The sequence below is a fragment of the Mariniflexile sp. HNIBRBA6329 genome, assembly GCF_043558645.1.
GTDB lineage: Bacteria > Bacteroidota > Bacteroidia > Flavobacteriales > Flavobacteriaceae > Mariniflexile.
The window spans coordinates 1-115,343 of record NZ_JBIFXS010000003.1 but is presented as its reverse complement, the minus strand read 5'-3'; the positions used below and the strand labels follow the sequence as shown (position 1 = coordinate 115,343).

91 protein-coding genes (1 of these 91 running past the window's edge) are annotated in these 115,343 nt (G+C 34.5%); 58 read left to right on the top strand and 33 right to left on the bottom strand.

Translation table 11 applies throughout. The features are described 5' to 3' along the window. Positions 1-861, top strand: partial view of an aminodeoxychorismate synthase component I gene (gene pabB, locus ACGK9U_RS05100; RefSeq protein WP_394465291.1) — the 3' portion only. It extends 432 nt beyond the left edge of the window; 861 of the gene's 1,293 nt are visible here — the last part of the coding sequence; the start codon falls outside the window, past its left edge; it ends in the stop codon at positions 859-861. Here pabB and ACGK9U_RS05095 read toward each other — a convergent pair. After that, a complete protein-coding gene (locus ACGK9U_RS05095; protein ID WP_394465290.1) occupies positions 858-1,550 on the bottom strand; it encodes a hypothetical protein in 693 nt (230 codons plus the stop codon). The genes pabB and ACGK9U_RS05095 overlap by 4 nt on opposite strands. Before the next feature lie 134 nt (positions 1,551-1,684). On the opposite strand from ACGK9U_RS05095, the gene tilS reads away from it, so the two are divergent. From tilS to ACGK9U_RS05035, 12 genes are all read left to right on the top strand, one after another. Next, the gene (tilS, locus tag ACGK9U_RS05090; protein ID WP_394465289.1) at positions 1,685-2,998 is read left to right on the top strand and encodes a tRNA lysidine(34) synthetase TilS; all 1,314 of its coding nucleotides are present in this window, start codon (positions 1,685-1,687) and stop codon (positions 2,996-2,998) included. 77 nt (positions 2,999-3,075) lie between these two features. Next, positions 3,076-4,725: an adenine deaminase gene (ade, locus tag ACGK9U_RS05085; protein WP_394465288.1), complete on the top strand. Its 1,650-nt coding sequence runs from the start codon at positions 3,076-3,078 to the stop codon at positions 4,723-4,725. A gap of 65 nt (positions 4,726-4,790) precedes the next feature. Next, on the top strand, positions 4,791-5,756 hold the full coding sequence (locus tag ACGK9U_RS05080) for a YheT family hydrolase (protein ID WP_394465287.1): 966 nt from the start codon (positions 4,791-4,793) through the stop codon (positions 5,754-5,756). Between the two features lie 415 nt (positions 5,757-6,171). After that, positions 6,172-8,466: an FdhF/YdeP family oxidoreductase gene (locus ACGK9U_RS05075; protein WP_394465286.1), complete on the top strand. Its 2,295-nt coding sequence runs from the start codon at positions 6,172-6,174 to the stop codon at positions 8,464-8,466. 258 nt (positions 8,467-8,724) lie between these two features. Then, entirely contained in the window at positions 8,725-11,244 is a 2,520-nt protein-coding gene (gene nirB / locus ACGK9U_RS05070; RefSeq protein ID WP_394465285.1) for a nitrite reductase large subunit NirB, read from the top strand. Between the two features lie 247 nt (positions 11,245-11,491). Further along, entirely contained in the window at positions 11,492-11,869 is a 378-nt protein-coding gene (gene nirD, locus ACGK9U_RS05065) for a nitrite reductase small subunit NirD (RefSeq protein WP_209657087.1), read from the top strand. A gap of 19 nt (positions 11,870-11,888) precedes the next feature. Continuing rightward, on the top strand, positions 11,889-12,473 hold the full coding sequence (locus ACGK9U_RS05060; RefSeq protein ID WP_394465284.1) for a DUF4202 domain-containing protein: 585 nt from the start codon (positions 11,889-11,891) through the stop codon (positions 12,471-12,473). 15 nt (positions 12,474-12,488) lie between these two features. Next, complete coding sequence (locus ACGK9U_RS05055) at positions 12,489-14,306, top strand: ATP-binding protein (protein ID WP_394465283.1); 1,818 nt, start codon at positions 12,489-12,491, stop codon at positions 14,304-14,306. A gap of 57 nt (positions 14,307-14,363) precedes the next feature. Beyond that, positions 14,364-15,029 (top strand): response regulator, encoded by a 666-nt coding sequence (locus ACGK9U_RS05050; RefSeq protein ID WP_394465282.1) that lies wholly within the window; start codon positions 14,364-14,366, stop codon positions 15,027-15,029. Positions 15,030-15,470: 441 nt separating this feature from the next. After that, on the top strand, positions 15,471-16,901 hold the full coding sequence (locus ACGK9U_RS05045; protein ID WP_394465281.1) for an MFS transporter: 1,431 nt from the start codon (positions 15,471-15,473) through the stop codon (positions 16,899-16,901). Between the two features lie 118 nt (positions 16,902-17,019). Next, entirely contained in the window at positions 17,020-20,541 is a 3,522-nt protein-coding gene (locus tag ACGK9U_RS05040) for a molybdopterin-dependent oxidoreductase (RefSeq protein WP_394465280.1), read from the top strand. A gap of 84 nt (positions 20,542-20,625) precedes the next feature. Then, a complete protein-coding gene (locus ACGK9U_RS05035) occupies positions 20,626-22,053 on the top strand; it encodes a rubredoxin (RefSeq protein WP_394465279.1) in 1,428 nt (475 codons plus the stop codon). Between the two features lie 177 nt (positions 22,054-22,230). Here the strand turns inward: ACGK9U_RS05035 and ACGK9U_RS05030 are convergent, their stop codons facing one another. From ACGK9U_RS05030 to tsaD, 6 genes are all read right to left on the bottom strand, one after another. Beyond that, the gene (locus ACGK9U_RS05030) at positions 22,231-22,731 is read right to left on the bottom strand and encodes a TrmH family RNA methyltransferase (RefSeq protein ID WP_394465278.1); all 501 of its coding nucleotides are present in this window, start codon (positions 22,729-22,731) and stop codon (positions 22,231-22,233) included. 137 nt (positions 22,732-22,868) lie between these two features. Then, positions 22,869-23,027, bottom strand: coding sequence for a hypothetical protein (locus tag ACGK9U_RS05025; RefSeq protein WP_394465277.1), 159 nt, complete (start codon positions 23,025-23,027; stop codon positions 22,869-22,871). Between the two features lie 69 nt (positions 23,028-23,096). Further along, positions 23,097-23,741, bottom strand: coding sequence for a DUF4159 domain-containing protein (locus ACGK9U_RS05020; RefSeq protein ID WP_394465276.1), 645 nt, complete (start codon positions 23,739-23,741; stop codon positions 23,097-23,099). A 1-nt stretch (position 23,742) separates the two neighbouring features. Continuing rightward, positions 23,743-24,447, bottom strand: coding sequence for a 16S rRNA (uracil(1498)-N(3))-methyltransferase (locus tag ACGK9U_RS05015; RefSeq protein ID WP_394465275.1), 705 nt, complete (start codon positions 24,445-24,447; stop codon positions 23,743-23,745). Beyond that, complete coding sequence (locus ACGK9U_RS05010) at positions 24,447-25,085, bottom strand: peptidylprolyl isomerase (protein WP_394465274.1); 639 nt, start codon at positions 25,083-25,085, stop codon at positions 24,447-24,449. Before ACGK9U_RS05010 ends, ACGK9U_RS05015 begins: the two co-directional genes overlap by 1 nt. 145 nt (positions 25,086-25,230) lie before the next feature. Then, a complete protein-coding gene (gene tsaD, locus ACGK9U_RS05005; protein ID WP_394465273.1) occupies positions 25,231-26,253 on the bottom strand; it encodes a tRNA (adenosine(37)-N6)-threonylcarbamoyltransferase complex transferase subunit TsaD in 1,023 nt (340 codons plus the stop codon). A 149-nt stretch (positions 26,254-26,402) separates the two neighbouring features. Here tsaD and ACGK9U_RS05000 point away from each other — a divergent pair, with 149 nt between their 5' ends. From ACGK9U_RS05000 to ACGK9U_RS04980, 5 genes are all read left to right on the top strand, one after another. Further along, the gene (locus ACGK9U_RS05000) at positions 26,403-30,827 is read left to right on the top strand and encodes a translocation/assembly module TamB domain-containing protein (protein WP_394465272.1); all 4,425 of its coding nucleotides are present in this window, start codon (positions 26,403-26,405) and stop codon (positions 30,825-30,827) included. A 156-nt stretch (positions 30,828-30,983) separates the two neighbouring features. Next, the gene (gene pfkA, locus ACGK9U_RS04995) at positions 30,984-31,970 is read left to right on the top strand and encodes a 6-phosphofructokinase (protein ID WP_394465271.1); all 987 of its coding nucleotides are present in this window, start codon (positions 30,984-30,986) and stop codon (positions 31,968-31,970) included. Between the two features lie 17 nt (positions 31,971-31,987). After that, positions 31,988-32,992, top strand: a complete 1,005-nt coding sequence (gap, locus tag ACGK9U_RS04990) for a type I glyceraldehyde-3-phosphate dehydrogenase (protein WP_394465270.1) — start codon at positions 31,988-31,990, stop codon at positions 32,990-32,992. 83 nt (positions 32,993-33,075) lie between these two features. After that, positions 33,076-33,936, top strand: coding sequence for an N-acetylglucosamine kinase (locus tag ACGK9U_RS04985; protein WP_394465269.1), 861 nt, complete (start codon positions 33,076-33,078; stop codon positions 33,934-33,936). A gap of 288 nt (positions 33,937-34,224) precedes the next feature. Further along, the gene (locus tag ACGK9U_RS04980) at positions 34,225-35,448 is read left to right on the top strand and encodes an ATP-binding cassette domain-containing protein (protein ID WP_394465268.1); all 1,224 of its coding nucleotides are present in this window, start codon (positions 34,225-34,227) and stop codon (positions 35,446-35,448) included. A gap of 168 nt (positions 35,449-35,616) precedes the next feature. Here ACGK9U_RS04980 and ACGK9U_RS04975 read toward each other — a convergent pair whose 3' ends face one another. The 6 genes from ACGK9U_RS04975 to ACGK9U_RS04950 form a co-directional block, all read right to left on the bottom strand. Continuing rightward, the gene (locus ACGK9U_RS04975) at positions 35,617-36,144 is read right to left on the bottom strand and encodes a hypothetical protein (RefSeq protein ID WP_394465267.1); all 528 of its coding nucleotides are present in this window, start codon (positions 36,142-36,144) and stop codon (positions 35,617-35,619) included. Between the two features lie 68 nt (positions 36,145-36,212). Continuing rightward, on the bottom strand, positions 36,213-37,103 hold the full coding sequence (locus ACGK9U_RS04970) for a transglutaminase N-terminal domain-containing protein (protein WP_394465266.1): 891 nt from the start codon (positions 37,101-37,103) through the stop codon (positions 36,213-36,215). 2 nt (positions 37,104-37,105) lie between these two features. Further along, complete coding sequence (locus ACGK9U_RS04965) at positions 37,106-39,664, bottom strand: circularly permuted type 2 ATP-grasp protein (protein ID WP_394465265.1); 2,559 nt, start codon at positions 39,662-39,664, stop codon at positions 37,106-37,108. 6 nt (positions 39,665-39,670) lie between these two features. Next, positions 39,671-43,003 carry a DUF2126 domain-containing protein gene (locus ACGK9U_RS04960; protein WP_394465264.1) on the bottom strand — a complete coding sequence of 1,111 codons (3,333 nt, stop codon included), beginning with the start codon at positions 43,001-43,003 and terminating at the stop codon, positions 39,671-39,673. A 253-nt stretch (positions 43,004-43,256) separates the two neighbouring features. Next, complete coding sequence (locus ACGK9U_RS04955) at positions 43,257-44,261, bottom strand: sugar kinase (RefSeq protein WP_394465263.1); 1,005 nt, start codon at positions 44,259-44,261, stop codon at positions 43,257-43,259. A 15-nt stretch (positions 44,262-44,276) separates the two neighbouring features. Further along, positions 44,277-45,317 (bottom strand): GMP reductase, encoded by a 1,041-nt coding sequence (locus ACGK9U_RS04950; protein WP_394465262.1) that lies wholly within the window; start codon positions 45,315-45,317, stop codon positions 44,277-44,279. Positions 45,318-45,597: 280 nt separating this feature from the next. Between ACGK9U_RS04950 and ACGK9U_RS04945 the strand changes: the two genes are divergently transcribed. After that, positions 45,598-46,881, top strand: a complete 1,284-nt coding sequence (locus ACGK9U_RS04945; protein ID WP_394465261.1) for an ATP-binding protein — start codon at positions 45,598-45,600, stop codon at positions 46,879-46,881. Positions 46,882-46,890: 9 nt separating this feature from the next. On the opposite strand, the gene ACGK9U_RS04940 is transcribed toward ACGK9U_RS04945, so the two are convergent. Continuing rightward, on the bottom strand, positions 46,891-47,271 hold the full coding sequence (locus ACGK9U_RS04940) for a RidA family protein (protein WP_394465260.1): 381 nt from the start codon (positions 47,269-47,271) through the stop codon (positions 46,891-46,893). Between the two features lie 75 nt (positions 47,272-47,346). Beyond that, positions 47,347-50,103: a putative LPS assembly protein LptD gene (locus ACGK9U_RS04935; RefSeq protein ID WP_394465259.1), complete on the bottom strand. Its 2,757-nt coding sequence runs from the start codon at positions 50,101-50,103 to the stop codon at positions 47,347-47,349. A gap of 196 nt (positions 50,104-50,299) precedes the next feature. On the opposite strand from ACGK9U_RS04935, the gene ACGK9U_RS04930 reads away from it, so the two are divergent. From ACGK9U_RS04930 to bshA, 9 genes are all read left to right on the top strand, one after another. Next, positions 50,300-51,442 carry an N-acetylmuramoyl-L-alanine amidase gene (locus ACGK9U_RS04930; RefSeq protein WP_394465258.1) on the top strand — a complete coding sequence of 381 codons (1,143 nt, stop codon included), beginning with the start codon at positions 50,300-50,302 and terminating at the stop codon, positions 51,440-51,442. A gap of 57 nt (positions 51,443-51,499) precedes the next feature. Next, on the top strand, positions 51,500-52,432 hold the full coding sequence (locus ACGK9U_RS04925; protein WP_394465257.1) for an MlaD family protein: 933 nt from the start codon (positions 51,500-51,502) through the stop codon (positions 52,430-52,432). Positions 52,433-52,438: 6 nt separating this feature from the next. Next, on the top strand, positions 52,439-53,752 hold the full coding sequence (locus tag ACGK9U_RS04920; RefSeq protein WP_394465256.1) for a 4Fe-4S dicluster domain-containing protein: 1,314 nt from the start codon (positions 52,439-52,441) through the stop codon (positions 53,750-53,752). Positions 53,753-53,867: 115 nt separating this feature from the next. After that, positions 53,868-54,659, top strand: coding sequence for a (Fe-S)-binding protein (locus tag ACGK9U_RS04915; protein ID WP_394465255.1), 792 nt, complete (start codon positions 53,868-53,870; stop codon positions 54,657-54,659). 10 nt (positions 54,660-54,669) lie between these two features. Next, complete coding sequence (locus ACGK9U_RS04910; protein WP_394465254.1) at positions 54,670-55,299, top strand: hypothetical protein; 630 nt, start codon at positions 54,670-54,672, stop codon at positions 55,297-55,299. Position 55,300: 1 nt separating this feature from the next. After that, positions 55,301-55,786 (top strand): ABC transporter ATPase, encoded by a 486-nt coding sequence (locus ACGK9U_RS04905; RefSeq protein ID WP_394465253.1) that lies wholly within the window; start codon positions 55,301-55,303, stop codon positions 55,784-55,786. Between the two features lie 59 nt (positions 55,787-55,845). Continuing rightward, positions 55,846-57,063 (top strand): phosphoserine phosphatase SerB, encoded by a 1,218-nt coding sequence (serB, locus tag ACGK9U_RS04900; RefSeq protein WP_394465252.1) that lies wholly within the window; start codon positions 55,846-55,848, stop codon positions 57,061-57,063. A gap of 144 nt (positions 57,064-57,207) precedes the next feature. After that, entirely contained in the window at positions 57,208-60,123 is a 2,916-nt protein-coding gene (locus ACGK9U_RS04895) for a glycoside hydrolase family 3 N-terminal domain-containing protein (protein ID WP_394465251.1), read from the top strand. A gap of 89 nt (positions 60,124-60,212) precedes the next feature. Beyond that, entirely contained in the window at positions 60,213-61,349 is a 1,137-nt protein-coding gene (gene bshA / locus ACGK9U_RS04890) for an N-acetyl-alpha-D-glucosaminyl L-malate synthase BshA (RefSeq protein ID WP_394465250.1), read from the top strand. A gap of 67 nt (positions 61,350-61,416) precedes the next feature. Here the strand turns inward: bshA and ACGK9U_RS04885 are convergent, their stop codons facing one another. Then, the gene (locus ACGK9U_RS04885; protein ID WP_394465249.1) at positions 61,417-61,911 is read right to left on the bottom strand and encodes a hypothetical protein; all 495 of its coding nucleotides are present in this window, start codon (positions 61,909-61,911) and stop codon (positions 61,417-61,419) included. Positions 61,912-62,057: 146 nt separating this feature from the next. Between ACGK9U_RS04885 and ACGK9U_RS04880 the strand changes: the two genes are divergently transcribed. Then, positions 62,058-64,979: an FAD-binding and (Fe-S)-binding domain-containing protein gene (locus ACGK9U_RS04880; protein WP_394465248.1), complete on the top strand. Its 2,922-nt coding sequence runs from the start codon at positions 62,058-62,060 to the stop codon at positions 64,977-64,979. Positions 64,980-65,046: 67 nt separating this feature from the next. Here ACGK9U_RS04880 and ACGK9U_RS04875 read toward each other — a convergent pair whose 3' ends face one another. Then, positions 65,047-65,904 carry a UDP-2,3-diacylglucosamine diphosphatase gene (locus ACGK9U_RS04875; protein WP_394465247.1) on the bottom strand — a complete coding sequence of 286 codons (858 nt, stop codon included), beginning with the start codon at positions 65,902-65,904 and terminating at the stop codon, positions 65,047-65,049. Positions 65,905-66,134: 230 nt separating this feature from the next. On the opposite strand from ACGK9U_RS04875, the gene aroC reads away from it, so the two are divergent. The 4 genes from aroC (at position 66,135) to ACGK9U_RS04855 (ending at position 70,849) form a co-directional block, all read left to right on the top strand. Continuing rightward, positions 66,135-67,196, top strand: a complete 1,062-nt coding sequence (gene aroC / locus ACGK9U_RS04870; RefSeq protein WP_394465246.1) for a chorismate synthase — start codon at positions 66,135-66,137, stop codon at positions 67,194-67,196. Positions 67,197-67,416: 220 nt separating this feature from the next. Then, the gene (locus ACGK9U_RS04865) at positions 67,417-68,445 is read left to right on the top strand and encodes a hypothetical protein (RefSeq protein ID WP_394465245.1); all 1,029 of its coding nucleotides are present in this window, start codon (positions 67,417-67,419) and stop codon (positions 68,443-68,445) included. Between the two features lie 109 nt (positions 68,446-68,554). Further along, positions 68,555-70,000 carry a dicarboxylate/amino acid:cation symporter gene (locus ACGK9U_RS04860; protein ID WP_394465244.1) on the top strand — a complete coding sequence of 482 codons (1,446 nt, stop codon included), beginning with the start codon at positions 68,555-68,557 and terminating at the stop codon, positions 69,998-70,000. Between the two features lie 18 nt (positions 70,001-70,018). Further along, positions 70,019-70,849, top strand: a complete 831-nt coding sequence (locus ACGK9U_RS04855) for a sulfurtransferase (RefSeq protein ID WP_394465243.1) — start codon at positions 70,019-70,021, stop codon at positions 70,847-70,849. 1 nt (position 70,850) lies between these two features. On the opposite strand, the gene ACGK9U_RS04850 is transcribed toward ACGK9U_RS04855, so the two are convergent. The 4 genes from ACGK9U_RS04850 to recG form a co-directional block, all read right to left on the bottom strand. Beyond that, complete coding sequence (locus tag ACGK9U_RS04850) at positions 70,851-71,267, bottom strand: thiol-disulfide oxidoreductase DCC family protein (protein ID WP_394465242.1); 417 nt, start codon at positions 71,265-71,267, stop codon at positions 70,851-70,853. Next, the gene (locus ACGK9U_RS04845; RefSeq protein ID WP_394465241.1) at positions 71,264-73,429 is read right to left on the bottom strand and encodes a DNA mismatch repair protein MutS; all 2,166 of its coding nucleotides are present in this window, start codon (positions 73,427-73,429) and stop codon (positions 71,264-71,266) included. Before ACGK9U_RS04845 ends, ACGK9U_RS04850 begins: the two co-directional genes overlap by 4 nt. Before the next feature lie 263 nt (positions 73,430-73,692). Next, positions 73,693-74,700 (bottom strand): DUF6340 family protein, encoded by a 1,008-nt coding sequence (locus ACGK9U_RS04840; protein ID WP_394465240.1) that lies wholly within the window; start codon positions 74,698-74,700, stop codon positions 73,693-73,695. Between the two features lie 110 nt (positions 74,701-74,810). Further along, positions 74,811-76,949 carry an ATP-dependent DNA helicase RecG gene (gene recG / locus ACGK9U_RS04835; RefSeq protein WP_394465239.1) on the bottom strand — a complete coding sequence of 713 codons (2,139 nt, stop codon included), beginning with the start codon at positions 76,947-76,949 and terminating at the stop codon, positions 74,811-74,813. 83 nt (positions 76,950-77,032) lie between these two features. On the opposite strand from recG, the gene ACGK9U_RS04830 reads away from it, so the two are divergent. Genes ACGK9U_RS04830 through ACGK9U_RS04820 form a run of 3 tightly spaced genes read left to right on the top strand, consistent with a single transcriptional unit; the run spans position 77,033 to position 80,862 of the window. Further along, the gene (locus ACGK9U_RS04830) at positions 77,033-79,048 is read left to right on the top strand and encodes a M1 family metallopeptidase (protein WP_394465238.1); all 2,016 of its coding nucleotides are present in this window, start codon (positions 77,033-77,035) and stop codon (positions 79,046-79,048) included. Continuing rightward, on the top strand, positions 79,045-79,947 hold the full coding sequence (locus ACGK9U_RS04825; RefSeq protein ID WP_394465237.1) for a patatin family protein: 903 nt from the start codon (positions 79,045-79,047) through the stop codon (positions 79,945-79,947). Before ACGK9U_RS04830 ends, ACGK9U_RS04825 begins: the two co-directional genes overlap by 4 nt. A 3-nt stretch (positions 79,948-79,950) precedes the next feature. Then, positions 79,951-80,862 carry a patatin family protein gene (locus ACGK9U_RS04820; protein WP_394465236.1) on the top strand — a complete coding sequence of 304 codons (912 nt, stop codon included), beginning with the start codon at positions 79,951-79,953 and terminating at the stop codon, positions 80,860-80,862. 1 nt (position 80,863) lies between these two features. Here ACGK9U_RS04820 and ACGK9U_RS04815 read toward each other — a convergent pair whose 3' ends face one another. After that, positions 80,864-81,385, bottom strand: a complete 522-nt coding sequence (locus tag ACGK9U_RS04815; protein ID WP_394465235.1) for a hypothetical protein — start codon at positions 81,383-81,385, stop codon at positions 80,864-80,866. A gap of 35 nt (positions 81,386-81,420) precedes the next feature. Next, positions 81,421-82,977 carry an FMN-binding glutamate synthase family protein gene (locus tag ACGK9U_RS04810; protein ID WP_394465234.1) on the bottom strand — a complete coding sequence of 519 codons (1,557 nt, stop codon included), beginning with the start codon at positions 82,975-82,977 and terminating at the stop codon, positions 81,421-81,423. A 138-nt stretch (positions 82,978-83,115) separates the two neighbouring features. Between ACGK9U_RS04810 and ACGK9U_RS04805 the strand changes: the two genes are divergently transcribed. Continuing rightward, a complete protein-coding gene (locus ACGK9U_RS04805; RefSeq protein WP_394465233.1) occupies positions 83,116-85,449 on the top strand; it encodes an ATP-dependent helicase in 2,334 nt (777 codons plus the stop codon). Here ACGK9U_RS04805 and ACGK9U_RS04800 read toward each other — a convergent pair whose 3' ends face one another. Further along, positions 85,450-86,310, bottom strand: a complete 861-nt coding sequence (locus ACGK9U_RS04800; protein WP_394465232.1) for an alpha/beta hydrolase fold domain-containing protein — start codon at positions 86,308-86,310, stop codon at positions 85,450-85,452. Positions 86,311-86,355: 45 nt separating this feature from the next. On the opposite strand from ACGK9U_RS04800, the gene ACGK9U_RS04795 reads away from it, so the two are divergent. Continuing rightward, positions 86,356-86,976, top strand: coding sequence for an L-threonylcarbamoyladenylate synthase (locus ACGK9U_RS04795; protein ID WP_394465231.1), 621 nt, complete (start codon positions 86,356-86,358; stop codon positions 86,974-86,976). Between the two features lie 311 nt (positions 86,977-87,287). Here the strand turns inward: ACGK9U_RS04795 and ACGK9U_RS04790 are convergent, their stop codons facing one another. From ACGK9U_RS04790 to ACGK9U_RS04780, 3 genes are all read right to left on the bottom strand, one after another. Continuing rightward, the gene (locus tag ACGK9U_RS04790) at positions 87,288-88,124 is read right to left on the bottom strand and encodes a flagellar motor protein MotB (protein ID WP_394465230.1); all 837 of its coding nucleotides are present in this window, start codon (positions 88,122-88,124) and stop codon (positions 87,288-87,290) included. Positions 88,125-88,218: 94 nt separating this feature from the next. Then, positions 88,219-89,232, bottom strand: a complete 1,014-nt coding sequence (locus ACGK9U_RS04785; protein ID WP_394465229.1) for a glycosyltransferase family 2 protein — start codon at positions 89,230-89,232, stop codon at positions 88,219-88,221. A gap of 23 nt (positions 89,233-89,255) precedes the next feature. Continuing rightward, a complete protein-coding gene (locus tag ACGK9U_RS04780; RefSeq protein ID WP_394465228.1) occupies positions 89,256-89,699 on the bottom strand; it encodes a type I restriction enzyme HsdR N-terminal domain-containing protein in 444 nt (147 codons plus the stop codon). A 123-nt stretch (positions 89,700-89,822) separates the two neighbouring features. Here ACGK9U_RS04780 and holA point away from each other — a divergent pair, with 123 nt between their 5' ends. Both holA and ACGK9U_RS04770 read left to right on the top strand, forming a co-directional pair. Further along, on the top strand, positions 89,823-90,827 hold the full coding sequence (gene holA / locus ACGK9U_RS04775) for a DNA polymerase III subunit delta (protein ID WP_394465227.1): 1,005 nt from the start codon (positions 89,823-89,825) through the stop codon (positions 90,825-90,827). Positions 90,828-90,844: 17 nt separating this feature from the next. Continuing rightward, the gene (locus ACGK9U_RS04770) at positions 90,845-91,738 is read left to right on the top strand and encodes a hypothetical protein (protein WP_394465226.1); all 894 of its coding nucleotides are present in this window, start codon (positions 90,845-90,847) and stop codon (positions 91,736-91,738) included. Here the strand turns inward: ACGK9U_RS04770 and ACGK9U_RS04765 are convergent. Next, positions 91,733-93,226 (bottom strand): YfcC family protein, encoded by a 1,494-nt coding sequence (locus ACGK9U_RS04765; RefSeq protein ID WP_394465225.1) that lies wholly within the window; start codon positions 93,224-93,226, stop codon positions 91,733-91,735. The two genes, ACGK9U_RS04770 and ACGK9U_RS04765, sit on opposite strands and share 6 nt — an antisense overlap. A 63-nt stretch (positions 93,227-93,289) precedes the next feature. Between ACGK9U_RS04765 and ung the strand changes: the two genes are divergently transcribed. From ung to ACGK9U_RS04720, 9 genes are all read left to right on the top strand, one after another. Beyond that, a complete protein-coding gene (gene ung, locus ACGK9U_RS04760) occupies positions 93,290-93,955 on the top strand; it encodes a uracil-DNA glycosylase (protein ID WP_394465224.1) in 666 nt (221 codons plus the stop codon). A gap of 430 nt (positions 93,956-94,385) precedes the next feature. Next, positions 94,386-95,225 (top strand): 1,4-dihydroxy-2-naphthoyl-CoA synthase, encoded by an 840-nt coding sequence (locus tag ACGK9U_RS04755; RefSeq protein WP_394465223.1) that lies wholly within the window; start codon positions 94,386-94,388, stop codon positions 95,223-95,225. A 1-nt stretch (position 95,226) separates the two neighbouring features. Next, positions 95,227-96,129 carry a 1,4-dihydroxy-2-naphthoate octaprenyltransferase gene (gene menA, locus ACGK9U_RS04750; RefSeq protein WP_394465222.1) on the top strand — a complete coding sequence of 301 codons (903 nt, stop codon included), beginning with the start codon at positions 95,227-95,229 and terminating at the stop codon, positions 96,127-96,129. 44 nt (positions 96,130-96,173) lie between these two features. Further along, entirely contained in the window at positions 96,174-96,851 is a 678-nt protein-coding gene (locus ACGK9U_RS04745; protein ID WP_394465221.1) for a metal-dependent hydrolase, read from the top strand. A 55-nt stretch (positions 96,852-96,906) separates the two neighbouring features. Continuing rightward, positions 96,907-97,269, top strand: coding sequence for a four helix bundle protein (locus tag ACGK9U_RS04740; RefSeq protein WP_394465220.1), 363 nt, complete (start codon positions 96,907-96,909; stop codon positions 97,267-97,269). A gap of 25 nt (positions 97,270-97,294) precedes the next feature. Further along, a complete protein-coding gene (locus ACGK9U_RS04735) occupies positions 97,295-98,329 on the top strand; it encodes an o-succinylbenzoate synthase (RefSeq protein ID WP_394465219.1) in 1,035 nt (344 codons plus the stop codon). A 2-nt stretch (positions 98,330-98,331) separates the two neighbouring features. Further along, positions 98,332-99,315, top strand: coding sequence for a CPBP family intramembrane glutamic endopeptidase (locus ACGK9U_RS04730; protein ID WP_394465218.1), 984 nt, complete (start codon positions 98,332-98,334; stop codon positions 99,313-99,315). Next, on the top strand, positions 99,299-100,378 hold the full coding sequence (locus ACGK9U_RS04725) for an AMP-binding protein (RefSeq protein WP_394465217.1): 1,080 nt from the start codon (positions 99,299-99,301) through the stop codon (positions 100,376-100,378). Before ACGK9U_RS04730 ends, ACGK9U_RS04725 begins: the two co-directional genes overlap by 17 nt. A 177-nt stretch (positions 100,379-100,555) precedes the next feature. Then, on the top strand, positions 100,556-102,883 hold the full coding sequence (locus tag ACGK9U_RS04720; RefSeq protein ID WP_394465216.1) for a von Willebrand factor type A domain-containing protein: 2,328 nt from the start codon (positions 100,556-100,558) through the stop codon (positions 102,881-102,883). Between the two features lie 135 nt (positions 102,884-103,018). On the opposite strand, the gene ACGK9U_RS04715 is transcribed toward ACGK9U_RS04720, so the two are convergent. Together ACGK9U_RS04715 and ACGK9U_RS04710 are read right to left on the bottom strand one after the other, a co-directional pair. Next, a complete protein-coding gene (locus ACGK9U_RS04715) occupies positions 103,019-103,441 on the bottom strand; it encodes a DoxX family protein (protein WP_394465215.1) in 423 nt (140 codons plus the stop codon). Between the two features lie 58 nt (positions 103,442-103,499). Beyond that, positions 103,500-105,128, bottom strand: a complete 1,629-nt coding sequence (locus ACGK9U_RS04710; RefSeq protein WP_394465214.1) for an acyl-CoA carboxylase subunit beta — start codon at positions 105,126-105,128, stop codon at positions 103,500-103,502. A 180-nt stretch (positions 105,129-105,308) separates the two neighbouring features. Between ACGK9U_RS04710 and ACGK9U_RS04705 the strand changes: the two genes are divergently transcribed. From ACGK9U_RS04705 to ACGK9U_RS04690, 4 genes are all read left to right on the top strand, one after another. Continuing rightward, on the top strand, positions 105,309-105,839 hold the full coding sequence (locus ACGK9U_RS04705; protein ID WP_394465213.1) for an NADPH-dependent FMN reductase: 531 nt from the start codon (positions 105,309-105,311) through the stop codon (positions 105,837-105,839). A gap of 1 nt (position 105,840) precedes the next feature. After that, positions 105,841-106,125: a GNAT family N-acetyltransferase gene (locus ACGK9U_RS04700; protein ID WP_394465212.1), complete on the top strand. Its 285-nt coding sequence runs from the start codon at positions 105,841-105,843 to the stop codon at positions 106,123-106,125. An 11-nt stretch (positions 106,126-106,136) separates the two neighbouring features. Continuing rightward, positions 106,137-106,574: a MarR family winged helix-turn-helix transcriptional regulator gene (locus ACGK9U_RS04695; RefSeq protein ID WP_394465211.1), complete on the top strand. Its 438-nt coding sequence runs from the start codon at positions 106,137-106,139 to the stop codon at positions 106,572-106,574. 70 nt (positions 106,575-106,644) lie between these two features. After that, complete coding sequence (locus tag ACGK9U_RS04690; protein WP_394465210.1) at positions 106,645-107,367, top strand: pirin family protein; 723 nt, start codon at positions 106,645-106,647, stop codon at positions 107,365-107,367. Positions 107,368-107,432: 65 nt separating this feature from the next. Here ACGK9U_RS04690 and ACGK9U_RS04685 read toward each other — a convergent pair whose 3' ends face one another. After that, on the bottom strand, positions 107,433-109,070 hold the full coding sequence (locus ACGK9U_RS04685; protein ID WP_394465209.1) for a glycoside hydrolase family 10 protein: 1,638 nt from the start codon (positions 109,068-109,070) through the stop codon (positions 107,433-107,435). Between the two features lie 435 nt (positions 109,071-109,505). Between ACGK9U_RS04685 and ACGK9U_RS04680 the strand changes: the two genes are divergently transcribed. Together ACGK9U_RS04680 and ettA are read left to right on the top strand one after the other, a co-directional pair. Next, entirely contained in the window at positions 109,506-109,688 is a 183-nt protein-coding gene (locus tag ACGK9U_RS04680; protein ID WP_394465208.1) for a CAL67264 family membrane protein, read from the top strand. Positions 109,689-109,815: 127 nt separating this feature from the next. After that, positions 109,816-111,507 carry an energy-dependent translational throttle protein EttA gene (gene ettA, locus ACGK9U_RS04675; protein WP_394465207.1) on the top strand — a complete coding sequence of 564 codons (1,692 nt, stop codon included), beginning with the start codon at positions 109,816-109,818 and terminating at the stop codon, positions 111,505-111,507. A gap of 59 nt (positions 111,508-111,566) precedes the next feature. Here ettA and ACGK9U_RS04670 read toward each other — a convergent pair whose 3' ends face one another. Beyond that, positions 111,567-111,782, bottom strand: coding sequence for an FtsL-like putative cell division protein (locus ACGK9U_RS04670; RefSeq protein ID WP_394465206.1), 216 nt, complete (start codon positions 111,780-111,782; stop codon positions 111,567-111,569). Positions 111,783-112,066: 284 nt separating this feature from the next. Here ACGK9U_RS04670 and ACGK9U_RS04665 point away from each other — a divergent pair, with 284 nt between their 5' ends. Both ACGK9U_RS04665 and ACGK9U_RS04660 read left to right on the top strand, forming a co-directional pair. Beyond that, on the top strand, positions 112,067-112,654 hold the full coding sequence (locus ACGK9U_RS04665) for an NUDIX domain-containing protein (RefSeq protein ID WP_394465205.1): 588 nt from the start codon (positions 112,067-112,069) through the stop codon (positions 112,652-112,654). 7 nt (positions 112,655-112,661) lie between these two features. Further along, positions 112,662-113,162, top strand: a complete 501-nt coding sequence (locus tag ACGK9U_RS04660) for a hypothetical protein (protein WP_394465204.1) — start codon at positions 112,662-112,664, stop codon at positions 113,160-113,162. Positions 113,163-113,198: 36 nt separating this feature from the next. Here the strand turns inward: ACGK9U_RS04660 and ACGK9U_RS04655 are convergent, their stop codons facing one another. Continuing rightward, positions 113,199-114,218, bottom strand: a complete 1,020-nt coding sequence (locus ACGK9U_RS04655; RefSeq protein ID WP_394465203.1) for a formimidoylglutamase — start codon at positions 114,216-114,218, stop codon at positions 113,199-113,201. 117 nt (positions 114,219-114,335) lie between these two features. Here ACGK9U_RS04655 and ACGK9U_RS04650 point away from each other — a divergent pair, with 117 nt between their 5' ends. Further along, the gene (locus ACGK9U_RS04650) at positions 114,336-115,220 is read left to right on the top strand and encodes a chromosome partitioning protein ParA (protein ID WP_394465202.1); all 885 of its coding nucleotides are present in this window, start codon (positions 114,336-114,338) and stop codon (positions 115,218-115,220) included. Positions 115,221-115,343 lie beyond the last annotated feature (123 nt).

The following is a 115,343-nucleotide window of genomic DNA, read 5'->3' as shown; positions in this document are numbered from 1 at the left end:
AACGCATCAACAAATCAACAAATCAACAATCAGATCAAAATAAAACTCCGCATCCACAAAGATGAATATTTCGAAAAAATTAGCAACATGCTTGCCCACATTCATCGAGGTGATATTTACGAAGCCAACTTTTGCCAAGAGTTTTATGCTGAAAACACAGAAATCAATCCTTTAGAAACCTATAATAAACTCAATGCTATTTCAAACCCACCATTTGCAACCTTTCTTAAGTATCAAGATAAATATTTGCTTTCTGCTTCACCAGAGCGCTATTTGAAAAAACAAGGAAACACCATCATTTCGCAACCCATAAAAGGAACAGCAAAGCGTTCTAAAAATATCGAAGAAGATAAGCAGTTAAAACAAGATTTGTTAGATAACGAAAAGGAACGCAGCGAAAATATTATGATTGTTGATTTGGTTCGTAACGATTTATCTAAAACCGCCATAAAAGGCAGCGTAGAAGTAGAGGAACTATGTAAAATATACAGTTTTGACCAGGTGCATCAAATGATTTCTACGGTAAAATCTAAGGTTGAAACTGCTACAAACCCAATTGATATTATTAAAAGTACCTTTCCCATGGGAAGCATGACCGGGGCTCCTAAAATTTCAGCAATGAAAATTATTGAAGCTGTGGAAGAAACCAAACGTGGACTCTATTCCGGCGCTGTTGGGTATTTCACACCAACGGGCGATTTTGATTTTAATGTGGTAATACGCAGCATTTTATATAATGAAACAAAAAAATACGTATCATATTCCGTTGGAGGTGCCATTACAGCCAAAAGCGACCCACTTAAAGAATACGAAGAATGCCTGGTAAAAGCCAAGGCGATGCGACAGGTTTTAGAAGACTAGTCTAAATTCGTGTTAAAGGTTTTTTTAACGGTTTGGATGATGCGTTCAATACGTTTTACTTCAATGTTTTTAACTTTTGCAATGTCGTGTACACTCAGCTTTCCAAAAACATATAAATCGATGATATTGGATACATTTAAAGGCAAACGGCTGTACATATTACCTAACACTTCATTGGATTTACTGGAATTGGAAGTATTAAAATCGAATGCATTTAAAATGGCGTTCTCGCTATCATCATATAAAAAAAGATGTTTGGCATGTCCGTTTTGTTGGTATGAAATATCATCTAAATCTTCATTCATAATATAATCAAACCCATCATCAATCGTATACTTTTCTTCCAAAGCATCCAATTCTTCTTCTAAAATGGCATTAGTGCTTATGGTATTTTTATGGAAGGATTCATTTTTGAAAATAGCCTCTAAATCGGCATCAACAATTTTAAAAAGTTTCAGCTTTAAAGCGTCGGAATGCATATCAATATCATATCCTTTTTCATATAGCTTGATAATACTTTCATCAATAATACCGTTTGAAGCATACATTTTTTTTGGAATAACACCTGTGTTTTCAGCAATATAAAGACGGTGTTTTACGTAAGGATGCAGTTGATGGGACACACCCACCACTTTTTTGTTAAACGCTGTTTGAGTAGCCTGGTCGTTTAATTTTTTAGTTGTACTCATAATATCCGTATTTAGTATGTCCTTCTAAATTTACAAAATTCTATTGGATAATGTATAATGAAAATGAGTTTCCGTGCGCTTTAACTATTCGATAATATACTTTGCGAGATTAAAATAAACCTTAACTTTGAAATATGATTAACAACTTTCAAAACCATATAAATTCCAAGCTCTCATTTTTAAAGAATAGTAAGCTTTTGCTGGCTATCTCTGGAGGTATTGACAGTGTGGTTTTAGCACATTTATGCCATAGTATAGGGTTGAATATAGCCTTAGCGCATTGTAATTTTAATTTACGAGGAAAAGAAAGTGATGACGATGAAGATTTTGTGCTGCAACTGGCAGAAGACTTAGATTTAGAAGTTTTTATTGAAAGCTTTGATACGAAAGCCTATGCTAAAGACCATAAACTTTCCATACAAATGGCAGCCCGCCAGTTACGCTATAATTGGTTTAAAACCTTGGCGGAGCAACTTCAGTTTGATTATGTATTAACTGCCCACCATGCCGATGATAATTTGGAAACCTTTTTAATAAACTTTACTAGAGGCACCGGTTTAGAAGGGTTAACGGGCATTCCAGAAGTGAATGATGTTTTTGTGCGTCCGCTTTTGCCTTTTTCGCGAGCGGATATTGAAGTCTACGCTAAGGCACGTAAATTAAAGTGGGTGGAAGATAGAAGCAATAATTCAACTAAATATTTACGAAACAAACTGCGTCATGATGTTATTCCAATTCTAAAGCAAATAAACCCAAGTTTGTTGGATGGTTTTCAAAAAACCATCAGCCATTTACAGGGTTCCAGCGATATCGTGGACGATAGTATAGAAGCTCTTTTTAAAAATGGCATCATGAAATTAACCCCTACAGGGTTTAAGTTGCAGATTTCTGAAATACAAAAGTTTTATAACCCGAAAGCCTATTTATACCGTTTTCTAAACACTTACGGATTTACAGAATGGGATGATGTTGTAAACTTATTGCAAGCACAATCGGGTAAATGGGTACAGTCATCAACCCACCGTTTGATAAAGGATCGGGATTTTTTACTATTAAGTGAAATCCTTGAAGATGAACATGCATCCATGACTGTTTTAGAAACCGATAAAAAACTAGAAACACCCATAGGGACATTGTTTTTTGATGAAGCAGATGCCATGTTAAATACAGATAAGAACACAATTTATATTGATAAATCTACCATAACCTTTCCCTTAACTTTAAGGAAATGGGAGGATGGCGATGTGTTTTATCCATTGGGGATGCAGGGTAAAAAGAAGAAGGTGAGTAAGTATCTTAAAGATGAAAAACAATCACTTTTAGAAAAAGAACAAACATGGTTGCTGTGTTCGGAAAACAACATTGTTTGGATTCTTGGAAAACGTGCCGATGAACGCTTTAAGGTTACCGAAAAAACTAAGCATATTTTAAAAGTTGAATTGAAATAATTTAAACGGAATAGTCAAATTAAATAACTGTGTCACACTGAGCGCGTCGAAGTGTCTCATTATCAAAAAATCATAATTTGAAATTACAAGGCAATATAGTCGATATACCAAACAAACGTATTTTTAAAGGTGAAATCACTATTGAAAACGGGAAGATTTTTTCAATTGAAGAAAGCCAGCACTATGTTGAAACTTATATACTCCCTGGCTTTGTAGATGCCCACATTCACATTGAAAGTTCCATGTTGGTTCCTAGTGAATTTGCACGATTAGCGGTCACACATGGCACGGTTGCTACGGTTTCCGATCCTCACGAAATCGCGAATGTTTTGGGTGTTGAAGGTGTAGAATTCATGATTGAAAACGGCAAAAAAGTACCGTTTAAATTCAATTTTGGTGCGCCATCCTGTGTGCCTGCCACCACGTTTGAATCGGCTGGAGCCGTCATCGATTCTGAAGCCATTAAAACACTTTTAGAAAACCCAGACATCAAGTATTTAGCGGAAATGATGAATTACCCAGGCGTGTTGTTTGACGATGCCGAAGTGATGAAAAAAATAGCATATACGAAGCATTATAACAAGCCCATAGATGGTCATGCACCAGGTTTACAGGGTGATGCTATAACCAAATACATACATGCTGGAATTTCAACCGACCATGAGTGTTTTACTTTTGATGAAGCCTTAGAAAAACTTCAAAAAGGTATGAAAATTCTAATTAGAGAAGGAAGTGCCGCCAAAAATTTTGAAGCACTTATAGATTTAGCTTCAGAACATTTTGAAAACATGATGTTTTGCAGTGATGATAAGCATCCAGACGATTTAATATTAGACCATATCAACAAGCTTTGTGCTAGGGCTATTGCAAAGGGGATTGATGTTTTTAAAGTATTGCAAATGGCCTGCGTGAATCCGGTAAAGCATTATAATTTAGAGGTGGGTTTGTTGCAAGTTGGCGATGCAGCCGATTGTATTGTGGTTGAAGATTTAATAAATTTTAAAACCATTCAAACCTATATAAATGGGGCGTTGGTGTTTAGTAAAGGTGAATCGTTAATCAAGCCTGTAACATTTAAAAACCTGAATAATTTCAATTGTAATAGCAAAGAAGTTTCAGAATTTAGATTTGAATTTTCATCAACCCTTCGACTGCGCTCAGGACAAGCAAAAATTAGAGTCATTGAAGCTTTGGAAGGGCAATTAGTAACCAACGAATTCATTGAAGATGCTTTGGTTGTTGATGGGAATTTAGTGTCAAATATCGAAAAGGACATTTTAAAAATGACAGTTGTCAATCGATATGAAAACCAAAAACCAGCCATCGCGTTTATTAAAAATTTCGGACTAAAAGCAGGTGCTATTGCATCGTCTGTTGGTCACGATTCGCATAATATCATTGCGGTAGGTGTTTCCGATGAAGCTATATGTAGAGCGGTTAATTTAATTATTGAAAACAAAGGCGGTATTTGTGCAGTATCCAATTCTGAAGAAAATATAGTACCATTACCAGTAGCAGGAATTATGAGCGATCAAGACGGTAAAACCATAGGTAACCAATATGCAGAACTTGATATCATGGCAAAAAAATTAGGCAGCAAACTAAATGCGCCGTATATGACCCTATCGTTTATGGCGTTGTTGGTAATTCCATCATTAAAATTAAGCGATAAAGGGTTGTTTAATGGCACGGATTTTAAATTTACTGGTTTGACGATTGACGATTGAGAATTACGAATTGATAATTTTGTATTCCAAAAACCCAAAACAAAAACTAACAACTAGCAATCCATATGCCAATAATCGACTCCACATACAAACCTTCATTTTTATTTGAAAAGGGTTTTATTTCCACAGTATATTCTGGTTTAGTTCGTAAGGTTTCCATCAAACAAGAACGGGAACGCATCATATTAAGTGATGGCGATTTTTTGGATTTAGATTGGAGTTTTTCAAACGAAAAAAGCAACAAACTCATTGTTTTACTCCACGGTTTGGAAGGGCATGGGCAACGGCCTTACGTTACAGGTGCTGCAAAACTATTTAACGATGCTGGTATAGATGCGGTGTGCATGAACTTTAGAGGTTGTAGTGGTGAACAGAATTTAAAGTATTACAGCTACCATTCTGGTGCTACCGAAGATTTGGAGTCCGTAATCAATCATGCCATTTCCAATAAAAATTATTCTGAAATTTATTTGAAAGGCATTAGTTTGGGTGCAAATATCATTTTAAAATATTTGGGTGAGCGAGCGTCTGTTCCACAGGAAGTAAAAGTAGCTATAGCGGTTTCAGTGCCATGCGATTTGTATGGTTCGTGCAAGGAGCTGCATAAACTTAAAAACCGATTGTTCCATGACCGTTTTTTAAAAGATTTGGTATATCATTTAAAGTTAAAACAAGAAAAGTTTTCCGATAATTTGAGTTTAAATGAACTGAATTCCATCAAAACATTAATTGATTTTGATAGCGTTTACACCTCAAAAGCCCACGGTTTTAAAGATGCTTTAGATTATTATAAGCAATGCAGCAGTCTGCAATTTCTTCCTAATATAAAAACACCAACGCTTATTATAAATGCGTTAAACGATTCGTTTTTATCTCCGGAATGTTACCCAGTAAAGGAAGCAAAAAACAATCCGTTTTTGCATTTAGAAATGCCAAAATTTGGTGGTCATGCTGGGTTTATTGGTAAAAAGAATGTGTATTATAATGAAAAACGCGCTTTAGAGTTTGTACAGAATCACAAAAAAAAATAGCATTATATTGAAATTTACATTAAAAATTATCGGATTAGTGATTCTATTAATATTTCTATATTTCATAGAATCATTAGTTTTCTGGCTGATTTTCGGAAGCGGAGGACAGGCGAGTACTGTTGCAGAAAAATGGTCGACAAAATTTGTGATGTATATGTTACCTTTACTTATTATAGTCGGTATTGCATATAAAGTATTCCAAAAAAAATAAAATCGAATTGAAATTGAACACAGACGATTTTTTAAAAATAAAGACAAATTACCTTGAAAGTACCAGACCTCACAGGTTTTTAAAACCTGTGAGGTCTTAAAATAAAATACTGTCTATTTGAAAAGAAAAATTCAATTTTCAACATAACATCATTTTTAAGGTTTCATAAATAGCTATATATTTAAGAATATTTTTGATTTTAATATGAGCGCATCCCAAGAAGATAAAGCCAAAACCCCTGAAGTTTTTACCAATTTAAAAACGAAAACCCCACCAACAAATAGCGTGGGTTTTGGGGCTTTAAAAGCTGCTATTGGTCATGCAGCGAAATACATGAATCCTGCCGATGCATTGAAAATATCATTGAAGCTAAATCAAAAAGGCGGATTTGATTGCCCTGGTTGCGCATGGCCAGACCCAGATGATGAGCGCTCTCCTTTAGGTGAATACTGTGAAAATGGGATGAAAGCCATGGCCGAAGAAGCTCAGAACAAAACCATTGGTGAAACGTTTTTTCAAAAACATTCGGTTGATGAACTCGCGAGTTGGTCTGATTTTGAAATAGGCAAATCAGGACGATTATCAGAGCCTATGTTTTTAGAAGCAGGCGCATCGCATTACCAACCTATTTCATGGGAAGACGCCTTTGCAAAAGTGGCAAGTCATTTAAATACCCTTGAAAATCCTGATGAAGCGGTGTTTTATACGTCTGGTAGAACCACCAATGAAGCGGCATTTTTATATCAATTGTTTGTTCGTGAATTTGGTACTTCCAATTTACCCGATTGTTCCAATATGTGTCATGAAGCGAGTGGAAGTGCATTATCTGAAACTTTGGGCATAGGAAAAGGCTCGGTAACTTTGGACGATTTGTATAAAGCTGAAGTTGTTATGGTTATTGGTCAAAATCCAGCAACAAACCACCCAAGAATGCTAACTGCTTTGGAAAAATGCAAAAACAATGGAGGTAAAATAATTGCCATCAATCCATTGCCGGAAGTCGGTGTGATAAAATTTACCAATCCACAAAATCCTTTAAAATTGTTAACGGGCGGAACAAAACTAGCCGACGTGTTTGTGCCTATTACCATTAATGGCGATGTGGCTTTTATAAAAGCGGTTCTTATTAAATTACTTGAGAAAGAAGAACTTGAAGGCGGGGTGTTTGATACTGAATTTATAAGTGCATACACTGCAGGTTATGATGACTTTATATTAGATTTAAAAACATACAATTTTGACAATTGTTTGAAATTATCAGGTGTTTCCAAAGAGGTATTTGATGAAGCTTTCCATTTGATAAGCAATAATCAGAAAATCATTATTTGTTGGGCAATGGGCTTAACGCAACACCAAAATGCGGTAGATAATATTCGCGAATTGGTAAATCTGTTACTTTTAAAGGGGAGTATAGGTAAAGAAGGTGCCGGTACCTGTCCGGTGCGAGGGCATTCCAATGTGCAAGGTGATAGAACGGTTGGTATTTGGGAATCGGCGCCACAAGCATTTTTAGATAAAATTGAAGCGAAGTATGGCTTTAAACCGAGCACAAAACATGGTTATTCGGTTATTGATGCCATCAAAGCCATGCACCAGAAAAAAGCAAAAGTATTTTTTGGGATGGGAGGCAATTTTATATCGGCAGTTCCCGATACGGAATACGCTGCCCAAGCTTTAGGGAATTGTAATTTAACGGTGCATGTAAGTACCAAATTAAACCGTTCGCATTTAGTCACGGGTAAAGAAGCATTGATTTTGCCATGTTTAGGACGTTCTGAAAAAGATTATCAAAAAACAGGGATTCAAGTACAAAGTGTTGAAAACTCTATGGGTATTGTGTCTTCAACCAAAGGCATTTTAGAACCTTGTTCCGATAAATTACTTAGTGAAGTCGCGGTGGTTTGTGGGGTTGCGCATGCTACTTTAAAGGATAGATCAAAAATTCATTGGCTTCAATATCAAGACGATTATAACTTGGTACGTGATGATATTCAAGAGGTTGTTGATGGATTTGAAGATTACAACACCAAACTAAAGCAACCTTCAGGGTTTTATTTGCCCAATGGTGCACGGGTTAGACAATTTAAAACCAAAACCGGAAAAGCCAATTTCACCATTAATAAATTACCGGAATGGAAGCTAAAAGATGATGAATTAATAATGATGACCATTCGTAGTCACGACCAATTCAATACCACCATTTACGGATTAAACGACCGCTACCGAGGTATTTATAACGAACGTCGTATCATTTTTATGAATCGTGAAGACATGGAAATCAGAGGGTTGAAAGAACAACAGGTGGTTAATCTTAAATCGGAATTTAATGGAGTTGTTCGTAAAGCCAATAAATTTAAAGTGGTTGGTTATGATATTCCTAAAAATTGCTGCGCTACGTATTTTCCAGAAACAAATGTACTGGTTCCTTTAGATAGTTTTGCGCATACCGCTAAAACACCTGCTTCTAAGAGCGTTATTATTACATTAGAAATTATATAGTATTCTTATTCTTTCGTATTTCTAGTATTGATATTTTGATTAATACTTAGAAAATGATTGTTCAATTTGAGAAATTGTTAATAGTGACTCACAATCAGCATTTTTTTATCTAAAAATAAGTATTATTACGTAGTTTTTATTTATGTTTGTAACGTAAAATACGTAATTATGAATCGAGCATGTTATAAGTATTATCATTTAAGCAAGTGATTAATAGCGAACAGCATGTGACAATTATAAAACAATAAATATTAACACATGAAAAAAATTATTGTTGTAGGTAACGGTATGGTAGGGTATAAGTTTTGCGAAAAATTTGTAGCCCTTGCAAAAGACAAAAAATTTCAGTTGACTGTTTTTGGTGAAGAACCCAGACCAGCATACGATCGTGTTCATTTAAGTGAGTTTTTTCAAAATAAAGATGCAAAAGCTTTAGAAATGGCTCCAAGAACTTGGTATGAAGAACATGGTATTGAGTTAGTGACCAATGAGCGTATTACAGCAATTCATCGTGTTTCTAAAAAAGTAACAACTTCTAAAGACTTAAATTATAAGTACGACTATTTAGTATTAGCTACGGGTTCTGCGCCTTTTGTGCCAAATATTCCTGGGGTAGAAAAACAAGGTGTTTTTGTTTACAGAACCATTGAAGACTTGGAAGATATGCTTTCTTATGCGGCTAAATTGAAGAAAGGCAGAAAAAAAGACACGATTAAAGCAGCAGTTCTTGGGGGTGGTTTATTAGGTTTGGAAGCTGCCAAGGCGGTTATGGATATGGGCTTTGAACCGCATGTGGTTGAATTTGCGAATAAGTTAATGCCACGTCAGTTAGACACCAGAGCTAGTAAAGTTTTACAAGAAAAATTAGAATCCTTAGGGATCAATATACACTTATCCAAAGCTACCAATAAAATATTGGGTGATAAAACTATCACAGGTATGGAGTTTGGCGAGTATGATAAAATAGATGTTGAAATGCTTGTTATTTCGGCAGGAATTAGACCGCGTGATGAGTTAGGAAAAACCTGTTTTTTAGAGATGGGAACCCGCGGTGGTATTGTGGTTAACGACAGAATGCAAACTTCCGATCCTGAAATTTATGCTATAGGTGAAGTGGCTTTATATAACCAAATGATATACGGTTTGGTAGCGCCTGGTTACGATATGGCAGGTGTTGCGGCAAACCAAATTTTAGGAAATGTAGAGGTTCTGATGCAAAGTGATATTGATATGTCTACCAAACTAAAATTGATAGGTGTAGATGTAGCGAGTTACGGCGAACCTTTTATGCCTGTTGAAAAAGGTTACTCTATCATTTACGAAAACAAAACCAAAAACTTATATAAACGTATTAATATCAGTCATGATGGGAAAAACCTTTTAGGAGGAATTTTAGTTGGTGATGCGTCTGATTATAATATGTTTCACCAAATCTATTTAAACGGATTGCCAATTCCAGAAGATGCCGAAGAGTTGATTTTAGGAAGTAGAGGTGAAGGTGGTTCATCATTTGGAAGTGTGATGGATATTCCTGATGCAGCGCAAGTTTGTTCTTGTGAAAGTGTTACAAAAGGAGCTATTTGTTGTTCGATTACTGAGGGCGATTGCCAGAATTTAGGCGATGTTATTGCAAAAACCAAAGCAACTTCAGGTTGTGGTGGTTGTAAACCTATGGTGGTCGATTTGGTAAATGAAACCTTAAAATCCTTAGGTAAAGAAGTTAAAGAAACGCTTTGCGAGCACTTTAGCTTTAATCGTCAAGAATTATACGATTTAGTAAAAGTTAATAAAGTTAAAGATTACGACGAAGCATTGAACCTGTTTGGTGAAGGCGATGGTTGTGAGGTTTGTAAGCCAGCATTGGCATCTATTTTCGCTACCATTACTATGGAGACGCCAAACAAACAAGTGGCTATCCAAGATACCAACGATAGATTCTTAGCAAACATTCAACGTAATGGAACCTATTCGGTAGTGCCTAGAATTGCGGGTGGTGAAATTACACCAGACAAGTTAATCGTTATTGGTGAAGTTGCTAAAAAATACGATTTATATACGAAAATTACGGGTGGACAACGTATCGATTTATTCGGTGCACAGTTACACGAATTACCACTTATTTGGAAAGAATTAATTGATGCTGGTTTTGAAAGCGGACATGCTTACGGAAAATCGTTAAGAACGGTGAAAAGTTGTGTAGGTTCTACATGGTGCCGTTACGGTATGCACGAAAGTGTAACGTTCGCCATAGAAATTGAAGACCGTTACAAAGGTTTGCGTTCGCCACATAAATTAAAAGGTGGGGTTTCGGGTTGTATTAGAGAATGTGCCGAAGCCAGAGGGAAAGATTTCGGATTGATTGCTGTTGAAGGTGGTTGGAACTTATATGTATGTGGAAACGGTGGTGCTACACCAAAACACGCCATTCTTTTCGCAGAACAATTGGATGATGCTACAGCTATTAAATACTTAGATAGATTCTTAATGTTCTACATACGTACCGCAGGGCCTTTAGTTAGAACCGCACCTTGGTTAGAAAAACTGGATGGTGGTATTGAGTACTTGAAGAAAGTAGTTATTGAAGATTCCTTAGGTATTGCTGAAGAATTGGAACAAGAAATGCAAGGGCTTGTAAACAAATACGAATGTGAGTGGAAACAAGCTATTGAAGACCCAAATATGGCAAAGCGTTTCAAACATTTTGTGAATTCGGATGATACCGATGATAACTTGGTGTTTGTACCAATGCGTGACCAAAAGATGCCGAAAGCGTGGTAAGTCAATTGACAATTATCAATTATCAATTGTTCCGCGTTAGGGATTGTAGCGGAAAGCCCGCAGTGAGGCACGAGCGAGGACTTGTAGCGTAAAGCCCGACTTTTACGCTCCTGCAAGGTTTTAAAAACCTTGTAGGTATAAGTAAAAGGAACGCCCAAATAAAAAGAATTGAATTAAGCGGATTTGTTTAATTGTTTGTAACACTTATACAAATCAACAGATAAACAAATCAACAAAAAATATAGATATGCAAAACATTCTTGAACAATATAAATCGGTTACAGAAGCAGAAGTAAAAACTTGGTTTGAAGTGGGTACGGTATCGGATTTTCCTGAAAATAGTGGCGCCTGTATCAAGTACAAAACCAAGCAAATAGCGGTGTATAATTTCGCTAGAAAAGATAAATGGTATGCCTGCCAAAACTTATGTCCACATAAAATGGAAATGGTTTTATCGTTGGGGATGATTGGCGATAAAGAAGGCGTTGCTAAAGTGGCTTGCCCGATGCATAAAAAGAATTTTTCGTTGGAAGACGGTAGTAATTTAGGCGGCGATGATTTAAAAATTGCAGTGTATCCTGTTAAAATTGAAAGCGGAAATGTGTATATTGGCTTTTCAGATTAACCAATAATACATACACATCATGAAACCAACACGTTTTGAGACAGCCATAGCCTTAATCGATAAAAAAAATTCTGAAGATCCGAATGTTTACCACGCATGTGGGTTAGATTTTCCTAAAGAATTATTGTATTCACAACGGATGTCTCAAAAGTTATTGCAGTTTAAACCCGATGCTTCTAGAGCGCTTCAAATTGCATGCAGAGCACAACATATTTGCCGTTGGAAAATAGCCAGAGACGAATATCCAATGGATCGAGTAGGTTATTTAAAATGGCGCGAAACCCTAAAAAAAATGCATGCTGAAATAACAGCAGATATTTTAAAAGAAGTGGGTTATGAGGAGGAGTTTGTTGAGCGCGTATCGTTTTTAATCAATAAAAAACTTATTAAAAAAAATGAAGAAAGCCAAACCATTGAAGATGTCATATGCTTGGTATTTTTAGATTACTATTTTGAAGAGTTTGCTGAAAAGCATGACGATGCAAAGGTGATTGATATTCTTCAAAAAACGTGGGTAAAAATGTCGGAAGAAGGACATGCAGAGGCCCTAAAACTTAAATTTTCAGATAAAAGTTTAGTACTTGTAAAACAGGCTATTTCTTAAATACAATAATAAACAATGGCAAAAAACGGTAATTCATTAGATCAACGCACTTTTGATAGATTAAGCCGTTTGTACATTATTGCATTAAGTACCATTGCACTGTCGGTTATCCTGAGTCAAATTTTGGTGCGCAAGCATTTAAACGATCAGCAAAGTGATTCTTCGGTCATTAATGTGGCGGGTAGACAACGTATGTTGAGCCAGAAATTAACCAAAGAAATTGTTTCACTTTCAACTGAAAGTAGTGCTGAGGAACGTTTACTTCTCAAAGAAAAAATAAAACAAACGTTAAAGGTTTGGGAACTGTCGCATCATGCCCTCCAAAAGGGAAATGATAGTTTAGGATTGCCAGGGAAAAATAGCGCTATTATTAAGGAAAAGTTTGAAGTTTTAAATCCAACCTTCAATACCATAAGTGCTGCTTCAAAATCCATCATTGAGAAGATTGAAAACATACCACCGCTGCCACTATTGGCATTTATAGACGATATTGAAAGTGTTAAGGAAAACGAAGGTCATTTTCTGCAGGTCATGGATCAAATTGTTAACCAATACGATTTAGAAGCCGATGCCAAAGTAAGTTGGTTGCGTAAGTTGGAAATGTGGTTAACGGCATTTACCATACTGATACTTTTGGCGGAATTTCTGTTTATATTTTGGCCGACTGCAAAATCTGTAAGAGCAACATTGTCCGATTTATTAATCGCCGAAAAGAAAGCTAAAAAAATGGCTTTTGATGCCGATGAGTTAAGTATTTCTAAAGAAAAGTCCATTAAAGAATTGCGGGCCTTAAGTCATGCCATGGACGAAACGCTTTTATTTGCGCGCATCACTCCCAATGGTGCCTTGGTACATATAGGAAAAAAGTTTTCACGACTTTTTAAGTTTACAAAGTACAATATGACGACCAATTTTGCCGACATACTTTCTGTAAACGAAACAGAGCAGAACATTATTGAAAACTTAATAAATAAACACAAAAAAACGGGTTGGCAAGGTGAAGTAAAAGGAACTACTAAAGATAATATTGATGTGTGGTTGGAAATGGCCATAATTCCATTTAGTCCAACCGATGATAAATCGGAACTTCTCATCATCGCCTCCGAAATTACGGCACGTAAAGCGGCGCAACTTGAAATAGCACGCTTAACCAAGGAAAGTTTTGAGGAGAAAATGAGCCAACAAAAATTGGTTTCAAGCCAGATTATTGAAAACCAAGAAAAAGAACAAAACCGTATTGCGAAAGATGTACACGATGGTATCGGGCAAATGCTTACAGGTTTAAAGTACAATTTGGAAAGTATCGATATTAAGGATATTGACAAAACAGCGTCTAAAATTGAACATCTTAAAGAGTTAACCTCTAACATTATAAAAGGTGTAAGAACGGCAACCTTTAATTTAACGCCCCCGGAATTATCAGACCATGGTATTGTGCCGGCTATTTCCAAATTGACCTTGGAACTGGGGAAACTTACCGGAAAAAACATTGTACTATTTAATAAAACGGATTTTAACCAGCGCCTGGATTCCCTAGTAGAAATAAATATATATCGTATTGTGCAGGAAGCCATTAATAATGCTATTAAGTATGCCGGTTCAACGCACATACTGGTTTCTTTATCGCATAGTGATAACATTCTAAGTATTGTTGTGGATGATAATGGTAAAGGGTTCGATCCTAGCAAAGTTAAAAACGTTAAGAATGGCGACGGCGGTATGGGCATGACCTTTATGAAAGAGCGTATTAAATATATAGATGGTCGTCTATTTTTGAATTCTGAAATAGGCAAGGGAACCCGAGTAACATTAAATATACCCATAGAAGGTTAAGTACTGTTACGTAATTTTTTTTAGTTTTGTACTTATAAATATTAGCAACATAAGCAGATGGATATTATAAATGTAGTTTTAGCAGATGACCACGTATTGGTAAGAGATGGTATCAAAGCACTTTTAGAAGACCAACAAGGCATACAGGTAATTGATGAAGCTTCAAACGGTTTAGAAGCTTTAGAGGTTATAGAAAAGCATAAACCCCATTTGTTGATTGTAGATATTAGAATGCCAGAACTGAATGGCATAGAGGTGGTTAGAGAGGTCAATAAAAAATACACCGATGTACGTACTTTGGTACTTTCTATGCACGATTCTGAAGAATACGTAGTAAAAGCCATTCAAGCGGGTGCCGATGGTTATTTGTTGAAAGGAGCCAGTAAAGAGGAGTTTTTAAAAGCTTTACATAAAGTAGCATCGGGCGGTAAGTATTTTACCGGTGATATTTCTGCTATTATTATGAATAATTTTGTGAACGGAAATGCGCCAACCCCAACTTCCGAAGAACCCAAGCAAGTTGAAGACCCCTTCAATTTAACAAAACGCGAAAAGCAGATTTTAAACCTTGTACTTCAGTTAAAAAACAACAAAGATATTGCCGAAGAACTTCAAATAAGCAAGCGAACCGCCGAGGTACACCGTTTTAATTTAATGAAAAAACTAGACGTTAAAAACCTTATGGAACTAAGTAATAAGGCAAAGGAGTTTGAGCTGATTTAGTTAGTATCGTGGTTCATTTCGTCTCACGTTTTAACGATAATTTTTAGGATAATTTAGACCTCACAGGTTTTCAAAACCTATTAGGTCTAAATTACAAACATGCCTTTCTACGCTAAATGTTTATATTTCTATTCTGAATTTTTCGCCATCTAATAATCAAAAATTTATAAAATAGTGTCATTGCGAATTTCACTTTTTTTATGTAAAATGCGGCAATCGGTGTATCGAAATATGTGTTTATAAAAACAATTTTAACTATAAATTCCCTCAACATAAATTGTTGTTTTATTATTTCCAAAGCTTAACAATCCTTTTTTTTTATCAATTCCTTAAAAACCTTCTTCAAAAATTATCAACTCCATATTAATTATTAATTAATACGTATTTAATACTTATAATTAAGTAAATATACTTAGTTTTGTACGTATAAATATACTTATTATGAAAACTTCAAAATCTCTTAAGGCTACAAAATTTAATTTATTAAACTTTAAATCCATTCCAACACGTACGTTTTGGATCACGTCTATATCATTTTTCATGTGTTTTTTTGCATGGTTTGGTATTGTACCGTTTATGCCCGATGTTGTTAAAGATTTAGGTTTAACACCAACACAAAAATGGAACTCCATCATTTTAGCAGTTTCAGGAACCGTGTTTGCTAGATTACTTATTGGAAAATTATGTGATAAATACGGCCCACGTTTATGTTATACTTGGTTGTTAACTCTTGGTGCCATTCCGGTTATTGCATGTGGTTTGGTGCAAACACCGCTTCAGTTTTTAATATGTAGATTATTTATTGGTTTTATTGGAGCGTCTTTTGTAATTACGCAAGTACACACCTCTTTAATGTTTGCGCCTAATGTAGTGGGAACTGCCAATGCTACTTCTGCAGGATGGGGTAATTTAGGTGGAGGTGCTAACCGTTTAGGGATGCCGTTAATTGCAGCAGCTGTAGTGAGTTTTGGGGTTGCCGATGCCGAAGCTTGGAGATATTCCATGGTTATTGCTGGTGTTGTTTGTTTTTTAATGGGACTTGTATATTACTTTTTCACACAAGATACACCTGAGGGGAACTTTAAAGATTTAAGAGAGTCTGGAGAAACCATCACAACTAAAAAAGATAAAGTTGGTTTTTCAACTGTTATAAAAGATTACAGAACATGGATACTTTTCTTTGTATATGCGGCTTGTTTTGGTATAGAACTTACGGTTTATGGTACTATGGACGATTATTTACAAAACACCTTTCAACTAAGTAGGCTTACTGCCGGAAACATTGTGTTATCGTTCGCTTTAATGAATATTTTTGCCCGTACTTTGGGAGGCTTCTTTGGCGATAAATTCGGGAAACTCAAAGGTTTACGTGGTCGAGTATTGTTTTTGGCAGCCATTTTATCATTAGAAGGTATCATGCTTATAACCTTCTCAACCACCACAAGTATTGTTTTAGGAATTATGTTTTTAATCATGTTCAGTTTAACGGTGCAAATGGCTGAAGGTGCTACATTTTCGGTGGTTCCGTTTATAAATAAAAAAGCGATTGGCTCGGTTTCAGGTATTGTAGGTGCCGGAGGAAATGTGGGTGCTTTTTTAGCGGCTATGTTGCTAAAATCTAAATCGGCCGTAGCTGAAAAAGCTGCAATTGTTTCTAGTGAAGGATTGGGCGAAGAGGTTATGAAATCTGCACAATCTGCTGCAGCGTCAAGTGCCGTTTCAAGTGGTTATTTTGTTATTGGTTTTATAGTGGTTTTAGCGGGAATCCTTTCACTAGCTATTCGTTTTTCAACTAAAGAGGAAGAAGTGGTTAAGAATGATGCATTAGGAGAAGTGAGTCCAGAATTAATTACCGTAAAAGCAGATTATTAATATTAAATTTATATATTTTAAAAAATGAAACACGCTTTTTACCGTATTTGTAATAATAAATAGGAAGCTTGTTTGGTGTTGTTAAATTGTCTTAATTCGTATTAAATCACTCGTATAAATGATAAAAAAGGAAGTAAAAACGACGTGTTCGTATTGTGGGGTTGGTTGCGGCATCATTGTTAAAAAAGACAATAATGATAAGGTTTTTGTTGAAGGCGATAAAGACCACCCCGTAAACAGAGGCATGCTTTGTTCTAAAGGTATGAATTTACATTATGTAGTTAACGATACTTCCGATAGAATTTTATACCCCGAAATGCGTTGGAGCCGTTCGCATCCTCGCGAGCGTGTAAGTTGGGACGATGCGTTAGATCGTGCTGCCAGCGTTTTCAAATCCATTATAAAAAAACATGGTCCAGATAGCGTAGCGTTTTACGTGTCCGGACAAAGTTTAACAGAAGAATATTACATTGCCAATAAACTTACAAAAGGGTTTTTAGGAACAAATAACATCGATACCAACTCACGTTTGTGTATGAGTTCGGCAGTGGTTGGTTACAAAAAAACCTTTGGTGAAGACAGTGTTCCCGTGTCTTATGAAGATATTGAGTTAGCCGATTGTTTTTTAATTACAGGTGCAAATCCTGCTTGGTGCCATCCCATTCTTTTCAGACGCATCGAACAGCATAAAGAGAAAAATCCGGATGTAAAAATCATTGTGGTCGATCCGCGAAAAACCGATTCAGCAAGTTTTGCCGATTTACACCTGCAGTTAATTCCGGGAACCGATGTTATTCTTTACAATGCCATAGGAAGATGTTTGTTCAAACGCGGTTTAATTGACGACGATTTTATTAAAAACCATACCGAAGGATTTACAGCTTATAAAGAACAAATTTTTGCAACGTCTATTAAGGATGCTTCAAAAATATGCGGCGTACCAGAATCGGATATTCGAAAAGCAGCCGATATCATAGGGCTTTCCAAAGGTTTCATCAGCATGTGGGCAATGGGGCTTAACCAAAGTGTGGTGGGTACCGATAAAAATACGGCCTTGTTGAATTTATCGCTTATTACCGGACAGGTTGGTAAACCGGGTTCAGGACCTTTTTCGTTAACGGGACAACCCAATGCTATGGGCGGACGCGAAGTAGGAGGTATGGCAAATTTACTAGCGGTTCATAAAGATTTGATGAATGAAGAACATCGCAGGGAAGTAGCACAATTTTGGGGCGTTGATAAAATTTCACCAAAACCAGGTTTAACGGCTACCGAAATGTTTGATGCTTTAGAATCAGGAAAATTAAAAGCTGTTTGGATCGCTTGTACCAATCCGTTGGTGAGTTTACCAAATACGCACCGTATAGAACGCGCCATGAAGAATGCGAAGTTTGTGGTGGTTCAAGATATTTCACATAAATCAGATACCGTAGCGTATGCCGATTTAGTACTTCCTGCTGCTGGTTGGTTGGAAAAAGAGGGTACGATGACCAATTCTGAGCGTCGTATTTCTTATTTACCAAAGGAAATAAATGCACCAGGTGAAGCAAGACCCGATGTGGAGATTTTCTGCGATTTTGCACAACGTATGGGTTTCCGTGGTTTTAATTTCAACAGTGCCGAAGAAATTTATGATGAATATGCATCTATGACAAAAGGAACAAAAATTGATGTTTCTTTTTTAAATTATGATCGATTAAAAGGCGAAGGCACCTTCCAATGGCCAGTACCCGAGTACCGCCATGCAGGAACCCCAAGACTTTTTCAAGATAAAAAATTCTATACACCATCGCAAAAAGCCATTTTTAATGTGGCAACCAGTATTGAAAACACCTCATTAAAGCCTAACGAAGAGTATCCGTTGGTTTTAACAACGGGTAGGGTACGCGACCAGTGGCATACGATGACCAAGACTGGTAAGGTATCGCGTTTAAAAACACATTACCCAACACCTGTATTGGAAATCAATCCTGTTGATGCCTATTTGAATAAGATTAAAGATGGCGATATTACTGAAATTAAAAGTGAAAACGGCGTTGTTAGGGTACGTGCAAAAGTTACCGAAAACATTGTAAAAGGTTGTGTGTTTTTACCAATGCACTGGGGAAAACAATTGCAAAGCGACTTAAACAGAGCCAACAATTTAACCAACACGCACATCGATCCTACATCTAAAGAACCGGATTTTAAATTTACGCGTGTATCGGTTTCAAAATATAAAAAACCTGTTGAAAAAATAATCATTGTTGGGGCAGGAGCAGCCGCTTTCAGGTTTGTTCAAAATTATAGGGAATATAACGAGGTTGATGAAATTCATGTATTTTCAAAAGAACCTAATTTGTTCTATAATAGGGTGTTATTGCCTGAATATGTTACCGAAGAATTAACTTGGGAACAACTTCTTAAAATTAAACAAAAGGAGTTAGGTAAGCTTAATATTAAGGTATATCCTGAAACTTCCATTCAGAAAATTGATTCTGACAATAAAGTGGTGACCGATACCAATGGCGACCAACACACGTTTAGTAAACTTATTTTGGCAACAGGTAGTCGTGCGTTCATTCCTAAAGATGTTCAAATAGATTTACCGGGGCGTTTTACCATGCGTAACAAAAGTGACGCCGATAGGTTTAAAGCCTATTTAGATGCAACTGGGTTGCCACCAGAAGAACAACATGTGGTTATTGTTGGTGGTGGTTTGTTAGGTTTGGAATTGGCAGCGGCCATGAAACATAAAAACGTAAAAATTACCATCATCCAACGCGCTTCCAGATTGATGGAGCGTCAATTAGATAAAGTTTCCAGTAAATTATTGGCTTTAGATGTACAGGAACGCGGTATTCAAATTTACTTTGATAATGAGGTAAGTACGGTGTTTGACGATGATGAAACGGGCGAATTGAACATCACCTTAAAAAGTGGAAAATTCATAACCGCCAATGCCATTGTGTATGCTATAGGAACCATTCCTAATATAGAAATTGCTAGAGAAAATGGTATCGTGTGTAGTCGTGGGGTTAAGGTAAATCAGCATTTACAATCCTCAAATCCAGATATTTTCGCTATCGGAGAAATTGCAGAATTTAACAATCAGTTATTCGGAATTACCTCGGCAGCGGAAGAGCAAGCAAACATTTTAGCGAACTTTATTGCGGGCGATATCAGTTGTGCTTACAATGGTTCGGTTTTAATGAATATTTTAAAATTCAACGACTTAAATCTTTGTAGTATAGGGAATATTGATGTGCCTGATAATGATGATTCCTATGAAGAAGTTATTTTCACCGATATTTCAAAACGCTATTACAAAAAATGCATCGTTAAAGACGATTTATTGATTGGTGCGGTTTTAATGGGCGACAAAAATGAGTTTGCCGAATTTAAAACCATGATTGAGAGTAAAATTGAAATGTCGGACAAGCGAAATACCTTATTGCGAGGTGCTTCCAACGATGTACCAGTAATAGGTAAGTTGGTGTGTTCATGCAGTCAGGTAGGGGCAGGAAATATAGAAGAAGCCATTAAAGGTGGATGCACAAACTTCACCGAACTGTGCAATAAAACAGGTGCTGGTTTGGGCTGCGGAAGTTGTAAAACAGAGGTTAGGGAAATTTTAAATAACACAAAGGTATTGGCATGAAACTTCCATAACTAAATTTTTATACCTAAGATGATGATTATTTGGAAGCACAATGTGACCAATAAAAACAAATAAAATAGACACATGAAAGAATCGTGTAGATTGATAGTTAATGGCGGTGTATTGTCTCCTGGAGAATTAAAATACATTTGTGAAGCTGCCGAAAGTTTGGGCTTAGATACCATTTCATTTGGATCTAGACAAGACATTATTTTTCCAGAACCTGTTGATATAGAAAAGCTAAGAAGTTTTGATAAACTTCAAATTGTGGCACCAAATCAAGTGCGTACTGAAAATATGGTGTCTTCATACGTGTCTTCTGATATTTTTCCAAGTACCTCATGGCTTACTAGCGATAGGTATTTGTACATTTTAGAGCAATTCAAACACGAACTGAAACTACGCGTAAATATTACCGACCCCAAACAACGTTTAGTGCCGTTGTTTACAGGGCATATCAATTTTATAGCTTCAGAGCATGAAGATTATTGGTATTTGTACATTCGTCTTCCAGAATGGAAAAAAACGGTTATGTATCCTGCGCTTATTTATAGCTGGGATTTAGATAAAGTGGAGTTGGCCATTGAAAACATGTTGCAAGAAGAGCCAGAAAACGTAGAAACCATTTTTGAATTGGTAAGTGACGCCATCGATACCAACAACAGAACGGTTGATAAACCCTTGGAAGTGCCATTTTATCCATTTCCATATTACGAAGGGATGAACCGAATTGGCGATAAATATTGGTTAGGATTGTATTGGAGAAACAACCGCTACGACCTTACATTCTTAAAAGCGATGTGCGAGTTGTGTGCCGAAAATAAAATAGGTAAAATATCCATTACCCCGTGGAAATCCTTTATTGTAAAAGGAATTCCGTTACAAGCTAAATTGCAGTGGGAAAAGTTTTTAGGTAAATTCGGTATCAATGTACGTCATTCCATGTTGGAGTTGAATTGGCATTTACCGGTGAACGATAAAGATGCTTTGAACCTTAAAAAGTACTTGGTAACCAATTTCGACCAAAACGATATCAGTACCTATGGTTTAACATTCGGACTCACAAATTACGCCAGTAGTGCCTATTATTTCACATCTATCGTTGTCGAAAAAAACAAAAAACCAGAAGCCTTAAGCGATTTTGTAATTCGAGATACCTACAATCTGTTGTACGCCAAAAATTTTGATCCCAACACACGCGAATACATCATGCACGTTCAAGATGTAGATAAGGTGGAGTTACCTGGGCTATTAATGGAATTAAGCCAGTTGTATTTTGAACAATTAGGTACCGAGCGCGAGGTCGTTTCTACAAAAGACACCATAAAGGAAACCACCGAAGAAAAAGTGTACCAGTGTAAAGATTGCCTAACTATTTATAACGAAGTGTATGGCGATATTACTCAAAATATAGCACCTAACACCACGTTTGAAAGTCTTCCAGAAACCTACGAATGTTCACTGTGCGAAGCGCCAAAAAGTAGTTTTGAAAAGAGGGTGTTGGTAAAATAAAATCTGTTTTTTTAGAAGCTATTTACGGCTATCCGTTATATCTTTTGTTTTTTTGTCATTCCTGCGAAGGCAGGAATCTACAATAAAATTTAAGTTGGTCCAAAGGGCAGGTTTAATTATGATGGAAAACAAAAGGTTAAACTTGTCCTGAGCGCTGTCGAAGGGCTTCTATCAGGGTTAAACAAGCTGCTTAGTCATTTCATAGAGAGCAATGTTGGTAGCTTGCACTACATTCATGCTGCTGTTTTGTCCAAACATATCAATATGCATTACCATATCCGAAATATTTATAATAGCGTCAGAAACCCCAAAGTTTTCATCACCAATTACCAAGGCTATGGGTTTTTCTGCTGAAAACTTCAGCGTATGGATTGGTTTGCTACTAGAGGTAATTTCAAGCGAAATAACTTGGTAACCCTCATTCTTTAAACCTTCAATAATACTTAAAGCCGAATTGCAAATTTCAAAATCCACTAGTTTTTCGGTAGCTCTCGATGTTTTGGTTATTTTTCGTCCTAAGGTAATATCGGCACCACAAAGCATCAATTTTTCAACACCAAATGCATCCGAAATTCTAAACAAACTACCAATATTTGGCGCGTTGGTTACATGATCGCACACCAATATTATAGGGAAAGTACGTTTTTTAAAATGGGTATTGTAGTGGGTGAGTTGCAAGAGTGTTTAGATGTTTATTTGTTGATTCGTTGAGTCGTTAAGTTGTTAATCGTAAATCGTTAATCAAAAATCGTTACTCGTTTATGTGTTTATTCGTTTACGAGGTTATTTGGTTTTGCCACGAATTCACAAATAGTTTATTTTTTAAGTTTTAAGGCAATCCAAATTCCTAAAGTAATTAAAGCGATAAATACCAAGACCTTTACAACTACAATTAAAAGTTTTCTAAATGTATAATCTTCTTCATTGTCATTATTAAAAATGGCTTCGACTATGGAAACGAATAGATCTTTCATATAAATTCGTGAATTCGTTTATTGGTTTATTCGTAAATCAAAAATCATCAATCGTCAATCGTTAATCGTTTAATTTTCAAACGCATATTTAACAATATTTGCGCCCATTTTTAAGGCTTTTTCTCTAACATCGGCGGGGTCGTTGTGTACTTCGGGGTCTTCCCAACCATCGCCTAAATCGCTTTCAAAAGTAAAAATTAATACCAAGCGGTCTTCAAAATAAATTCCAAAAGTTTGCGGACGCTTGCCATCGTGTTCATGTATTTTAGGTAATCCATTCGGGAATTTAAACGCTGTATTAAAAATAGCGTGGTTAGAAGGCAGTTCTACCAATTCCTTATCCGGAAATACTTTTTTAAGTTCTTTGCTTATGTAAGGCTGAAAACCATAGTTGTCATCAATATGTAAAAAGCCACCAGATATTAAATAATTCCGAAGGTTTTCGGCATCTTTTTCGCTAAAAAACACATTGCCATGTCCCGTCATATGTAAAAAAGGAAACTGAAAAATATCCGAACTCCCCACTTCTACATCTTGCGGTTTGGGGTTTATTTTGGTGCCTATATTGTTGTTGCAAAAGGCAATTAAGTTGCGTAAAGCCGTAGGGTTTGCATACCAATCGCCACCACCTTTGTATTTAACTAGGGCTATTTCTTGGGCTGATAAAGTTAAAAGTAGCAAGTTAAAAGTTAAAAATAAAAGGGTCTTTTTCATATTACTCATTTATAAATGCTACCGAATGGCACGCTACAATAGCAGCGGTTTCAGTACGCAGTCTGGTTTCGCCCAAAGTTACGGGAATAAACTTGTTTTTAAGTGCCCATTCAATTTCTTTGGTGCTAAAATCGCCTTCAGGTCCAATTAAAATGGTAATGTTTTGATTGGGTTTTAGTTGTTGTTTTAACGATTTTCTATCGGTTTCTTCACAATGTGCAATAAATAAATCGCCTTCAAAATCTTGTTTTATAAAATCTTTAAAACTGATGGCATCATTAAGTTTTGGCAAAAAACAACTCAACGATTGTTTCATGGCCGATTGCAAAATTTTCTCATAGCGTTCGGGTTTTATAACCTTTCGTTCGCTGTGATCGCAAATAATAGGGGTGATGCTATCAATACCAATTTCGGTGGCTTTTTCCAAAAACCATTCATAGCGGTCGTTCATTTTGGTAGGCGCTACCGCCAAATGCAAATGATAATCGTGTTTTTGCTGTTTAGATTTAGAAATGATGTTAGCAACACATTTATTAATGTTTGGAATGGTAATTTCGGCATTAAACAACCAGCCATTACCGTTTGTAATATGCAAAGTATCACCAACCGATTTACGAAGCACTTTTACAATATGCTTGCTTTCTTCTTTTTCAAAAGAAAATTGGGTGGTGTTTTCGGTAATGTCTGGATTGTAAAAAAGTTGCATTAATTTAAATTTTCAACAATTTTTAAAACTTTAATTTCAGAAATATCTTTTGGTTCATGGGTTTTTAATACCACGTAATACCAGTTTTTTGAAGGAATATCAAGAGTAAAAATATCGTTTAAACCATGATTTCCATTAATGATTTCATTTTCAAAATCGGGATACATATCACCTTGTGCAAACCAACCTAAATCGCCACCTCTATTGGCATTTTCATCCATGGAATATTTATTCGCTAAAAAATCGAAAGGCGCACCGTTTTTATATTCGTTAATTATTTTGGTTCTTAAAGTATTCAAATCGCTTGTACTATATTTTGTGCCATCTAAATAAATATAAGCTGCACGGTAATTGGTGGTTTTAGTCTTTTCAATAACCTTGTAAATGGTTTTGTCAAAATTATTTTTTATGGTTTTGATGCCACCTTTTGAAAGCTCAAAAAGTTCTTTTGCAAGAATGGTTTTATGCTTTTCTTCATTAAAAGTAATCAATTTATTGTCTTTTGAATTTTTTAACTCCAGATAGTTTTCTATCTGTTCGGGAGTTTCAATAAGTTCTAATTCCTTTTCGGTTGAATTTTGTGCATTTAATAAAGCAGAACCACTAAGAATTACTGCAAAAAGTAGGTGTTTTGTCATAATGGGGTTTTTAAATTTGTATCAAATTTAAAATTATTGACGGAACATATAAATAGAAAGAAAATAAGTTTTTAAGAATGTATTGTTTACAACTTAAAAAGTGTCACTAATAAACAATGTTTTTGCATTAGTGGCTAAAAAAAAATTAAATCTTCAATCGCGCAGAAGCAGCCACATTCTGTTCCGCAAACTCACCATCCAAATATTTTAGGTAGCCTACAATGGCAATCATAGCAGCGTTATCGGTAGTGAATTCAAATTTAGGGACATAGGTAGTCCATCCAAATTTTTGCTCGCCATCTTTTAAAGCTTGACGAATGCCCGAATTAGCCGAAACACCACCACCAATAGCAATGTGTTTAATGCCCGTTTGCTTAGATGCCAGCTTCAATTTATCAATTAAAATACCAATAATGGTGTATTGAATGGAAGCGCAAATATCATTGAGGTTTTCTTCAATAAAATTGGAGTTCGCTTTGGTTTCATTTTGAATGAAGTATAGAATGGCGGTTTTTAAACCTGAAAAACTAAAATTCAATCCATCTACTTTGGGTTTGGTAAATTTAAAGGCTTTAGGGTTTCCTAATTTGGCACGTTTGTCAATTTCTGGTCCTGCTGGGTAGCCTAAACCAAGAATTTTTCCACTTTTATCAAAAGCTTCACCAACGGCATCATCAATGGTTTCGCCTATAACGGTCATGTCAAAATAGTTGTCAACTTTCACAATTTGAGTGTGACCACCGGAAATGGTCATTGCTAAAAACGGAAAAGGTGGTTTTTCAAACCCATCTTCATCTATAAAATGTGCCAATATATGCCCTTGCATGTGGTTAACATCAATAAGCGGAATGTCCAACCCGTAAGCCAGCGATTTAGCAAATGATGTTCCTACCAACAAAGAACCCATAAGTCCAGGACCTCGTGTAAATGCAATTGCATTTAATTGATCTTTCGTAATATTCGCTTTTTTTAAAGCTTGTGCCACTACTGGGACAATGTTTTGTTGGTGTGCCCTAGATGCCAATTCTGGTACTACACCACCGTATTCTTCGTGTATTTTTTGGTTGGCAATAATGTTGCTTAAAATCCGACCGTTGTGCATTACGGAAGCCGCTGTATCATCGCAAGAAGACTCAATTCCTAGAATATAAATATTTTGTTCGGCCATTACTTAAAATTAGGCATAATAATTGTTAATTTTGAAACAGAATAAAAGTCTAATTCATTGCTTTTATCCGTAATTGCAAATGTAATGCATTCTTAAATAAATTAATAATTTTTACAAGTATCAAAAAAGCCTTTAAAATAGCATATAAATTGGCAGGTATTTTTTTACTGCTTTTCATCATTTTGGTGTTGGTGCTTTCTATTCCCAGTGTACAAACCGGTCTTGGTAAATATGCTACAAAGCGACTGAACGATGAATTTAAAACCAATATAAATATTAGTAGAGTAAGCTTGCAATTTAATGGAGATGTAGAGCTTAAAAATATTTATATAGAAGATTATAAGAAGGATACGCTTATTGGAATAGCAGAATTGAACACCTCAATTATAAGCATTAATAATTTAATTAATGGTAAGTTGACTTTTGGGGATATTGATATTGAAGATTTAATTTTTAATATTAAAACCCATAAAGGAGAATCGGAAACAAATTTGGATGTTTTTGTACATAAATTTGAAGACGATAATCCACGAAAAAGCCCAAGCACCTTTTTATTGTCTTCTAGTGATGTTTCTATTTATAATGGAACGTTTAGGCTTCTTGATGAAAATAGGGAAACCTCAAAACTACTTGAATTTACGAAGCTAAACATAAATGCCACCAATTTTTTAATTAATGGAAGTGATGTAAGTGCCCGAATAAATACCCTGGCGTTTAAAGACAGTAGAGGGTTGGTTATGAAGAATATGATGACCAATTTTGCCTATACGCTTACAGATATGACCTTTGCTGATTTAGATGCCAAAACACAGCACTCTAGACTAAAAGGCGATTTAAAGTTTTCATACAAAAGGGAAGATTTACAATTTTTTACAGATAAGGTTTTGGTAAACGCTAGTTTTAATAATTCTAATGTTTTTTTAGATGAGTTGAACACATTTTATAACGAATTCGGCAAAAACCAATCTGTTCAATTCAGTGTGGATTTATCTGGAACATTAAATAATTTACAAGCCACTAATCTAAAACTAAATTCAAATAGTAACACAGTGGTTGATGGTAACATCCTTTTTAAAAACCTGTTTAATAAGGAAGAAGGAAATTTTTACATGAATGGAAATTTTAGAAATTTATCTTCAACCTATCAAGAATTAAAAGCAATGTTGCCCAATGTTTTAGGAGCTTCCATTCCGTCTTCGTTCGTTAAGTTGGGGAAATTCACCATTATAGGTAACTCGCAAGTAACGGCTTCAACGGTAAAGGCTAATATTCAAATAGATACTGAATTAGGCTATGTAGATTCTAATTTACAAATTTCAAAAATCAATGATATTGATAATGCTTCTTACAGTGGTAATGTTGCTTTTGAAAATTTCGACTTTGGAACTTTTTTAAATGAACCTACAGTAGGAATGGCATCATTAAATTTTGATGTTAAGGGATCAGGTTTTACAGCTAGAAATTTAAATACACAAGTAAAAGGCAATGTACACGAAGTGTATTATAACAACTATAATTATACAGGCATTAAAGTGGTTGGTAACGTTAGGAATAAAATTTTTGACGGAAATCTAATTGCAAACGATAAAAACCTACGTTTAAACTTTTTAGGACTTATAGATTTTTCTGAAAAAGTTAAAAAATATGATTTTGAAGCTAAAATAGATTATGCCAATTTAAACGTTTTAAACTTTGTTAAAAAGGATAGCATTTCGTTGTTTAGCAGTAATGTTAAAATGAACATGAACAGTAGCACACTTGATGATGCTTACGGCAAAATTTCTTTCACCAATACTGTTTATCAAAACCAAAACGACACGTATTACTTTGATAGGCTGGATGTAACATCAAGGTTTGAAGAAGATATTCGTTTTATAGAAATTAAATCGCCCGATATTATAGAAGGCGAGCTTAAAGGACGTTTTGTTGTTAATGATATTAAAAAGCTGTTCGAAAATTCTTTAGGGCACATCTATACCAATTACATTCCGCATAAAATTAAAACCAATCAAAACATCGATTTTAATTTTAAAATTTACAATAAAATTGTGGAAGTTTTTTATCCAGAAATCGAATTAGGAAAGAACACCTATATTAAGGGACGTGTTGAAAACGATCAAAGGCAATTTAACCTTACTTTTAAATCACCACAAATTAAATTACTTGATTATTTTGCCAACAATATCGAGCTTCAAGTAGATAATAGCAATCCGCTTTTTAATACCTATGTAGAGGTAGATAGCTTAAAAACAAAGTATTACAACGTTTCCAAATTCAGTTTAATTAATGTAACGGTAAATGATACCTTGTTTATGCGTTCGGAGTTTAGAGGCGGAAAACGCAACAATGATATCTTTAATTTGAGTTTCTACCATACTATCAATAAAGAAAAGGAGTCGGTTATAGGTTTTAAAAAATCGGATGTTACAATAAAGGATAATACTTGGTACATTAATGAAAAGAAAGATAAATTCAATAAAGTTTCGTTCAATAATACCTTTACAAAATTTAATATTGATAAGCTAGAAATAAACCATGGCAATGAAGAAATTAAATTTTCAGGCTTTATAAAAGATTCCACCCAAAAAGATTTAAAGCTGGATTTCAAAAATGTCGATTTAGCTAAAATTGTCCCAGAAATAGATAGTTTAAAATTAGCAGGACGGGTTAATGGTAAGCTGGATTTATTGCAAAAAAATGGAAGTTATTTACCGAATTCAAGCATTGTGATAGATAATTTTAAGGTGAATGATTTTGAATTAGGTTCGTTTGATGCCAACATAAAAGGTAATCAGAATTTAACCAATTATTATGTAGATGTTACCATTAAGGACGATACTAAAAAATCGTTTAGAGCACTTGGAGATATTAATGTAAACGGAAAACAATCGAATATAAATGTAGATTTAGAACTTAATGATTTTAATTTGAAACCATTAAATCCTTTTTTACAGAATGTATTGTCAAACATACGCGGTTTAGCTACCGGAAAGGTGAATGTAATAGGGAACTTAAGGAAACCTGATATAAATGGTAACTTAAGTTTAGACAATGGTGGTTTTGGTATTCCTTATTTAAATGTAGATTATCAATTTGCCAATAACGCTTCGGTATCATTAAAAAACCAGAGTTTTATTTTTAATAGAATTCAAATAACGGATACAAAGCATAAATCTAAAGGACAAATAAATGGTTCTTTAAGTCATGTTAACTTTTCTAAATGGAATTTAGATTTAAACTTAAGTACCTCAAGACTATTGGTTTTAGATACTAAAGAATCTGAAGACGCCTTATACTACGGAACAGGTTTTATTGGTGGTAGAGCAAGCATATCAGGACCTACAGATCAGTTGGTGATTAGCGTTGTTGGTGAAACAAAATCTGGAACTGTTTTTAAAATCCCGCTAAGTGATACGGAGTCTTTTGGAGATAATTCATATATACATTTTATTACAAAAGAAGAAAAAGAAGCTCGCAGATTAGGTAAAGAAGTTGTGTTTAACGAAATACGAGGGTTGGAGTTAGATTTCGATTTAGATGTAACCGAAGATGCCGAAGTAGAAATTATTATTGATAAAAGTTCAGGACATTCTTTAAAAGGTCGTGGTCGTGGTGGTTTATTGGTTGAAATCAATACCAATGGAAAATTCAATATGTGGGGAGATTTCTCGGTGTTCGAAGGGGTTTATAATTTCGCCTATGGAGGTTTAATTCAAAAAGAATTCACAGTACAACCCGGTGGTACCATTGCTTGGGAAGGCGATCCGCTTAATGCTGAGTTAAATATGCGTGCTACCTATAAAACCCAGACCAATCCATCGCCATTACTGGATAATCCTATTAATAGAAACATTCCGGTAGAGCTGGATATCACATTAACAGGTAGTTTGGAACGCCCAACACCTCTTTACGATTTTAGGTTCCCTACCGTTAGTTCTACTATAAAATCGGAGCTGCAATACCGTTTGGAATCGGATAACGATAAACAAAACCAAGCCTTGTATTTATTATCTACAGGATCTTTTTCAAGAGGTTTAAGCGAACTAAATTTTTCAGGCACCATTGCAGAACGACTAAATGGTATCATTAACGGCATTTTTACAACGGGCGATAGCAAACTTAATATAGGTTTGAATTATGAAGCGGGTCAAAATCAACCAGATTATCAAACCGATGATCGTTTTGGCGTTACCTTACAAACGCAAATTAGCGACCGCGTACTTATTAATGGTAAAGTAGGAGTACCCGTTGGGGGAGCTGGAGCTACCGAAACTGTTATTGCAGGTGATGTGGAAATCAACTTCTTATTAAATGATGAAGGTACTTTAACCGCCAATGTATTCAATAGAGAAAACAGTATCCAAAACTTTGGAGAAAAAATAGGATATACCCAAGGTATCGGGCTTTCATATAGTGTAGATTTTGATACGTTTAAAGAACTTATCCAAAACTTTTTTAGAAATGCTAAAAAGGAAGATGAAATTACCATTGAAAAAGAAGCCGAAAATGATGCCAAAAAAGAAGCGCGTGTACTTCCCGATTATGTAAAAATAAAGTCTTCTTCAGAAGAATAAGCCATACAATTCCATATAAAAGTCGTGGATTTATAATTCTTCATTATTTTTTTATAAACTAAAACGTTATAGTTTAATATGTGCATTAAAATAGGATAAATGCTATAGATATATGGTTTTAGTTTAGTAATTTTACCTTTGAAAAATTAAAATTTAATGTCAAAAACAATAAAAAAGATTGCAGTTTTAACTTCAGGAGGTGATTCACCTGGGATGAATGCCGCTATTCGTGCGGTAGTTAGAGCGTGTGCATACCATAATATAGAATGTGTTGGCGTTTACCGCGGATACGAAGGATTAATTGAAGGCGATTTTAAAGAAATGGATGCCCGTAGTGTTAAAGGGATTATTAACAAAGGTGGAACCATCTTAAAATCAGCACGTTCAAAAGAGTTTAGAACTAAAGAAGGAAGAGAACAAGCTTATAAAGTATTGCAAGAAGCTAATATCGATGCGCTTGTAGCTATAGGTGGAGATGGTACATTTACAGGTGCTTTAATTTTTAATCAAGAATTTGATTTTCCAGTAATAGGAATTCCAGGCACTATAGATAACGATATTTTTGGTACAACGCACACTTTAGGTTTCGATACGGCACTTAATACCGTAGTAGATGCTATCGATAAAATTAGAGACACAGCAAGTTCGCACAATCGTCTTTTCTTTGTTGAAGTTATGGGGCGCGATGTAGGTCATATAGCATTGAACGCAGGAATAGCCGGTGGTGCAGAAGAAATTTTAATTCCTGAAGAAGATTTAGGATTGGAAAGACTTGTAGAATCATTAAACAGAAGTAGAAAATCGGGTAAATCTTCAAGTATCGTTGTAGTAGCTGAAGGTGATAAAATAGGTAAGAATATTTTTGAACTTAAAGATTACGTCGACCAAAACATGGAAGGTTATGATGTACGTGTATCAGTGCTTGGGCATATGCAACGTGGTGGTGCGCCATCGTGTTTCGATCGTGTTTTAGCAAGTAGAATGGGTGTAAAAGCAGTGGAGTCTTTATTAGAAGGTAAAACAAATTACATGGTTGGATTGCTAAACAGTAAAATGGAACTAACCCCATTAGAAAAAGCCATTAAAGGAAAAACAAAAATAAATTTAGAATTATTGCGTGTCTCAGATATCATGAGCACTTAACATTTACAAACAAGATTATGTCAAAATTAAAATTAGGAATTAACGGATTTGGTAGAATAGGTAGAATTGCTTTTAGAGTAGCTGCAAGCAGACCGGAAATAGAAATAGTTGGTATCAACGATTTATTAGATGTAGAGCACTTAGCATACTTATTAAAATACGATTCGGTACACGGTCGTTTTAACGGAACTGTTGAAGTAAAAAACGGAAACTTAGTTGTTAACGGTAAAGAAATAAGAATTACTGCAGAACGTAACCCAGAAGATTTAAAATGGGATGCTGTAGGAGCAGAGGTAGTATTAGATTGTACTGGTATCTTCACAACTTTAGAAGGTGCTCAAAAACACATTACTGCAGGTGCTAAAAAGGTAGCAATTTCTGCACCATCGGCCGATGCACCAATGTTTGTAATGGGTGTAAACAACAGTAAAATTACAGCAGCAGACACCATTGTATCAAACGCATCTTGTACTACAAACTGTTTAGCGCCATTAGCTAAAGTTATTAATGATAACTTCGGAATTATTGAAGGTTTAATGACAACCGTTCACGCTACAACTGCAACGCAACTAACTGTTGATGGTCCTTCTAGAAAAGACTGGAGAGGTGGTCGTAGTGCATTAGCAAACATCATTCCTTCTTCAACCGGAGCTGCAAAAGCTGTTGGCAAAGTTATTCCAGAATTAAATGGAAAACTTACAGGTATGGCATTTAGAGTTCCAACACCAGACGTTTCTGTAGTAGATTTAACCGTAAGAACTGAAAAATCTGCATCTTGGGATGAAGTGAAGGCTGTATTGAAAAAAGCATCTGAATCAGGTGAATTAAAAGGTGTTTTAGGTTATACTGAAGAAGCTGTAGTTTCTCAAGATTTCGTTTCAGAATCTATGACCAGTATTTTTGATGCAGATGCAAGTATTGCACTTAATGATAATTTCTTTAAATTAGTATCTTGGTACGATAATGAGTTTGGTTATTCAACTAAATTAGTTGACCTTGCTCAATACATAAGTAAAATATAATTTAAGAAAAGAATATTAATTATGAACTCCACAGATTTATTGTTTTATACAAAGTCTGTGGAGTTTTTTTATTTATAAAACTCATGATTTTAATTGTTGATAGTGGCTCCACAAAAAGTGATTGGATTGCAGTAGATAATAATGGCAAACAACTTTTAGAGAAGTTGCGAACAAAAGGTCTTAATCCTGAAATCTTAAAACAGGAAAAGCTAAAAAAAATAATTAAAAAAAATCCAGACTTAAAAGCACACAGAAAAGAAGTAACTCATGTATTTTTTTATGGTGCAGGTTGTGGAACAGACCGTGGTAAAGAAATTGTGAAAAGTGCTTTGGAAGAGGTGTTTCCAACCGCTATGGTAACAGTAGAAGAAGATACTTTGGCAGCTGTGTATGGCACTATTAGTCATGATACCGAAGCTGCTGTTGTTTGTATTTTAGGTACAGGGTCTAATTGTAGTTATTATGATGGTGCGAAGTTACACCAACGTGTACAGTCTTTAGGCTATATTTTAATGGATGATGCATCAGGAAACTATTATGGTAAACAATTAATAAGAGATTATTATTTCAACTTGATGCCGGAAGACATTAAAGTGGCATTTGGTAGCAAGTACAATATGGAAGCTGATTATGTTAAATACAACATATACAAACAGCCAAATCCAAACGCCTATTTAGCAAATTTTGCAGAATTTATTTTTTTAAACAAAGATTCGGCATATATAGTTGAAATGATTAAAGAAGGTATTCGCATATTTGCGAATAATTACATCATGCAATATAAAGAGGAACTTAAAACCGTTCCTGTGCATTTTGCAGGCTCAATTGCTTATTTTGCACAAGATGAAATTAAAGCCGTAGCCAAAGAAATGGGCTTTACTGTGGGGAATTTTGAACGCAGACCTATTGAAGGTTTGGTTGCTTTCCATACTAAAAACTTATAAAAAAGTATTAATCATAACTGTTGGTTGTAATTAATAAATATTAATTATAATTCAATTTTGCAGATAATTAGAATCTAAATGTGTCAGTCTGAGCTTGTCGAAGACTTCATGAAATTCACATTTTGACAAGCTCAATGTAACGATTTAGTTCAAAATTGACTTTTAAAATAGTTGCAACCAACGTGTTAAATTATTAGACCTCACAAGTTTTAAAAACTTGTGAGGTCTTTTTATGAAGTGATGGTTTTAAAATTATATTTATTAGTTTAGAACCCAAAAACAAACGCATTGAAAAATCATATAGCCATTTACATTACCAATAATGATGATAAAATTCAGCTAATAGAACAAATCATTTCTGGAGATGTTTTTAAAGAATTGAAAGATTTAAAACACGGTCTTTTTTCTGAAATAACCTTAAATAAATTTATTGAAGAAGAAATCATTCATGGACATTTTGATGTGCGTACCGAAACAAAAAACAGTTTGCTACATTCTTCTGAAGGCGAACGAAAAAAAGCTTTATTAAACCATATCATTTTACAAAAGCCCGATTATATTATTGCCGATAATGTTTTTGGCAATCTAGATGTGGAAAAACAAGCCGATATTGAAAAAACGTTTTCAGAATTAAGTAATGAAACCCAAATCATTCAAATTACAAATAGAAAAGATGATATTTTACAGTTTATAACCAAAATCTATAGGCTTCAAGATAAAACACTGGTTAAATTTAACCAAAAAGAAACTTCAGAAACCAATCAAAGTTTATGGTTTGTGGAGGCGTTACCACAACCATACCGTCCCATTTCAGAAAAAATCAATCCTTTGGTAAAGTTTAATAAGGTATCGGTTGCTTATCAAGAACGTCCTATTATTACCGATATTTCTTGGGAAATAAAGCGTGGTGAATTTTGGCAATTAATAGGTGCCAATGGTTCGGGAAAAAGCACCATGTTGAGCATGATTTATGGCGACAACCCCAAAGCATACGGACAAGATATTATTTTGTTTGGAGTAAAAAAGGGTAGTGGTGAGAGCGTTTGGGATATTAAAAAGAAAATCGGTTATTTCTCTTCGGAAATGTTACGAGGTTTTAAGCGCCTGGATTCTATAGGTAATATGATAGTTTCCGGTTTTTTTGATACCGTAGGCTTGTATAAAACACCCACCAACGAGCAAATTAAAATAACCGAGCAATGGCTACACGTGTTGCAAATGTATGACATTAGAAAGCAACCTTTTTTAGACTTATCAAAAGGGCACCAACGCTTGGTATTAATAGCAAGAGCCATGGTAAAACACCCACCATTGCTTATTTTAGACGAACCCACTAACGGACTCGACGATTCTGATGCCAAACTATTTTCCGAACTTATAAATAAAATAGCCAAAGAAACCGACACCGCTATTTTATACGTGTCGCACAGAAAAGAAGCTGGTTTAAAACCAGAGTTTGTTTATGAGTTAGTACCGAATGAGGAAACTGGTTCTAAAGGTAGAAAATTATAAAAGCCTTTTAAATTAAGATTTTTTTCATTGAGTACGTTTAAAGGTTTGTATAAGAATAGTGCGGTTTTGTGTCCGAGGATTTTCCGCAGGAAAATCAGAGTGGCAAAATACGTACTAACTCTTGGTTATGGACTAAACTACGCATTATTTTTATACGGCAAATCGTTTTTATTTTTCCTCAAATATTGGTATTTCTTCATCATCAGTATCGTCCAAATTCAAAGTTGGTATATTTTTTTCTTTTTGAGTTCTCAAGTCCGAACAATTTATTAATTCGGCTCTTTTTTTAAATTCTGATATGGTTTTGTTTTTCCAAGAATCCAAATTAGTGGAATCAATTTTATCAAAGTCAAAATCCACTTTATTCAGTTCCAATTTGTCCCGAGTATAGGAGCTTTTTAAAATGATTTTATCTTTAGTTTTGGACAAAATAATCAAGGTGTCATTGTTTGTCATAAGTCGATTTACAGAAGAGTCAAAATCCGAAATAATTATTCCGTTGTCAATTTGTTTAACTTTATGAATCCAAACAATGTCAGATTTACTTGAAAGCATAATTGTGTATTGGTCAGTTATTTTGTATTCATAATAACTTCCATCTTTACTGCATTTATACCAAGTTCCAACTATGTTTTTTTGGCAAGAGGTCTGGCAAACTAAAAGAAAAAAAGTAAATGTTATTTTAAGGTATTTCATTTCTCAAATATATCAAAAGTTAAACGACTTAGTTAGTTTTTTTTCTCACAAAGTCAAAGCAAAGAAATCTAAACCTCAGGTCTAATATCAACAGCTACCTTCATCTTATTTTTTCCAGTACTATAAATAACACCTTTTAGCGGTGGTACATCGTAATAATCACGTCCCCAAGACACTGTAATGTGTTGGTTTTTTGGTATTTGGTTGTTGGTGGGGTCAAAATCTACCCAGCCAAACGTAGGGATATACACAGAAAACCAGGCATGTGATGCATCGGTACCTACCAATTTTTCTTTTCCGGGAGGTGGCAACGTTTCAATGTAACCACTCACGTAGCGTGCAGGCAAGCCTATAGAACGCACACAAGCAATGGCAATTTGCGCAAAATCTTGACATACACCTTTTTTCTCTTTCATCACTTCGTGTAAAGGTGTTGCGATGGTACTGAATCCAGAATCGAATTCAAATTCGGTGTAAATACGTTGCATCAACTCAAAAGCGGCTTCAAAAACAGGTCTGTTTGGTTTAAAAGATGCTTCGGCATAGGCTTTTATCTCTGGAGAAATTTTCGCTATAAAAATGGACTCTAAAATAAATTGCTTTACATCTATATATTCTGGTGTATTTGTTTTTAAGGCGTTTATGGCTTCTGCTAGCGCAATGGTTTTTCCTGTTGAAGATTCTTCAATATTAGGTTGCAAAGTAAAATCTCTTAATATTTTACTTTTGGCTGTTACTTTTAATTCGGTGTGGTGTTTTTGTATGGAAAAACGTGTTATGGTATTTCCGAAAAAGTCCAAACGTTCTGAAATTTCAGTAGGAGTAGGGGTAATTTCCAATTGGTAATCTACCAAGGTCTGCCCTAACATGGTTTTAGGTTTTAGAGTGGCTATGTTGTGGCAAAAGGTAACACCACTTTCATAGTCGTAATTTGTGGTATGCGATACTTGAAATTCCATAATTACAGTGGGAAATTTTGATTAACCAATTGTGTTTGTTGATAAGCATGATTAAAGTAGGTATCGGAAATAGCCAAGGCGGTTTCGTGTAGCAAATCGCTTAAATCCGCCAAAGCATCCTCTAGATTTTGCCTGATGATATCTTCTGAATCTTGCTTTAATAAATCGGGAATATTTAAACTTCTTATTTTATAATTGGCTTCCGAAATAAATTTTTGGCAGTCGGTAGCTTTTCCGGTTACTTCGGAATGTGGCAATTTATCAATATCTTTTTGTATGCGTCTAAGCTGATAGGTTAACGATTTTGGGTATTCGGTATCTAATAAAATAAGGTTTATAACATTTTCAATACTTAAATACGAACGGTAACTGTATCGGTAAATATTTAAACTTTCATGACTGGTCAATATGGCTTCCAGAATTTCGTATTGAGGTTGTTCTTTATGGTTTACCACTAAAAGCGAACGGCATTTTGCAATATTCATTGTGGCTTGTTCGGTTTGCAATCCAATAAAATAGAGCAGTAAGCCTTGATCTACCAAAATACTTTCCTCAATAAGTCCCATAAAAGCAATAAGCCTAGTAATAATTCTATCAAGTACTTTTATAAGAGCAGGTGTGGATGTTTTATCGTCTTCATCTTCAAAGCGTTTCCAAATTTTTTGAATACCATCAAAAACCCGCCACATATCTTTACTCCACAAATTTCGCAAGGAATAATACGAATTATTAAAACTGAATAGGGCTTGAGCAAAACTACCTATGCGGTCTTTATCTATGATTAACGATAGAATTTCTTTTAAGGGATCTGCTAAAGCTTCTTCGCCTTCTTCACCTATAAAACCTGGAAAGGTAGAGGTGATGTTTGTAATAGATTGAAACAAACAAAGTAAACTTTCCGATTGTTTTTTGTTTTTATTGTATTGCTCGTTGCTCATTTTATTAAGCACGGTTCGTAAAAAACGTGCCGTAACTAAGGCTCTGCCTAAATATCTGCCAGACCAATATAAATTTTCGGCTGTATTACTTGGCAAATCGTTAATTCCCGAAATAGAAATTTTACATGTATTGTCCCAAGCGTAGTTTTGAATATTGGTTTGTGGTTGGTCGGCAACAACCCAAAAATCTTTGCTTACGCCACCACGTTGGTTTGATACGAATAAATTTTCGCGTTCCGCAGCCACACGAACCAATCCACCAGGCATTACCGAATAGCCGTCTTTTTGGGCTATGGAAAACGTTCTGCACATTACTTTACGTGGTTCTAGTTTACCGTTTACAAAATCGGGAGCTGTTGAAAACGATATTTTTTCTTGGGCCACAAAACTATATGGATTTGAAAGAATTTCTTTTTTTAAATTTTCCAGTTGATTTGGTTTTAGAAATTCACAAAAAAAGATGCTTTCTCGGTTAGACCTATCAATGCGTTTTACAACCAAATTGGTTAAATTATTTAAAACGTAATTGCGCTCCTTTTCTTGTCCACACCACCACGATGCTATCTGCGGCAATATCAATTCTTCCTTAAAAAAGTATTTACAAATGGCGTTCATAAACGGTATCAATCCTGAGTTTTCCAGTACGCCACTTCCAATCGGGTTTACTATGGTTACTTGCTGTTGTCTTACCACATCCAATAAACCAGCAACACCTAAATAGGAATCTTCACGAAGCTCTAAAGGATCCATAAACACATCATCAACACGTCTTAAAATAACATCAACTTGTTTCAGTTCTTTTAAAGATTTCATCCAAACTTTTCCGCTTCTAACTACCAAATCGTTGCCAGTAACCAATGGATATCCTAAAAACGACGACAAGTAAGCATGTTCAAAATAGGTTTCGTTTAAAGGCCCTGGTGTAAGTATAACAATGTTTGGGTTTACTTTATTTTGAGGTGCCGCATCAATAAGCATTTGGTTCAAATCTGAGAAGAAATGCGATGGTTGCTTAACGTGGATACCTTTAAATATATCGGGCAATATTCTACTTGTTGAATATCTGTTTTCTAAAGCATACCCCATACCTGATGGCGCTTGGGTTCTATCGTTAACCACCCACATGCGCCCATCGGGACCACGTGCTAAATCGGCAGAATGTATTAATAGGTTTTTTGCGGTTTTATATTGAATTTGGTCGCATTGCCTTAAAAAGCCTCGATGCGCATAAATAACTTCAGGAGGAATGATGCCATTTTTGATAAGTTCACGTTTACCGTAAACATCCTTTAGAATAAGGTTTAATAATTCCGAACGCTGTTTGATACCTTTTTCAATGGTTTCCCATTCTTTTTGGTGAATAAGAAAAGGAACAATGTTAAGTTCCCAAGTGCGTTGCATCCCTTTCGGGTCGTTATACACATTATAGGTAACACCGTTTTCGTCCATTAACCAATCCATCTCATTTTGTTTTGAGACTAGGGTTTCACTACCCATTTGGGAGATATTACTTAGTAATTTTTCCCAATTAGGATTTATGGACATGTTGGATTTTAGAACTTCATCATAATTCTTAAAATCAGAAAAATAATTTTTAAACAGGGTGTTTTTGTCAATCAGCATCAATCGTTATTTTTTTCGTAAATCTAAGGTATAAGGAAATTCGAAATTAATTGGTAATTCTTTGTATTTAAATTTTCTAGAGCTAGCCTGTTTTTTTACGTTTTTCTTTGAACTGTTGTCATCTTGGGCAATTTTTTCAACTTCAAAAACCTCTCCTTGTGTATGGCCTTGTTCCCAAAAACGATTGATACGTCTTGATTCGGCTTCAAAACTATTAACAGGATAGGTTTCATATGAACGTCCACCAGGGTGTGCCACAAAATAGGTGCAGCCTCCAATAGAACGTTTATTCCAAGTGTCAATAATATCGAATACTAAAGGGGTGTCTACATCAATTGTAGGGTGTAATGATGAATGTGGATTCCAAGCTTTATAGCGAATACCAGCAACATATTCTCCTTTTACACCAGTGCTGTTTAGGTGAACTTTCACGCCATTACAGGTTAAAACGTAACGCTCTTCAATAAAGTGCGATACTTTAACTTGAATGCGTTCTACGGAAGAATCTACATAACGGGCGGTACCGCCTCCGGTCATTTCTTCACCTAAAACGTTCCAAGGTTCAATGGCGGCACGTAATTCTAAATGGATATTATTAATTTCAACCATACCATGCAGCGGAAATCTAAACTCGAAAAAGGGGTTAAACCATTCTTCTTTAAACCTGTAACCCGCTTTGTTTAGTTGTGTAACAATATCTTTAATATCTTCCCTTACGTAATGCTCGGTTAAGAATTTATCATGTAATTCGGTACCCCAACGTACTAATTCGTGTTCGTAAGGTTTTTTCCAAAACCACGCTACCAAGGTTCTAACTAGCAAGTTTTGCATCAAACTCATTTGCGGATGTGGAGGCATATCAAAAGCACGCAACTCCAAAATACCCAATCTACCAGAATTGGAGTCTGGAGAATATAATTTATCGATACAGAATTCAGCGCGATGTGTGTTTCCTGTTAAATCGGTTAATAAATGACGGAATAATCTATCGGTTAACCAAAAAGGGACTTTACCGTTCTTAGGGATTTGGCTGAAGGCAATTTCCAATTCATACAAATTTTCCATACGTGCTTCGTCTATTCGTGGCGCTTGACTGGTAGCCCCAATAAAAGCACCAGAAAACAAATAAGAAAGCCCTGGGTGATGTTGCCAAAAGGTGAGCAAACTGCGCAATAAACTAGGTTTGCGTAATAACGGACTATCGGCAGGAGTGATACCACCCAACGTAACATGGTTTCCGCCACCAGTACCTGTATGCTTTCCGTCTAGCATGAATTTTTCGGTACCTAAACGCGATTCTTTTGCAAGTTTATAAAGCGTTAAGGTGTTGTAGGTGAGTTCTTCCCAGTTTTTTGCAGGTTGAACGTTTACTTCAATAACACCTGGGTCTGGAGTCACTTTAAGCGATTCCAAACGGCTGTCTTTTGGTGGGTCGTATCCTTCCAAAATAACAGGAATGTTGAGTTCTTTGGCTGTCGCTTCAATAGATGCTACCAAATCCAAAAATATTTCAGCGGTATCTAAAGGAGGTAAGAATAAATACAGTTTTCCATCTCTTACTTCGGCACATAAAGCGGTGCGAATGAAATAGTTGAAAGGCGGTTCTAAAAAACCTTGTTCTTTTACTTGTTTAAAACGTTTTGCAACACTGTTTTTATAACTTGGGAATTTTTTCTTTTTTGAAAAATTATCAGGTATATATTGAGGAAACTCACCATGTTCCGGTTTTTTGATAAGTGAATTTAATGGCAACCTTAAACCTACGGGCGAATTCCCTGGAATTAAATATAAATGATTGCGCCTAAAACTCCAATCGCTGGTATACCAAGTTCCCATGGAATTGTTTAGGGGTAAAACGTATCCAGCGGCTTTCGATTTTCCGTCCTCCAGTATTTGTTTCAATTTGTTTTTAACCAATAAAGTACCATCATCTTTGGTCGGGTCTACATCAACAGGTAGTTTTCCTTCTTCCCAAATAAAATAAAAAGCATCTTCATAAGTGGGGATGATGTATTTATTGGTGATGCCTAAATATTTGGTTAATGTTTCCAAGAATCTCCTATCGGCATCCTCAGGTATTTTTGGATTATCAGAAAATAAAGATAAGAGTTTTTTGTTGTGCCATATCTTTTTACCGTCTTTTCGCCAACAGATTTCAATTTGCCAACGTGGTAGCGGTTCACCCGGATACCATTTGCCTTGGGCTTGGTGCAATACGCCACCGTTGCTAAATTCATCATACAATTTAGCTGATAGTTTTTTGGCTAGTTCTTGTTTATGTGGGCCATCGGCTTCTGTATTCCATTCAGGCGATTCCATATCGTCGATAGAAACAAAGGTGGGTTCGCCACCCATGGTTAAACGTACGTCGCCTTTTTCAAGTTCTTTTTCAACTTTAAAACCAAGGTTGTATATAGCTTTCCACTGTTCTTCGGTGTACGGTTTTGTAACTCTGGGCGATTCAAAAATTCGTTTTACTGAATTTTCAAACACAAATTCGGTTTCGCAAACATCGGTCATTCCCGAAACAGGTGCAGCACTTTCAAATGAAGGCGTACAAGCCAATGGAATGTGTCCTTCGCCCGCTAGTAAGCCTGAAGTGGCATCAAAACCAATCCAACCAGCACCTGGTATATACACTTCGGCCCAAGCGTGTAAATCGGTAAAATCTTCTTCAGGACCGGAAGGACCATCCAATGATTTTTCATCAGACTTTAATTGTACTAAATACCCAGATACAAAACGCGCACCAAACCCTAAATGGCGTAAGGTCTGAACAAATAACCAAGCATAATCGCGACAAGAGCCGCTTTTAAGTTTTAAGGTTTCTTCGCAAGTTTGTACACCAGGGTCTAAGCGTATGTTGTATTTTAAGTATTCGTATATTTTTCTATTGATGTCTATTAAAAAATAAATGGTTTTTCTTGGTGTTTTATCTATGGTTTTTAGAAAACCCTGTAGAAGCTCACCGTTTTCCGTAATTTCTAAATAGGGTAGTAGTTCTTTTTTTGTGGTGACATCGTATTTAAAAGGGATTTCTTCAGCATATTCCTCAACAAAAAAATCAAATGGATTTATGGTTTTTAAATCAGCAATAATTTCAACTTCAATAGATAACTCAGTGGTTTTTTCAGGAAAAATTAACCGTGCCAAATAGTTTCCAAATGGGTCTTGTTGCCAGTTGAAAAATTGGTTTTCGGGTTTAATTTTTATAGAATACGCCTCGATGGGTGTGCGACTGTGTGGTGCAGGACGTAACCTGAAAATATGAGGAGATAACGATACCGGACGGTCGTATTTGTATTGTGTTTTGTGTGAAATTACAATTTTTAAAGCCATAGAAAAACCTGTTAATGAAACTACAATTTAAGTGATTTTTATTTGATAAATGAGCGAATTTTAAAAAAACACAAAAGAATATAAAATGCTTATTTTTTTAATTTTAAATTGGTGTTTCGATAATTTTGATGTGTTTTTTTTTACGATAAAAAACCAATTCTATTAAGTTTAAATTTATAAAACAGTTTTTTATGGCTGGAAAATGCATGTTTTTTAAGTAAGCAAACCTGAAAATTACCCAAAATAGACTGGATTATCTATTAAACCTTCCTGAAGTATTTCCATCTAAAATACCCATAACTTCAGGCACATTGGCGTAGTTAACATCGCCTTCGTAAGTGTGTTTTAGGGCACAAGCAGCACTTGCAAATTCCATAGACTTATAATCGTCAAACCTTTGTAAACCGTAAATTAATCCAGCGGCAAAAGCATCACCAGTGCCAATACGGTCTATAATATGTGTGATATCAAAATCACTGGTCTCTCTAAATTCTTCACCATTCCACATTCTAGCTCTTATTTTGTGCCAAGAAGCATTTATAGGGGTTCTTATTTTATCAAATATCTTTTCAATAGAAGGGAATTTTATCATTAATGCTTTACTGGCTTCTATAAAATCATCGTTAGAAAATTCATAATTGCTGTCTAAGGCTTCATTTATTTCATTAATACCGCCAATAAATATGGTGGAATAAGAAAGTAAATCGCATAGAACGTCTTTGGCATTTTCGCCATATTTCCATAAACCTTTGCGGTATGTAGGGTCGGCACTTACAGCTATTCCCTTTTCTTTGGCAAGTTTTAGTCCTGCTTTAAGCGTATCGTAAGCCCCTTTACTTAATGCAGGGGTGATGCCTGTCCAATGAATCCACTTTGCTTTTCTTAAAATGTTTTCCCAATCTACCATTTCAGGTTTTATATCTGAAAATGATGAATGGGAACGATTATATGAAATAGAACTTGGGCGCATTACGGCACCAACTTCTAAAAAATATACGCCCAATGGTCTATCGGAACGTACAATAGCCGATGTGCTAACACCAAATTTCTGGATATATGAAATAGCAGTATCTCCAACAAAATCGTTAGATACACAACTGATGTGTTTTACTTTTTCACCAAAATTAGCAATGGATATGCCTACATTAACTTCGGTACCTCCAAAATAGAATTCCAGCAAATTAGCTTGAATAAACTTTTTGTTTCCTTCAGGTGACAACCGCATTAAAACTTCTCCAAATGTTATAATTTGCTTCATGCTATATTGGTTAATTTAAATTGTATAAACTCTATTTTCCTGTTCATTTACGCGTATAAAGGTAGTACGTTTGGTAAGTTCTTTCAAGCGTTGTGCACCTACATACGTACAAGTACTTCTCAAACCACCTAAAATATCTTGTAGTGTGTTTTCAACATCACCTCTGTATGGAACTTCTACTGTTTTGCCTTCGCTTGCTCTGTATTCGGCAACACCTCCAATATGTTTTTCCATAGCTGTTGATGAACTCATACCATAAAATTTTCGGTAGGGTTTTCCCTGTTTTTCAATAATTTCCCCACCACTTTCTGTGTGACCCGCCAACATGCCACCCAACATAACAAAATCGGCACCTGCACCAAAGGCTTTGGCAATATCACCAGGAATGGTACAACCACCATCACTAATAATTTGTCCACCTAAACCATGTGCAGCATCAGCACATTCTATAATGGCTGAAAGTTGTGGGTAGCCAACACCAGTTTTTAAACGCGTGGTACATACGGAACCCGGACCAATGCCTACTTTAACAATATCGGCACCGGAAAGTAATAGTTCTTCAACCATTTCACCTGTAACAACATTACCAGCAATAATAACCTTATCGGGATATTGGTCTCGGGTTTGTTTTACAAAATTGGCAAAATATTCTGAATAGCCATTGGCGACATCAATACAAATGAATTTTAAATTGGGATTGAATTTGAATACAGCTGCTAAATGCTCAGAATCTTTTTTACTAATCCCGGTACTTACAGCTATATAATTTTCAATACCTTCTGGTAAATTTGCTGCAAATACATTCCAATCTGCAATCGAATAATGTTTATGAATGGCAGTAAATAATTGTTTGCTAGATAGGGATTTTGCCATTTCAAAAGTGCCAACCGTATCCATATTGGCTGCCATTATGGGAATACCTGTCCAAGAAAGTGGACTGTGTAAAAATTTAAATTCACGTTCTAAGCTAACTTCAGCTCTACTTTTTAGTGTAGAACGTTTAGGACGAATCATTACATCTTTAAATCCTAATTTAATATCGTATTCTATTCGCATGCATTATGAGATTGGAGTTAATTTAAAGTATATTTTTATAAGTTATAAAGTTAAATAAAACAAAATAAAATATCGGTATGAAATACCTGCAATACCTTTGTTTATTAATATAATAATAATATGTTTGTTAAAAAAGCCTACTGAACAAATGAGTTTTTCAATAAAGTTCCTAAAATCTATTAAAACCAGGAGGATATTATCTATAATTATTTTTGTTTCTATAATATTTGTTCTATTGCTAGCTTACTTTTTTCTCGAAAAGAAAATAAGTGATACTGTTTTGGCACTTATTTTATTTGGTTTTGCTGTAGGCCAAATTTTTGTGTTGCAATTTTTTTTCAAAAACCAATTAAAGAATGATGTAAAAGTTTCTGACTTAAGAAATAGAGTTAGTGACTTGCAATCCAGTCTTGATGAAGCTAATAGAATTGCAGATTATAAATCCATTTATTTAGCGAATATGAGTTACGAAATACGTACGCCACTTAGTACGGTTTTAGGAATGCTTAACATGTTAAAACAGACCCATTTGGATGCAGACCAAAAAGCACAAATTGAAATAGCTGAATATTCTTCTAAGCATTTATTACAACTTGTAAATATGGTTACTGATAATGAAGATGTTGATAAAGGCGATATAAAATTGAATTTGTTAGCCATCGATTTAAAATCTGAATTATTACATCTTTTTAAAGTATTTGAATATCAAGCCTGGGAAAAAGGATTGGAATTTGAATACAAATTTTTAATGGATGAAACGCGTAAATTTTCTCTGTTGGGCGATTCTTTACGTATCCAGCAAGTTTTAATAAACTTAATAAATAATGCCATTAAATTTACAAACTCAGGAAAAATTTCAATAATTGTAGATCAAACGGTAAGTATTGAGGATGGGCAAATAGTAGCGTTCTATATAAAAGATACCGGTATTGGGTTGCGTGCTGAAGAAATAAAACAAATTTTTAACGAATCGAAAGCATTTAATATTTCTGAAGGAAGAGATTATAGAGAGGGTGGTTTAGGACTTTCTATTTCGCATCAACTTGTAAAATTGATGGGTGGTGAGTTGAAATTGGAAAGTAAAGAGAACGAGGGGTCCACCTTTTATTTTAGTTTACAACTTAAAAAAACGTTGGGTATAAAGGCGGAAGAAGAAATTCTAGAGCCAATTTTATTGGAAAAATTCAATGTTCTGGTTGCTGAAGATAACCGAATGAATCAAAAAGTAATTAAGTTTTTATTGGAACAACAAGGCGCCGACTGTACGTTTGCTAAAAATGGTTTAGAAGCTGTAGAGCTATACAAAATTTTAGATTTTGACATGGTTTTTATGGATATTTACATGCCAGACATGGATGGCTATGAAGCCACAAAAGCCATAAAAGAAACCAAGAAATACGCTGATTGTAATACACCAATTATAGCTGTGTCTGCAAGTGCTTTTGAAGTGGATATTGCAAACGCAAAACTTGCTGGGATAGATGAGTTTTTAGCAAAACCACTTGAGGTTGCCAAACTCAAAGAGTTACTAATAAAGTATGCTAAAAAAGACGCTTCGGTATAATTTGTAATATTACTTTACAGCAATCACACTAATTTCAACATTCACATGCTTTGGTAAACGTGCTACTTGAACGGTTTCACGGGCAGGAGCAGTGGCTTCATCAAAAAAGCTACCATAAACGGTATTGATTTTACCAAAATCCTCCATATTACTGATGAAGATTGTTGATTTCACCACGTTTTCAAACGTCATATTTGCAGCTTCCAAAACAGCCTTTAGGTTATGCATAACCTGTTTAGTTTCTGTTTCAATATCACTTAAAACAAGTTCGTTGGTTTTGGGGTTAATGGCAATTTGTCCAGAAGTATATAAAGTGTTACCGCTTAAAATAGCTTGATTATAAGGACCAATTGGTGCTGGTGCATTTGGTGTAGTAATAATTGTTTTCATAACGGTTTATTTTAAATTTCAATAAGCAATAAGCAATAAGCAATAAGCAATAAGCAATAGTCAATAAGCAATAAGCTAAAGTTGTAAATCGGGTTGATTTCGTTTTTCGTATTTTAAATCTTTTAAGATGTTAGATTTTATACCAATAAAGAAATTCCATGAGCTTCTAGTGCTAAAAGGCACCCAACTGAAATTCATACGCCAGCTCATTAAATCACGTTCAAAACGTAGTTGCGTATACGTGAATCCTGCATTTTTTAAATCGTAACCAGATGATGCACCAATAGACCATTTTTCGGATAATTTAATATCGCCCGAAAACATAAGCGAATGTGAGGATATTTGGTTTTCCCTTCTTGAATTGGAATAATTTAAAGCATAAGCTATTCGCAAATTCCAAGGGATGCTATAGCTGTAATATTCGCTAGGTTTTTCTTCTTCGTCGTCACCCTCTTTCATGTCATCAATTTGTTGGTTTGCAAAATCTTCCGAAATACCAAACAAATCATCATCGCGACCACCTCTTCTTAAATTTTCCTCAACACCTTTTTTATTGTCATTTTTGTCACTTCCATTTTTACTGGATAGAGTCCATCCTGTGGTTAAGTTGGCACTGGTTAATCTAAAGAGGCTTCCACCATTATCAATGTTGAATTTACCAATTCTGTTATTGTTATTGTCCAGTGCATATGGGTCTAAAGTAGCACCAAAATTAATACTCATTTTGTTGTTGAAAAGTTGTGTGCCACCGCTCATTCTAACAGGACTCCATTGTAGCGAATCACCTGCAAAATTATAAGAGGTTGAAAAGTTTAGGTTATTTAACAAAATAACCTTTTTAGGTTCGGTAGCTGTACTGTCTTTATCGCGCACTTTAGCTTCAAGGTTATTGGAAACCGAAATACCCATAGAACTGGAAAAGTTTTTTCCAGGAGAACCAAAAATACCTTGTTCAAAACGCGTGTATTCTACGTCGGTTGTTGTTAATCCGTCTGCACTAACAACTTCGTAGGTATCGTAATATTTATCAAAAGCAGGATTGATGTTGTAACTTACGGAAGGTCGAATGATATGACGAATTGCTTTTATTTTAGTGTCTTTTCCTTCTTTTTCAAAATTAAACATCCCGTAAACGGTTGTTCCTAAACTGGTGCTGAAGTTGTAAGTTCTAAAGGCATCAAAACCATTTATTTCTTCAGTTATAACTTTTTTTGTTGTGGCATCAAAACTTTTTTCGATGGTTTTGAATGTCCAAACTTCATTCAAACTGCTGCTGGCACTTAAACTAAAATATTTAAATACTTTGAAGTTGGTACTAAGCGGAATACTATGCTGAAACCCTGCTTTGGCATCGTCAAACATTTCTTTTTTAAAGAAAAGTGAGTCGGTTGTACTAATTCTATTTTCACCTCTAACATTATATTGCAAGTTAATGTTTTGAATGATTCCTTTTTTAGACCCAGTTTTAGATGCAAAAGGGTACATTCTGCCCAAACTTCCTTGAAATGTTGGAAGCGTCATATTTATTTGTTGGGTGTTGGTGTTTTGAGAATGCGTCGCCGTTAAACTAATATTTGGCTGTAATTTTCCTTGAAATGTTTTTGAATAAGAAACAGAAGATGATAAGGTGTTATTTAAAAAAGCACCTGTATTTACTTGATTTATAGAAGTTTGGTAATATTGACTGCTCCCTAAGTTAACCGATGCAGAGAAACGTGAATTGGGATTAGATTTACCATCTTGACTATGCGACCAACGAATGTTATAAACGGTAGACTTGGAATAATCTGGGAAGCCACGTTCACTATTTATTAAACTTTCGTAACTAAAGTTTAAATTTCCTCTAAATTTATAGCGTTTTGCATACGTACTTTCAGAACGAAACCCGTAACTACCATTGGTGTAATAATCGCCTAAAAGTGCTAAATCTACATAATCGCTAATAGCCAAGTAATATCCACCATTTTGTAAAAAATAACCACGTTGGTTTTGTTCACCAAAACTAGGAATGATAATACCGGAGGTTTGTTTTTCCGATTGAGGAAAGAAACTAAAAGGCAACCAAACAGGTGTAGGAATATCGTAAATATACAAACCGGCAGCACCAGTTACTATTTTTTTTCCAGGTACTATTTTTGCTTTTAACAGGCGGATGTAATACTCGGGGTCATCCAAATCTTCAGCGGTGGTATATTTGGCATTTTTTAAAAAGTAAACCGAGTCGTTTTCTTTTTTAGTTAACGATGCAATAACGGTACCGTCGCCTTGTTCGGTTTTAGAGTTGTATATAAGTGCTTTCTTTGTTTTAGTATTGAAAATAATCGAGTCGGGTTCTACCACATTGGCACCTTGTGTAAAAACAGGTTTTTGGGTATAAGCACCAATAGAATCTTTTATACCTTTGGCATAAACCGTGTTTTTTGTATAATCTATGGTAATGTTTCCCGCAGCTATATTCATGTCGCCATAATCAATAGTGGCTTCATTATATAAGTATAATTTATGTTCTTTTTGGTTGAACTTGGTATAATCGGTTGCGTGGTACTTTACGGTATGTTCTAAAAGCTCTTTTTTAGGTTTAATGGAATCTTTTAATGTGGAGTCTTGTGCTTTTTCTGAAACTTCGGTAGTTACTAAGCTGTCAATACTAATATTCACGCTATCCTTAACACTTCTGTCAATAGGAACTCCACCTTTTGGAAGGTCTTGCGCAAAGCTAAACATGTTAATAAACACTGTAAAACTTAAGGTAAAAAGTATTTTAAAGTTGTTTGTGTGCAACGCTTTTAAATGTATTTTTGTAAAAGTATGGCTCGATTTTTGAAAAGCCAAAATTACATATATTTTTCTGTGATTGATTTATTATTCAATTAAAATTTTAAATTAAACTTGGGCTCAAATTTACCGAGTGCTAAACCAAGTTTTTTAATCGTTAAAATGTTTGTGAAACATAGTTGTCTAAATAAAATATATTATGATAATTATAGTTAATGTTATGTGTGACCGATTTAAAACAATATAATTACCCATGAAAACGAACAGAGTATTACTTTTCGTATTATTTATAATAGTATTAACATTTTCTTCATTTACTAAGGTTGATCAAGAAAATCCGGAAGCTAAATTTATAGTGGTTTTAGATGCAGGCCATGGCGGTCACGACCACGGTAATAAAGGCAATGGCTATAAAGAAAGTGAAATTTCGTTAAATATTGTTTTGGATGTTGGTAAACAACTGGAGAAGAATCCAAATATCAAAGTGGTTTACACCAGAAAAACCGATGTGTTTGTTGATTTATTTGAAAGAGGGCAAATAGCCAATAAAGCAAAAGCCGATTTATTTGTATCTATCCATTGCAATGCGCATAAATCGGATGCACATGGTACAGAGACATTTGTATTAGGAACCCACAGGAACCAAACCAATTTTGAAGTAGCAAAAAAGGAAAACTCGGTGATTTTTCTTGAGGATGATTATGAAAAGAAATATAAAGGGTTCGACCCTAATTCTCCCGAATCTGTAATGAGCATATTAATAAGTCAAGAAGAGTATCTAGACCAAAGCATCATGTTGGCAAGTTTAATTCAAAATAGGTTCACAAATAAATTAAAGCGAACCAATAGAGGGGTTAAGCAAGCCGGATTTATTGTGTTGCACCAAACTGTAATGCCCAGTGTTTTGGTAGAAGTTGGTTTTTTAACAAATAGGGAAGAAGGTGCTTATTTGAATTCAGAACAAGGACAAAAAGATATGGCTAATTCCGTAACAAGTGCCATTTTAGAATATAAGCATAGTTTAGATGGCAATGTAGACGATTTTATTTTTTACGATGATGCGCCAGCAGTTAAAACTGAAAAAACTATTGAAGTGCCAAAGGTATCAGAAGTTGCAAGGACCATAGATAGTTCCATAACATACAAAGTACAAATAGCTGCAACTTCAAGAGCTATAGAGCCCAAGCCCAATAATTTTAAAGGACTTAAAAATGTTACCAGAGAAAAAGAAGGGGGTTTATTTAAGTACTTTTATGGTAACACTTCCGATTACAATAGTACAAAAACATTAGAAGAAGAAGCCATAAGAAAAGGCTACAAATCCAGTTTTATAGTGGCTTTTAAGGACGGCAAAAAGATAAGCTTAAACGAAGCCTTAAAAACAACTGCTAATTAAAGAGGTTCTTTTTAAATTTATTTTAAATTTGTACATCTAACATTTACTTTATTTACTTTGAAAATATCAAAAGAAGTTAAAACAGGCGTATTAGTATTATCGGGTATTGTCCTATTTATTTTTGGATTTAATTATTTAAAGGGGAGAAACCTATTCGAATCCACCGACGTGTATTATACAGAGTTTGATTACAATGCACTTAATAAATCCTCACCCATCACAGTAAATGGTAATAATGTTGGAAAAATTCAGGATATCGTTTACGATTATGAAACAGGTAAAACCAGAGTGTCTTTTTCGGTAAATGCTGCCTTAAAGTTTTCTAAAAATTCTGTAATTAAAATGTACGAAACAGGATTGATGGGAGGAAACGGACTTGCCATTTTAATAAGCACAGAAGGGGAGCAAGCAAAACCAGGTGATGTTTTACCATCTACAGTAGAATTGGGATTGGTTACAACGCTTTCTAAAAGCTTTTCGGGTATAAGCAATAATTTAGATTCTACTTTAAAATCTACCGATACACTTATGTTAAGCATCAATAGATTGGTTAACGATAATTCTGATGCAGGTTTAAAACGTACTATCGAAGAATTAAATCATACGCTACAATCGTTCAAAAACACTTCAAATTCTGTAAATGCTGTTATTTCTAAAAATGACAAAAACATTTCAGAAATATTAGAGAAATTCAAAACAATAAGTGCAGATTTAGCTGTACTTACTTCCGATTTGAAAAACGCCAATTTAGGTGCAACTGTAGATAATTTAAATGGCACATTAAATAAATTAAATACCATTTTAACGACTATAGATAAAGGCGACGGTACCATAGGGAAATTACTTAAAGACGAAGGTTTATACAAAAACCTTGAGGGCGCTACCAAAGAAATGGAAGAACTTATAAGAGATATAAAATTACACCCAGCTCGCTACAGAAGAATTTTATCTAAAAAAGAAATACCTTACCAAAAGGAAGACACTAAATAATAATTGATGGAATATTTGCCAAATATACTTTTTGCAATCTTACTGGGTATAGGTATTGGTTTTTTTGCCAAAAACGTAAAAAAACTTATTCGTAATATCAAGTTAGGACACGATGTAGATGTTAGCGATAACAAATCGCAGCGTTGGAAAAACATGGCTATGATAGCCTTAGGGCAAAGTAAAATGGTGCGTCGTCCCATCGCAGGTTTTTTGCATATAGTTGTTTATCTAGGCTTCATTATCATCAATATTGAAGTTTTAGAAATTATCATCGATGGTATTTTTGGTACACACCGAATAGGTTTATCAGTACTTCCAAAAGCCGTTTACGGGTTTTTAATAGGTTCTTTTGAAGTTTTAGCGGTATTGGTTTTAATCGCCGTTGTCATTTTTTGGATACGCAGAAATATTATTAAACTAGCACGTTTCTGGAAAAGTGAAATGACCAGTTGGCCCAAAAACGACGGCAATTTCATTCTATATTTCGAAATGGTTTTGATGACTCTGTTTTTGGTAATGAATGCTACCGATTTACATTTTCAAACCATAAATTCAGGAAATGTAATAAGCAAGCACATAGCACCATGGTTTAGTGGTTTGTCAGAAAGTGCACTTCACACCATCGAAAGAACCGCTTGGTGGCTGCATATCCTAGGTATTTTAGTATTCTTAAACTATCTGTATTTTTCAAAGCATCTGCATATTCTATTGGCATTTCCAAACACATTTTACGGAAAAATAAAACCAAAAGGACAGCTTGATAATTTAGAAGCAGTTACAAAAGAAGTAAAAATGATGATGGATCCCAACGTCGATCCATTTGCAGCACCAGCCGAAGGAGCAGAAAATGTTATGCCTGCCAAATTCGGAGCCAGCGACGTGCAAGATTTAAATTGGGTACAATTACTAAATGCATATACTTGTACCGAGTGCGGACGTTGTACCAGCGAATGTCCTGCAAACCAAACAGGTAAAAAACTATCGCCACGAAAAATCATGATGGATACCCGCGACCGTTTAGAGGAAGTAGGTAAAAACATAGATGCCAACAAAGGCGAGTTTAAAGAAGATGGAAAACAGCTTCTCGATAATTATATTACCAGAGAAGAATTATGGGCATGTACCTCGTGCAATGCGTGTGTGGAAGCCTGTCCAGTAAGTATCGACCCGCTTTCAATCATCATGGATATGCGTCGTTATTTGGTTATGGAGCAGTCCGCTGCACCCGTAGAGTTAAATAACATGATGACCAATATTGAAAACAACGGTGCTCCATGGCCATACAACCAAATGGACCGATTGAACTGGAAAAACGAATAATAAAATAATTTGGGCATTACCCAAGGGGCGGGCTTTCGGCAGTCGCTTCCCGATGAAAAAATCGGGAGAGCTCCAACAATGCCTCAATCCCTAACGCAAAATAAAACAATAGTATATGAGCGAATTACTAAAAGTACCAACCATGGCAGAGTTTATGGCAGAAGGAAAACAACCAGAAGTATTGTTTTGGGTGGGTTGTGCTGGTAGTTTTGATGATAGAGCAAAAAAAATAACCAAAGCTTTTGTTAAACTATTAAATAAAGCCAAAGTAGAATTTGCTGTTTTAGGAACCGAAGAAAGCTGTACCGGTGATCCTGCTAAACGAGCAGGGAATGAGTTTTTATTCCAAATGCAAGCCGTAACAAATATCGAGGTTTTAAATGCTTACGAAGTTAAAAAAATAGTAACAGCTTGCCCGCATTGTTTCAACACCATAAAAAATGAATACCCGGAATTGGGCGGAAACTATGAGGTCATGCACCACACACAGTTTTTAAAAACCTTATTAGATGAAGGACGTTTAACTATAGAAGGTGGTCAATTTAAAGGAAAACGTATCACTTTTCACGATCCTTGTTATTTAGGTCGTGCCAATAATGTGTACGAAGCACCACGCGATTTAATTAAAAAATTAGAAGCAGAATTGGTTGAAATGAAAAACTGCAAACGCACTGGGTTATGTTGCGGTGCTGGAGGTGCTCAAATGTTTAAAGAACCCGAAAAAGGGAATAAAGACGTTAATGTTGAACGTACCGAGCAAGCTTTAGAAACCACACCACAAATTATTGCAGCAGGTTGTCCGTTTTGCAATACCATGATGACGGATGGTGTAAAAGCCAAAGAAAAAGAAGCTGAAGTACCTGTTATGGATATTGCCGAATTAATTGCAAACGCTCAAGATTTATAAAGATTTATACATGAATAAAATTACCTACTTATTTTTAACAATGCTATTATTTAATTATTTTTCTTTTGCTCAAGAAAAAGAAGATTTAAAAGATAAATTGTTTGATGATATTGCCATAGGCACTTGTGAATGCTTAACCAGGAAAGATTTAGATTTTACGGCAATGGAGCAATCTAAAATAGAGATGGAGTTTGGTTTTTGTATATTGGAAAGTTATGGTAAATTAAAAAAAGAAGCAGACAAGTTAGTAAATGTTTCTTTTAACGACGAACAATCTTTAGAACAGTTAGGAGTAGATGTTGCATTTAAAATGATGACACATTGTCCAGATTATATGACGGTAATTGCTGGTAATTATGCGGCTGATGAGTTTGAAGAAGGTAAGGACGATATCATTCTTGTTGGTCATGTTACCAATATACAAGAATCTCAATTTAACACCGTTGAATTGATGGACACCGATAATAGATTGCAAAAAGTTCTATGGCTGGAATATTTTGAAGGCGATAATTTATTGCATGATTTGAATAAATTAAAAAAATCAAAAGTAAAAATAACCTGTTATGAGTTTGAAATGTTCGACCCTAGAATAAAGGAATATCGTAATTTTAAAATCATCAAGAAAATTTCTCTTTTATAAAATGTTAGTAGATTTTAATACATTACCAGAAGAATCACGAGTTTGGATTTACCAAGCCAATCGTTCATTTTCAGAACAGGAAATTGAAGAAATACAATCCAAACTTAATGTTTTTATTGAAAATTGGACAGCGCACGGTAGCGATTTAAATGCTGGTTATTTGGTTAAATATAAGCGGTTTATAGTTATAGGTTTAGATCAAAACTTAAACAAGGCAACAGGGTGTTCTATTGATTCTTGCGTACATTTTATTCAACAATTAGAAAAAGATTATAATGTTGATTTAATGGACAAAATGAATGTGTCTTACAAACAAGGTGAATTTATAGCTTATAAAACACTTACCGATTTTAAACAAATGGCGAAAGAGAAAGCCGTTTCAAAAAACACCATTGTTTTTAACAACTTGGTGACCAATATTGCGGAATTTAACGAAAACTGGGAAGTACCTGCCAGTGAAAGTTGGCACAGTAGATTTGTTAAATAAGTTTGGTAACAGCTTGAACCTTCATAAATAAAAGTATTTTAAAAATTCATAAGATAGCTATGGCTAACGAAATTATCCTATTAAATATTTCTGGACCCGATAAACCAGGATTAACCTCTAGTTTAACCAGTGTTTTGGCACAATACAACGCAAAAGTGTTGGATATTGGTCAGGCAAATATTCACGATACCTTATCCTTAGGTATCTTGTTTGAAATTCAATCAGGACCAAATTCCGCAGCCGTATTAAAGGATTTACTTTTCAAATCTTATGAACTTGGTATTAAAGCAAAGTTTACACCCATTACTCTTGAAAATTATGAGAAATGGGTAAAACTTCAGGGTAAAGACCGCTACATAGTTACCATTCTAGGTGAAAGACTTGCTGCAGAGCAAATATCAAAAGTAACACAGGTTATCTCAGAAAAAAATCTGAATATAGATTCTATAAAACGACTTACGGGGCGTACCTCTCTTATTGTAGAAGAAGAATATCCGCGTGCCTGTATAGAATTATCCATTAGAGGACAGATTGAAGATAAAACAGAGTTCACAAAAAAATTCATGGAAATTTCAAGAGAACTAGACGTAGATATTGCTTTTCAAGAAGATAATATTTTTAGAAGGAACAGACGTTTGGTTTGTTTTGATATGGATTCTACACTAATTCAAGCTGAAGTAATTGATAAATTGGCAGAATTAGCTGGTGTTGGCGATGAAGTAAAAGCTATTACAGAATCGGCAATGCAAGGTGAAATAGATTTCAACGAAAGTTTTGTTCGCCGCATGAAGCTCTTAAAAGGTTTGAGTGAAGATGTATTACACGATGTAGCCATAAATTTACCAATAACAAAAGGAGCTAAAAGACTTATAGATACCTTAAAAAGCTATGGGTTTAAAACCGCTATTTTATCGGGTGGTTTTACTTATTTCGGTCACTATTTACAAAAAGAATTGGGTATCGATTATGTGTATGCCAACCAATTGGAAATTAAAGATGGTGTTTTAACTGGTGGTTATTTGGGTGAAATTGTTGATGGCAATAAAAAAGCAGAATATCTAAAAGAAATAGCTAAAAAAGAAGGTATCGATATCGATCAAACAATTGCAGTTGGCGATGGTGCCAACGATTTGCCAATGCTTAACCTTGCGGGTTTAGGGATTGCTTTTCACGCAAAACCAACAGTAAAAGATAACGCCCAAAGTTCCATTTCAAGTATTGGGTTAGATGGGGTGTTGTATTTGTTGGGCTACCACGACAGGCATATAGATTTATAAATATTGACCGTAACTTAAAATAGTTCATTACTTTCTTTATAAATCTATCTTAAAGTCTTTTCAACTTCTTTTTAAAAGTAGTATTTTGGCATGATTATTTATGTAGTAGTATTTGTTATATACTTACTGAATTAATCCTCAAATATGCGTCAAATCTTATTAACAATAGTATTTCTATATATATCGGTTTCATCCTTTGCACAAATTCAACAAAATCCATTAGCCTCTAAAGATGTTGAAGCCCAAAAGAAATGGGTAGATAGTGTTTATACATCTTTATCATTAGAAGAAAAAGTAGGGCAGCTGTACATGGTGCAAGTCATGTCTAAACAAGACCAAGCTGCAAATGAAAAAATAATTGATTTAATTAGAACACATCATATTGGAGGCATTATTTACTCACTTGGGGATCCTGTTAGGCAAGCTAAATTAAATAATGAGCTGCAAGCACTTTCAAAAATTCCGTTATTAATAGGGATGGATGCTGAATGGGGCTTGAGCATGCGATTGGATTCTACCTATGCATTTCCTTGGAACATGACGCTTGGTGCTATAAGCGACAATAATTTAATAGAACAAACGGGAAAACAAATTGGCGAACATTGTAAGCGTTTGGGCGTGCATTTTAATTTTGCACCAGTGGTTGATATCAATACCAATCCTTTAAATCCTATTATTGGCAACCGCTCTTTTGGTGAAGATAGGGATAACGTAACCCAAAAGGCCTCCGCTTTTATGAAAGGTATGCAAGGTGCGGGTGTTTTAGCAAGCGCGAAACACTTTCCGGGTCATGGAGATACCGACCAAGATTCTCATAAAACATTGCCAACCATCAACTTTAATAAAAAACGAATAGATTCCATAGAATTGTATCCTTACAAAAAATTAATAAACGAAGGTTTGTCCAGTGTTATGGTGGCACATTTAAAAGTGCCAAGTTTAGAGCCAACGGGCTCCCCTTCTTCATTATCAAAACACATTGTAACAGATATTCTAAAAGACAAACTAGGCTTCCAAGGACTTATTTTTACTGATGCTTTGGATATGAAAGGTGCTGCCGATTTTAAAGAAGTTGGAAGTATAGATTTAGCTGCTTTTAAAGCAGGGAATGATGTTATGTTAATGTCTGAAAATGTTGCTATTGGTATTTCAAAAATAGTTGAAGCTTATAATAGTGGAGAAATAACCGAAGCACGTTTAGAACTTTCAGTTAAAAAAATTCTGCAAGCTAAATATAAAGTTGGTTTAAATAAATACCAACCCATTGATTTGAACAATTTGTCTGACGATTTAAACAGACAAAAAGATAATATTCTCTATGAAGAATTAATGGAAAGTGCCATTACCATAGTTAAAAATGAAAAGAGTTTATTGCCTATTCGAAAACTCGAAGATAAAACCATTGCATATGTGAAATTTGGAGATGATGATGGTTCTGTTTTTTTAAAGGAGCTTAAAAAATACACCAAAGTACATCAAATAGAAGGGGATTCTTTAGAGGGTTTAATGGCGAAGCTTCAAGACTATAACACCGTGATAATTGGTTTACACCGTTCCAATCAAAACCCTTGGAAATCGTATCAGTTTACGGAAACAGAGTTAACTTGGTTGTACGAAATAGCAAAAACACACAACGTTGTTTTAGATGTGTTTGTAAAACCCTATGCGCTTTCAGATTTAACAACCATTAAAAATATAGAAAGCATCGTAGTAAGTTATCAAAACAGCAAAATTGCTCAGGAAAAATCGGCACAATTAATATTTGGTGCTATTGAATCTCAAGGCAGCTTGCCTGTTTCTATTGGAAGCTATTTTAAAGTAGGTGATGGTATTAAAAATAATGCCATAAAACGTTTAAGTTATACAGTTCCAGAGCGTGTGGGTATGGATTCAAAAAAATTGAATAAGATAGATTCATTAGCTCTAAAAGCCATCCATGGTAAAATGACTCCTGGAATTCAATTATTAGTAGCAAGAAAAGGAAAAGTAATCTATAATAAAAGCTTTGGAAAACATACGTATTCAGGAAAAGAGGTTGTGGAGTTTGACGACATTTATGATGTTGCATCTCTAACAAAAATATTGGCAACCTTACCGCTACTTATGGAATTGGAAGAAAAAGGAGAGGTTACTTTAGATACTAAACTGTCTCAAATATTACCTAGTTATAAAAATTCAAATAAAGCAAATATTACATTAAAAGCAATGTTATCCCATTATGCCCGACTAAGGCCGTGGGAACCGTTCTATGCACATACTTTAGATAGCGCTACAAAACGCCCCAGTGAGAAATATTATAGAACAGAACGTACTGAAAAGTTTAATATAGAAGTGGCGCAAAATTTATATTTGCGTTCAGATTATCCAGATTCTATACAGAAAATAATTAAAGATTCAGATTTGTTGAGCAGAACACAATATAGATACAGTGATTTTCCTTATTTTATTTTAAAGAAATATATTGAGAATTATTACGACAGAACCTTAGATTTTCTTGTGCAAGAACATTTTTATAAATCTTTAGGAGCCAATTATACCATGTACAACCCATACCATAAAGTAAGTAATAAAAAAATCGTTCCAACGGAAGTGGATGATTATTACAGGTTTCGAGAAGTTCATGGGTATGTGCACGATATGGGAGCAGCTATGCAGGATGGAATAGGGGGGCATGCAGGTATTTTTAGCAATGCCAACGATGTCGCTAAAATTATGCAGATGTTTTTACAAAAAGGATTTTATGGTGGACAACGTTATTTTAAGTCTGAAACACTCGATAAATTTAACACGTGTTACTATTGCGATAAAGGGAATAGAAGAGGTATTGGCTTCGATAAACCACAACTAGGAGAGGATGGGCCAACATGTGGTTGTATATCATTAAATAGTTTCGGGCATTCTGGTTTTACCGGAACTTATGCATGGGCAGACCCAGAGGAAGAAATTGTTTATGTATTTTTAGCAAACAGAACCTATCCAAATGCAACACATAATTTGCTTTTAAAAGAAAATATTAGAACAGATATACAACGCTTAATTTATGAAGCGATAATTGAATAAAATAGTAATAAAGTTAAAAGTTGGAAAGTTTTAAAGTTTATATATGACTTTTTAGCTTTTCACTTTAATACTTTTTAACTTAAAAAAATATGAAAATAGGAATTGTATGTTATCCAACTTTTGGAGGTAGTGGCGTCGTGGCGACCGAGTTAGGTTTAGAATTGTCTAAACGAGGACATGAAATTCACTTTATAACCTATAACCAGCCTGTGCGTTTGGAATTATTGAGTAATAATGTGCATTACCACGAAGTAAATGTTCCAGAATACCCGCTGTTTCACTATCAGCCATACGAGTTAGCATTGTCTAGCAAATTGGTAGATATGGTAAAGCTTCATAAAATTGAAATTTTACATGTACACTACGCTATTCCTCACGCTTATGCGGCGTATATGGCTAAAAAAATGCTACAAGAAGAAGGTGTTTTAATACCTATTGTTACCACTTTGCATGGAACCGATATTACACTTGTTGGCAGCCACCCGTTTTATAAACCGGCAGTTACTTTCAGTATTAACAAGTCCGATGCGGTTACAGCAGTATCGCAAAGCTTAAAAGAAGACACGTTACGTTTGTTCGATATAAAAAACGATATTCACGTGGTGGCTAATTTTATAGATTTAGAAAAGTACAATCATAAATTCACCGATTGCCAGCGTGGTATGATGGCAAATGATGATGAAAAAATAATTACCCACATAAGTAATTTAAGACCCGTAAAACGTTCCCAAGATGTTATTAGTATATTCTATAATATTCAAAAAGAAATACCCGCAAAATTAATGTTAATAGGTGAAGGTCCTGAACGGGAGCATATAGAATTACGTTGCCAAGAACTAGGGATTTTAGATAAAGTTATTTTCTTTGGAAAAAGTAATGAAATAGATAAGATTTTGTGTTTTAGTGATTTGTTTTTATTACCATCACAAACCGAAAGTTTCGGTTTGGCAGCCTTAGAAGCTATGGCATCGGGTGTTCCTGTCATATCAAGTAATACAGGAGGCATACCAGAAGTTAATATTCACGGTGTTTCAGGATTTTTAAGCAATGTGGGAGATGTTGCCGATATGACTAAAAATGCATTGTATATTTTAAGTGATAAAAAGCGCTTAGAAACTTTTAAAAAGAATGCTAAAAAAACGGCTCAGAAATACGATTTGCATACCATAGTACCACAATACGAAGCTATTTATCAAGATACATTGGCGAAGTGTTTGGTACTTTAAGTTGGCAATATATCATACAAAAAATGCACTTCAATTGAAGTGCATTTTTTTTTTTTTTTTGTATTAGTTAGAATTGGTATCTAATACCTAAAGCGATATCAAAATCTAAATCGTTATTTTTGAATGAGTCATCACCAAAACCAATTTCTGGTCTAAAATCCAGTGAAATTAATAATGGAATATCAAAATTGTATTCAATACCTATATCACCCGCAGCAAAAATAAAAGTATCACTGTCATCTACTCCAGCAGGTGCATTATCAAAACTGTAAGAACCTAATCCACCACCAACACCGGCATACCAGTTAAAACCACCGTCTATGTTCCAAACCCATTGGTATAAACCAGTAAGTTTAAATCCATCAAAATCTTTTCCATCTCTCCAACCTAAATCCACTTCCAAACGGTTATTGCTACCTAAAGCGTGTTGGTAAGATATTTCAGCGCCAAAACCATCACTATCTCCTAAACGTAATCCAATAGCGTTATTTGAAATGTCTTGAGCGTTTGATGCAAAGGTAAAACCTAATAATGCAACTGATAATAAAAGTAGTTTCTTCATAAATGTTGTTTTTTAATTTGTAATTAATATACGACCTTTCTTTGTTAAAAGATCTTTTTAAGAATTTAAATTATTTTACAAAAATAACGACAAAATTGTATTTATATTTAACTTCCCGTTATAATTATAATTATTTTTTAGGAACAATGACGTTAACATCACATTTACAGACATTAAGCGAAAAATTATCAGGAGAATTATTTTATGACGATTTAATAAAATCGATCTATGCTACTGATGCTTCTGTATTTAGAATGTTGCCATTAGCCGTCGCATATCCAAAAAATAATGAGGACATCAAACAACTTATCCAGTTTGCAAAAAAACACAATACATCATTGATTCCAAGAACTGCAGGGACTTCGCTTGCAGGACAGTGCGTTGGAGAAGGGATTGTAGTTGATGTGTCTAAATATTTTACAAATATTTTAGATGTTAATGAAAAAGAGCAAACCGTTACGGTGCAACCAGGAGTTGTGCGCGATGCCTTGAATAATTATTTAAAACCTTTTGGGTTGTGGTTCAGTCCCAATACATCTACATCAAACCGTTGCATGATTGGTGGTATGGTTGGAAATAATTCTTCGGGAACTACCTCCATTCAATATGGTGTAACGCGTGATAAGGTCATTGAAATGCATACCATTTTAAGTGATGGGAGTGAAGTGGTTTTTAATGAAATTAGTTCTGAAACATTTCAAAATAAGACAAAACTAGATACTTTAGAAGGAAACATATATAAAAGTATTTATTCGGAATTACATGCTGAAGCTGTTCAAAATCAAATTATAGAAAACTTTCCAAAACCGGAAATACACCGAAGAAATACAGGATATGCCATTGATGAATTGATTAAATCGGAGGTGTTTTCAAATACTTCGGAAAAATTCAACATGTGCAAACTGCTTTCAGGAAGCGAAGGCACATTGGCGTTTACCACACAAATCACTTTAAAACTAGATAAATTACCACCACAAGAAGCTATAATGGTTGCTGCACATTTTAAAACAATTGAAGCGTGTTTAAATGCTGTAGAACCTGTAATGAGCCATAATTTATACAATTGTGAAATGATGGATAAAACCATTTTAGATTGTACAAGGCATAACAAAACACAGCAAGCTAATAGAAGTTTTATTGAAGGCGATCCAAAAGCCATTTTAATGTGCGAGGTAAGAGCATTTACAAAAGAAGACGTAATCGTCTTAGCCGAAAGCCTAATAAAAACCATTGAAGATTCTGGTTTAAGCTATGCATTTCCTACGCTTGAAGGTGATGACATAAATAAAGCCAACAATTTAAGAAGTGCCGGATTGGGTTTGTTGGGAAATATTATTGGCGATAAAAAGTCGCACCCATGTATTGAAGATACGGCGGTAACGGTAGGCGATTTGGCAAATTATATCTCGGAGTTTGCAGCATTAATGAAAGGTTACAACCAAGAAGCCATTTATTATGCCCATGCCGGTGCTGGCGAATTACATTTACGTCCTATTTTGAACCTTAAAAAGGCGGAAGATGTGGTACTGTTTAGAAAAATAACCACCGATGTAGCACATTTAGTGAAAAAATACGGCGGTTCCATGAGTGGGGAACATGGTGATGGTATTGTACGTGCTGAGTTTATCCCATTAATGATTGGCGATGCGAATTATCAAATATTGAAGAGTATTAAATCTGCGTTTGATGCCCATAATATTTTCAATCCAGGAAAAATTGTAGATGCGTTTCCTATGGACAAATCGTTGCGCTATGTTCCGGAAAGGATAGAGCCCAAAATTGAAACCATGCTCGATTTTTCGCATTCCCAAGGTATTCTGCGTGAAGCCGAGAAATGCAACGGTTCAGGCGATTGTAGAAAATTGCCTGAATTCGGCGGTACCATGTGCCCAAGTTACAGAGCAACCCGAAACGAAAAAGATACCACACGTGCTAGAGCGAATGCGTTGCGTGAATTTTTAACCAATTCCGAAAAAGCAAATAAGTTCGATTATGAGGAATTAAAAGTGGTTTTCGATTTATGTTTAAGTTGTAAAGCCTGCGCCAGCGAATGCCCAAGTAGTGTGGATGTGGCAAGTTTAAAAGCGGAATTTTTATACCAATATCAAAAAGCAAATGGCGTGTCATTACGCACCAAATTGTTTGCTTACAACAATACGTTAAACCGCTATGGAAGTGTATTTCCTAAGCTATCAAACTTTATGTTTTCTAATGGTTTTACATCTTCAATGTTGAAAAAATCGTTTGGAATTGCCAAAGAAAGACAACTGCCATTAATTTCAAATAAAAGTTTAAGTAAAGAGTTTCAAATCATTAAAAAAAAAGTAGTTAAAAAAGAATATATAAAAACGATTTATTTGTTTAATGACGAGTTTTTAAACTATTTAGATACCCCTATTGGAATGGACGCCATTCAACTTTTAACTGCATTAAATTACGATGTGAAGATGGTTGAAAGTGCAGAATCTGGTCGTGCATTTATATCAAAAGGTTTATTGCAACAAGCTAAAGAGGTTGCCAATAAAAACGTTTCAATTTTCAAGAATTTAATTTCTAATGAAACACCTTTAATAGGCATTGAACCATCAGCTATTTTGACTTTTAAAGATGAATATTTAAGATTAGCAGACGATAGAACTTCCGCAGAAACGATAGCAAAAAACACCTTTTTAATAGAAGAATTTATTCAGCAGGAAATAAAACTGGGCCATATCACTTCGGAGCAATTTACTTCCGAAGCAAAAACCATTAAATTTCATGGGCATTGCCATCAAAAATCATTTAGCAATCAATTGTCTAGTTTCGATGTTTTGAATTTACCAAAAAACTACAAAGTCACTATTATACCAAGTGGTTGTTGTGGTATGGCAGGGAGTTTTGGTTACGAAAAAGAACATTACGACGTCAGTATGAACGTGGGTGAACAAACGTTGTTCCCAGCTGTAAGAAAAGCATCAAGCGACACCATAATTTCGGCCAATGGAACCAGTTGCAGGCATCAAATTAAAGATGGTACCCAGCGTGAAGCAAAACACCCGATCACGATTTTACGAGAAGCTCTTATTTAAATGTGAGCTGTTTAGTTGTTTGTTGTTAAGTCGTTTGCATTTTTTAGATAAACAAATAAACAAAAAACTATTTCGCTTTTTTCTGATGCTGCTCTACAATAGTAATAGCAGCAATTAAGTCTCTAAATTCCATGTTTTCAAAATCTTCATCTACAAAAAAAGGGGATAGTTTGTCTTTATTGTAATGGTACACCTTCCAACGTTTAAATTGATATTCCAAGGCGGTGAAATTTTCAACCCAATCACCCGAATTCAAATACATAGTGGTTCCATGTTTGTTTTCAATATATGCCATTTTTGGATGGTGTATGTGTCCGCAAACCACATAATCATAGGCATTTTCAATGGCTAGATCTGAAATTACTTTTTCGAATTTTTTAATGCGTTTTTCAGCATTTTTTGCATCATTTTTAACTTTATCGGATAATGAGTAGCGCTCTTTTCCTCTGCGCTCCAAATACCAATTCACCAGACGGTTAAGCTGGGTTAGCGCCCTATAACCATAATCTCCTAGTTTAACTAACCATTTGGCATTTTGAATAGAAACATCGAATACGTCTCCATGAAAAAACCACGCTTTTTTCCCATGTAATTCCAATGCCAACTTATCTACAATCGATATGTTTCCAATGGTGTTTCCTGTAAATTTCCGAAGCATTTCGTCGTGGTTGCCAGTAATGTAGATAACCTCAACACCATCGGCAGCCATATTCATGATTTTTTTTATAACCTTTAAATGCGATTTTGGGAAATAACGTTTGCTGAATTGCCAAACATCTACAATATCACCATTTAAAATAAGCTTTTTTGGTTCTATACTGCTTAGGTAATTTAGTAGGTATTTTGCATGACAACCATGGGTGCCCAAGTGTACATCTGATATTACGGCAAGTTCTATTTTACGTTTAATTTTCAACAGTTTCATTTAGTTATTGTAAAATACAAGGTTCTGTATTACTTAATCATTACCTCATAATTATTTAAATATGAGCATATTGTTAAACAAATGTTATGCTTTATAATTACCATTGATGAATTACGAATTACGAATTGTATTTAAAGTTAATTGCCATTTCACGTTTTACGTTTCACGAATTACTCATTTAGTACCTTTGATTTCTAAAAAATGATTTATTTTAGCTGAAAATTTTAATTATGGCTGGGAATTCTTTTGGAAAACTATTTACTCTAACAACTTATGGCGAATCTCACGGACCTGCTTTGGGCGGTGTTATTGATGGTTGTCCATCTGGAATTGAATTAGACTTAGATGCCATTCAGCAAGAATTAGATAGAAGAAAACCAGGACAATCTGCTATTGTTACACAACGCAAAGAGCCGGATGTTGTTAAATTCCATTCGGGTATTTTTGAAGGTAAAACTACAGGGACTTCCATTGGTTTTGTTATAGAAAACACCAACCAAAAATCACACGATTACACCCATATAAAAGACAGTTACAGACCAAGTCATGCCGACTATGTGTACGATAAAAAATACGGTTTTAGAGATTACCGTGGAGGTGGACGCAGTTCAGCGCGCGAAACCGCTTGTCGTGTCGTGGCAGGAGCCATAGCAAAACAAATGCTAAAAGGCATTGAGTTTTACGCTTATGTTTCTGGCGTAGGTATTTTAAAATTGGATAAACCGCACACCGAGTTAGATTTAACCCAAATAGAATCCAATATAGTACGTTGCCCCGATGCCGCTATGGCAGCAACCATGGAAACGTATATTAAAGAAGTTCGTGGAAAAGGTGATACCGTTGGTGGTATTGTAACCTGTGTTATTAAAAATGTGCCAATCGGTTTAGGAGAACCTGTTTTCGATAAATTGCATGCCGATTTAGGTAAAGCCATGTTATCCATAAACGCCGTAAAGGGTTTTGAATATGGCAGCGGTTTTGAAGGTTGTACCATGTTGGGCAGCCAGCATAACGATGCTTTTAATACCGATGGCACTACAAAAACCAACTTTTCAGGTGGCGTACAAGGAGGCATTAGCAACGGTATGGATATCTACTTTAACGTAGCGTTTAAACCCGTAGCAACCCTAATTCAAGAATACGAAACCATCGATAAAGAAGGTAAAGTCGTGGTTATGCATGGTAAAGGGCGTCACGACCCCTGTGTAGTACCACGCGCCGTACCTATTGTAGAAGCCATGGCAGCCTTGGTTTTGGCCGATTTTTACTTACGTAATAAAATGTATAGTTAGTAGCTATTTCCCGCTTTCAGCTTTATCTTTCTTGTGCTGAACTTGTTTCAGTATCTCATCGTATTCGTTGTGTGCATTTTAATTTGTGTTTCAAACAACTTTTCGTTTAGCACAAAAAAGTATGCCGCTTTAATCTGGGCTAAATTATCTGCGGAGTTTGTGTTTAGAATAAAGGCAGCTTTCTTATCTTAGACCAATCATATTTACAGCTAGTTCAGAAATGAAAAACCTATGTTACTTAGTGCTATTTATTTGTTTGAACTCTTTTTCTCAAAGTGTTAAAGTAGATACGTTGTTCTTGTCTCCAAACGAAAAAAACAATTCACCATTGGATAAATTAATTTATCCAATAATTAATACAGGTAACATCAAAATAGATTCGTTAATAAATTTTGATTTAAAGAATAGATACACCTTTGATGAAGCTCCAAATTTATCAGTAAGAGAAACGCTTACGCAATGGATTGGAGATCAAATAGGGTATATAGATTTTAATGTTACTTATAATCAAAACAATTTACTGTCAATAAATATCCAAACAGAAGGTTGCGCTGCTTATTGTACAAATTGGATATCTTATTTCAATTATAATATAAAAACAGGTCAATACTTGGAGCTTAACGATATTGTAGACTTAAACCAATTTAAAGAACAATTAATTACCGATAAAAGCAACCAATTTGATAGACAATTGAATGAACTGAAGGAGTTGCTAAAAACCAGCGAGATTAATTTAGATGAATATAGTTCGCTTCATGAATATTACATAAACTGCAAAAATAATGCTGATTTTGAGGAGTTTGCTTTGTATGATTATTGTTTGCAAGTTATAGAAGAGTGTAGTCTTCCAAATGCTATAAAGAGTATGACACCACTTATTGAATTAAAATATGCTTATTCTACATTAAAAAATAAACTAAAATTACCTCTTGAGGATAAAGGCCTAAATTATTACAGTAAAACCAACGATTTAGAAGTAATTTATGTAGATGCGAATACAATAAAAATAAGCTTAATGATAGCCAATGAAAATTGTGCTGTCCCCGATTTTGAAGGCGTTCTATATAAATCTAAGGAGAATACATTTGAAGGTTTTGTGTTTTCTGATAAAGGTGAAGTATATGAATCAAAGCATCATTTAAAAATACAAAAGATTAATAATGTTCTAGAAGTATCGTCAAAAGATTCTGTTGAAAATTGGCAATTAGGGGCATTTTGTTGGATTGAAGGAAAATATACAGCTAGATAAAGCAGTAAGTTTTATTCATTCACAACTTAGTTTAAATTCTTATCTTGCTTCAAAATTCAATAATCAACTAAAAACAATCCCTCTCCTTTGGAGAGGTTAGGAGAGGCTTATGAAAAAACTCGCACTACACTGGAAAATATTAATAGGAATGACCCTCGGTATTATTTGGGCATTACTTTCAAGTACATTAGGTTGGAGTGCCTTTACAATAAATTGGATAGATCCATTCGGTACCATCTTTATAAACCTATTAAAACTTATAGCGATTCCGTTGGTGCTTTTTTCTATTATAGGCGGTGTAGCCAATATTGGCGACCCCAAAAGCCTTGGAAGAATGGGAGGGAAAACCTTGGGTATTTACCTCATTACTACCATAATGGCTATTTCATTAGGTTTGGTTTTGGTAAATGTTGTAAAACCTGGAAAATTAATTGATGAACAAAGTAGAATTGATAACAGAATCAGTTATGAAATTTGGTCAGCTTCCGAAGGTCACGAAGTAAAAGATGGTATCAATTATTTAAAAGACCCCGCATTTTTTGAGCGCGCCCAAGAAATATCGGAGTTATCAAAATCCGAATTAAAAGAAGCGTCGGTTTCAGATAAACTTGAAAAAGCAAACAAACAACAAAGCGTCACACCTTTACAACCATTGGTTGACATTGTGCCAGAGAATTTTTTCGCATCCCTTTCCAATAATGGTTTGATGTTGCAAATCATCTTTTTCGCCTTGTTTTTTGGCATATGTTTATTATTCATACCAAATGAAAAATCGCAACCTGTATTAGTTTTGGTTGATGGTATTAACGAAGTATTTTTAAAAATGGTGGATTTGGTGATGCAAGGCGCACCATTTTTTGTATTTGCTTTATTGGCAGGTGTCGTTAGTAAAATGGCGGGCGACGATATAGGCAAAGTAATAGAAATCTTTAAAGGGTTAAGTTGGTATTCGTTAACCGTTTTAATCGGATTGTTGCTCATGATTTTTGTAGTGTACCCAACCATATTAAAGCTATTTGTAAAAAAAGTGCCTTATTTAGGCTTTTTTAAAGCCATGGGGCCAGCTCAAACATTGGCGTTTTCAACATCCAGTAGTGCCGCTACACTTCCTGTTACTATGGAATGTGTGGAGCAAAACATGGGTGTAGATAAAAAAGTCAGCAGTTTTGTATTGCCTATTGGGGCCACCGTAAATATGGATGGAACCAGTTTGTATCAAGCAGTTGCCGTTATATTTTTGGCCCAAATGCATATGATAGATTTAACCATTGGTCAGCAAATAACGGTGGTTTTAACCACGACTTTGGCATCCATTGGTTCTGCAGCTGTACCAAGTGCAGGACTGGTCATGCTTATAATAGTTTTAAATTCCGTGGGTTTAAATCCAGCTTGGATAGCTATTATTTTCCCTGTGGATAGAATTTTGGATATGTTTAGAACTGTTGTAAACGTAACAGGTGATGCCACAGTGTGTTCCATCATTGCCGATGGGGAAAACATGCTAAATTATAAAGATGATAAAGATCCAACCGAAACATTTGATTTAGATTCATAATATATAATACAGGTAATAATGAGTAATATTACAATCACATCTCCAGTTGTTTCAGTGTCTTGGTTAAATGACCATTTAGATGCTGAAAATTTAGTTGTATTAGATGGTTCTATAAAAAAAATAGTCAATCCTAAAATTGATTCTATTGAATTTCAAATACCAAAAACACGTTTTTTTGATTTAAAAACAGCATTTAGTAATGAATCTGCACCGTTTCCTACTACGTTTCCATCGGAAGATAAATTCACTTTAGAGGCACAGGCTTTAGGTATTAATAAAAACAGTGCGATTGTGGTGTATGATGATAAAGGAATTTATTCAAGTGCCCGAGTATGGTGGATGTTTAAAGCTATGGGACATGATAATGTAGCGGTCTTAAATGGTGGATTGCCTGAATGGATTAAAGCTGGATATATTACAGAGGGTAAAAGTTATTTTACTGGAGTTAAAGGAGACTTTGAAGCACAATACAAACCAAGTTTCATGAAGTTTTTTGATGATGTTAAACAGGCTTCAGAAACTAAAACCTATACTATTATCGATGCCCGTTCTGAAGGACGTTTTAAAAGTTTAGAAGCAGAGCCACGAGAAGGATTGCGCATGGGAAACATACCAAATTCGGTGAATTTACCTTTTGAAGATTTATTGAAAGACAATCAATTACTGTCCAAAAAGGAAATAGAAGCTAAGTTTCAATCTTTAGCTAAAAAAGAAGACCCCATTATATTTTCTTGTGGTTCTGGTATAACGGCTTGTGTTTTGGCTTTAGGAGCTACCATTTCAGGATATGAAAATATTTCTGTGTATGATGGTTCTTGGACGGAATGGGGGAGTTTGGTTCCTGAATAAATTATTCCAAAAACTTAGATTTTAATTCTGGAGTAGGTATCATGCAAGATTCTTTTTTACCATACCATTTGTATCGGTTTTTGGCAATATAATCGTAAATCCAATTGCGAATAAATGGAGGTACAATAAAAAATACCATCATTAAATTTTGAGGAAACCCCAAATGACTTGCTATTTTTATAGCTGCTGTAGATTTTGAAATCACACCTTGTTCTGGAGTGTATAACAAAATAGAATCTGTTTTATTGGTGTCTATCTGGTGTTCTTTAATTATTTGTTGTCCAGAATCACTTTGTAATGCGGTAAACATAAATACATTCTTTTTATCATGCTCAATAACATATTGAACCGAGCTGTTGCAAAGGTTACAAACACCATCAAATAATATGAGTTTTTTATGGCTTGGTATGTCTATCATTTTTTTGCTTCAACAAGTTCCAATTCGTCCATGCTCACATTAGTCGTAAAGATTCCATAATTCACAACAGCTTTGTTTTTTTCAATTTTATCAATGCTGCCAATGGCTCTACCATCGTTCATGCGTACACGGTCGCCAACTTTTAAAGTCACTTTTGGTTTTGGCTTTTCAATGGCTTTCTTTTTAGCTTCTTTTTTCTGTTCCCGTATTACAGTAACTACTTTTTCGGCTTCTTGTTTTACTTTTTCTTCTTTCGCTTTTATGACCTTCTTTTCCTTAGCGGTAACCTTTTTTCGTTTCGAGTTTTCTATTTGAACTAGCTTAAAAAGTTCATCCATTAAAGCTTTTTTCTGTTTGTTGTTGAAATATTTATCAGATAGATCATCCACTTTTTGACCTAAGTAAATTAGGCGTTGGTTGCTATCATATAATTCTTGATAACTCTCTAATTTCTTTTGAATTTTCGCGTTAATCTCTTCAAGTTTATCAGCTTCTTGAAGTTTTTTCTTTTCATTAATCTTTAGCGATTCCCCTGTTTTTTCAAGTTTAGAACGTTCCTTTTGAAGTTTGGCAATAGTGGCATCAAAACGCACCTTGCTGCGCTCAATCTTCTTCTTGGCACGGTTTATCAATCCAAACGGAATACCATTTTTTTGAGCCACTTCAAACGTAAAACTGCTTCCGGCTTGCCCAATAACAAGTTTGTACAAAGGTTCCAGTGTTTTTTCGTCAAACAACATATTGGCATTCAGCATAAAAGGCAACTCGTTTGCCAGTATTTTTAAGTTGGAATAATGTGTTGTAATAATACCAAAAGCTTCACGGTGGTAAAACTCTTCTAAAAAGGTTTCAGCCAAAGCACCACCAAGTTCTGGGTCACTTCCCGTTCCGAATTCATCAATTAAAAAAAGTGTATTCTTATTACATTTCTTTAAGAAATAATTCATCTGTTTTAAACGGTAACTATAGGTGCTCAAATGGTTTTCAATAGATTGATTATCACCAATATCGCTCAATATCCTGTCAAATAAACAGGCTTTACTGCGTTCGTGTACAGGAATTAGCATACCACTTTGCAACATCACTTGTAATAATCCAACCGTTTTTAAGGTAATGCTTTTTCCTCCAGCATTGGGGCCAGAAATAACGATGATACGGCTATCTTGTTTTAGTTCAATGGTCTGTGGGAACGTTTTTGCTTTTTTTTGTAAGTTGTTTAGATAAAGTAACGGATGATACGCATCGCGCAAAAACATGCTTTTATCTTCCGATATTTCAGGTAGTATGGCATTCATGGAGTTGGCATATTTTGCTTTGGCCGATATAACATCCATGGCTATTAAAAACTCCTGATAGTTTTCTAAAAGCGGTAAAAACGGACGAATAAAGTTGGTAAGCTCTTTTAAAATCCGAATGACTTCTTCATTCTCTTCATATTCTAAATTGTTCAGCTCCCTAGTGTATTTCATGGTGGTTTCAGGCTCCATATACACAATGCTTCCTGTTTTGCTGCTGCCCATAATAGAGCCTTTCACTTTTCGGCGGTACATAGCTTTTACCGCCAAAACCCGCCTATTTTCTACAACACTTTCGCGAATATCATCTAAATATTCAAGTCCGTGGTACATGTTTAAAGCGGTTGCAAAACTTTGGTTTATTTGACCCTTAATTTTATTTATGTTTTGCCGTAAATCAAAAAGTAAGGGAGATGCATTGTCCTTTATATCTCCAAAACGATCCACAATCGCATCTACTTTTTCAATGATGGCTTTGGTAACTTCAATATGGGAGGCAAACGCATGAAGTGTTGGGTAGTAATCTTCAAACTTCTTTAAAAACGTAACAATATCATTGGTTGATATAGACATTGAAACTATTTTCTTTAAGCTATGAACCTCTAAATAGGTGTTTTCAATGCGTAAAAGTTTAATTTCTTTGGTTATGGCATCAAAACCATGGTTGGGTATGCGGTTATCGTTATCAAAAGACGATAGATATTCATTGGTTAATTGTAAATTGTTAAGCAGTGATTCTCGGGTACTGAAAGGTGTTATTTGTAGCGCCTTTTCGTTACCCAATACAGTTATACAATGCTCGCTTACTTGTTTTAAAACGGTTGAAAACTCTAAGTCCTGTAATGTCTTTTCGTGAATGTGAATCATTCTAAATTTTTGATGCTTTTAAATAGAAGCGCAAAGTTAAACATTATGTCTGAGATACTTTCTACTGTTAAATTCTTCTTAACGAATAGTTAATTAACAGGTTGGACTTTTTCTTTAACAAAACGCTAACAGTGAGGTAATTGATTTGTGCTTACTTTTAAATAAATCAATAAACATCAATCAAACTACAATCAGTAAGAAAGCCCAATAAATTTGATTGGGCTTTTTTAGTTGGATAACTTCAAGCATAAAATGAACTTGGATTAAATCTCTATACGTTGCCTTCTTAATAATATTTTTGCATAATCTCGGGCTAGTTTATCACCATAATCCCTGTAAGCTCGTTGTGCCCATTCCAAGGCTAAATCAGTATTACCTAATACTTCATTGGAAACAGCTATATTTAAAGCTGCACGTCCAGCCGATTTGCTTCTTGGATGCTCCTCGATAAGACGTTTCCAAGCCTTTATGGCATCATTCCATTTAGCTACTTCTGAAGCGCGCCATCCTATGCTGAACAAATCTTTATCGCGTCCTTTCCCTTTTTTATACATATCACGCTTTATACGATAATAACTAGGTAAAAAACGGTTTATATAGTCTAAGCCGGTTGCGTAAGCAGTTTCAGATAAAGCATTAAGCGGTGGCATACCATTAACGAGGTTGAAATTCATATAATGTGTTTGTTGGTACTGGTCGATAATGGTTTTGGTATAGGGATCGTACAATCGCCAGTAGCTTTTTACGTTCACACGAGCACTAGTTGGTATTCTTGGACTAGGTTTGCCGTTGGTAATAACAGCATTAACTTGATCGATCACAGCAGATCTGATTATATCGGAATTAGAATCGAAGGTTTCCAATGCTAGTAAAACATCGGCATTAGCAGATTTACATATTTCAGAAACCTTATCCCAGTTTATTAAATCGGGCATTGCACGAGTTCCTGTACCATATAATCGTAAAGAATCAGGAATAATAATTTGTATATGGCTGCGGTTGTTTATCCCATCAAAAACGCCTTTAATAGCTTCATCAGAGGCTAATTTATCAGAGCCCATAATTTCTCCTGTAGTTATGGCTTCAAGGGTTTGGTTGCTTTTATCTTCGTTTTTAGTTAAAGAACGATTGATGAGTACAATATTCGAAACATTTTCTGGAAGTAGAACTTGGGGTTCTTGCGGATAATTTAAATATACGTAGCCCGAGCTTCCGCAAGACGCTAAGCTTAATGCTGCTATGGCCAAGTAAAAAAAGTAGTGGTTTTTCATAATGAATTAGATTTGAATTCTTCTTGCTATTCAATAAGCATGCCATTAGTGTTTTTTCGTATCTTATTTCGGCCTATGTCATGATACTGTATTTCTTCTAAAAGCAGAGATTAACTGATATAATTCCAAATATTTTTAAACTTACTTAAAGCTTTATAGGTGTCCAGAACAACTTTGTTCTCTGGGTTGGATAGTTTAGGATCGTCTTTAAGTAGTTTTTTAGCGTAAAAGCGTGCGCTTTGCAAAATATCTTTATCCTTTATAATATCGGCAATTTTAAGGTTTAAAACACCGCTTTGTTGTGTTCCCATAATATCTCCTGGCCCCCGTAAACGTAAGTCTACCTCGGCTATTTCAAAGCCATCACTGGTTTTTACCATGGTTTCCAATCGGGTTTTGCTGTCGTTACTTAGTTTGTGCCCCGTCATTAAAATGCAATAACTCTGTTCGGCACCACGACCAACCCTACCACGCAACTGATGGAGTTGGGAAAGTCCAAAACGTTCGGCACTTTCAATAATCATTACGGATGCGTTAGGCACATTTACGCCCACTTCAATAACCGTGGTGGCAACCATAATTTGGGTTTCACCTTTAATGAAGCGCTGCATTTCAAAATCTTTGTCGGCAGGTTTCATTTTACCATGTACTATGGAAATTTGATATTTGGGCATGGGGAAGTCTCTAGAAATACTTTCATAGCCATCCATCAAATCTTTATAATCCAAAGCCTCGCTTTCTTGAATTAGCGGATACACGATATAAATTTGGCGTCCTTTCTTTATTTCATCTCTAATGAATTTAAAAACATTCAAACGGTTTTTGTCGTATCTATGAACCGTTTTTATAGGCTTTCTTCCGGCAGGTAATTCATCAATAACGGAGATGTCTAAATCCCCGTAAACCGACATGGCCAAGGTACGCGGAATAGGGGTAGCCGTCATGACCAAAACATGTGGGGGAACAGGAGCCCCACCAACTTCCCCATGGGAGGATTGAGGAGGGCCTTTATGCCATAATTTGCTTCGTTGTGCCACTCCAAAACGGTGCTGTTCATCAATGATGGCGAGTCCTAAATTTCTAAATTTCACCTTATCTTCAAGCAATGCATGGGTGCCAATGAGTATCTGTAATTCACCATTTTCTAAAGCTTTATGAATTTTTTTTCTTTCTGAAGTAGTACTTGAACCAGTTAGTATTTTAACGCTGATATTCAATTCTTTACAATATTCAAGTAAACCATTATAGTGTTGTACTGACAAAATTTCAGTCGGTGCCATTAAACATGCTTGAAAACCGTTGTCAAGTGCCATTAACATTGACATAAACGCTACTATGGTCTTTCCAGAACCCACATCGCCTTGTAACAACCGATTCATTTGGGCATTACTACCTAAATCGGCTCTAATTTCTTTTATAACCCGCTTCTGTGCATTGGTTAATTCAAAGGGTAACTGGTTGTTGAAAAAGGTTGTAAAATAATCGCCAACATGTTCAAAAGAAAATCCTTTAATTTTTGACTTATGAATTAAATTTTTGATGATAAGTTGCAGTTGAATATAGAAAAGCTCTTCAAATTTCAATCGGAATTGTGCACGTGCCAACAACTCCTGGCTTTTGGGAAAATGCACATTAAAGAGGGCGTCGCTTTTACTAATTAATTTTAATTCTGAACGTAGTGGTTCAGATAAAGTTTCAGCAAACCGTCCGCCAGTTTCAATAAATAATTGTTGTATAATTTGAATAATAACACGGTTGGTGATACCTTTGTTTGATAACTTTTCGGTTGAAGGATATACCGGTTGCATGGCAGAACGTAAGTTTTTTTCGTGTTCTTCTAACAGTTCCATTTCTGGATGCGGCATACTAAACCTACCATTAAACCAATTGGCCTTGCCAAAAATAACGTAAGGCTTGTTTAATTTTATGCTATCACGAATCCATTTGTGCCCACGAAACCAAACCAATTCCATCACACCCGTGTCGTCCTGAAAGGTACCAACCAAACGCTTGCCTTGTTTTTGCGCTACCTCTTTAAATTCAACAAGTTTCCCAATGACCTGTATATCAGCATTACTTTGTTGTAGTTGATTGATTTTGTAATAACGCGTTCGGTCTATATATCTATTTGGAAATAAGTTTATTAAATCTTGATAGGTTTGGATGCCCAACTCCTTCCGTAGCAAATCGGCCCTATTGGGGCCAACGCCTTTTAAATAATCGATAGGAGTTTGAAGATTGGTAGTCATAGAAGACGAATTTACTGCTTTTCATGCAATTCATAAAATAGAAAATTTGCGTATTTTGGCTTAATCGTTGATACGTTATTCTTATGATTCGAATTCTTATAGTCTTCTTTTTTTTTATAAATTTTATTGTTCAAGGACAACAAGCTGATTATGTTGATTTTAAAAAAGCAAAAGCAGCTATTGTTTTTGGAGATTTGAGCAAAAAAGAAGTGGGAGGCACTATTACTTATGAGTTTGAAATTTTACAAAACACAGATTCCGTTTATGTTGATGCTGTTGGTTTTTCGGAAATAAAATATGTTTTAGATGAAACCATTGTGGGAAGTTTATACAACGGAAAACATCTAATCATTAAACACCCTTTTAAAGCAAACACAAACCATAAAGTAACCATTGCATGGAAAACGAGCCCCAAAAAAGCCATGTATTTTATTGATTGGGATTTTGAGGAAGGAAATAAACAAATCTGGACCCAAGGTCAGGGCAAATACACCAGTAATTGGTTGCCAAGTTTTGATGATATGAGTGAGAAAGTAGAATTCGATTTAAGTATTGAATTTGATAAAAACTACCAAGTAATCGCTAATGGCAAATTAACAAATCAACAAATTAACGAATCAACAATTACATGGCATTACGATATGCAAAAACCCATGAGCAGCTATTTAGTGGCCGTGGCTATTGGGAAATATAAGAAAAGGGTTGAGACATCAAAAAGTGGGATTCCTTTAGAAATGTATTATTACCCAGAAGATTCTTTAAAATTCGAGCCAACGTACCGTTACACCAAGCGCATGTTCGATTTTTTAGAAGAAGAAATAGGTGTACCGTATCCTTGGCAAAACTATAAGCAGGTACCGGTAAAAGATTTTCTATATGCCGGTATGGAAAACACCAGTACCACTATTTTTGCCGATAGTTTTGTAATTGACTCTATTGCCTTTGTAGATAAAAATTATGTAAATGTAAATGCCCACGAATTGGCACATCAATGGTTTGGTAATCTGGTTACAGAAACTTCAGGAACACACCATTGGCTTCAAGAAGGTTTTGCTACGTATTATGCCTTATTAGCTGAAAAAGAAGCTTTTGGAGAAGATTATTATTACTGGCAATTATATGAATATGCCCAAGAATTGTTAGAGCAGGATAGATTAGGACAAAGCACATCGTTATTAGACCCCAAATCGAGCAGTGCCACGTTTTATAAAAAAGGTGCTTGGGTTTTACATATGCTACGCGAGCAAGTAGGCGATAAAGCTTTTAAAACGGCCGTTAAAGATTATTTACTCAAATATCAGTTTAAAAATGTGGAGACGGATGATTTTATTAGTGAAGTTGAAAAGGCGAGTGAGCAGGATTTGAAAGGGTTTGTTAAAAATTATTTGGTAGATATAGAATTTTTTAAGGATAGATTAATAGAATTTTCAACTAAAATTTATGAAAATCAAAGAAATAAAAATGATATATTATCATGTAGGAGTCATTTGGTTTCTTCTGAAGTTTATAATGAATGGGATTTGATTTTTGGGTCAATGGATGACTTTTACAGAGTTGATTTTTTTGAAAGATCTTTAGCGGATTCATCTATCAATAGGAATCATTTAATAAAAGGTGTTTTGAATTCAAAGGATATAAAAGTCCGTCAAGCCATTGCTATAAACTTAACCGAAATACCTTCAGAATTAAGAGAAGATTATGAAACCCTATTAAACGACAAATCATATATCACCATTGAAAAAGCATTATTCAACTTATGGTTGAACTTTACGCAAGAGCGAAATAAATACTTAGTTAAGACAAAGGAGCTTCAAGGGTTTAGTGATAAAAACATTCGAATTTTATGGTTAGCTTTAGCATTGGTGACAGAAGGGTTTGAACCAGAAAACAAAAAACAATATTTTGATGAATTAACCAACTATACAAATCCTAAGTATAATTTTGAAATTCGTCAGAATGCTTTTTTATATTTACAACAAATAAATGGTTGTAGCGAAGTTTGTATTGAAAATTTAAAACAAGCCACAACGCACCATAGTTGGCAGTTTTCAAAATTTGCAAAAGTTATGTTAGAGCAAATAAACACCTATAAAAAATGAAAGCATTAGTAATTTCTGGTGGTGGCAGTAAAGGTGCTTTTGCGGGTGGTGTTGCACAATACCTAATTGAAGTGCTTAAACGCGATTATCAATTGTATATTGGTACCTCCACAGGTAGTTTATTGGCATCTCATCTAGCTTTACAGAAAATTGAAAAAATTAAAGATGTTTATACCAGCGTAACCAACGAAAATATTTTTGATGTATGCCCATTTGTGGTTAAGCAAAAACACGGTAGTCAAAATATAGCAATTAACCATATAAGTGTTCTGTTTAATTTTTTAAGAGGCAGCAAAACATTTGGAGAAAGCAATAACCTAAGAAATTTAATTAAAAAAACTTTAACCGAAGAGGAGTTTTTAATTTTGAAATATGCTACTAAGGATGTTGTTGTAACCGTATCTAATTTATCGCTAAACCAGGTTGAGTATAAGTGTTTAAAGGAATTTGAATATGAGGAGTTTATAGATTGGGTTTGGATATCATGCAATTATACACCCTTCATGACTTTAGTAAAAAAAAACGGTTGCGAATATGCCGATGGTGGCTTGGGCAATATGGTACCTATCGAAGAAGCCATTAGTCGTGGTGCTACCGAGGTTGATGCTATTATCCTGCAAACCGAAACGAATCAATTTAACCGCTTGCCTTCAAAAAATCCGTTTTCATTATTAACAAACATGTTTGCTTTTATGTTGGATAGAATTGAGTCCCAAAACATCAGGATAGGAAAGTTTACTGCAACCCATAACAATGCAATTATCAATTTTTATTACGCACCAACTGTTTTAACCACGAATTCCCTTATTTTTAACAAAGAAAAAATGACACAATGGTGGCAAAGTGGTTATGATTTTGCAAGATTTAAAAACCAAGAAACAAGTCAGTTAGAAAATTAATTTATGAGGGCATTAGTAATATCAGGTGGCGGAAGTAAAGGAGCTTATGCGGGAGGCGTTGCAGAATATTTAATTAAAGAAAAAGGGTATCAGTATGATTTGTTTGTAGGTACATCAACCGGAAGTTTGTTAGTACCACACATTGCAGCTGGCAAAATTGACAAAATTTACGATGTGTTTACCGATGTAAAACAAAGTAATATATTTAGCGTAAACCCTTTTAGAACCCGAAAAAAAGGAGATAGAGAATATGTGTCCATAAACTTTTTAAACTCGCTTTGGCAATTTATAAAAATGAAGCGGACTTTTGGTGAAAGCAAAGCATTAAAAAGATATTTGAAGAAGCATTTTACAGAAGAAGAATATCATTTAATTAGAACCACTAAAGAAGATGTGGTTGTTACGGTTTCAAACTTATCGCAAAATAAGGTAGAATATAAGTCTATAAAAGATTTTTCTTATGATGAATTTTGCGAATGGATTTGGATTTCATGCAACTACATCCCATTTATGTCTTTAGCAAAAGTGGATGGTTTTGAGTATGCCGATGGTGCTTTTGGTTGTGTGGTGCCTATACGTGAAGCTATACAGCGTGGTGCCACCGAAATTGATGCGGTTGTTTTGGAATCTGAAAATATGGAGTATATGAAAGTGCTGGGTAAAAACCCCTTTTCATTGATGCTTAATTTGTTTGGACATTTGTTGGACCAAGTTGAACGAAGTGATATCCTTATTGGAAAATTAGCGGCTAAAAATAAAGATGTGAAACTTAACCTATATTATACACCTTCAAAACTGACTGAAAACTCATTGATATTCAATAAAAAACTAATGGTTGATTGGTGGCAACAGGGATTTGATTATGCCAAAGACAAAGATAAACAAGCCATGTCGAATGAATTGCGAATGGATTAATTTACCAAATTTCAGAAACTTCTTCTTTTATAAAAGACAAAGCAGCATCACTAGGCGAGCGTCGTTCCATCATTTCGGTTAAAATAACTTCCCTTAGTTTATTGGCTGTATCTGTTTTTTCAAGCAAACTAGCTTTTCGTATAAGTTGAATGGTAGCATTTTTTGCGGCATTAATAATGCTCCAACATTTCTCACTTATATATATCTGTTGGGTTAAGTTATGTTCAAACTCTTGTTCGATACTTTGTATAATTAAAGCTTCGTAAGCTTCTTTATTAGAAGAAATTGGGGAAACCCTTATTAGTAAATTAGAAGGCGAAATGCGTTCTAAAAATAATACCATGCGTTCATAGGCCTGTAAGCGCATAGGTAGGGCGTTTACTTGTAAATCTTTTTTTAACAAGAAGCGTCTTCTGCCATCTTCATTTTTGGTGTGTTCTTTAAAAAAGTAATAGGCAATTAGGCCTGTAAGCAATGAAGGTATGGCGAATAAAAATAGGTCAATTAATCTGTTGGCATCCATAATAATATTGTTTGGTTAAGTAGGCGTTTTTTTAATTAGTTTTTACCACCCAAATATAAACAATCTTTTAAATCTTGCATCGAAGTAAATGGTACCGGTGTTTTTTCATACATATAGGTTTTATTTAGTTCTTTTGAAAGGTTGTGGTCATCTACATTAATTTCAACATCACTCATTTTAAACTGACAAGGATGTTCGTACCCAGTGGCATGCGTAATTTCAATCAATTCTTTTCTAAACGTTTTAAAATATTGTGCCAATCGTTCCGATTTTAAAGTAGGATCAATCCCATTTTGTAACCACTTACTTTGTGTAGCTACACCACTAGGGCAACGGTTTGTATGACATATTTGCGCTTGAATACAGCCAATACTCATCATGGCTTCACGAGCCACATTAATACAATCTACTCCCATGGCAAATGCCATAGCCGCTTTACCTGGAAATCCTAGTTTGCCACTACCTATAAATACAATACGTTCACTTAAACCTTTATTTTGAAACAATCTATACAAATCGCTAAAACCGTATACCCAAGGTAACGAAACATGGTCTGCAAAACTAGGCGGTGCTGCACCTGTGCCACCTTCACCACCATCAACGGTTATAAAATCGGGACCTTTGCCGGTTTCAGCCATTATATCAGCCAGTTCTCCCCATTGATCTAATTTTCCAATGGCAGCTTTAATTCCAACGGGAAGTCCGGTTGCTTCCGCAATTTTTTCAATAAAATCTACCATTTCAGGCACATTGGAAAAAGCAGTGTGGTTTGGAGGGGAAATCACGTCTTTACCTACTTCAACCCCTCTAATGTTAGCAAGTTCGTGGGTTATTTTCGCACCCGGCAATACGCCTCCTTTTCCTGGTTTAGCACCTTGTGATAATTTTATTTCAATAGCTTTTATAAATGGATTCGTTTCAACCAATGTTACTAATTTTTCCATAGAAAAACCACCATCAGCAGCACGAACTCCAAAATAACCCGTTCCAAAATGAAAAATAACATCGCCACCATGGGAATGATAAGGCGATAAACCTCCTTCTCCTGTGTTATGGTATGCACCGGCAATTTTCACTCCCTTATTTAAAGATTCTATCGCTTTCGCGGAAAGTGAACCAAAACTCATAGCCGATACATTTATAATGGAAGCTGGTCTATAAGGTTTTCTTCGTTTATGAAATGCGCCCATGACTTTAGCACATGGTAAAAATGTTTTATCAATAGCATTCGGGTGGTTTTCACTAATTTGATAAGGCATCATCGCATTATTAATAAAAATATGATGATGCGCATAAATATCCCTATCGGTACCAAAACCTTCGTAATTGTTTTCTTTTTTAGCTGAAGCGTAAATCCAGCCACGTTCTATTCGGTTAAATGGAAGTTCTTCTCTGTTATTTGCCACAAAATATTGTCTTAATTCAGGGCCGAATTTTTCAAGTATGTAGCGCAAGTGTCCAACAATAGGGAAGTTGTGACTAATGGTGTGCTTTTTTTGAAGAAAAATATCTCTAATAGCGACTAAAACCAAAACTATTAGTATCCAGCCCCACCAGCTTATTTGGCTAAAAAAATCAAGAAAAGAATCCATAAAATTAAATTTGATATAAATATATCTAAAAATTAAGAACCTAAAAACTATATGCCAATTGTTTATAATTATTAATAAATCGGTTTAATTAAAAGCTAAACAATAGTTAATTTCACAACGTAAAACTTTTATGCAATTTTGGAAAAATATTTAAGTCAATTAAACGAAGCGCAATTAGAGCCTACCATACAAAAAGATGGGCCCATGATTATAATTGCTGGCGCAGGATCGGGTAAAACACGCGTACTTACCTATAGAATTGCCTATTTAATGAGCGAGGGTATCGACCCATTTAATATTTTATCACTAACCTTTACCAATAAGGCGGCACGTGAAATGAAAGAACGTATTGCCACTATTGTGGGTACAAGCGAAGCGAAGAATTTATGGATGGGAACGTTTCACTCGGTTTTTGCTAAAATTTTACGTATTGAAGCCGATAAGTTAGGGTACCCAAGTAATTTCACCATTTACGACACACAAGATTCTGATAGATTAATTTCGTCTATCATCAAAGAAATGAATCTTGATAAAGATATTTATAAATATAAGCAAGTTCGTTCCAGAATTTCATCGTATAAAAACAGCTTGATTACGGTTCGTGCTTATTTCCAAAATCCAGAACTTATTGAAGCCGATACCATGGCAAGACGTCCGCGTTTGGGAGATATCTACAAAGAATATGTAGAGCGTTGTTTTAAAGCAGGTGCTATGGATTTTGATGACTTATTATTAAAAACCAATGAGTTGCTAACGCGTTTTCCGGAGGTATTGATGAAATACCAAAACCGTTTTAAATACATTTTGGTTGATGAGTATCAGGATACCAACCATTCGCAATATTTAATTGTAAGGGCTTTAGCTGATAAATTTCAAAATATTTGCGTGGTGGGTGATGATGCGCAAAGTATATATGCCTTCCGTGGTGCGAACATTAGTAATATTTTGAATTTTCAGAAAGATTATGATGATGTAAAGGAGTTTAGATTGGAACAAAATTACCGTTCAACCAAAAACATTGTAAATGCAGCTAATTCTATCATAGAAAAAAATCAAACGAAGTTAGAAAAAGTTGTTTGGACAGCGAATGATGAAGGTGAAAAAATAGTGGTAAACCGTTCATTAACCGATGGTGATGAAGGACGTTTTGTAGCAAGCACCATTTGGGAAAACAAAATGCAACACCATGTACCCAATAGCGATTTTGCCGTTTTATATAGAACCAATGCCCAGTCGCGTGCTATTGAAGATGCCTTAAGAAAACGTGATATTCCATACCGAATTTATGGAGGCCTTTCATTCTACCAACGAAAAGAAATTAAAGACGTTTTATCGTATTTACGATTGATTATAAATCCTGCAGATGAGGAAGCATTAAAGCGTGTGATTAATTTTCCACCTAGAGGTATTGGTGGAACAACCATAGATAAACTAGTGGTAGCGGCAAACGGTTATAAACGGTCTATTTTCGAGGTAATGAAAAACATCGATAAGACCGATATCAAAGTAAATTCTGGCACTAAAGGAAAACTTCTGGATTTTGTTACCATGATTGAAAGTTATCAGGTAATGAATCAAACGGCAGATGTTTTTGAATTAGCCGAACACGTTACCCGAACCAGTGGTTTAATAAGCGAGTTTAAAAAAGATGGTACGCCCGAAGGTGTTACCAGAATGGAAAACATAGAAGAGCTTTTAAACGGTATGAAGGATTTTGTGGAAGGACAAAAAGAATTGGCCGATACCACAGGAAATTTAGCTGAGTTTTTAGAAGATGTTGCTTTAGCTACTGATTTAGATGCTGATAAAGGCGATACCGACCACGTAGCATTAATGACAATACATTTGGCCAAAGGTTTGGAGTTTCCGTATGTGTTTATAGTAGGCCTAGAAGAAGATTTATTCCCAAGTGCCATGAGTATGGGCACACGTAGTGAACTGGAAGAAGAACGCCGCTTATTTTATGTAGCCTTAACACGTGCAGAAAAACAAGCGTATTTAACCTATGCGCTGTCGCGTTACCGTTGGGGTAAATTGGTAGATTCTGAACCAAGCCGTTTTATTGAAGAAATAGATGAACAATATTTGGAAATTACCACACCCATTGAAGAGCGTCGTTTCAACCCCATGCTTGATGCTGATATTTTTGGAGATGTTGAACCAAACAAAATAAGGTTCAAACCTGCAAAACAAGCCGTGTTAAAAAAAGGTAGTTCAACAAAGCAAGAACCTGTTAGAAACCAAGTAACCACACCAAAAAACTTAAAACCCGTTGCAGCTACTGATAGTAACACCAACTTATTTGACAGTAAATTAGCAGTTGGAAACCTTGTGAAGCACATGCGTTTTGGAGCAGGTGAAGTTTTGAAAATTGAAGGAGCTGGAGCCGATACCAAAGCTGAAATTAAGTTTCAGCACGGTGGTGTTAAAAAATTATTATTGCGTTTTGCCAAGTTGGAAGTTATTGGGTAATTAAAGATGCATTTGTGTAAATGCTTTTAGTTTAAACCATGTATCTAGCATATCTAACCCAATCCACCCATGTCCTCCGTTGGGGTATAAAGTAAATTGATGCGTCACGTTTAAACTTGACAATTTATCGCGTAAATCGGTGCCTTGGGTAGTTGGTATTAAAGGATCCTTTGCACCATAAAATAAAATGGTTGGCGGTGCAGTTGCTGTTACTTGGTGTAACGGACTTACTTCTTCTAAAAAGGAGATTTCGGGATTTACACCATATAAATCCAACATGGCTTGTAATTCCTCATTGGTATTGTTCAAATATGCAGGGTCGGTTAAATTAGTTGGCCCTACAATGCTGCAAACCATTTTAATATTGCTGTTGGTGTTAAAAGCATAAGTCCAAAGCAATGCCAAATGGCCACCAGCACTGGTGCCTATAAAACCAAAGTTGTCTGAAATGGTATACTTGCTTTTATTGGTTTTTAGATAGTTTATAATGGTAGTAATATCATCAATTTGCATGGGATATGGGCTATTGTTAGAATTGGCTAATCTATAGTTAATATTTACTACCGTTAGGTTTGGTAAATCTTGACGAATTAAATCTTTAATAGGGTTCATATCTACTTTATCACCCGAAGACCATCCGCCACCATGAACTAAAATAAGTGTTTTTGTATTTAGATTTCTATTTGCTGGTAAGTATAGATCGAAGGTTTGATTGATGTCATTTCCATAGGAAATGTTTAATTCTTTATATGTTTTTAAAGGGTTTAAATCGTTATTTGAGTTGTTTGTTGGTTCGTTTTCACAGTTTAAAAAGAAAAGAGAAACAGCAAAGCATAAGAAAATAACATTAAGGCACTTCATAACAAAAATTATATTTACTTTTAACGGTATTACAAGATAATTATTATGGCTGAGTTTGTTAGAATTTACGAAGAAAATCCTAATTCTAAAGAAATTGATAAGGTAGTAGCTGTTTTAAAACGAGGAGGTTTAATTATATATCCTACCGATACGGTTTATGGTTTGGGCTGTGATATTAATAACTTAAGAGCTTTAGAACGCGTGGCTCAAATAAAGGGTGTGAAGTTGGAAAAAGCTAATTTCTCGTTTATTTGTCATGATTTGAGTCATTTAAGCGATTATGTAAAACAAATTGATACGTCTACATTTAAAATATTGAAACGGGCACTTCCTGGGCCTTATACTTTTATACTTCCGGGTTCCAGCACTTTACCAAATCCGTTTAAAAAGAAAAAAACGGTTGGTATTCGTATTCCAGCAAATAATATTGCTTTAGAAATTGTAAAGAAACTTGGAAACCCTATTATTTCTACTTCCATACGCGATGAAGATGAGGTTATTGAATATACCACAGATCCCGAACTTATTTTAGAAAAATGGGATAATTTGGTAGATTTGGTTATTGATGGAGGCTATGGAGATAACCATGCTTCTACGGTTATAGATTTATCAGAAGACGAGCCTTTTGTAGTAAGAGAAGGCAAAGGGGGGCTAGAGATTTTTTAGACTTATATTTTATTGATATTCTCTGTCACCTCGAACGGATGTGAGAGGTCGCATAATTTTTAGATTTAACCTCAATATTTTTTTGTGAGATGTCTCACTTTGGTTAGACATGACTAAAAATTCGCTTTTATTACTTAACTTCATAGGTAGGTTGCGTTAAGGATTGAGGCGGCATCCTTTTTTGAGATACGAAAAAAAGATATAGCTGAAAGCCTGACCCGATAGGGGGACGCCATTATAAACTTTTAAATTTTGAACATAAAAAAAGCCCAACTTTACAGTTGAGCTTTCTTATTTCTTTTAAACTCTAATTATTTTTGAGCAGAAAGGTTTTTCATTTCTTTTTCAACCATATCATAGAATTGATCGATTTTAGGAAGTACAACAATTCTAGTACGTCTGTTTTTTGCTCTGTTTTCAGCAGTGTTGTTTTCTACTAATGGCACATAATCAGCACGTCCAGCTGCAATTAATTGTGCAGGGTTTACACCAAGTGTTTGTAATACTCTAATGATAGATGTAGAACGTTTCACACTTAAATCCCAGTTATCAATTAACACACCACCATTGTAAGGAACGTTATCTGTGTGACCTTCAACCATACATTCGAAATCTGGTTTGCTGTTTACTACTTTTGCAACTTTAGCTAATACTTCTTTAGCTTTTGAAGTTACGTTGTAGCTGCCGCTTTGGAATAATAATTTATCGGCAATAGAAATAAATACAACACCTTTTTCAACGTTGATTTCGATATCTGGATCGTTGATGCCTACTTCACGTTTTAAGCTAGTTACTACAGCAAGTGTAATACTGTCTTTTTTAGTTAATGCATCTTGAAGACGAGTGATTTTCATCTCTTTTTCTCTAATGCTTTCTAATGTTTTTTCTATGCTGCTAGCACCTTTTGCTGATAACACTTGTAAGTTGTCGTTGTTTTTTCTTAAATCGGCAACTTGCTCTTCTAATACTTTTGCTCTTGCCGTAGCAGAAGCTCTATCTTCTAAACATGTGTTTAATTTAACTGTAGCTGAATTTAGTAAATCTTGAGATTCTTTGTATTTAGTTTCAAGATCTGTAAATTGCTTTTTAGAAACACATGAGCTTAATACAAGCATTGCAGATACACTTAATAAAAAAATTTTCTTCATAATTATTTAAGGGATTAATATTTCTTGTTTATTACAGCAAAAGTATATAAAAAAATATTGCTTGTTAAATTTTAACAAAACTTTTACTAAAAACTTATAAACTTTTAAAATACTGCTTTTTAAACAGAAAATAACATAAAACAATACTGTTAATTTTACTATATGACATTTTCTTTTTATTGGCTTTTCGCTGTGCCAAAAGTTGCTTTAAATGGCTGTAAAAACTAATATGTGCTTTCAAAATGGCTAAGATATGTTTTGGCTTCATTTCTAGCAGAAATTTAATGCCTGCAAGACCATCCAAAATTAAACGCATGAGAATAATTAAAAAAATGTTTCCTTGGGCATTTTTTGTTACTGTAAACAAACTATTCCTGAAATTAAGGAAAGTTTTTTTAGGGTTTGTATTGCTTAGTGTAGCGCCTCCTACATGGTAAATGGTAGATTGCCCAACATATTTAACAGCGTAACCTTTGTTTTTTGCGCGCCAGCATAAATCTATTTCTTCCATATGGGCAAAAAAAGCTTCGTCTAAACCGTTCAGTTCGTTAAACACATATTTTCTAATAAATAAACAAGCACCCGATGCCCAAAAAATCTCTGAAGTATCGTTGTACTGTCCGTTATCTTTTTCAATGGTGTTAAAAATGCGTCCTCTACAATATGGGTAACCATACTTATCTATAAAACCACCTGCGGCTCCAGCGTATTCAAAATAATCTCGCTTATTAAAATCCAATAATTTTGGTTGAATGATGGCGGTGTTAAATTCGTTTTTAAAGGTGTTAATAATAGGAGTTAACCAATTTTTGGTAACTTCAACATCGCTATTAAGAAGGCAGAAAACATCGGATTCAACCTGTTTTAAAGCGTCGTTGTAGCCTTTGGCATAACCACCATTTTCTGTGTTTTGAATTATTTTTATTAATGGAAAGGCTGTTTTTATAAAATTTACAGAATCATCGGTTGAAGCATTATCGGCTACGTAAACCGTAGCTTCTTTTGAGTGCTCTATAACCGATGGTAAAAACTGCTCCAATAACTTTTTGCCATTCCAGTTAAGAATGACGATTGCAATTTTTAATTTTTGTTCAGTGTCATTTCCCATTGTTAATTTTTAATTGTCCATTGTTAATTGTAATTTGGGATGTCTTTTAAAAAAGTATAACGCTCGTTTTCAAAATCCATTTGGCAATAATAATGGTTTATGCCGTTGGTAACCATTAAAAAAGTGGCTTGTAAAGATAAATTGTAGCGTGCAATTTGGTCAAAAGTATCTTGATTTATGCTTATGTTGGGCGCTTTGCATTCTACTATTAAGTGTATACTGCCGTCGGGATTAAAAACTACAACGTCGTACCGTTTTTTTAAATTGTTGATTGTTAGTTCCTTTTCAATATTAATCAATGATTTCGGATATTTTTTTTCAATCATTAAATACTGAACACAATGTTGGCGTACCCATTCTTCGGGTTGTAAAATCACAAATTTTTTACGGATGTCATCAAAAATAGAAATTTTATTTTCGCTATTTTTGAATCGAAACGAAAACTTAGGAAAATTGAGTTGCTGCAATGCGTTGTAATTAATTTTTCAAAGTTAAGATTCAAAAATTAAAACTCACAATATTCAAATGCCAAATACCAATTATTTTTATGATTGGAATTTGGTGCTTGTCTTTTTGAAAATTTGTAGAATTTGGACGAAGTAAAACAATTAGTTACCGATATAAAAAACGGAAAGTTGAAGCCCATTTATTTTTTAATGGGTGAAGAACCTTATTATATAGACAAAATATCCGATTTTATTGAGGATACTGTTTTAAGTGAAGAAGAACGTGGTTTTAACCAAATGGTGCTTTATGGGCGTGATGTAACAGTTGAAGATGTAGTAAGTAATGCCAAACGCTACCCGATGATGGCAGAATACCAGGTGATTATAGTTAAAGAAGCCCAAGAATTATCACGTACCATAGAAAAGTTGGTAGATTATGCTAAACAGCCCCAGCCATCCACTATACTGGTTTTAAACTATAAATATAAAACCATTGATAAGCGTAAATCGCTTTATAAAACGCTGCAAAAAAGTGCTGTGGTTTACGAAAGTAAAAAGTTATATGAAAACCAAGTAGCCGATTGGATTCGTCGGGTTTTATCCACTAAAAACTATACCATTGCCCCAAAAGCAGTACAAATGTTGGTGGAGTTTTTAGGGACCGATTTAAGTAAAATAAGTAACGAACTGGATAAGCTTCAAATTATCCTACCTAAAGGAACTCAAATAACACCAGAGCATATTGAGGAAAATATAGGTATTAGTAAAGACTTTAATAATTTTGAATTACGCCATGCCATTGGCGAACGGAATGCGCTTAAAGCCTATAGAATTGTAAATTATTTTGCCGAAAACCCCAAGGACAACCCCATGGTGGTAACGGTTTCTTTACTGTTCAGTTTTTTTTCACAATTGTTACATTTTCATGGGTTGAATGATAAATCACCACGAAATGTAGCTTCGGCATTAAAAGTGAATCCTTATTTTGTTAACGATTATGTAACAGCTGCAAGAAATTATCCGATGCGAAAAGTAAGTGAAGTGGTTTCAACCCTTCGGGAATTTGATGTAAAAAGTAAAGGTGTAGGTTCCAATGCTGTTCCACAAGGCGATTTATTAAAAGAGTTGTTGGTAAAAATATTATCTTAGTCATTAAATTATATCTTATGAAGGCTTCTCCATTTTTATTCCTATTAAGTATTACGGTTTTAGTTTCTTGTAAACAATATAAAAAGGAAACAGCAGCACAAAAACCCATAAAAGCAGAAATAGTTTTAACCAAACTATGGGAAACCGATACTTTGTTGAAAACTTGTGAAGCGGTAAGATATGATTTAAAGAGGGATGTAATTTATGTATCAAATATGGGTAATGTACCTACCGATGCAAAAGATGGAGATGGAACCATGTCCGTTATTAACTCGGAAGGAAAAACACTTACCCAAAATTGGGTTACAAATATGCATGCACCAAAAGGGGCTAATTATTATAATGATAAGCTTTACGTCGCAGATATTGATGCCATGATTAAAATTGATATGAAATCGGGCTCTGTAGAGAAAACCATTGCAGTTGAAAATGCTGTTTTTTTAAATGATGTAGATATAGATACTAATGGCGATGTGTACACTACAGATTCTAAAGATAGTAAAATTTACAAACTAGTTAATGATGAAGTGTCTTTATGGTTAGATTTAGAAGGATTAAATCCTAATGGTATATTGGCTGAAAAAGACCGTATACTTATTGTCTCCTTTAGTAAGGGCGATTTTATAGCTATTGATAAGAAAACAAAGGCGCAAACACTTGTAGCTACCGGTATCTTAAAAGGAGATGGTATTGTGCCTATAAAACAGGGATATTTAATTTCTACATGGATAGGAGAAGTGTTTTTTGTGGACAAAAATTTCCCTGGGGATGCAGCCACCAAAATATTGGATACTCAAGAAGAAAAACTTAATGCTGCCGATATAGGCATAATTCCAAATAAAAACATCCTATTGATACCTACTTTTTTTGGAAATAAAGTGGTGGCTTATAAAATTAATTCAAGCTTATAAGTAAACCGAAATTGTTAGTGCCAGCATAGTAAAAACGGTTAATATAATAACCAACGGCATCACGAATTTCAACCATTTATCATAGCCCACTTTCACAATAGCTAACGATGCTAAAATAAGCCCCGTTGGGTTTATAAATGCAAACAATCCCATACCATATTGATAGGTGTTCACAATCAGTTCCCTTCCAATGCCAACACCATCGGCCAAAGGAGACATGATGGGCATGGTTAAAACCGCCATACCAGAAGATGATGGTATAAAAAACGACAACCCCCCATAAATGTAAAGCATGGCATTAATGAAAACACCTTTATGCATACCATTGGTTGCGTTACTTGCATAATATAATAAGGTATCACTTATTTGACCATCTTCCATTAATACGGTAATACCTCGTGCAATGCCTATAATAAGGGCAACACCAAGTAAATCACTGGCGCCTTTCACAAAAGTATCAACAAAAGTATACTCGTCAATTTTGGCTAAAAATCCAATAATGATTCCACCAACAAAGAATACAACGGTCATTTCCAAAAACCACCATTCTAGTTGCGATACACCGTAAATCATTACAATAAAACACATGGCGAATATAAAAAGGATGAGTTTTAAGCGAATAGATAATTTAATAGTTGAGTTTGTTGTGTTTCCAAAAATGGCTTCAATAGCTTCTTTTTGACTGTAAATAACAGATTTTGAAGGATCATTCTTTACGCGTTTTGCATACCTTAGTGTGTAAAGGATGCAAATAAGTGTTCCTAAAATAAGCATGATAAAACGCCCAGTTAAGCCAGTAGTCCAATTAATACCAGCAGCATCTGAAGCTATAATGGCACTAAACGGATTGGTTGTTGAACACATAGTACCAATAGACGAGCCTAAATAAATACAGGCTAATGCTACCATGGCATCATATTTTGCAGCTAAAAAAATAGGGATTAAAATAGGGTAGAAGGCAATGGTTTCTTCTGCCAGTCCAAAAGTAGTTCCGCCAATGGCTATAAGTAAGGTTACCAATATGATTAACAAAAATTCTTTTCCTTTTAAGGTATGTGCTAACCAAGATATACCTGCATCAAAAGCACCTGTATGGTTCATTATTCCAATTAAGCCACCAATAAATAATACCAGAAAAATAATGTCGGCCGCTTCAATAATACCTTTTATGGGCGATTGTATAAAAGCCACAAAACCCTGTGGTTTTGCTTCAACTTTTTGGTAGGTATTCGGTATTCCTATGGGTTTCCAGATATCCCCATTCGTAAATTTTTCTATAGGGATATTGATGTTTAGCGCATCTAAAGTTTCTTGGGTGGCTGCTAAGGCTTCGGTTTTGCTTAAACTTGTTTTAGTAAATGTATTTTCAGCTTTATTATATGCCAAAGAATCAAATTTTCCAGAAGGAATCATCCAAGTTAAAATAGCTACTAAGCCAGCAATAATAATAAGTATGGTTTGAGCGGTTGGGAATTTTATTTTTTTCAATCGTAAATTGTTTTAATAAGACTAAAGATAGTATTATTTTAGTCCGATTTTAGATATATTCCTATGAATGTTGATATACACGAAAATTGGAAACCTTATTTAGAAACAGAATTTGAAAAGCCTTATTTTAAGGATTTAGTAGGTTTTGTTAAAGCTGAATATAGAAATCATAGCTGTTTTCCACCAGGAAATCAAATTTTTAATGCGTTTAACCATTGCCATTTTGATGATGTAAAAGTTGTTATAATAGGGCAAGACCCTTATCACGATTTTGGTCAAGCCAATGGCTTATGTTTTTCCGTAAATGAAGGCATCAAGCATCCACCTTCATTAATCAATATTTTTAAAGAAATAGAAACAGACTTGGGGATACCATATCCCATAAGCGGAAATTTAATGCGTTGGGCAGATCAAGGCGTCCTTTTATTGAATGCCACACTTACAGTTAGGGCACACCAAGCGGGAAGTCATCAAAACAAAGGGTGGGAGCTATTTACCGACTCAGTAATAAAAACGATTAGTGACAATAAAGAAAATGTGGTTTTTTTACTTTGGGGAGGCTATGCTAAGAAAAAGCAAAAACTAATTGATAATAAAAAACACCAAGTATTAACATCAGGACACCCATCTCCATTAAGTGCTAATAGAGGGCATTGGTTTGGTAATAAACACTTCAGTAAAACTAACTCCCTGTTGGAGCAAGCGTTTGTGGCTCCTGTACAATGGTAGTTTCAGGTTTAATTACAACAGGTGCTTTGTTTTTTTTAGTCTGTTTTATAGTTTTATTACTGCTAAATTTTAGTAATAAGAAATTGAAAACTACAAGTACAAAAATTAAAATAGTAATTTTAAGTAACATAGGCTTTGGGGATTAATTCATCTACAAGATACATAAAAAACAGGTTAAAACGCATGTATTAGAGATAAAAATCAATTTTAGATACAAAAATAATAAATAAAAGACTACAATCAAATTAGTGTATGTACTTATTTTGAAATCTCAAAAAGCGCCTTGAGGTTTTAAATATTTAACTAATTTTTATGACTTTCTTTGATTTATTCTAAATCACCGATATTAATATAGCAGCAAATTACATTTTTTAATTTGAAGTAAGTGTTTTAATTAAATAAAAATTATTTTTGAGCAAAATAATAAAAAATGGAGCAAATTAATTGGGAAACTGTTAAGGAGTATGAAGACATTACCTATAAAAAATGTAATGGAGTAGCTCGTATTGCCTTTAACAGGCCAAATGTGCGTAATGCTTTTAGACCAAAAACAACGAGTGAATTATATGATGCATTTTATAATGCTAATGAAGACGTCAATATAGGCGTGGTATTATTATCGGCTGAAGGACCATCAATTAAAGATGGTGTTTGGAGTTTTTGTTCGGGTGGCGATCAAAAAGCCCGAGGAAAACAAGGTTACGTAGGTGAAGATGGTTACCACCGTTTAAATATACTAGAAGTTCAACGTCTAATTCGTTTTATGCCGAAAGCTGTAATAGCCGTAGTTCCAGGTTGGGCAGTTGGTGGCGGACATAGCTTACACGTGGTCTGCGATTTAACACTGGCCAGTAAAGAACACGCTATTTTTAAACAAACGGATGCCGATGTTACCAGTTTTGATGGTGGTTATGGATCGGCTTATTTAGCTAAAATGGTCGGACAGAAAAAAGCACGCGAGATATTTTTCTTAGGAAGAAATTATTCTGCCCAAGAAGCATTTGAAATGGGCATGGTAAATGCCGTTATTCCTCATGTCGAATTGGAATCTACTGCCTTTGAATGGGCACAGGAAATACTTGCAAAATCGCCAACTTCTATAAAAATGTTGAAATTCGCTATGAATTTAACAGATGATGGTATGGTTGGGCAACAAGTATTTGCAGGTGAAGCAACCCGTTTAGCTTATATGACAGAAGAAGCTGTTGAAGGTAGAAATGCTTTTTTAGAAAAACGTAAGCCTAATTTTGTAAAAAAATGGATTCCATAGTATGAAGAAAGTTTCTATTTGGATTTCAACCATGCGTTTACGAACGCTTCCTTTATCAATTTCAGGTATTATTTTGGCGTCTTGCTTTGCAGAATACAATGGCTGTTTCGATTGGTTAATTTTTACGTTGGCTATTTTAACAACCTTAAGTTTTCAAATTTTATCCAACCTAGCTAACGATTATGGCGATGGTATTAAAGGTACCGATAATAATGACCGAATAGGTCCGGATCGTGCCATTCAAACGGGAAAAATTTCTCCAGATGAGATGTTTAACGCTATAAAATTAAGTGTTTTAATCTCAATTGGCTTAGCGTTTTTCTTAATTTTCGCGTCGTTTGGTGTAAAATATTTCTTTTTAACACTTCTTTTCTTTTTACTTGGCATTGCATCGATTGCTGCTGCTATTAGGTACACTGTTGGCAACAATGCGTATGGTTATAAAGGTTTTGGAGATGTTTATGTTTTTGTTTTTTTTGGTTTGGTAAGTGTCATAGGTTGTTATGTGTTATATGCAAAAAAGATAGATCACGTTGTGTTTTTACCTGCAATTACAATCGGTCTATTAAGTGCAGCGGTTTTAAACCTTAATAATATGCGAGATATTGAATCGGATAAAAAATCGAATAAATTAACTTTAGCTGTTAAAATAGGTATAGATAACGCTAAAAAATATCATGTAGCAATCATTGTTTTAGCAATTATTTTATCAGGGTTATTTGGTATATTATATTTCACATCCATCCTTAATTTAATCTATTTTATAGCTTATATTCCTTTAATCATTCATATTAAAAAAGTTTTAAAATGCAACGATTCAAAATTATTGGATCCGGAATTAAAAAAAGTAGCCTTAACAACAGTGCTTTTATCGGTGTTAATGGGGATAGGGCATTTGTTGTGAAATTTTTGTATTTTACTTACTTGATAAAATTAATTTAAAAACGAATGAAAATTACATTTTACGGTCACGCTAGTTTAGGGATACAGGTTAATGACGTTAATATTCTTGTAGACCCGTTTATTTCGGCAAACCCAAAGGCAGCGCATATAAATATCGATACGCTTGAAGCCGATTATATTTTACTTACCCACGCGCATCAAGACCATATTGTAGATGTGGAAGCCATAGCAAAACGCACCAATGCCATTGTGGTATCTAATTTTGAAATTGTATCACACTTTGAAGCATTGGGTATTGAAGGTCACCCTATGAACCATGGTGGTAGTTGGGATTTTGAATTTGGAACAGTTAAGTACGTGAACGCCATTCATACTTCGTCCTTTCCCGATGGAACATATGGCGGACAACCAGGTGGTTTTGTAATTGAAGGCGAACACAAAAACATTTACATAGCAGGAGATACCGCTTTAACCTTCGATATGAAGCTTATCCCAATGAAAACCAAGTTAGATTTAGCCATTTTACCAATTGGTGATAATTTTACCATGGGCATTGATGATGCTATTATAGCGAGTGATTTTGTACAGTGCGATAAAGTTTTAGGCTATCATTTTGATACGTTTGGTTACATTGAAATAGACCACGAAGAAGCCAAACGTAAATTCTTTGATAAAGGGAAGGATTTAATGTTGTTGGAAATTGGCGAAAGTATTGAATTATAAATTATCAATTTTCAATTACGAATTATCAATTAGGAGTTACGAAGTAACATTGTAAATGAAAGAAAATATTATTCAAGTCAAAACATATGTTTTTGCTTTACAAATTGTTGAAGTTTATAAGTACTTATGTGAAGATAAAAAAGAGTTTGTTCTATCTAAACAATTACTTCGAAGTGGTACATCCATTGGCGCTAATATAGAAGAAGCCATAGGAGGTCAATCGGAAAAAGATTTTTATGCTAAACTTACAATTTCATATAAAGAAGCAAGAGAAACTAAATATTGGCTTCGATTATTACAAGATTCGGGCTATTTAGACGAGGAAAAAGCGATTAAAGTACTCATAGATGTTGAAGAAATACTTAGAATTATAGGAAGTATTCAAAAAACGATGAAAAGCAAAAATTCTAATCCGTAATTCGTAATTGACAATTCGTAATTTAATGAAAGCTTTTTACAAAAAATACATTTTAAATTTTAAACAAGCCAGCGGTACTTCTAGAGGTGTTCTAAAAACCAAAGAAACCTATTTTCTTATTTTAAATTCTGGAGAAAAACAAGGTATTGGCGAATGCGGGTTGTTTAGGGGTTTGTCTATTGACGATAGACCCGATTATGAAGATAAACTACAATGGGTTTGCAATAATATTCAATTAGATTTAGATTTTTTACTGAATGAATTATTGGAATTCCCGAGCATTCAATTTGGTTTGGAAATGGCTTTTAAATCTTTAGAAAGCCATAGTCCATTTGAAATATTTCCTTCAAAATTCACGCAAAGTGAAGATTCTATTGCCATAAACGGATTGATTTGGATGGGTTCTGAAACGTTCATGAAACAACAAATTCAAGATAAAATTGAAGCTGGTTTCAATTGCATCAAAATGAAAATTGGAGCCATCGATTTTCAAACCGAAATAAATCTTTTAAAATCCATTAGAAAAGAATTTACTTCAAAAGATATCGAACTACGTGTTGATGCTAATGGCGCTTTTTTACCTTCCGAGGCTTTAGAGAAATTAAAAATTTTATCAAATTTAGACATCCATTCCATAGAGCAACCCATAAAACAAGGTCAAGTAGATGACATGGCTAAACTTTGTAAAGAAACACCGCTTCCAATAGCTTTAGATGAAGAATTAATTGGTGTGTTTTCTGTAACAGAAAAGAAAAAGTTGCTACAAACCATAAAACCACAATACATAATTTTAAAACCGAGTTTAGTGGGTGGTTTCAAAGGAAGCAATGAATGGATTGAAATAGCAGAACAAAACCAAGTAGGCTGGTGGATTACCAGTGCCTTGGAAAGTAACATTGGGTTAAATGCCATTGCTCAATACACCTATACCAAACAAAGCAAGTTGCCACAAGGTTTGGGTACTGGCGGTTTATTTACAAATAATTTTGATTGCCCATTAGAAGTAAAAAACGGTACTTTGCAGTATAATAATAAAACAGATTGGAAATTTAATTTATAGATATGTATATAGCTCAAGCATTTAATGTATTACACGAATGGTGGCGGTATTTGGTAGGATTGGTAATTATTGTTGTTGCTGTGGTAATTGGGCAAATTCCTTTTACGGCAGCAGTTATGTTTAAGGCTATTAAAGATGGCGATAATATACTGGGCATGGATGAAAAAAACATGATGTCGCTTCTAGAGCCAAATCTAAATTTGTTTTTAATGTTATTGTCTTTTGCGGTAGGTTTATTGGGCTTATTGTTAGTGTCAAGATATTTACACAATCAATCTTTTACACATTTAACTACTTCTAGAAAAAAGATAGATTGGAAACGTTTTTGGCTCATCTTTTTTGTTTGGGGTATTATTTCAAGTGGGTTGGTTGTAGTAGATTATTTGATGACGCCAGAAGATTATGAAATAAACTTTAAACTCGTACCTTTTTTAATACTCTGCGTTATTGCTATTCTTTTAATACCTCTACAAACTAGTTTTGAAGAGTACCTGTTTAGAGGTTATTTAATGCAAGGAATTGGGGTTATTGTGAAGAACAAGTGGGTGCCATTGCTAATCACTTCAGTAGTTTTTGGTTTATTGCATATAGCAAACCCAGAAGTTGATAAATTAGGACCTATCATCATGGTTTATTATATAGGAACAGGTTTGTTTATGGGAATTATGACTTTAATGGATGAGGGTTTAGAACTATCACTTGGGTTTCATGCAGCTAACAATCTTTTTACAGCACTTTTAGTAACTGCAGATTGGACGGCGTTCCAAACACATTCTATTTTAAAAGATATGTCCGATCCTTCCGAAATGGCTATTGGCGAAATTTTCGTTCCTGTATTTGTTGTTTTCCCAATATTGCTTTTTATTTTATCACGCATATATAAATGGACCGATTGGAAAGAAAAACTATTCGGAAAGGTCGTTGAACCTGTAAAAGAAGAGACTTTCGTTATAGAAGATACCAATTCTAATGGAAACGAATTTTAAAATCATTCACGAAAAATTCAAAATTAAAGGCGTTCACTATTCAATTGATCACCTGTTACAGCTTGCGCATTATTTTGTAAAAGAGGGTGATAAGTATGAGCAGGAAATCGGCAATTTTTTACATCAATGGTTGGATGATAATGATTTTGTAGAAGTAAATACATCCGGCTCAACAGGAACACCCAAATCCATAAAAATAAGTAAACAAGCTATGGTAAATTCTGCCTTAGCAACCGGTGCGTTTTTTGGTTTAAAACCAAGCAATACAGTTTTACATTGTTTACCCTCGCAGTTTATAGCAGGTAAAATGATGTTGGTAAGGTCCATGGTTTTAGGTTTGGAATTGGATTTGGTAGAGCCAACCAGTAACCCCCTGTTCAATGTTAAAAAAGGCTATGATTTTTGTGCCATGATACCGCTACAGCTTGAAAACACCTTACAAGATTGCGGCCATATTAAAACCATTATTGTTGGAGGTGCTTCGGTTTCTAATGCTTTAAAGGCGAAAATTAAAAATATCAATCCCTATGTTTTTGAAACCTACGGCATGACGGAAACCGTTACACACATTGCTCTTAAAAAACTTAATAACTTCTGTCATGCTGAACTTGTTTCAGCATCATATTTCAAATTACTTCCAAATATTTCTATTTCAACGGACGAAAGAGATTGTTTAGTAATAGATGCGTCTAAACTTTCTGAAGAAAAAATTACAACAAACGATATTGTAAAAATACATTCTGAAACCGAATTTGAATGGTTGGGGCGTTTTGATAACGTTATAAACTCTGGCGGTTTAAAACTGTTTCCAGAGCAAATAGAAGCTAAGCTTCAAAATAAGATACAATCTCGTTTCTTTATCGCGTCCAAACCCCACGAAACATTAGGAGAACAACTTGTTCTTGTTGTTGAAGGCCCTATTGATTCCATAGAGGCTTCTGCTTTTTCTGAATTAAAAAAACATGAAAAACCGAAGCAAATTTTCACGTTAAATACATTTGTTGAAACAGTTTCGGGTAAAATTCATCGTAAAAAAACATTGGAGTTAATAAATTATCTTTAACTCATTCAAAAGCACACTTCACTCATTGGTGGTTTTAAAATAAGGTAGTTGGTTTTAGTTTTATGTTAAACTTTAAAATCAGCTATTATGAAACGAGCATGTTCAGAATTTTATCAATTATCAGAAATGTTTAACTGCGAACAGCATGTGACCTTAAAAAAAAATAAATTTAGGCACATGAAAACATTACTAAAATTTATTTTTGTGTTGACAGTTTCAATGCAAATACAATCACAAGAACGACTAATTACAGGTAAAGTAACAGCAGCAGATGATAACGCACCCATTCCAGGAGTTAATGTCTTAATAAAAGGAACTTCAACAGGGGTAACAACAAATTTTAATGGTATATATGAAATTAAAGCCAAAGACAATGATGTTTTAGTGTTTTCATTTCTGGGCTATAAAACCGAAGAAAAGTTAGTAGGTAAACTAAATACTATTTCGGTAGCGTTACAAGCAGACGTGTCTTGTTTAAATGAAGTTGTTGTAGTTGGGTATGGTACTCAAAGAAGAAGTTATGTAACAGGTTCTGTAACTCAAGTTTCAGTATCTCAAATAAAGAAAAACGAACAAAAAAAGTATCATAATAAATTAGCAAATCAAATTCAGTACAATTCAGTTCCTAATGCATTGCAAGGAAAACTCGCTGGTGTTGCAGTAACTAATACAACAGGTAATACAGGATCTAATGCGCATATTGTAATTCGAGGCGCTTCAACTATTACTAGCAATAATCAGCCTTTAGTTGTGGTGGATGGTCATATAATGCCATATAATGTGCTGGAATCTGTCAATCCAAATCAGGTAAACGACATAACAATTCTAAAAGATAGCAATGCTACAGCAATTTATGGGAGTAGAGGAAACAACGGTGTTATTATAATATCAACAAAAAATAATGCAGAAGTTTTAAACCAACCTTTATATATTGTTGATGGCGTTCCTGTTAAAAAAGAGCACAATTATATTATTGAAAATTTACCAAAACAGGATATTGACACCAAAATACAGTATGATAAAGCGGAAGCTAAAGATAAGTTTGGTAAAATAACAAGCAATGGTTGTGTCGTAATTACAACACATCAAGGAAATTTTAGGTTAGAAAATCAAGAAAGTTATGCAGTAATTGAAGAAAATAATTTTGAGAGAACATCGCTTTCTCCATTATCAACATTTTCTATTGATGTGGATAAAGCATCTTACAGTAATATAAGACGCATGATTAACAGCGGGTTAGCTATTGAACCTGATGCTGTTAAAATTGAAGAAATGATTAATTATTTCGATTATAATTACCCGCAACCTACAGGTGAGCATCCATTTTCCATTAATACCGAAGTTGCCAAAACACCTTGGAACAGCAGTACCAAAATTGTTAAAATAGGGTTGCAAGGGAAAACGTATGCAAATGAAGCATTGCCAACATCCAACCTCACTTTTTTAATTGATGTTTCAGGGTCTATGAGTTCTCAAAATAAGTTACCGTTGTTAAAATCAGCTTTTAAATTATTGGTAAATCAGTTACGGGAACAAGATAAAGTTTCTATTGTGGTGTATGCTGGTGCAGCAGGTGTGGTGTTAGAACCAACTTCAGGGAAACATAAAGAAAAAATCATTAATGCTTTAGATAATTTAAATTCTGGAGGTTCAACAGATGGTGGTTCAGGTATAAAATTGGCTTATAAATTAGCTGAAGAAAACTTTAAAAAGAATGGAAACAATAGAGTAATTTTAGCAACCGATGGCGATTTTAATGTAGGAGCATCAAGTGATAAAGCCATGGAAAATTTAATTGAAGATAAACGGAAATCGGGCGTATTCCTATCTGTTTTAGGATTTGGCTACGGAAATTATAAAGATTCAAAACTTGAAATTTTAGCTGATAAAGGAAATGGAAACCATGCATACATCGATAATATGCAAGAAGCTCAAAAGGTTTTTGGAAAAGAGTTTGGCGGCACCTTGTTCACCATAGCTAAAGATGTGAAAATTCAAATTGAATTCAACCCAAATAAAGTACAAGCTTATAGATTAATTGGTTATGAAAACAGAATGCTTGCTGATGAAGATTTTATAGATGATACTAAAGATGCTGGCGAATTAGGAAGTGGACATACAGTGACTGCATTGTATGAAGTGATACCGGTTGGTGTTGATAGTAATTATTTAAAAGATGTAGCCGATTTAAAATACACAAAACCTGAAGCAATTAAAGATTATTCAGATGAATTATTCACGGTGAAATTTAGATATAAAAAACCTGATGGTGATAAAAGTATCGAAATGATTCATATTCAAAAAGATATGGTTTCTGAAGCTTCTAGAGATTTAAATTTTGCATCGGCAGTCGCTTTGTTTGGAATGCAATTAAGACATTCTAAATACCATAACAATTCAAAAATAGAAGATGTTATTACTTTAGCTAAATCGGGGAGAGGTGATGATGAAGATGGTTACAAATCTGAATTTATACGCTTGGTTTCATCCTATCAAAGTTTATAAGCATGAAAAGTCTGAAAAGTGTCATGCTACGTCAAAAGGAGCAAGTTGAAATATTATTCCTAACAGTTATTAATATTAGGTTTCGACTGCGCTCAACCAGACAAATAAAACTCAATACACTTTTCAGACCTTTTTTTATTGTTGCATTTTGAAATAATAATCCAGTGAATGTTTTCCAGAACCATATATTAGGAAAAAAGCACATACAAGTAATGTAATTATAGCGAGTATTAAGTTATTGGTATTCATTTCGCCAACAAAATTTATCAAAATGGCACCAATTAAAATAGGTATTTGTGCAACAATGGCCCAACGGGTTAATAAGCCAAAGGCAATAAGAATACCACCAATGAAGTGTGCCGGCGCTACATAGTGCACAGCAATCATGCCACCAGCCATATTTTGCATGGGTTTAAACAACTCGGTAAGCATCATGCTGTCTGCCATAAAATTAATGCCTTTAATAAATAGGAATGTACCTAAGGCAATGCGGAGCAAATCAAGTGGTAAATAGGTATGCCCATTTGCCCACTTATTTAAGGTTTTTATTGTTTCCATGATTGAAATTATTGATTTTCAATACAAAAGATACAAAAAAATGCGAAGATTTTAAAATTTAGACCTGTAAAACACCTAAATTAAAAGCTTTTTCAATAGGTGCGTGGTTTGCAGCTTCAATGCCCATACTAATCCATTTACGCGTATCCAACGGATCTATAATGGCATCCGTCCAAATGCGTGAAGCAGCATAATAAGGCGATACCTGGTTATCGTATCGGTCTTTAATTTTGTTGTAGAGTTCTTCTTCTTTTTCTTTAGTGATTTTTTCACCTTTCTTTTCTAAAGAAGCTTTTTCTATTTGAAGCAATACTTTGGCGGCAGAGTTACCACTCATTACAGCCAATTCTGCACTTGGCCATGAAACAATTAATCGCGGATCGTATGCTTTGCCACACATGGCGTAATTACCTGCGCCATAGCTATTTCCAATAATGACTGTGAATTTTGGCACCACCGAATTACTAACGGCGTTCACCATTTTAGCACCATCTTTAATAATGCCACCATGTTCACTTTTACTGCCCACCATAAACCCAGTAACATCTTGTAAAAACACTAAAGGGATTTTTTTCTGGTTGCAGTTTGCTATAAATCGGGTGGCTTTATCGGCGCTATCATTATAAATTACACCACCAAATTGCATTTCACCTTGTTTGGTTTTTACCAGTTTGCGTTGGTTTGCAACAATACCGACAGCCCAACCATCAATTCGGGCATAACAGGTAATAATGGTTTTTCCGTAGCCTGCTTTATATTCATCATATTCCGAGTTGTCTACCAGTCGCTTGATAATGTCATACATATCATATTGGTCGGCTCTAGATTTTGGTAAAATTCCATAAATATCTGCAGGATTTTCTTTTGGTTTCTCTGCATCTATTCGGTTATATCCTGCTCTGTCATAATCACCAATTTTACCAATAATACTTTTGATGGTATCTAAGGCATCCTTATCATCTTTAGCTTTATAATCGGTTACGCCGCTAATTTCGCAATGTGTAGTAGCACCCCCAAGTGTTTCATTGTCAATAGTTTCTCCAATGGCAGCCTTCACTAAATAACTACCAGCTAAAAAAATACTACCTGTTTTATCAACAATCAATGCTTCATCACTCATGATGGGCAAATATGCACCACCAGCAACGCAGCTACCCATAACCGCAGCAATTTGCGTAATGCCCATACTGCTCATAATGGCGTTGTTTCTAAAAATACGTCCGAAATGTTCTTTGTCTGGAAAAATTTCATCTTGCAAAGGAAGGTAAACCCCAGCACTGTCTACCAGATAGATTATAGGTAATTTGTTCTCTATAGCAATTTCTTGTGCACGCAAGTTCTTTTTGGCCGTAATAGGGAACCATGCACCAGCTTTCACAGTGGCATCATTAGCAACAACAATACATTGTTTTCCGTTTATATAACCAATTTTTACTACAACACCTGCCGATGGGCAACCTCCGTGCGATTCATACATGCCTTCACCAGCAAAAGCGGCAATTTCAATGGATTTTGTACCGGCATCCAATAAATAATTAACACGTTCATGTGCCGTCATTTTACCTTTAGCTTGGTGTTTTTCAATGCTCTTTTTTCCACCTCCCAAATGTACTTTAGCAAGACGTTTATTAAGTTCTGAAACTAATAGTTTATTGTAATCTTCGTTTTTATTGAAGTTTAAATCCATCGGTATTTTATTTGAAGCTAAAATACAAAAGTTTCAATTTATAGTTGGTTTTTGTTAATGTTTTATTAAATATAGTTACATGGAAATATTTTCCTTGGTAAATAAATAATTTTAACATATATTTGCTATGGAAACTAATTAAGGTTTCTTTATAGAATATATGATATAAAAGCCAGTTTAATGAAAAATATAATAGCCTTTGCAGGATCAAATAGTAGGGAATCAATTAATAAAAAGTTAGCAACTTATACGGTCAGTTTAGTTGAAAATGTAAACATTAATAATTTGGACTTAAATGATTTTGAATTGCCACTTTTTGGAGTGGACTTAGAAAAAGAACAAGGTATTCCAGAAAATGCCCATAATTTTTTAAATTTAATAAAAACTTCTGATGGCATTATATTATCCTTAGCAGAACATAATGGAGCGTATTCAACAGTCTTTAAAAATATTTTTGATTGGATGTCTAGAATTGATGGAAAGCTTTGGAGCAATAAACCCATGCTATTAATGGCAACTTCACCGGGAGCTAGAGGAGGTGCTAGTGTATTGGGTATTGCTAAAAATAGATTTCCTTTTAATGGAGGAAATATTGTTTCAGAGTTTTCATTGCCAAATTTTAATGATAATTTTAAAGATGGAAAGTTGGTTAACGATGCATTGAATTCAGAATTATTAGAAGCGGTAAAAACATTTCAAAATAATTTGTAGTATGGAAATTAAGCAAATAGACAACGGAAAAAAAGGTGCTTTTTATGTTGAGATAGACGATGTGAAAGTTGCTGAAATGACTTATTCGCATGCAGCGCCCAACAATATCATTATAGACCATACAGAAGTGAGCGATACGCTTAAAGGACAAGGTGTAGGCTATAAGTTAGTAGATGCGGCAGTTGCATATTTACGAGCCAATAACTTAAAAGTAATTCCGCTATGTCCGTTTGCAAATGCTGTTTTTAAGAAAAAGCATGAACAATATGCCGATGTTTTAACTTAAACTTAGTAATTATGGGAGACATTAGTAAAGATATCAACTCAAAGTTTGCCAATAACAGAATTAAAGCCCTGTTGAATATTTTGTATACAGCAAACTGGATTTCTGGTTTTCAGAACGATTTTTTTAAGAAGTACGGTATTTCACCGCAGCAATACAATATTTTAAGAATATTAAAAGGAGCGGAAGAACCCGTAAACGTTCAAATTATTAAAGATAGAATGATAGAACGTTCGCCCAACGCCACCAGATTGATGGATAAGCTATGCGCAAAAAATTATATTGAACGCTTAGCTTGCGACCACGATAGACGCGTAGTTAAAATAGCCATTACAAAAGAAGGAAATGCACTTTTAGATGCCATTCCAGATAATTTTAATAGCCATTTGCTTAAGAATTTAACCGAAGAGGAAGCAGAGCAGTTAAGTAATTTGCTCGATAAAATGAGATAAGTAAGAGTGTCAGGTTGAGCGCAGTCGAAACCTAATTTAATTAAAACGATTTTCTAATTTAATAAATAACATGAAAACAATCATACATAAAGCCGAAAGTAGAGGGTTTGCAAACCATGGTTGGTTACAGGCAAACCATTCGTTTAGTTTTGCAAGTTATCATAATTCCGAAAAAGTGCATTTTGGCGCTTTAAGGGTTTTTAACGATGATATTATTGCACCAAAAATGGGTTTTGGAACACACCCACATGATAATATGGAAATTATTACCATCCCGTTAAAAGGTGTTCTAAAACATAAAGACAATATGGGTGATTCGTGGATACCTGTACTGCCCAATGAAGTTCAAGTTATGAGTGCTGGTACAGGTGTACAACATTCTGAAATTAACGGTTCTGCAGATGAACATTTAAGCTTGTTTCAAATTTGGATATTTCCAGATAAACAGCATGTGGAACCACGATATGACCAAAAAAAGTTTGAAGCGTCTGACAGAAAAAACAAGCTTCAAATTTTAGTAACATCTATAGATGAAAACCATGAAGGCAGCTTAAAAATTCATCAAGACGCCATAATTTCTAGAATTGATTTAGATAGCAATATAGATTTTGAATATAAACTCAAAAGTAAAAATCATGGGGTTTATATGATGACAATTAATGGTAAAGTACTTATAGATAATGACATTTTAGAAACACGTGATGCTGTTGGGATTTTTGACACAGAATCATTTTCAATAATAGCAGAGCAAGATTCTAGTTTATTGTTTATTGAAGTTCCTATGGAGTTTTGATACTTAGAACTTGTCTATGTAATTAAAAGGTCAGATTAAATCTGACCTTTTGTTTTTTTTATGTCTTAAATTGATTTTTTTAATAAAATATCAGCATCTTCAATATTTATTGGAATTTCATCAACCACAGGGTTTATTACTAATTCATTCACTTTTCTGTGTGTCGTTCCAAACTTATTTGCTTCTGTAAAATCGCCTGCTTCATTATTGTTTTTGTCCAAAGCGGTTACTACAAAAACTTTGGTGTCTATTTGATGTTGGGTTAATTTAAGTTCGTTTCCTGCAACAATATCCAGTATTTTAGAGCCATCATTCATGTTTGCAACAGCTTCATTAGCATTATCAAATGCGTAAACAACATATTTAACTGGTAAATCTCCATCTGAAGCCGCCTTTGGCGTGTCCCATAAAATTTTGAAAGGTTCAAATCGAATATTTGCTGGTTTTGTTGGGGGAATATTATCTTTTCCTAAACCTACAATAGGAGGCGCAAAAGTTTTGTGTTTAAAATGATTTGTATTAAGTAAACTGTTCAATCCTTTAAAATTACTTTTTATTACATTATAGCTATACGCTATTTGGCCTAATGTAGCGTCCATATGGGGCTGTTTGTTAAGATTAAGCTGGTTCTGGATTTCAGTAACATCCCAAGGTTTTGTATGCTCTATTTTATAAAAAGCCTGACTTATATATAATTGTTTACAGTATAGTTTTGCCTGATCGTTCCACCATTTAGAAAGTATGTTGTAATCTTGTTTCCCGTTGATATTCCAGTATAATTGTGGCGCTAAATAATCTACTTTATCCATATTCAACCAAGCTATTGGATCGCAATACAAAGCGCTATATGAAGAAGTGCCCGTAATACCAGATGGTGTGCCAGCTTTCCAAATTCCAAATGGACTAATACCAAATACAATGCTTTTGTTTTTGGAGGTGTTAATGTTTTGTATGGCATCATAAACCATTCCTATCATTAAGTTTACATTGTTTCTGCGCCAATCTTCAATCGTGGTAACTTTAGTAGGGTTGTGGTCTTTAAATGTTTGGGCATCTTGAGGAATGGTTTCCATACCGGAATACGGATAGAAATAGTCATCAAAATGAATGCCATCTACATCATACCTGTTAGCAATATCTTCTATAACACGTACAATATAATTTCTAACATCAGGAAGTCCTGGGTTTAGCATTTTTAATGACAATGCTTTGTCAGTTTTATTTAATCGGGCTTGAAAAGTCCATTTTGGGTGCAAATTAGCCACATTGTTTGGAGCCAATACCATAGCTGGAGTTTGTTTAACTCTGTATGGATTTAACCAAGCGTGCAAATCCAACCCTCGGGCATGTGCTTCTTTAATTGCAAACTCTAAAGGATCCCAAAAAGGGGTAGGTGCTTTTCCTTGCGTACCTGTTAACCAATAAGACCAAGGGTCAATTGATGAAGCATACAATGCATCGCTTTCGGGACGTACTTGTAAAAAAACGGTATTGTAACCATTTGCTTTTAGATTGTCTAAAATGCCAATAAGTTCTGCTTGTTGTACAGCAGGTGTTGCATGGCGGTTAGTTGGCCAAGATAAACTGGATATAGATGGCACAAAAACACCTCTTAAGTCTGCTTTAGGGCTTGTAATACCTATACCTGTTTGTGCTTGAATAGCGATGCAAAAAAACAGAAAATAAGGGGCAAGTATTTTCATATTAAAGGATTGAGAATATAAAATTTAATTGTTTTTAAGTACAGGTATTGAATCGTTGTGATTTTTCAACTTGTTACTTACGCGTCTTAAAACATGTAAAATTAAATAATTTACAGATATGAATTTCAATTAGATAAAAATAAATATAGATAAAGCACCTGTTTTTTCGGATTAAATACATTTTTTGTTAGATGTAGTTCTTTTTTTATGTTAAAATCGGCTTTTGGAATAAGTTAAAATTAAGTTTTTAAAAGGATGCTTTTTTATTTAAAAATACGATATTTGTGTTCTGAATTTGCGCAAGGGATTGCAGCGGCATCCTTTTTTATGTGTTTATAGAAATTACTGGTTTTTGCCAAAATAAGATACACATAAAAAAGATATAGCGGAAAGCCCGACCTTTTTTCAAGGTTGCGCCCAAAAAACGACTAAATTATGGCAATGAATAAAAATACAGTTTTGGCTTGGGCCACTGCTTTAATGATTATTATGGGTGTGGTTTTAATATTAATGGGAGCTTACAGGTATGATGATGTAGCAGGATGGGGTTTTGCAACCGTTGGAATTGGCTTTTTTGCCATTGCTTGGGTTTTTAATGCTTTAAAAGGAAGAGTGTAATAAATTTACGATTTTCAATTTAAGATTTATGATTGAAAATCGCACTCAAAAACACAAATAATATGCTAAAACGATGTCTTTTTTCGTTTGGTAATTCGTAAATAAAAAATTGTAAATCAAAAATTATATGTCTGACGATAAGAAAGTTATCTTTTCGATGTCTGGTTTGACCAAGACGTTTCAAGGGGCAAATACGCCTGTGTTAAAAAATATTTATTTAAGCTTTTTTTATGGTGCTAAAATTGGAATTTTAGGTTTAAATGGCTCTGGTAAATCTACGTTGCTTAAAATTATTGCTGGGGTTGAAAAGAATTATCAGGGCGATGTTACCTTTTTACAAGATTATTCGGTTGGTTATTTAGAGCAAGAACCGAAGCTTGATGAAAGTAAAACCGTTTTGGAAATTGTAAAGGAAGGTGCTGCGGAAACGGTTGCCATTCTTGATGAATACAACAAAATAAACGATATGTTTGGGTTGGAGGAAGTGTATTCTAACCCAGACAGAATGGATAAGTTGATGGCAAGACAAGCAGAGCTTCAAGATAAAATTGATGCATCAAATGCTTGGGAACTGGATACTAAGTTGGAAATAGCCATGGATGCGCTAAGAACACCTGAAGGTGATAAAAAAATAAGTGTGTTGTCTGGTGGTGAGCGTCGTCGTGTGGCTTTATGCCGTTTGCTTTTGCAAGAACCAGATGTGTTGTTATTGGATGAGCCTACCAACCACTTGGATGCAGAATCGGTACATTGGTTGGAGCATCATTTAGCGCAATATAAAGGAACTGTAATTGCTGTAACGCATGATAGATATTTTTTGGATAATGTTGCGGGTTGGATTTTAGAGTTGGATAGAGGTGAAGGTATTCCATGGAAAGGGAATTATTCGTCTTGGTTAGATCAAAAATCAAAACGATTGGCTCAGGAAAGTAAAACGGCTTCTAAGCGTCAAAAAACCTTGGAACGTGAGTTGGAATGGGTACGACAAGGTGCTAAAGGACGTCAAACCAAGCAAAAAGCGCGTTTGCAAAACTATGATAAGTTACTGAGTCAAGACCAAAAACAGCTTGATGAAAAACTGGAAATCTACATACCTAACGGGCCACGTTTAGGAACCAATGTTATTGAAGCTATTGGTGTAAGCAAAGGTTTTGATGATAAATTGCTTTATGAAGATTTGAATTTCAAATTACCTCAAGCAGGTATAGTTGGAGTAATTGGACCGAATGGCGCTGGTAAAACTACCATTTTCAGAATGATTATGGGAGAACAAACACCTGATAAGGGTGAATTTAAAGTAGGTGAAACTGCTAAAATTGCTTATGTAGACCAAAGCCATTCAAACATAGACCCAGAAAAAACCATTTGGCAGAATTTTAGTGATGAGCAAGAATTGATTTTAATGGGAGGGAAAGAAGTGAATTCCCGTGCTTATTTAAGCCGATTTAATTTTTCGGGTGGTGAACAAAACAAGAAGGTTAAATTGCTATCAGGTGGTGAGCGTAACCGCTTGCATTTGGCCATGACACTTAAAGAAGAAGGCAACGTTTTACTTTTGGATGAGCCTACTAACGATCTTGATGTAAATACATTACGAGCATTGGAAGAAGGTTTGGAAAACTTTGCTGGTTGTGCCGTAGTAATATCGCATGATAGATGGTTTTTAGATAGAATTTGTACCCATATTTTAGCTTTTGAAGGTGATTCGCAAGTATATTTCTTTGAGGGAAGTTTCAGTGAATATGAAGAAAACAAAAAGAAACGTTTGGGTGGCGATTTGATGCCGAAGCGTATTAAGTATAAAAAGTTGGTACGTTAATAATGTACTGAGATAAATCAAAAAGCCTGCATTTGCAGGCTTTTCGTATTTTTATAGTTTTAGTTACCGCCATACATGTGGCCATCTGTAAAATCTTTATATTCTTCTTCAGCTTTTGCCATTTCCTCGCTTATTTTATCCAAACGTTCGTTTTCTTTTTTGAGTTTATAAGATTTTCTAATACCTAATATTAACAAAATAGAGAAGAAAACAACAACAATGATTAAAACGGTTACAATGTCCGATTGACTTATAGAAAGTGTTATAGTCTGCAAGCAGGTTAAAAAATTTGGAAGCATAGTCAATGCAAAATTTGATTTAATAGCAAATCAAATATAAGGTAATTTATTCACTAAGCAATTATAAATGAAATTATTAAATAGCATGTTGTACGATGTATATCACAATTATTTTTTGATTATTAAGCTTGTTTTGAATACAATAGATGCTAAAACTAAATATTTAGGTATTGAAAATTATATGAGTTTTATTCATTTTAATTATATTTTTTTAACGAAATTGCTAATTATACTTTTAATAAATTTATTTGCTTTTAATTATGTTTCCATCAGATAAAATAAAGAATGTAAAAACAGAATTGCTTTCTAACAACTACTATACATTAAACAAATTAATTTTCGATTATAAATTAAGTAATGGAAATTGGGTAACCCAAATGCGTGAATGTTACGATAGGGGTGATGGAGCGGGTATTTTGCTATACAGCAAAGAAAAGGGTACTATTATTTTAACAAAACAGTTTAGAATGCCTACATTTTTAAATGATAATAAAGATGGCATGTTGGTTGAAATTTGTGCAGGCATGTTGGATAAAGATAATCCAGAAGCTTGTATAATAAGAGAAACTGAAGAAGAAGTAGGATATAGGTTGAAAGAGGTGAAAAAAGTATTTGAAGCTTATTCATCACCAGGTGTTATGACCGAAAAAATGCATTTTTTTATAGGTGAATATACCGAAGCCATGAAAGTAAGCGAAGGTGGTGGAGTAGATAGTGAACATGAAGATATTGAAGTTTTGGAAATGCCTTTTACAGAAGCAGTTACAATGCTCAATAATGGAGAAATACATGACACCAGAACCATTGTTTTACTACAGTATGCTATAATTCATAAGCTTTTAGATTAAGATTAAGATGAAACTCAAATTAGTTTACATTGTTCATTTAATAATACTAATAATAGTTGGCTATGTTTATTATTTGGCAATTGATAAATTTATTAATTTTTTGAAATTAGGAGGATTTGATGGCTATGACTATTACGGAACAGTTTATTTAATTCTAAGAGCTAAATTGTTATTTGCCGTAATGTTAGTTACGTTTCCTTTAATTGGTGTTTTTTCAAAAAATAAATATGGATGGATATTTATAAGCTTTTATTTCTATTTTACAATTTTGAATGTGATTTTTGAATTCTGTAGAGAAGGTTTTGATGACTTAGAAAGTGTACTTTTAAGGATATTATTTATATCAATATTGGGTGTGTTAGAAATTATTATGAACACAAAAAAAATAAGTTTTTTTTATTATAAAATTGAAAAGAATAAACTGCTTGAACTGAATATAATTTCATTTACAATTGGAACTTGTACTTCTTTATTTTTTTCCTTTTTAAATTTTCCGGAATATTTGTAATCATTTAATTTTTAAATTGTAAAAATTTTAACGATTTCAATTTTCATACGCTTCAATAAAATCGGTAATTAAATAGGTTATAAGTTTCCCAACCTGTGTTTCTGTTTTTTTTGTGGGAGCCGCTTCACAAATATGTAAATAACGCGCATTTTCAAATTTTCCAAAATAAGACACAAAACTTCTAGCTTTGTTAACACTAAAACCACTTGGGGTCATGGCGCTACTTGGTATATTTTCTATGACATCGCAATCTAATTCAATGCCAAAAGGTTTACTGGAAATATGATTTGACGCTCTTTCTAGTTCTTCTTTAAACTTTAATTCTTTGCCAACTGCTAAATCTTCAAACATATTGTATTTGACTAGTTTGAATTTCTTTAATGATTTGAACAGTTTGTCTGATGTATAATTTCTTTGTAGTCCAAAAATAAAATAGCTGTTTAAAAAACCTTCTGCGTAAGCGTAACTAAAACCGTTTCCACTATGGCGTCCTTCTTCTGGTCTAAAATCAGAATGGGCATCAAAATTTATAATATTTATTGGTTTCTTTAAAGCTAAACTTGTGCCTTTTATGTTACCGTAGGCATTGTTGTGTCCACCACCAATAATAATAGGTTTTTTTCCTGCTGAAACAATTTGGCTAACTATAAATGTAACATGCTTGTCTATTTTACTAACAATTTTTCTGGCTTTGGCAATGCTTTTCTTTTCATTTACGTCCAATTCAGAAACCTTAGATAATTCTTCTGAAAAATCTAAATGTCCTAATATCAATACCCTGTTGGCCTTAGTGAATTCGTTACTTTGTATATTCAAAAGCACTTTTAATGTAGCTTCCCAAGCCTTGGAAGCACCTGTTTTTCCATAGTTAGCGAACACACCAACATCTTCAGGCAAACCAATAATTACATGCGTAACATCCAAATCTACAAGTTGGTCGTATATATTGGAAATGCTGGTTAATATTTGAATATGTTCACCAAATTTGGGTTCGCCTTGGCGTTTGTTTAATAACTTGTTTAAAGAATTATTGTTAAATAAAACCAGTTTATCCATAAAAAAATAAATAAATTTGAAATAAAAATACATCATTATTTATTTATAGCATTAAAAAAAGACAAAGTATTATTATTAAAGAACAATTAGACTTTAAAAAATTAAAAACAAGTAATTATGGAAAACAACAAAAGTAGTATGGGGCTTAAAGTAGCATTGGGTATTGCATTGGTTCTATTTTTAGGAACAGCATTTTACACAATGAATTTGTACCAAAGCAGCTCGAAAGTTCAAAAAGACTTAACTGAGCAAAAACAATTAGTAATGAACGATTTAAACGCGATGGCTAAGCAATATGATGAAGCCATTAGCGAAAATGAAGTTGCTAATAAAGACTTAATAGAGGCTAGAGCACGTATCCAAGGATTGATTGACTCTTTGAAAATTTCTGAAACTAACGTAAAGAGCTTATGGAGCTACAAACAAAAATATGCTTCATTACAAAAAGAAATGGATGTTTTGTTGGCTGAAAACGATAAATTAAAAATCCAAAATTCTTATTTAGCAACGTCTTTAGATAGTACTCGTGTTCGTTTGGAAGAGCGTACTATATTTACCGATTCGTTATTAATTCAAAACAACGCATTAGCTGAAGTAGTTTCAAATGCAGCAGTATTGGGAGCTGTAAATATGAAAGGTTTTGGAGTCATTGAAAGAACTTCTGGTAAATTAATACCTACAGAAAGAGCAAGTCGTACCGATAAAATTAGAGTATGTTTTACAGTGCCTAAAAACAAATTGGTTCAATCTGGCGATCAAGAATTGTATGTACAAGTTATAGACCCAAAAAACAATACTTTAGGTTTAAACGATCAAGTAAGCTTTGGAGGTAAAACATTAAAATACAGCATTATAAGTAAGTTTAATTACGAAAACACAAGTTTAGATGTATGTGAGTTTGTAGCAACAAAAGGTAAATCTGAATTTCAAAAAGGACGTTACATTGTGAATGTTTTTAACGAAAAAGATTTAGTAGCAACATCTGAGTTCACTTTAAAGTAAACCATATATAACACTTAATGCTAAGCCTTAGGTTAATTCCTAAGGCTTTTTTATTTCAGTCTAAAAAACCACCGTCTTTGACGGTGGTCATGTTTTAAAGGCTTCGCCATTTTTTAGGTTTAC

Excerpts from the sequence above, each read along its gene's own strand:
- ACGK9U_RS05095 (WP_394465290.1), bottom strand. The coding sequence starts at position 1,550 with ATGAGTACAACTAAAAAATTAAACGACCAGGCTACTCAAACAGCGTTT.
- tilS (WP_394465289.1), top strand. The coding sequence starts at position 1,685 with ATGATTAACAACTTTCAAAACCATATAAATTCCAAGCTCTCATTTTTA.
- ACGK9U_RS05080 (WP_394465287.1), top strand. The coding sequence starts at position 4,791 with ATGCCAATAATCGACTCCACATACAAACCTTCATTTTTATTTGAAAAG.
- ACGK9U_RS05075 (WP_394465286.1), top strand. The coding sequence starts at position 6,172 with ATGAGCGCATCCCAAGAAGATAAAGCCAAAACCCCTGAAGTTTTTACC.
- nirB (WP_394465285.1), top strand. The coding sequence starts at position 8,725 with ATGAAAAAAATTATTGTTGTAGGTAACGGTATGGTAGGGTATAAGTTT.
- nirD (WP_209657087.1), top strand. The coding sequence starts at position 11,492 with ATGCAAAACATTCTTGAACAATATAAATCGGTTACAGAAGCAGAAGTA.
- ACGK9U_RS05060 (WP_394465284.1), top strand. The coding sequence starts at position 11,889 with ATGAAACCAACACGTTTTGAGACAGCCATAGCCTTAATCGATAAAAAA.
- ACGK9U_RS05055 (WP_394465283.1), top strand. The coding sequence starts at position 12,489 with ATGGCAAAAAACGGTAATTCATTAGATCAACGCACTTTTGATAGATTA.
- ACGK9U_RS05050 (WP_394465282.1), top strand. The coding sequence starts at position 14,364 with ATGGATATTATAAATGTAGTTTTAGCAGATGACCACGTATTGGTAAGA.
- ACGK9U_RS05045 (WP_394465281.1), top strand. The coding sequence starts at position 15,471 with ATGAAAACTTCAAAATCTCTTAAGGCTACAAAATTTAATTTATTAAAC.
- ACGK9U_RS05040 (WP_394465280.1), top strand. The coding sequence starts at position 17,020 with ATGATAAAAAAGGAAGTAAAAACGACGTGTTCGTATTGTGGGGTTGGT.
- ACGK9U_RS05035 (WP_394465279.1), top strand. The coding sequence starts at position 20,626 with ATGAAAGAATCGTGTAGATTGATAGTTAATGGCGGTGTATTGTCTCCT.
- ACGK9U_RS05025 (WP_394465277.1), bottom strand. The coding sequence starts at position 23,027 with ATGAAAGATCTATTCGTTTCCATAGTCGAAGCCATTTTTAATAATGAC.
- ACGK9U_RS05020 (WP_394465276.1), bottom strand. The coding sequence starts at position 23,741 with ATGAAAAAGACCCTTTTATTTTTAACTTTTAACTTGCTACTTTTAACT.
- ACGK9U_RS05015 (WP_394465275.1), bottom strand. The coding sequence starts at position 24,447 with ATGCAACTTTTTTACAATCCAGACATTACCGAAAACACCACCCAATTT.
- ACGK9U_RS05010 (WP_394465274.1), bottom strand. The coding sequence starts at position 25,085 with ATGACAAAACACCTACTTTTTGCAGTAATTCTTAGTGGTTCTGCTTTA.
- tsaD (WP_394465273.1), bottom strand. The coding sequence starts at position 26,253 with ATGGCCGAACAAAATATTTATATTCTAGGAATTGAGTCTTCTTGCGAT.
- pfkA (WP_394465271.1), top strand. The coding sequence starts at position 30,984 with ATGTCAAAAACAATAAAAAAGATTGCAGTTTTAACTTCAGGAGGTGAT.
- gap (WP_394465270.1), top strand. The coding sequence starts at position 31,988 with ATGTCAAAATTAAAATTAGGAATTAACGGATTTGGTAGAATAGGTAGA.
- ACGK9U_RS04985 (WP_394465269.1), top strand. The coding sequence starts at position 33,076 with ATGATTTTAATTGTTGATAGTGGCTCCACAAAAAGTGATTGGATTGCA.
- ACGK9U_RS04975 (WP_394465267.1), bottom strand. The coding sequence starts at position 36,144 with ATGAAATACCTTAAAATAACATTTACTTTTTTTCTTTTAGTTTGCCAG.
- ACGK9U_RS04970 (WP_394465266.1), bottom strand. The coding sequence starts at position 37,103 with ATGGAATTTCAAGTATCGCATACCACAAATTACGACTATGAAAGTGGT.
- ACGK9U_RS04965 (WP_394465265.1), bottom strand. The coding sequence starts at position 39,664 with ATGCTGATTGACAAAAACACCCTGTTTAAAAATTATTTTTCTGATTTT.
- ACGK9U_RS04960 (WP_394465264.1), bottom strand. The coding sequence starts at position 43,003 with ATGGCTTTAAAAATTGTAATTTCACACAAAACACAATACAAATACGAC.
- ACGK9U_RS04955 (WP_394465263.1), bottom strand. The coding sequence starts at position 44,261 with ATGAAGCAAATTATAACATTTGGAGAAGTTTTAATGCGGTTGTCACCT.
- ACGK9U_RS04950 (WP_394465262.1), bottom strand. The coding sequence starts at position 45,317 with ATGCGAATAGAATACGATATTAAATTAGGATTTAAAGATGTAATGATT.
- ACGK9U_RS04940 (WP_394465260.1), bottom strand. The coding sequence starts at position 47,271 with ATGAAAACAATTATTACTACACCAAATGCACCAGCACCAATTGGTCCT.
- ACGK9U_RS04930 (WP_394465258.1), top strand. The coding sequence starts at position 50,300 with ATGAAAACGAACAGAGTATTACTTTTCGTATTATTTATAATAGTATTA.
- ACGK9U_RS04920 (WP_394465256.1), top strand. The coding sequence starts at position 52,439 with ATGGAATATTTGCCAAATATACTTTTTGCAATCTTACTGGGTATAGGT.
- ACGK9U_RS04915 (WP_394465255.1), top strand. The coding sequence starts at position 53,868 with ATGAGCGAATTACTAAAAGTACCAACCATGGCAGAGTTTATGGCAGAA.
- ACGK9U_RS04910 (WP_394465254.1), top strand. The coding sequence starts at position 54,670 with ATGAATAAAATTACCTACTTATTTTTAACAATGCTATTATTTAATTAT.
- ACGK9U_RS04905 (WP_394465253.1), top strand. The coding sequence starts at position 55,301 with ATGTTAGTAGATTTTAATACATTACCAGAAGAATCACGAGTTTGGATT.
- serB (WP_394465252.1), top strand. The coding sequence starts at position 55,846 with ATGGCTAACGAAATTATCCTATTAAATATTTCTGGACCCGATAAACCA.
- ACGK9U_RS04895 (WP_394465251.1), top strand. The coding sequence starts at position 57,208 with ATGCGTCAAATCTTATTAACAATAGTATTTCTATATATATCGGTTTCA.
- bshA (WP_394465250.1), top strand. The coding sequence starts at position 60,213 with ATGAAAATAGGAATTGTATGTTATCCAACTTTTGGAGGTAGTGGCGTC.
- ACGK9U_RS04885 (WP_394465249.1), bottom strand. The coding sequence starts at position 61,911 with ATGAAGAAACTACTTTTATTATCAGTTGCATTATTAGGTTTTACCTTT.
- ACGK9U_RS04880 (WP_394465248.1), top strand. The coding sequence starts at position 62,058 with ATGACGTTAACATCACATTTACAGACATTAAGCGAAAAATTATCAGGA.
- ACGK9U_RS04875 (WP_394465247.1), bottom strand. The coding sequence starts at position 65,904 with ATGAAACTGTTGAAAATTAAACGTAAAATAGAACTTGCCGTAATATCA.
- aroC (WP_394465246.1), top strand. The coding sequence starts at position 66,135 with ATGGCTGGGAATTCTTTTGGAAAACTATTTACTCTAACAACTTATGGC.
- ACGK9U_RS04865 (WP_394465245.1), top strand. The coding sequence starts at position 67,417 with ATGAAAAACCTATGTTACTTAGTGCTATTTATTTGTTTGAACTCTTTT.
- ACGK9U_RS04860 (WP_394465244.1), top strand. The coding sequence starts at position 68,555 with ATGAAAAAACTCGCACTACACTGGAAAATATTAATAGGAATGACCCTC.
- ACGK9U_RS04855 (WP_394465243.1), top strand. The coding sequence starts at position 70,019 with ATGAGTAATATTACAATCACATCTCCAGTTGTTTCAGTGTCTTGGTTA.
- ACGK9U_RS04850 (WP_394465242.1), bottom strand. The coding sequence starts at position 71,267 with ATGATAGACATACCAAGCCATAAAAAACTCATATTATTTGATGGTGTT.
- ACGK9U_RS04845 (WP_394465241.1), bottom strand. The coding sequence starts at position 73,429 with ATGATTCACATTCACGAAAAGACATTACAGGACTTAGAGTTTTCAACC.
- ACGK9U_RS04840 (WP_394465240.1), bottom strand. The coding sequence starts at position 74,700 with ATGAAAAACCACTACTTTTTTTACTTGGCCATAGCAGCATTAAGCTTA.
- recG (WP_394465239.1), bottom strand. The coding sequence starts at position 76,949 with ATGACTACCAATCTTCAAACTCCTATCGATTATTTAAAAGGCGTTGGC.
- ACGK9U_RS04830 (WP_394465238.1), top strand. The coding sequence starts at position 77,033 with ATGATTCGAATTCTTATAGTCTTCTTTTTTTTTATAAATTTTATTGTT.
- ACGK9U_RS04825 (WP_394465237.1), top strand. The coding sequence starts at position 79,045 with ATGAAAGCATTAGTAATTTCTGGTGGTGGCAGTAAAGGTGCTTTTGCG.
- ACGK9U_RS04820 (WP_394465236.1), top strand. The coding sequence starts at position 79,951 with ATGAGGGCATTAGTAATATCAGGTGGCGGAAGTAAAGGAGCTTATGCG.
- ACGK9U_RS04815 (WP_394465235.1), bottom strand. The coding sequence starts at position 81,385 with ATGGATGCCAACAGATTAATTGACCTATTTTTATTCGCCATACCTTCA.
- ACGK9U_RS04810 (WP_394465234.1), bottom strand. The coding sequence starts at position 82,977 with ATGGATTCTTTTCTTGATTTTTTTAGCCAAATAAGCTGGTGGGGCTGG.
- ACGK9U_RS04800 (WP_394465232.1), bottom strand. The coding sequence starts at position 86,310 with ATGAAGTGCCTTAATGTTATTTTCTTATGCTTTGCTGTTTCTCTTTTC.
- ACGK9U_RS04795 (WP_394465231.1), top strand. The coding sequence starts at position 86,356 with ATGGCTGAGTTTGTTAGAATTTACGAAGAAAATCCTAATTCTAAAGAA.
- ACGK9U_RS04790 (WP_394465230.1), bottom strand. The coding sequence starts at position 88,124 with ATGAAGAAAATTTTTTTATTAAGTGTATCTGCAATGCTTGTATTAAGC.
- ACGK9U_RS04785 (WP_394465229.1), bottom strand. The coding sequence starts at position 89,232 with ATGGGAAATGACACTGAACAAAAATTAAAAATTGCAATCGTCATTCTT.
- ACGK9U_RS04770 (WP_394465226.1), top strand. The coding sequence starts at position 90,845 with ATGAAGGCTTCTCCATTTTTATTCCTATTAAGTATTACGGTTTTAGTT.
- ung (WP_394465224.1), top strand. The coding sequence starts at position 93,290 with ATGAATGTTGATATACACGAAAATTGGAAACCTTATTTAGAAACAGAA.
- ACGK9U_RS04755 (WP_394465223.1), top strand. The coding sequence starts at position 94,386 with ATGGAGCAAATTAATTGGGAAACTGTTAAGGAGTATGAAGACATTACC.
- menA (WP_394465222.1), top strand. The coding sequence starts at position 95,227 with ATGAAGAAAGTTTCTATTTGGATTTCAACCATGCGTTTACGAACGCTT.
- ACGK9U_RS04745 (WP_394465221.1), top strand. The coding sequence starts at position 96,174 with ATGAAAATTACATTTTACGGTCACGCTAGTTTAGGGATACAGGTTAAT.
- ACGK9U_RS04740 (WP_394465220.1), top strand. The coding sequence starts at position 96,907 with ATGAAAGAAAATATTATTCAAGTCAAAACATATGTTTTTGCTTTACAA.
- ACGK9U_RS04735 (WP_394465219.1), top strand. The coding sequence starts at position 97,295 with ATGAAAGCTTTTTACAAAAAATACATTTTAAATTTTAAACAAGCCAGC.
- ACGK9U_RS04730 (WP_394465218.1), top strand. The coding sequence starts at position 98,332 with ATGTATATAGCTCAAGCATTTAATGTATTACACGAATGGTGGCGGTAT.
- ACGK9U_RS04725 (WP_394465217.1), top strand. The coding sequence starts at position 99,299 with ATGGAAACGAATTTTAAAATCATTCACGAAAAATTCAAAATTAAAGGC.
- ACGK9U_RS04720 (WP_394465216.1), top strand. The coding sequence starts at position 100,556 with ATGAAAACATTACTAAAATTTATTTTTGTGTTGACAGTTTCAATGCAA.
- ACGK9U_RS04715 (WP_394465215.1), bottom strand. The coding sequence starts at position 103,441 with ATGGAAACAATAAAAACCTTAAATAAGTGGGCAAATGGGCATACCTAT.
- ACGK9U_RS04710 (WP_394465214.1), bottom strand. The coding sequence starts at position 105,128 with ATGGATTTAAACTTCAATAAAAACGAAGATTACAATAAACTATTAGTT.
- ACGK9U_RS04705 (WP_394465213.1), top strand. The coding sequence starts at position 105,309 with ATGAAAAATATAATAGCCTTTGCAGGATCAAATAGTAGGGAATCAATT.
- ACGK9U_RS04700 (WP_394465212.1), top strand. The coding sequence starts at position 105,841 with ATGGAAATTAAGCAAATAGACAACGGAAAAAAAGGTGCTTTTTATGTT.
- ACGK9U_RS04695 (WP_394465211.1), top strand. The coding sequence starts at position 106,137 with ATGGGAGACATTAGTAAAGATATCAACTCAAAGTTTGCCAATAACAGA.
- ACGK9U_RS04690 (WP_394465210.1), top strand. The coding sequence starts at position 106,645 with ATGAAAACAATCATACATAAAGCCGAAAGTAGAGGGTTTGCAAACCAT.
- ACGK9U_RS04685 (WP_394465209.1), bottom strand. The coding sequence starts at position 109,070 with ATGAAAATACTTGCCCCTTATTTTCTGTTTTTTTGCATCGCTATTCAA.
- ACGK9U_RS04680 (WP_394465208.1), top strand. The coding sequence starts at position 109,506 with ATGGCAATGAATAAAAATACAGTTTTGGCTTGGGCCACTGCTTTAATG.
- ettA (WP_394465207.1), top strand. The coding sequence starts at position 109,816 with ATGTCTGACGATAAGAAAGTTATCTTTTCGATGTCTGGTTTGACCAAG.
- ACGK9U_RS04665 (WP_394465205.1), top strand. The coding sequence starts at position 112,067 with ATGTTTCCATCAGATAAAATAAAGAATGTAAAAACAGAATTGCTTTCT.
- ACGK9U_RS04660 (WP_394465204.1), top strand. The coding sequence starts at position 112,662 with ATGAAACTCAAATTAGTTTACATTGTTCATTTAATAATACTAATAATA.
- ACGK9U_RS04655 (WP_394465203.1), bottom strand. The coding sequence starts at position 114,218 with ATGGATAAACTGGTTTTATTTAACAATAATTCTTTAAACAAGTTATTA.
- ACGK9U_RS04650 (WP_394465202.1), top strand. The coding sequence starts at position 114,336 with ATGGAAAACAACAAAAGTAGTATGGGGCTTAAAGTAGCATTGGGTATT.